95 protein-coding genes, 2 tRNA genes, 1 pseudogene and 3 riboswitches (2 of these 101 only partly in view) are annotated in these 115343 nt (G+C 66.6%); of the genes and pseudogenes, 34 read left to right on the forward strand and 64 right to left on the reverse strand.

What is annotated here, in order from left to right:
- The 9 genes from ABE454_RS12225 to ABE454_RS12265 all read right to left on the reverse strand — a co-directional run.
- Positions 1-378: the beginning of a putative DNA modification/repair radical SAM protein gene (locus tag ABE454_RS12225; RefSeq protein ID WP_346532029.1), read on the reverse strand. Its footprint begins 864 nt before the window's first position; only the first 378 of its 1242 coding nucleotides appear in the window; the start codon lies at positions 376-378; the stop codon falls past the left edge of the window.
- Positions 379-716: 338 nt separating this feature from the next.
- Positions 717-1934, reverse strand: coding sequence for a RhtX/FptX family siderophore transporter (locus ABE454_RS12230; protein ID WP_346532030.1), 1218 nt, complete (start codon positions 1932-1934; stop codon positions 717-719).
- A 14-nt stretch (positions 1935-1948) separates the two neighbouring features.
- A complete protein-coding gene (locus ABE454_RS12235) occupies positions 1949-3124 on the reverse strand; it encodes a PepSY-associated TM helix domain-containing protein (RefSeq protein ID WP_346532032.1) in 1176 nt (391 codons plus the stop codon).
- Positions 3121-3540: a cupin domain-containing protein gene (locus ABE454_RS12240; protein WP_346532034.1), complete on the reverse strand. Its 420-nt coding sequence runs from the start codon at positions 3538-3540 to the stop codon at positions 3121-3123. The genes ABE454_RS12235 and ABE454_RS12240 overlap by 4 nt, the downstream gene beginning before the upstream one ends.
- Position 3541: 1 nt before the next feature.
- Entirely contained in the window at positions 3542-5746 is a 2205-nt protein-coding gene (locus ABE454_RS12245) for a TonB-dependent siderophore receptor (protein ID WP_346532036.1), read from the reverse strand.
- Positions 5747-5834: 88 nt separating this feature from the next.
- Complete coding sequence (locus ABE454_RS12250; protein ID WP_346532037.1) at positions 5835-6719, reverse strand: helix-turn-helix transcriptional regulator; 885 nt, start codon at positions 6717-6719, stop codon at positions 5835-5837.
- A gap of 111 nt (positions 6720-6830) precedes the next feature.
- Positions 6831-8144: a serine/threonine protein phosphatase gene (locus ABE454_RS12255; RefSeq protein ID WP_346532039.1), complete on the reverse strand. Its 1314-nt coding sequence runs from the start codon at positions 8142-8144 to the stop codon at positions 6831-6833.
- A 60-nt stretch (positions 8145-8204) separates the two neighbouring features.
- A complete protein-coding gene (locus ABE454_RS12260) occupies positions 8205-10430 on the reverse strand; it encodes a TonB-dependent receptor (protein WP_346532041.1) in 2226 nt (741 codons plus the stop codon).
- A 298-nt stretch (positions 10431-10728) separates the two neighbouring features.
- Positions 10729-11985 carry a TetR/AcrR family transcriptional regulator gene (locus ABE454_RS12265; RefSeq protein ID WP_346532043.1) on the reverse strand — a complete coding sequence of 419 codons (1257 nt, stop codon included), beginning with the start codon at positions 11983-11985 and terminating at the stop codon, positions 10729-10731.
- A gap of 269 nt (positions 11986-12254) precedes the next feature.
- Between ABE454_RS12265 and ABE454_RS12270 the strand changes: the two genes are divergently transcribed.
- Positions 12255-13550, forward strand: coding sequence for a DUF5690 family protein (locus tag ABE454_RS12270; RefSeq protein WP_346532045.1), 1296 nt, complete (start codon positions 12255-12257; stop codon positions 13548-13550).
- 9 nt (positions 13551-13559) lie between these two features.
- Here ABE454_RS12270 and ABE454_RS12275 read toward each other — a convergent pair whose 3' ends face one another.
- From ABE454_RS12275 to ABE454_RS12285, 3 genes are all read right to left on the reverse strand, one after another.
- Positions 13560-14327 (reverse strand): UTRA domain-containing protein, encoded by a 768-nt coding sequence (locus ABE454_RS12275; RefSeq protein ID WP_346532047.1) that lies wholly within the window; start codon positions 14325-14327, stop codon positions 13560-13562.
- Positions 14328-14465: 138 nt separating this feature from the next.
- Positions 14466-17303 carry a TonB-dependent receptor gene (locus ABE454_RS12280; RefSeq protein WP_346532048.1) on the reverse strand — a complete coding sequence of 946 codons (2838 nt, stop codon included), beginning with the start codon at positions 17301-17303 and terminating at the stop codon, positions 14466-14468.
- Between the two features lie 202 nt (positions 17304-17505).
- Positions 17506-18036, reverse strand: coding sequence for a phosphonate degradation HD-domain oxygenase (locus ABE454_RS12285; RefSeq protein ID WP_346532050.1), 531 nt, complete (start codon positions 18034-18036; stop codon positions 17506-17508).
- Between the two features lie 151 nt (positions 18037-18187).
- Here ABE454_RS12285 and ABE454_RS12290 point away from each other — a divergent pair, with 151 nt between their 5' ends.
- Complete coding sequence (locus tag ABE454_RS12290) at positions 18188-19975, forward strand: metallophosphoesterase (protein ID WP_346532052.1); 1788 nt, start codon at positions 18188-18190, stop codon at positions 19973-19975.
- 173 nt (positions 19976-20148) lie between these two features.
- Here ABE454_RS12290 and ABE454_RS12295 read toward each other — a convergent pair whose 3' ends face one another.
- Complete coding sequence (locus ABE454_RS12295; protein WP_346532054.1) at positions 20149-21891, reverse strand: amidase; 1743 nt, start codon at positions 21889-21891, stop codon at positions 20149-20151.
- A 190-nt stretch (positions 21892-22081) separates the two neighbouring features.
- Between ABE454_RS12295 and ABE454_RS12300 the strand changes: the two genes are divergently transcribed.
- Entirely contained in the window at positions 22082-22723 is a 642-nt protein-coding gene (locus tag ABE454_RS12300; protein WP_346532056.1) for a TetR family transcriptional regulator, read from the forward strand.
- A 237-nt stretch (positions 22724-22960) separates the two neighbouring features.
- Positions 22961-24148, forward strand: a complete 1188-nt coding sequence (locus ABE454_RS12305; protein ID WP_346532057.1) for an MFS transporter — start codon at positions 22961-22963, stop codon at positions 24146-24148.
- A gap of 42 nt (positions 24149-24190) precedes the next feature.
- Here ABE454_RS12305 and ABE454_RS12310 read toward each other — a convergent pair whose 3' ends face one another.
- The 4 genes from ABE454_RS12310 to ABE454_RS12325 all read right to left on the reverse strand — a co-directional run bounded on the left by ABE454_RS12310 (position 24191) and on the right by ABE454_RS12325 (position 28762).
- Positions 24191-25366 (reverse strand): acetyl-CoA C-acyltransferase, encoded by a 1176-nt coding sequence (locus tag ABE454_RS12310; protein WP_346532059.1) that lies wholly within the window; start codon positions 25364-25366, stop codon positions 24191-24193.
- Positions 25363-26247: an SDR family NAD(P)-dependent oxidoreductase gene (locus ABE454_RS12315; RefSeq protein WP_346532061.1), complete on the reverse strand. Its 885-nt coding sequence runs from the start codon at positions 26245-26247 to the stop codon at positions 25363-25365. The genes ABE454_RS12310 and ABE454_RS12315 overlap by 4 nt, the downstream gene beginning before the upstream one ends.
- Positions 26248-26339: 92 nt before the next feature.
- Positions 26340-27590, reverse strand: a complete 1251-nt coding sequence (locus tag ABE454_RS12320; protein WP_346532062.1) for an NAD(P)/FAD-dependent oxidoreductase — start codon at positions 27588-27590, stop codon at positions 26340-26342.
- Complete coding sequence (locus tag ABE454_RS12325; RefSeq protein ID WP_346532064.1) at positions 27587-28762, reverse strand: M24 family metallopeptidase; 1176 nt, start codon at positions 28760-28762, stop codon at positions 27587-27589. The genes ABE454_RS12320 and ABE454_RS12325 overlap by 4 nt, the downstream gene beginning before the upstream one ends.
- Positions 28763-28859: 97 nt before the next feature.
- Between ABE454_RS12325 and ABE454_RS12330 the strand changes: the two genes are divergently transcribed.
- Entirely contained in the window at positions 28860-29714 is an 855-nt protein-coding gene (locus ABE454_RS12330) for a sulfite exporter TauE/SafE family protein (RefSeq protein ID WP_346532066.1), read from the forward strand.
- Between the two features lie 9 nt (positions 29715-29723).
- On the opposite strand, the gene ABE454_RS12335 is transcribed toward ABE454_RS12330, so the two are convergent.
- The 5 genes from ABE454_RS12335 to ABE454_RS12355 form a co-directional block, all read right to left on the reverse strand.
- The gene (locus tag ABE454_RS12335) at positions 29724-30416 is read right to left on the reverse strand and encodes a GntR family transcriptional regulator (RefSeq protein WP_346532068.1); all 693 of its coding nucleotides are present in this window, start codon (positions 30414-30416) and stop codon (positions 29724-29726) included.
- An 84-nt stretch (positions 30417-30500) separates the two neighbouring features.
- Complete coding sequence (locus tag ABE454_RS12340) at positions 30501-31499, reverse strand: 4-hydroxyproline epimerase (RefSeq protein ID WP_346532070.1); 999 nt, start codon at positions 31497-31499, stop codon at positions 30501-30503.
- Positions 31500-31511: 12 nt separating this feature from the next.
- Positions 31512-32441: a dihydrodipicolinate synthase family protein gene (locus ABE454_RS12345; protein WP_346532071.1), complete on the reverse strand. Its 930-nt coding sequence runs from the start codon at positions 32439-32441 to the stop codon at positions 31512-31514.
- A 73-nt stretch (positions 32442-32514) separates the two neighbouring features.
- Entirely contained in the window at positions 32515-33954 is a 1440-nt protein-coding gene (locus tag ABE454_RS12350) for an aldehyde dehydrogenase family protein (RefSeq protein ID WP_346532072.1), read from the reverse strand.
- Between the two features lie 49 nt (positions 33955-34003).
- The gene (locus tag ABE454_RS12355; protein WP_346532074.1) at positions 34004-35032 is read right to left on the reverse strand and encodes an Ldh family oxidoreductase; all 1029 of its coding nucleotides are present in this window, start codon (positions 35030-35032) and stop codon (positions 34004-34006) included.
- 154 nt (positions 35033-35186) lie between these two features.
- Here ABE454_RS12355 and ABE454_RS12360 point away from each other — a divergent pair, with 154 nt between their 5' ends.
- Positions 35187-37520 carry a S9 family peptidase gene (locus ABE454_RS12360; RefSeq protein ID WP_346532076.1) on the forward strand — a complete coding sequence of 778 codons (2334 nt, stop codon included), beginning with the start codon at positions 35187-35189 and terminating at the stop codon, positions 37518-37520.
- A 146-nt stretch (positions 37521-37666) separates the two neighbouring features.
- Here ABE454_RS12360 and ABE454_RS12365 read toward each other — a convergent pair whose 3' ends face one another.
- The gene (locus tag ABE454_RS12365) at positions 37667-40588 is read right to left on the reverse strand and encodes a TonB-dependent receptor plug domain-containing protein (protein ID WP_346532078.1); all 2922 of its coding nucleotides are present in this window, start codon (positions 40586-40588) and stop codon (positions 37667-37669) included.
- 333 nt (positions 40589-40921) lie between these two features.
- Here ABE454_RS12365 and ABE454_RS12370 point away from each other — a divergent pair, with 333 nt between their 5' ends.
- From ABE454_RS12370 to ABE454_RS12390, 5 genes are all read left to right on the forward strand, one after another.
- The gene (locus tag ABE454_RS12370) at positions 40922-41236 is read left to right on the forward strand and encodes a hypothetical protein (RefSeq protein WP_346532079.1); all 315 of its coding nucleotides are present in this window, start codon (positions 40922-40924) and stop codon (positions 41234-41236) included.
- Between the two features lie 109 nt (positions 41237-41345).
- Positions 41346-42545 (forward strand): TolC family protein, encoded by a 1200-nt coding sequence (locus ABE454_RS12375; RefSeq protein ID WP_346532081.1) that lies wholly within the window; start codon positions 41346-41348, stop codon positions 42543-42545.
- The gene (locus ABE454_RS12380; RefSeq protein WP_346532082.1) at positions 42545-43723 is read left to right on the forward strand and encodes an efflux RND transporter periplasmic adaptor subunit; all 1179 of its coding nucleotides are present in this window, start codon (positions 42545-42547) and stop codon (positions 43721-43723) included. Before ABE454_RS12375 ends, ABE454_RS12380 begins: the two co-directional genes overlap by 1 nt.
- A 12-nt stretch (positions 43724-43735) precedes the next feature.
- Positions 43736-46957 (forward strand): efflux RND transporter permease subunit, encoded by a 3222-nt coding sequence (locus tag ABE454_RS12385; RefSeq protein WP_346532084.1) that lies wholly within the window; start codon positions 43736-43738, stop codon positions 46955-46957.
- A 30-nt stretch (positions 46958-46987) separates the two neighbouring features.
- Positions 46988-49510 (forward strand): heavy metal translocating P-type ATPase, encoded by a 2523-nt coding sequence (locus ABE454_RS12390; RefSeq protein ID WP_346532086.1) that lies wholly within the window; start codon positions 46988-46990, stop codon positions 49508-49510.
- Positions 49511-49528: 18 nt separating this feature from the next.
- On the opposite strand, the gene ABE454_RS12395 is transcribed toward ABE454_RS12390, so the two are convergent.
- The 9 genes from ABE454_RS12395 to cobW all read right to left on the reverse strand — a co-directional run bounded on the left by ABE454_RS12395 (position 49529) and on the right by cobW (position 62799).
- Positions 49529-50539: a FecR family protein gene (locus tag ABE454_RS12395; RefSeq protein ID WP_346532088.1), complete on the reverse strand. Its 1011-nt coding sequence runs from the start codon at positions 50537-50539 to the stop codon at positions 49529-49531.
- 32 nt (positions 50540-50571) lie between these two features.
- On the reverse strand, positions 50572-51126 hold the full coding sequence (locus tag ABE454_RS12400) for an RNA polymerase sigma factor (RefSeq protein ID WP_346532090.1): 555 nt from the start codon (positions 51124-51126) through the stop codon (positions 50572-50574).
- Between the two features lie 32 nt (positions 51127-51158).
- Complete coding sequence (locus ABE454_RS12405) at positions 51159-53291, reverse strand: prolyl oligopeptidase family serine peptidase (protein ID WP_346532092.1); 2133 nt, start codon at positions 53289-53291, stop codon at positions 51159-51161.
- Complete coding sequence (locus ABE454_RS12410; RefSeq protein WP_346532093.1) at positions 53288-53752, reverse strand: FKBP-type peptidyl-prolyl cis-trans isomerase; 465 nt, start codon at positions 53750-53752, stop codon at positions 53288-53290. Before ABE454_RS12410 ends, ABE454_RS12405 begins: the two co-directional genes overlap by 4 nt.
- 13 nt (positions 53753-53765) lie before the next feature.
- Positions 53766-56234 carry a TonB-dependent receptor gene (locus ABE454_RS12415; RefSeq protein ID WP_346532095.1) on the reverse strand — a complete coding sequence of 823 codons (2469 nt, stop codon included), beginning with the start codon at positions 56232-56234 and terminating at the stop codon, positions 53766-53768.
- A 211-nt stretch (positions 56235-56445) separates the two neighbouring features.
- Positions 56446-57381, reverse strand: coding sequence for an ABC transporter substrate-binding protein (locus ABE454_RS12420; RefSeq protein ID WP_346532097.1), 936 nt, complete (start codon positions 57379-57381; stop codon positions 56446-56448).
- Positions 57381-58001 (reverse strand): cob(I)yrinic acid a,c-diamide adenosyltransferase, encoded by a 621-nt coding sequence (gene cobO / locus ABE454_RS12425; RefSeq protein ID WP_346532099.1) that lies wholly within the window; start codon positions 57999-58001, stop codon positions 57381-57383. Before cobO ends, ABE454_RS12420 begins: the two co-directional genes overlap by 1 nt.
- Positions 57998-61744, reverse strand: a complete 3747-nt coding sequence (gene cobN / locus ABE454_RS12430) for a cobaltochelatase subunit CobN (protein ID WP_346532101.1) — start codon at positions 61742-61744, stop codon at positions 57998-58000. Before cobN ends, cobO begins: the two co-directional genes overlap by 4 nt.
- Positions 61744-62799 carry a cobalamin biosynthesis protein CobW gene (gene cobW, locus ABE454_RS12435; RefSeq protein WP_346532103.1) on the reverse strand — a complete coding sequence of 352 codons (1056 nt, stop codon included), beginning with the start codon at positions 62797-62799 and terminating at the stop codon, positions 61744-61746. Before cobW ends, cobN begins: the two co-directional genes overlap by 1 nt.
- 113 nt (positions 62800-62912) lie before the next feature.
- Positions 62913-63126: riboswitch (cobalamin riboswitch) on the reverse strand.
- A gap of 78 nt (positions 63127-63204) precedes the next feature.
- Positions 63205-63406, forward strand: a riboswitch (cobalamin riboswitch).
- Between the two features lie 152 nt (positions 63407-63558).
- On the opposite strand from cobW, the gene ABE454_RS12440 reads away from it, so the two are divergent.
- Genes ABE454_RS12440 through ABE454_RS12450 form a run of 3 tightly spaced genes read left to right on the forward strand, consistent with a single transcriptional unit; the run spans position 63559 to position 66511 of the window.
- Complete coding sequence (locus tag ABE454_RS12440) at positions 63559-64662, forward strand: ABC transporter substrate-binding protein (protein WP_346532105.1); 1104 nt, start codon at positions 63559-63561, stop codon at positions 64660-64662.
- A complete protein-coding gene (locus ABE454_RS12445; protein WP_346532107.1) occupies positions 64659-65741 on the forward strand; it encodes a FecCD family ABC transporter permease in 1083 nt (360 codons plus the stop codon). Before ABE454_RS12440 ends, ABE454_RS12445 begins: the two co-directional genes overlap by 4 nt.
- Positions 65738-66511 (forward strand): ABC transporter ATP-binding protein, encoded by a 774-nt coding sequence (locus ABE454_RS12450; protein WP_346532109.1) that lies wholly within the window; start codon positions 65738-65740, stop codon positions 66509-66511. Before ABE454_RS12445 ends, ABE454_RS12450 begins: the two co-directional genes overlap by 4 nt.
- Positions 66512-66521: 10 nt before the next feature.
- Here the strand turns inward: ABE454_RS12450 and ABE454_RS12455 are convergent, their stop codons facing one another.
- Both ABE454_RS12455 and ABE454_RS12460 read right to left on the reverse strand, forming a co-directional pair.
- Positions 66522-67484, reverse strand: coding sequence for an LLM class flavin-dependent oxidoreductase (locus ABE454_RS12455; protein WP_346532111.1), 963 nt, complete (start codon positions 67482-67484; stop codon positions 66522-66524).
- Positions 67485-67553: 69 nt separating this feature from the next.
- Positions 67554-69746, reverse strand: a complete 2193-nt coding sequence (locus tag ABE454_RS12460; RefSeq protein ID WP_346532112.1) for a TonB-dependent receptor — start codon at positions 69744-69746, stop codon at positions 67554-67556.
- 195 nt (positions 69747-69941) lie between these two features.
- A riboswitch (cobalamin riboswitch) is annotated at positions 69942-70161 on the reverse strand.
- 160 nt (positions 70162-70321) lie between these two features.
- Between ABE454_RS12460 and ABE454_RS12465 the strand changes: the two genes are divergently transcribed.
- Positions 70322-71236 (forward strand): IucA/IucC family C-terminal-domain containing protein, encoded by a 915-nt coding sequence (locus ABE454_RS12465; protein WP_346532113.1) that lies wholly within the window; start codon positions 70322-70324, stop codon positions 71234-71236.
- Here ABE454_RS12465 and ABE454_RS12470 read toward each other — a convergent pair.
- From ABE454_RS12470 to ABE454_RS12490, 5 genes are all read right to left on the reverse strand, one after another.
- Positions 71220-72266, reverse strand: a complete 1047-nt coding sequence (locus tag ABE454_RS12470; RefSeq protein WP_346532115.1) for an ATP-binding protein — start codon at positions 72264-72266, stop codon at positions 71220-71222. The two genes, ABE454_RS12465 and ABE454_RS12470, sit on opposite strands and share 17 nt — an antisense overlap.
- Entirely contained in the window at positions 72263-72952 is a 690-nt protein-coding gene (locus tag ABE454_RS12475; protein WP_346532116.1) for a response regulator, read from the reverse strand. The genes ABE454_RS12470 and ABE454_RS12475 overlap by 4 nt, the downstream gene beginning before the upstream one ends.
- 164 nt (positions 72953-73116) lie before the next feature.
- The gene (locus ABE454_RS12480; RefSeq protein ID WP_346532118.1) at positions 73117-75417 is read right to left on the reverse strand and encodes a TonB-dependent receptor; all 2301 of its coding nucleotides are present in this window, start codon (positions 75415-75417) and stop codon (positions 73117-73119) included.
- 210 nt (positions 75418-75627) lie between these two features.
- Positions 75628-76380, reverse strand: coding sequence for a hypothetical protein (locus tag ABE454_RS12485; protein ID WP_346532120.1), 753 nt, complete (start codon positions 76378-76380; stop codon positions 75628-75630).
- A 16-nt stretch (positions 76381-76396) separates the two neighbouring features.
- The gene (locus ABE454_RS12490; protein WP_346532122.1) at positions 76397-76672 is read right to left on the reverse strand and encodes a helix-turn-helix transcriptional regulator; all 276 of its coding nucleotides are present in this window, start codon (positions 76670-76672) and stop codon (positions 76397-76399) included.
- Positions 76673-76750: 78 nt separating this feature from the next.
- Between ABE454_RS12490 and ABE454_RS12495 the strand changes: the two genes are divergently transcribed.
- The 3 genes from ABE454_RS12495 (at position 76751) to ABE454_RS12505 (ending at position 79482) form a co-directional block, all read left to right on the forward strand.
- Complete coding sequence (locus ABE454_RS12495; protein ID WP_346532124.1) at positions 76751-78811, forward strand: TonB-dependent receptor domain-containing protein; 2061 nt, start codon at positions 76751-76753, stop codon at positions 78809-78811.
- A gap of 79 nt (positions 78812-78890) precedes the next feature.
- On the forward strand, positions 78891-79268 hold the full coding sequence (locus ABE454_RS12500) for a MerC domain-containing protein (protein WP_346532126.1): 378 nt from the start codon (positions 78891-78893) through the stop codon (positions 79266-79268).
- A gap of 137 nt (positions 79269-79405) precedes the next feature.
- Positions 79406-79482: transfer RNA gene (locus ABE454_RS12505), tRNA-Arg, on the forward strand.
- Here ABE454_RS12505 and ABE454_RS12510 read toward each other — a convergent pair.
- Complete coding sequence (locus ABE454_RS12510; protein ID WP_346532128.1) at positions 79453-79686, reverse strand: hypothetical protein; 234 nt, start codon at positions 79684-79686, stop codon at positions 79453-79455. The two genes, ABE454_RS12505 and ABE454_RS12510, sit on opposite strands and share 30 nt — an antisense overlap.
- Before the next feature lie 20 nt (positions 79687-79706).
- Here ABE454_RS12510 and ABE454_RS12515 point away from each other — a divergent pair.
- Positions 79707-79882, forward strand: a pseudogene (locus tag ABE454_RS12515) (transposase); the annotation flags it as partial.
- Positions 79883-79884: 2 nt separating this feature from the next.
- On the opposite strand, the gene ABE454_RS12520 reads toward ABE454_RS12515, so the two are convergent.
- From ABE454_RS12520 to ABE454_RS12530, 3 genes are all read right to left on the reverse strand, one after another.
- The gene (locus tag ABE454_RS12520; RefSeq protein ID WP_346532129.1) at positions 79885-80748 is read right to left on the reverse strand and encodes a hypothetical protein; all 864 of its coding nucleotides are present in this window, start codon (positions 80746-80748) and stop codon (positions 79885-79887) included.
- A 36-nt stretch (positions 80749-80784) separates the two neighbouring features.
- The gene (locus ABE454_RS12525; RefSeq protein WP_346532131.1) at positions 80785-82221 is read right to left on the reverse strand and encodes a hypothetical protein; all 1437 of its coding nucleotides are present in this window, start codon (positions 82219-82221) and stop codon (positions 80785-80787) included.
- A gap of 73 nt (positions 82222-82294) precedes the next feature.
- A complete protein-coding gene (locus ABE454_RS12530; protein WP_430826292.1) occupies positions 82295-83278 on the reverse strand; it encodes a helix-turn-helix transcriptional regulator in 984 nt (327 codons plus the stop codon).
- A 99-nt stretch (positions 83279-83377) separates the two neighbouring features.
- Between ABE454_RS12530 and ABE454_RS12535 the strand changes: the two genes are divergently transcribed.
- The gene (locus ABE454_RS12535) at positions 83378-83617 is read left to right on the forward strand and encodes a hypothetical protein (protein ID WP_346532133.1); all 240 of its coding nucleotides are present in this window, start codon (positions 83378-83380) and stop codon (positions 83615-83617) included.
- 85 nt (positions 83618-83702) lie between these two features.
- Positions 83703-84278 carry an HdeD family acid-resistance protein gene (locus ABE454_RS12540; protein WP_346532135.1) on the forward strand — a complete coding sequence of 192 codons (576 nt, stop codon included), beginning with the start codon at positions 83703-83705 and terminating at the stop codon, positions 84276-84278.
- A 51-nt stretch (positions 84279-84329) separates the two neighbouring features.
- On the opposite strand, the gene ABE454_RS12545 is transcribed toward ABE454_RS12540, so the two are convergent.
- The 13 genes from ABE454_RS12545 to ABE454_RS12605 all read right to left on the reverse strand — a co-directional run bounded on the left by ABE454_RS12545 (position 84330) and on the right by ABE454_RS12605 (position 95584).
- Positions 84330-85781, reverse strand: a complete 1452-nt coding sequence (locus ABE454_RS12545) for an amidohydrolase family protein (protein WP_346532137.1) — start codon at positions 85779-85781, stop codon at positions 84330-84332.
- Positions 85782-85853: 72 nt separating this feature from the next.
- Positions 85854-86228, reverse strand: coding sequence for a cupin domain-containing protein (locus ABE454_RS12550; RefSeq protein ID WP_346532139.1), 375 nt, complete (start codon positions 86226-86228; stop codon positions 85854-85856).
- Between the two features lie 7 nt (positions 86229-86235).
- Entirely contained in the window at positions 86236-86715 is a 480-nt protein-coding gene (locus ABE454_RS12555) for a hypothetical protein (protein ID WP_346532140.1), read from the reverse strand.
- Positions 86716-86751: 36 nt separating this feature from the next.
- On the reverse strand, positions 86752-88170 hold the full coding sequence (locus ABE454_RS12560; RefSeq protein ID WP_346532142.1) for an NAD(P)(+) transhydrogenase (Re/Si-specific) subunit beta: 1419 nt from the start codon (positions 88168-88170) through the stop codon (positions 86752-86754).
- Positions 88171-88196: 26 nt separating this feature from the next.
- The gene (locus ABE454_RS12565; RefSeq protein WP_346532227.1) at positions 88197-88568 is read right to left on the reverse strand and encodes a hypothetical protein; all 372 of its coding nucleotides are present in this window, start codon (positions 88566-88568) and stop codon (positions 88197-88199) included.
- 19 nt (positions 88569-88587) lie between these two features.
- Positions 88588-88869 carry a hypothetical protein gene (locus ABE454_RS12570; protein ID WP_346532143.1) on the reverse strand — a complete coding sequence of 94 codons (282 nt, stop codon included), beginning with the start codon at positions 88867-88869 and terminating at the stop codon, positions 88588-88590.
- Positions 88866-89192 carry an NAD(P) transhydrogenase subunit alpha gene (locus ABE454_RS12575; RefSeq protein WP_121482436.1) on the reverse strand — a complete coding sequence of 109 codons (327 nt, stop codon included), beginning with the start codon at positions 89190-89192 and terminating at the stop codon, positions 88866-88868. The genes ABE454_RS12570 and ABE454_RS12575 overlap by 4 nt, the downstream gene beginning before the upstream one ends.
- A gap of 118 nt (positions 89193-89310) precedes the next feature.
- Positions 89311-90444: a Re/Si-specific NAD(P)(+) transhydrogenase subunit alpha gene (locus tag ABE454_RS12580; RefSeq protein WP_346532145.1), complete on the reverse strand. Its 1134-nt coding sequence runs from the start codon at positions 90442-90444 to the stop codon at positions 89311-89313.
- Between the two features lie 226 nt (positions 90445-90670).
- Positions 90671-90916, reverse strand: coding sequence for an aa3-type cytochrome c oxidase subunit IV (locus ABE454_RS12585; RefSeq protein WP_346532147.1), 246 nt, complete (start codon positions 90914-90916; stop codon positions 90671-90673).
- Between the two features lie 84 nt (positions 90917-91000).
- Complete coding sequence (locus ABE454_RS12590; protein ID WP_346532149.1) at positions 91001-92350, reverse strand: serine hydrolase domain-containing protein; 1350 nt, start codon at positions 92348-92350, stop codon at positions 91001-91003.
- Between the two features lie 215 nt (positions 92351-92565).
- Positions 92566-94353 carry a M3 family oligoendopeptidase gene (locus tag ABE454_RS12595; RefSeq protein ID WP_346532151.1) on the reverse strand — a complete coding sequence of 596 codons (1788 nt, stop codon included), beginning with the start codon at positions 94351-94353 and terminating at the stop codon, positions 92566-92568.
- Positions 94354-94431: 78 nt separating this feature from the next.
- Positions 94432-94764, reverse strand: a complete 333-nt coding sequence (locus ABE454_RS12600; RefSeq protein ID WP_346532228.1) for a chorismate mutase — start codon at positions 94762-94764, stop codon at positions 94432-94434.
- A gap of 4 nt (positions 94765-94768) precedes the next feature.
- A complete protein-coding gene (locus ABE454_RS12605) occupies positions 94769-95584 on the reverse strand; it encodes a ferredoxin--NADP reductase (RefSeq protein WP_346532153.1) in 816 nt (271 codons plus the stop codon).
- A gap of 322 nt (positions 95585-95906) precedes the next feature.
- Here ABE454_RS12605 and ABE454_RS12610 point away from each other — a divergent pair, with 322 nt between their 5' ends.
- Both ABE454_RS12610 and ABE454_RS12615 read left to right on the forward strand, forming a co-directional pair.
- A complete protein-coding gene (locus ABE454_RS12610; protein ID WP_430826314.1) occupies positions 95907-98189 on the forward strand; it encodes a S9 family peptidase in 2283 nt (760 codons plus the stop codon).
- Between the two features lie 51 nt (positions 98190-98240).
- The gene (locus ABE454_RS12615; RefSeq protein WP_346532157.1) at positions 98241-98654 is read left to right on the forward strand and encodes a low affinity iron permease family protein; all 414 of its coding nucleotides are present in this window, start codon (positions 98241-98243) and stop codon (positions 98652-98654) included.
- Between the two features lie 88 nt (positions 98655-98742).
- Here the strand turns inward: ABE454_RS12615 and ABE454_RS12620 are convergent, their stop codons facing one another.
- The gene (locus ABE454_RS12620) at positions 98743-99096 is read right to left on the reverse strand and encodes an Hpt domain-containing protein (protein WP_346532158.1); all 354 of its coding nucleotides are present in this window, start codon (positions 99094-99096) and stop codon (positions 98743-98745) included.
- The gene (locus ABE454_RS12625; protein WP_346532160.1) at positions 99097-100512 is read right to left on the reverse strand and encodes an amino acid permease; all 1416 of its coding nucleotides are present in this window, start codon (positions 100510-100512) and stop codon (positions 99097-99099) included.
- Positions 100513-100709: 197 nt separating this feature from the next.
- Here ABE454_RS12625 and ABE454_RS12630 point away from each other — a divergent pair.
- Positions 100710-100785: transfer RNA gene (locus ABE454_RS12630), tRNA-Lys, on the forward strand.
- Between the two features lie 73 nt (positions 100786-100858).
- On the opposite strand, the gene ABE454_RS12635 is transcribed toward ABE454_RS12630, so the two are convergent.
- Positions 100859-102031, reverse strand: a complete 1173-nt coding sequence (locus ABE454_RS12635) for an aminotransferase (protein WP_346532161.1) — start codon at positions 102029-102031, stop codon at positions 100859-100861.
- Positions 102032-102345: 314 nt separating this feature from the next.
- Here ABE454_RS12635 and ABE454_RS12640 point away from each other — a divergent pair, with 314 nt between their 5' ends.
- From ABE454_RS12640 to ABE454_RS12660, 5 genes are read left to right on the forward strand one after another with little or no spacing between them, the layout of a single operon-like run.
- Positions 102346-103281 carry an ABC transporter permease gene (locus ABE454_RS12640; protein WP_346532163.1) on the forward strand — a complete coding sequence of 312 codons (936 nt, stop codon included), beginning with the start codon at positions 102346-102348 and terminating at the stop codon, positions 103279-103281.
- Positions 103278-104096, forward strand: a complete 819-nt coding sequence (locus tag ABE454_RS12645) for an ABC transporter permease (protein WP_346532165.1) — start codon at positions 103278-103280, stop codon at positions 104094-104096. Before ABE454_RS12640 ends, ABE454_RS12645 begins: the two co-directional genes overlap by 4 nt.
- Positions 104093-104902, forward strand: a complete 810-nt coding sequence (locus tag ABE454_RS12650; RefSeq protein ID WP_346532167.1) for an ABC transporter ATP-binding protein — start codon at positions 104093-104095, stop codon at positions 104900-104902. The genes ABE454_RS12645 and ABE454_RS12650 overlap by 4 nt, the downstream gene beginning before the upstream one ends.
- Positions 104899-105792 carry an ABC transporter ATP-binding protein gene (locus tag ABE454_RS12655; RefSeq protein ID WP_346532168.1) on the forward strand — a complete coding sequence of 298 codons (894 nt, stop codon included), beginning with the start codon at positions 104899-104901 and terminating at the stop codon, positions 105790-105792. Before ABE454_RS12650 ends, ABE454_RS12655 begins: the two co-directional genes overlap by 4 nt.
- Entirely contained in the window at positions 105789-107327 is a 1539-nt protein-coding gene (locus ABE454_RS12660) for an ABC transporter substrate-binding protein (protein ID WP_346532170.1), read from the forward strand. Before ABE454_RS12655 ends, ABE454_RS12660 begins: the two co-directional genes overlap by 4 nt.
- A 177-nt stretch (positions 107328-107504) precedes the next feature.
- Here ABE454_RS12660 and ABE454_RS12665 read toward each other — a convergent pair whose 3' ends face one another.
- From ABE454_RS12665 to ABE454_RS12685, 5 genes are all read right to left on the reverse strand, one after another.
- A complete protein-coding gene (locus ABE454_RS12665) occupies positions 107505-108029 on the reverse strand; it encodes a TetR/AcrR family transcriptional regulator (protein ID WP_346532171.1) in 525 nt (174 codons plus the stop codon).
- Positions 108030-108192: 163 nt separating this feature from the next.
- Positions 108193-108756 (reverse strand): hypothetical protein, encoded by a 564-nt coding sequence (locus tag ABE454_RS12670; RefSeq protein ID WP_346532173.1) that lies wholly within the window; start codon positions 108754-108756, stop codon positions 108193-108195.
- 4 nt (positions 108757-108760) lie between these two features.
- Positions 108761-109351: a hypothetical protein gene (locus ABE454_RS12675; protein WP_346532175.1), complete on the reverse strand. Its 591-nt coding sequence runs from the start codon at positions 109349-109351 to the stop codon at positions 108761-108763.
- A gap of 46 nt (positions 109352-109397) precedes the next feature.
- Positions 109398-109895 carry a hypothetical protein gene (locus tag ABE454_RS12680; RefSeq protein WP_346532177.1) on the reverse strand — a complete coding sequence of 166 codons (498 nt, stop codon included), beginning with the start codon at positions 109893-109895 and terminating at the stop codon, positions 109398-109400.
- Positions 109896-109953: 58 nt separating this feature from the next.
- The gene (locus ABE454_RS12685) at positions 109954-110709 is read right to left on the reverse strand and encodes a hypothetical protein (RefSeq protein WP_346532179.1); all 756 of its coding nucleotides are present in this window, start codon (positions 110707-110709) and stop codon (positions 109954-109956) included.
- A gap of 263 nt (positions 110710-110972) precedes the next feature.
- Between ABE454_RS12685 and ABE454_RS12690 the strand changes: the two genes are divergently transcribed.
- The 5 genes in view from ABE454_RS12690 to ABE454_RS12710 are tightly spaced (each overlapping or abutting the next) and all read left to right on the forward strand, a layout consistent with a single transcriptional unit that may run on beyond the window.
- Positions 110973-111599 (forward strand): DUF4129 domain-containing protein, encoded by a 627-nt coding sequence (locus tag ABE454_RS12690; RefSeq protein WP_346532181.1) that lies wholly within the window; start codon positions 110973-110975, stop codon positions 111597-111599.
- On the forward strand, positions 111596-112822 hold the full coding sequence (locus ABE454_RS12695) for a DUF4350 domain-containing protein (RefSeq protein ID WP_346532183.1): 1227 nt from the start codon (positions 111596-111598) through the stop codon (positions 112820-112822). Before ABE454_RS12690 ends, ABE454_RS12695 begins: the two co-directional genes overlap by 4 nt.
- Positions 112809-113765, forward strand: coding sequence for an AAA family ATPase (locus ABE454_RS12700; RefSeq protein WP_346532184.1), 957 nt, complete (start codon positions 112809-112811; stop codon positions 113763-113765). Before ABE454_RS12695 ends, ABE454_RS12700 begins: the two co-directional genes overlap by 14 nt.
- Entirely contained in the window at positions 113762-115075 is a 1314-nt protein-coding gene (locus ABE454_RS12705) for a DUF58 domain-containing protein (RefSeq protein ID WP_346532186.1), read from the forward strand. The genes ABE454_RS12700 and ABE454_RS12705 overlap by 4 nt, the downstream gene beginning before the upstream one ends.
- On the forward strand, positions 115072-115343 hold the 5' end (the start) of the coding sequence (locus ABE454_RS12710) for a stage II sporulation protein M (RefSeq protein ID WP_346532188.1). 733 nt of this gene lie beyond the right edge of the window; 272 of the gene's 1005 nt are visible here — the first part of the coding sequence; it begins with the start codon at positions 115072-115074; the stop codon falls past the right edge of the window. Before ABE454_RS12705 ends, ABE454_RS12710 begins: the two co-directional genes overlap by 4 nt.

A 115343-nucleotide genomic window follows, 5' to 3' on the forward strand; every position in this document is an offset into this window, starting at 1 on the left:
TTGCTCCATGGTGTAGTCGCCGTTGCGGATCACCCCCGACGACAGGAACAGGCCCTCGATATAGTTGCGCCGGTAGAAGGCCAACGTCAGATCGACAACCTCCTGCACGGTAAAACGCGCCCGCTCGACGTTGGAGGACGCCCGGTTGATGCAATAGGCGCAGTCATAGATGCAGAAGTTGGTCAGCAGGATCTTCAGCAGGCTGACGCACCGCCCATCGGGCGTATAGGCGTGACAGATGCCCATCCCCTCGGTCGAGCCCATCCCCCGACCGCCCATCGAATCCCGCTTCGTCGTTCCGGACGAAGCGCATGACGCATCATATTTGGCCGCATCCGCCAACACCGCCAGTTTTCGCCGAAGATCAATGCGCGCCATTTGTTCATGATATGTTCCAATAGCGCTGAGGTCCAGCGTCAGCATAACTCAGGACCGGAAAACGCTGTGCTCTTCAGCATCAGACTGACGGGCCTTTGCGAATGAAAGCCGAGACGCCGACATTCGAGAAGCAGGACCTCTTCGTCCGCGCCATTGCGTACGACATGAGCGTCTCAGCCATTGAAATCCATGGCATGGCCCGGCGCTAGGAAGGCCTCCACGTCGCCGGACATAGCGGTCAGTTCGCCTTGAGGGTCAGAAAGACCGGCTCACCAATGAAAGGCCGAAGCCTCTCGCCTCACCGCTGGCCCCTGCCGGAAATCAGCGACAGAGGCACGTCACCCTTGAGAGCGGCGCGCGCTGGCCACAGCCCCCAGGGCGACGGCGCTCAGGATCAGGCCGCCGATGAAGGCCAGCGGATAGCCGCCCGCCGCCGCGACGCCGGTCATGGCCGAAGAGGCGCCGATCTCGCCCAGATCGCGTGAGCTCTGGACAGCGGTCATGTCGGTGCCCGCCTGATCGTCTCTGGCGGCGAACTGCATGGCCAGCGTCATGGCACCGACCGAGGCGGATCCGCTGCCCGCCGCGCCGATCATCATGGCCGTCAGGACGACAGGCGGCGCCGCCGCTATCAGGCCGGACGCCACGCCCAGCCACAGCGCCAGCCCCGTCGCGCACAGGAGCACGCCGCCGGTCAGCACGCGGAACAGGCCGATCCGGCCGATCAGCCATGCCGCGCCGCCGCAACCGACCACGATGGTCGTGGCCCCGGCGACCATGCCGTAAAGGCCGATCTGCTCCACCGGCCAGCCTGCATCCACCAGCCACAGCTTGGCCAGACCAAAGCCTGACGCCGCCGTCAGCGCCGTGAACAGCGCCGTCGCGAGGATAGAGCCCGCGCCCGGCCGACGCAGCAGCCGCAGCAGGCTGGCCCGCTGTCCGCGCTGCGGCGCGGCGTGCGGCGCTTCGCGCATGGTTGCCGCCAGAACGAGCCCTGCCGCAACCACTGCGGCCAGCACGGTCAGGGCCGCCGGTCGTCCGGCCAGTCCGCTCAGGATCAGCGCCCCCGAACCGCCGACGAAGAAGCCAATCATGGTGCAGGCCACCTGCAGCGCATTGGCCCGCGCCAGCATGACGCCGCCGAAACGCTCGGCCGTCAGGCCGTCGGTGGCCGTGTCCTGGGTCGCGCTGGCCAGCGACGCCAGCACGCTCAGGCCGATGACGACAGGGGCTGTCGTCTCGGTCAGGCCGACCGCCGCCGCGCCCAGCAGGCACAGGATGACGATCGTCTGCATGGGCAGAATCCAGCTGCGGCGGCGCCCCAGTCGTGGCGACCACAGATTATCGACCCAAGGCGCCCACAGCACCTTCAGCACCCACGGCAGTCCGACCAGCGGCAGCCAGGCCAGCGCCGCCAGCGACGCGCCATCCTTGCGCAACAGGGTCGGCAGCGCCTCCATCGCCACGCCGAACGGAATGCCCTGCGCCAGATAGAGCGCCGCCACCGTCAACAGCAGACGGGCGGATTCAGGCGTCAGACGATCATGCTTTTCCATGGACCAACTCGCGATCATGCAGAGGGGATGCGGCGGGGCGAACGCTTCGCCCCGTCAGAAACGGGCCCGTCGGGGACAGGCCGCCCGTCCGAAGTCTTGCTGCGGATGGGCGGCCGCGCGGGCCTGCGGCGTCGCAGCCACAGCCACGGCCCCGTCACCACCAGAGCGTTCGGCGTCAGGCTGAACAGGACATAGACGGCGTGCAGCCAGGGGCGCTCCCACAGGCCGGTATGAAGCGCCTTGGCGGCGATCATCACCTTCATGAAGCCGGGCGGTTCCCGCCCAGGCAGGGGGGCGCCCGCGGCGTCGAAAGCGACCGTCGTCGACTTGCGCCAGGGCGCCGCGCCGCGGTTCAGCACGATCACCATGGCGCCGCGCGGGCTGCGGCTCAGGGCCTGCACCTCGCCGCCCGGATGAAGCGTCAGCGCCGCCTCGACCATCTGCGACAGGGGAACGGGAGGCGCCGTCGGCTGCGCGGCCTGAAGTTCTGATGAAGCCTCAGACGGAGGCCGAGACCGGGCCTTCGCTGCGCGCGCGGCGGGAGGGCGTCCGACGCTGAACTCCGGCAGGCTTTTATAGACCAGCAGCATGAAGCCGGTGGAAGCCCACATGACGATGAACAGGCCGCCCACCAGCCCGGTCCAGTGATGCAGCGAACGCGCGCGCAGCGGCGGTGCCAGCGGCGAGGACGTCAGGATCTTCCAGCGCCGCCGCATCATGGTCGCGCCGGTGATAGTCAGGCAGACGACGCCCAGCGCCATCGCCAGCACCACCAGCTTGCCGGTCACGCCCAGAAAAAGGCTGTTGTGCAGTTTCAGCAGGCCGTCCCGCAGCGACGTCTCGGCCATATCAACGCGCAGAACCCGGCCGCTGACGGGATCGAACTCGGCGCTCAGGACCGGGCCTTCGCCCGATGCGGGACGCAGGCCGACCTGCCAGCTGCGCCGCATTGTCGAGCCGGGCAGGATCAAGCCCGGCTGATGGTCCGGATAGTCCCGCGCCAGATCCGCCAGCGCCGTCTCGACGCCCGCCAGAGACGTCACCGGATCATCCAGCCGCACCGCGCCCTTCAGATTGACCTGCGGCTCGATCAACAGCGCCGTTCCGCTCAGGGCGACGACCAGAAACACCGCGGCACAGGCCAGTCCGACCCAGCGATGCACCCGCCAGAACAAAGGCCGCCACTTCACGCCCCGGCGTCCACGGGTCGCATCCGGGTTCCCCCGGCCGGGGTGACGAACATCAGTGCGGAGGGCCGTCTGAGCAGCAGTCTGTGCCAGACGCCGCACGGCACGACGACCGCCCCGCCCTGCGTCAGCGTCAGCCGCGTCTGCGCGTCCGGACCGCCGTCGGGCAGATCCAGCACCACCTCCAGCTCACCCTCAATCAGGTGCAGGAACTCGTCCCCGGCGGGGTGCATCTCCCATTTGTCGGGGTGAAGGTCTTCGGCCGTCTGCGGACGGCTGAAGCCGATGACGCGACCGCCAGGGCTGCGGTTGACGCTTCGCCAGGCGTCGGCCGATCGCAGCAGGGGCGCCGCCCCGCCTTCGGCGTCAAGCAGGACCAGATGGTCCAGGGCGGCGAACGTCTCGATTGCGCCGCCCATCTCAATACGACGCCCTGAGCGTGACCAGCACATTGCGCGGCTCGCCGTACCAGTTGTTCCAGCTGGTGCCGCCCAGGGTCGTGAAATAGGTCTTGTCGAACAGGTTGTTGACGTTCAGCGACAGTTCCGTGCGCGGGCTGAGGCGATAGGCGGCGCGCGCATTGACGACGGCATAGGCGCCCTGCTCCATCACCACGGCGCCAGCCACGGCCTGAGCCTTGCTCTGGGCGATGACGCCGCCGCCCAGCGACAGACGGCCGTCCATCAGACCGGAATAGTGGGTCCACAGCTTAAGCTGATGGCGCGGGGTGAAACGCGAGAAGGGCTGGCCTTCATTGCCGCTGGGCGTTCCGGCGGCCGTGCGGTCGCGTTTGTATTCCGTCTCGACGTAGGTGTAGCCCGCCTGCACCGTCCAGTCGGGTCGGATCCGCCCGGTCAGTTCAGCATCCAGCCCCAGACTTTCGACCTCGCCCTCGGCCACATAGGCGCACGTCATGCCGGGCGCGCACGGATGGTCCGGGTCCAGCTGGGCGCGGTTTTCCTGCAGGATGCGGAAGGCCGCCAGCGAACCGTTCAGCCGCCCGCCGAACCATTCGCCCTTGACCCCGGCCTCGATGTTCGAGCCCGTCATCGGGTCGATGACCTTGCCGTCCCATGTCAGGCTGTTCTGCGGCGTGAAGATCGAGGTGTAGCTGGCATAGAGGGAAATGGCGTCATCCAGCGCCCAGACCAGACCGGCATAGGGGGTGAATTCGCCGTCGATCTTGTAACCGCCCGTCGGCGTCAGCGGACCGCCGATGGTCGCGCGCCGGTCGGTCGTGGTTTCCCACCAGCTGAGCCGTCCGCCCAGCACAAGCGTCAGCGGATCGGTCAGGTGCAGCCGCGCGACGCCATAGCCGCCGTATTGCTCGGTGGTGGTCGTCTGCTCGCCCGCATAGGTCTTGCCGGTCGGGCGCGGCGCGGCGGCCGGATCCCAGGTGAAGACATCGACCGGCCCCATCAGCCCCGCCAGATTATAGGCCGTCTGATGCGTCTTGCCGTCCCAGTAGTTGGCGCCCACCACGATCTCGTGCCGCCGCCCGAAGGCGCCGACCGTGCCCGACAGATAGGCGTCCAGATCGGTCTCTTCATTGGTGAAGTCATAGGCGCCGCCGTACAGGACCGGCCCCTTGCCCGTCGCCCGGTTCACCGCGCCGAAGGCGCTGGCGTAGGTCAGGTCGCTGTCGCCGTCGATGCGGCTGATCGAGATCTTGCCCTCCCAGTCGCCCGCAAAGCTGTGGCGCAGTTCAAGGAAGGACTGGGTGTTGTTCCAGTTGCGCCGATCCCATCCCGCGCCCGGATAGAAACGTCGCGGCAGGTCGATGACGCCCCCGTCGCTGTATCGCGGCACGCCCATATAGGCGCCGTCGTCCTGAACGTCCTGCCACTTGACGGTCGCGGCCAGAACGGTGCGCGGCGTCACATTCCATTCGGCCGTGCCGTAGATCAGCCCCTTCTGCCGATGCGCCGTGTCATAGAAGAAGTCGCGATCCTCATAGACCGCCACCAGCCGCCCACGCAGGTCGCCGTCCGCCGCCAGCGGGCCGCCCACATCGCCCTCGATGCGCCAGTTGTTCCAGCGCCCGCCGCTGACCGCGCCCTGGGCGGCGAAGTCGCGCCCCGGCCGCTTGCGCACCAGATTGATCGTGCCTGACGGATTGCCTGAACCCTGCAACAGGCCGCTGGCGCCGCGCAGCAGTTCAACCCGCTGATAGATGGCCATGTCCTCGGTATTGACCGCCTCGTTCCAGCCCGAGGTCGGAATGCCGTCGAAATTCAGGGTGTCGATCGAAAAGCCCCGCGCATAATAGGCGGTGCGCAGCCGCGTGCCCGGCTGAACCGTCACGCCGGGGGCGTTGCTCATCACATCGTCCAGCGAGACCAGCGCCTGCTGTTCGATCCGCTCGCGGTCGATGATGCTGATGGTCTGCGGAATCTCGCTCAGCTTCAGCGGCATCTTCAAGGCCGCGCCTGCGGCCGGCGCCAGAGCCGCCGTGACCACGACATCCGCAACGCTCGCGGGGCTTTCCGCGTCCTGCGCCGAACGGGCCATATTAGACTGGGCCATCGCCCCCGTAGCCAGACCCACGCCCGCGCCCAAGGCGATCACCGACGCGGCGGCGCGCAGCCGCCGTGGGCAGGAAGAAGTCTGAAGGCAGAAGGTCATGGCGACGGCTCGATATGCGAGTGATTATCAGTCGTCGCCTAATAGGGATGCGCCGCCGCGATGTCTTTCAGATCGGGGGACTATGTTTTCAGATCGCGGAACGGTTTCGCACGGCGCTGGGCAGAACGCCGAAACGGCGCAGGAAGGCCGCTGAAAAATGCGGCAGGGCATAGCCGGCGTTTTCCGCCGCCTGGGTCACATCGCAGGCGCCGCTGGACAGACTGCGCCAGGCCTCGACCATCCGCCGCTCGCGCAGATATTCTGCGACGCTCATGCCATAAAGGGCGCGGAAACCCGCCGTCAGCTTGCGCACGTTCAGCCCGGCGCCGCGCGCCAGTTCCGGCAGCGAAGGCGCCTGCCCCGGCGCCGCATCCAGCATTTCGCGCGCCATGACCACCCGACGCAGTTCCGCTGCGCCCAGCGCGGTCGTCGTCGTCCTCGCCTCTCCGCGCACGAAATGGTTCAGGGCCATGGCGGTCAATTCCAGCCCCTTACCGCCCAGATAAAGACTGCGCGCCGCGCCCCGCATCGGGCAACTCAGGATCTGCTCGCCGATGGCGGCGATCGAAGCCGGAGGCCTGCTGATGAAGGCCGACACCGGCCCGTCGCCACTCGCCACCGCCAGAGCCGCATCCGGGGCCAAGGCCTCCTGCTCCAGCAGTTCCGACCCCAGGTTCAGGGTCACATAGCGCAAGGTGCGCCCGGCGGCGTATTCATGATCCAGCCGCCACGGCGCCCGCCCGACAAACAGACACAGCGCGGCGCCGTTCAGACGGGCCGGCGCCCCGTCATGCGCCCGCACCATCAGATCGCCATCCAGCACCAGAGCAAGCTTCAGCCCCGCATCCAGCGTCTCGGCGTCATGCGCGACCCGCGCGAAATCCGCCTGTCCGCCATTGATGTCGAACGAGCCCAGCGGCCGCGCTGACCACCGCCTCGTCGCCTCAACCTGCTGTCCCGGATTAACGCCCATGCTCCAAGGGTAGCACACCTAGATGCGAACGACACGCAACACGACGACAGGCAGAGCTTTGAGTGACCGTTAGGTTTTGCTCGCATATATTATCAATTATGCTCCACCGGATCAGTGTAGGATATTATCCTTAGAGATTTTGGGAGATCCTCCGCCAAAACGCGCACGGAAATCGTCCAGCGAAACGGTGAACTCATCGCGTTTCAGGAAGTCTTCGTCGCTCAGATGCGGCTGCTCATTGGCCTTGTACCAGCTTGCATAGTTCGGCTCGTCCGAGGCGTAGCGGTGATAGAAGGTTGAATACGTCCGGACGCGGATGCGGGGCGTGTCGCCGCCCATGTCGAACTGCATCAGACGCATCCAGCCGTCGCCCAGGGCCGGAGCCTTGGCCGCATCGACGCCCGCGTCGATCGCCGCCTGATTGCGGTCCTGATAGTCGGACAGAATCTGATGGACGGCGCCGCCCTCGCGATTGACGTCCACGCGATAGGACTGGCCGTTGTGATGGCCGCTCAGGACCATGAAAATCTGCGGGTTTCTGAAGACCAGCTTGTCCCAGACGGCCTGCGGATTGTTGTCATAGGGGTCAACCACCGCCTGATTGACGACAGGGTGCGGCAGGCGCTCGCCGTGTTTGTCCAGAAAGTCGTGGGTGGTGATGATGGTCGGCAGGCCGGGATGGGCGTGGATGATCGTCTCCGCCCACTTCAGGCTGCTGTCCGAAGGCGCGAACTGCAGGCCGATGTGAAGGAAGCGATAGCCGCCCGCTTCGAAAATCTGGGCGCTGTCGGCGCCTTGCTCGTGTGCGCCGACATACCAGGGCCGGTCCTTAAAGAAGAAGGAGTCCGAACCGAAAGCGCGCGTCCATTCCTTCAGCCCGCCGACGTGGATCATGCCCAGACGACGCAGGTCGCCCTGAGGCGCGGTCAGGTCCTGAGGCCATGACGCCTCCCACCACTGGGCGTCATAGTCGTGATTGCCGGAAACGACCGAGAAGGGCAGGACGCCGTCCAGCAGGCGATAGGCGTCGACAGCCGCCGGAATCTCGACCTCGCGCACGCCCTGCGCATAGCGGTCCAGACTCACCCCCGGCGGCGCGGGGCGCGGGCTGAAGCCGCGCGCGGCGTGTGAAGGATCAATGGCCAGGGTGGGATGCTGCCAGACATCGCCGACGCCCGTGGCGAACACGATATCGCCGCCGCGCGAAGCGGCGTTGTCGGCGATGAAGCGCATCTGCTGCGTCATCATCTCACGCGCATCAAAGGCGAACCCCTCGGCGCGCTGATGGGTGAAGTCGACGTAGTTCTGGGTGTCGGGGATGACCGCTATCGTGAACTGCTGCTCTTGCGACTGCGCCAGCGCGGGCGGGGTCGTGAGCATCAGGGCGGCGATCAGGGCGCCCGTCATGTTGCGGATCATCGACATATCGACCTCAAGACAAAGGCGAAAGGGCTCCGATCATGCGACCGGAGCCCTGATGCAGGATCAGTAGGCGTAGTTCAGACGCACGCCCCAGGTGCGGGGTGCGTTGGGCGAGCCGGTGCGCGCCGAGATGAAGGCGTTGCGCGACTCTTCCGAATAGGAATTCGTCAGATTGTTCACATAGACGCCGAAGGCATAGCGGGCGTCCAGCGGACGGAAGGTCAGGTTGGCGTTCACCAGCCAGTAGTCGTCGATGACCGAGTTGGACGAGGTGCTGAACTTCTCGTCGCGATAGGCATAGTTGGTTTCAGCCTGAACGCCCCAGTTGGCGATCTGCCAGTCATAGGCGATGGACCCTTTGTAATCCCACTTGGGGAAGGGCAGCCGTTCGCCGGAACGGTCGCTGTAGATGATGGTGTTGTATTCGCCGGTCACCGGGTCCTTGGCCGCCTCGGTCGCGGTCGCGTCGACGAAGAAGAACTCGTCATACTCGCCGTACTTATAGGCCACGGCCTGGGTGATGGTCAGATTGGGGGTCGGACGCCAGCGCAGCTCCAGTTCCGCGCCCTGGATGTGCGATTTGGGGATGTTGATCATGCGTCCGACGCGGCCCGTCTGGGTGTAGAGCACGCCCTGAAGCTGTTGGTCGCGATAGTCGTAATAGAAGGCCGCTGCGTTCAGCTGCAGCTTGTGGTTGAAAAAGCTGGACTTCAGCCCGGCCTCATAGGCGATCAGCTCTTCGAACTTGAAGGGGTCCAGCTGTTCGGGCAGGCCGCTGTTATAGGTGGTGAAGCCGCCGGACTTCACCCCGCGCGAAACATTGGCGTAGGTCAGGATGTCGTCGCTGAAGGTGTATTCGACGCCCAGTTTTCCGGTCCACTCGCCCATGCTCTGGGACTTGTCCGCCGTGGCGCGAACCGCCGCCGTCGGGGCCAGGGTCTCGGTCTTGAAGTTGTTGAGCTCGCGCGACTCGTCTTCGTACCGCAGGCCGCCGACCAGGGTCAGACGATCGGTCAGCTGATAGTCCAGATTGGCGAAGACGCCCGTGGTTTCCACCTTCTGACCATAGGTGGTGCTCATCCAGAAGCCCAGGTTCTTGGCCTCGGAGAAGTCGGAATAGAAGCCCCCGTCGATGCTTTCATTGGCGTGATACACGCCGACCAGCCACTGGGTCCGGCCGCCCGGCTGTGAGGCCAGCCGCACTTCCTGCGACGTGGTTTTGATGTCGTTGAAGAAGAAGGTGCCCGCTTCGTTCGATGCTGTGGCGTCCCAGTCGTTGAACTCGTTCCGGTCGAAGACTTCATGGCCGACGACGGCGGTCAGATTGGCCCAGCCCAGATCGTGGTTCACGCGCAGGCTGACGCCCTTGCCCTCATTGTCGCGGAAGGGTTTGGCGTTCGGCGAAACGCCGATCAACTGGGCGAAGTAAGGCGAAATTCCCCAGCCCGTGATGCGATGAGACGTGTCGACGGGATAGACCTTGCCGCCGCCCGAGGTGAAGGGCGTCACGATCAAGCGCAAGCCCCGTCCGTCGGATTCATCGCGGCTGTAGTGCAGGTTCAGGTCGACATCGGTCCGGTCGCTCGGGCGCCAGTTGACGCGCAGGCGCGCCGCCTTGGTGTCCTTGTCGCCCAGGCTTTCGCCGGTGTCGCGGTGATACTGCCAGGCGCCGCCGGACTCTGCGGCCAGCGACAGACGCGCCGTCAGGTTTTCCGCCAGCGGACCGGAAAGATAGCCTTCCAGCTTGGCCGCATCATAGCTGCCGTAGCTGGCCGAGAAGCCGGCCTGCACCGTATCGGTCGGCGCATTGGTGATGACGCTGACCGCGCCGCCCGTCGTGTTGCGCCCATATAGGGTGCCTTGCGGGCCGCGCAGCACCTCGATGCGGGCGATGTCGTACAGCAGGCCCTGCGTCATGACGCCATAAGGATAGGCCACCTCATCGACATAGATGCCGACTGTCGAGGTGTTGTTGGCCGCATAGTCGGTCAGGCCGACGCCGCGGATGCGGAACTGGGGCTGGCCGCCGCCCAGCTGACTGTCGACCTCCAGACTGGGGACGGTGTTCTCCAGATCGTTGACGTTCTGGATGTTGCGATTGTCCAGATCCTGACCGGAGATGACGGTCAGCGCCAGGCCGACCTTCTGCGAAGATTCCTCGCGGCGCTGGGCCGTGACGATGACATCGTCGACCGAGGCGGTCTGTTCCGAAGCGGATTGCGCAGCGGCAGGAAGCGCCGTTGCAAAGGCAAGCACGGCGAGCGATGCGCCGATGAGTAGACGTGGCATGAACCCATTCCCTGAACAGCCGCGCAGTCGTCCCCCGACGCGCGCCGAAGCGTTGAAACCGTGGCCGAGAGGCGTCCGGCTGACGGTCGGCAACCGTCCTGATCCCCCAACGGAAATCAGAATGAGCCTCCGCTCAGGAAAAACACCTGTTCGACTAGGATTTGGACGTAACGGTCGCGCGTTATGCTTTGATGACGCTTATTTTAAGTGTTTTCGTCAAGCGTTCCGAAATCACCTAAAACGTGTGTTCGGCTTGTTTTAATCGCGCCTGCTTTGATCGCGCCTATTCTGATCGCGCCTATTTTGATCGCGTATGAACCAACGCCCTGGCGGCGTCCTGCAACTGTTCGGCGCTGTACGGTTGCTGCGTCGCGCTGACGATCAACGCCTGCCCCTTGATCCAGATGGCGAACCGCGATGCGGCCAGACGGGTCAGATCAAAGCAGTCGGGCCAGACATCGGCGCGGTTGGTATAGGTGCCGCCGCCTTCAGGGCCGCGCAGGATCATCGCCAACTCCTGAAAGGCGGGCTCCAGCCTGGCCTTCAGGCAGATCTGGGCGATCAACCGGGCGTATTTCACATAGAAGCCGTCCACGGGCGCCAGCGTCGGGGCGATCAGCGCCGCCCAGCCGCCCGCATCGACCGGCGCTCCGGCGCGGCCCAGACGGCGATGATCCAGATAGGGCGGCATCTCGCGGAAGACGCTGTGCCATATGGCGTCCACTAGGAACTGGCTCATATCCCCCCAATGATGGGCGATGGTGGATGTCGAGGTTCCGGCCTTCAGACTGACGGAGCGGTTCGTCACTCCGCTGACCCCCTGCCCCAGCATCTGGTCGGCGGCGATGTTCAACAGCCGCAGCTTCATGGAGTCCGGTTCCAGCCCTTCGGCCGGTTCATGAGGGATGATCAGCCGGTGGGTGAACCAGTCCGTCGCAACGGCAGGCGCGTCGGGACGGCCCAGCGCTCGATCGACCATTGCCCCAACAGTCTCGACCAGAATGGCGCCGTAATCGCTCCGATCAGACAGGGCGACGGCATAATACTGCTCCATAAGCAGGAAGCCGCACAGAAAAGGGGCGAAGTCGCCGGATACGCCGTCACGGCCCACAAAGCGTTCCAGAAACTCCCGCCAGGCCTGCACCCGGACCTGATCCCAGCGCCGGATGAAATCGCGGCAAGTCTCTGACGGATCATGCGCCAGGATCAGCGCCTCGATCACGCGCGCGCCGTGCGACTGCAACGAGCTTCTGACCTTCAGATAGGACAGGACCACACCGATCAGCGCGTCACGCCCCGGCGGCAGATGATCCAGACGGGCGAAGAAATCGCGATGAAACGCCTCGTCCTGCTCCAGCGCGACCTCGCTGACGGCATCGATCAATCCGGCCTTCGAGCCGAACAGATTGACGATGACGGTCGTGCTCTTGCCGATGGACTGCGCCAGATCACGCAACGTCAGCCCATCCAGACCGGCGCGAGCGATAATTTCGAGCGCGGCATCGAGGATCCGCTCAGTCTCGACGAAGCGGCTTTGCGGCTCTTGAAGGATCATCCGCGATGTCTGGCGCGCAACAACCATCCTGTACAGAGCGAAACGAATGTACGCCCCACAGAACGCAGGGGCCCTGTCTCACTTCGTAACAATGACGTCCACAACATTCATCTGCGTTGCATCAACGACCCCTGCCCCGCTCTGGTAGCGTCTTTGTCGCTACCACATCGCCAATGCCACGCCCTGTCATCGAGCTGAAGCAAAATTGGTCTAGTCCAGATTCGTCGTTAAGGCGTGAAGGGCGTGACCGTGCAGTCGCTATCTCAAAGTTGAAGGATACGGGCCCCGTCGGGTTTTCAGTCTTTGCCGGTCTGGCTGGCTTCTGCGCCTATTTTTCGATGTACGCCTTCCGCAAGCCGTTCTCTGCAGCGACTTTCGAGGAGATCGAAGGCTGGGCCTTCGTGCTGGACTACAAGGTCGCCCTCGTGATCGCCCAGGTCATCGGTTACGCCCTGTCCAAATGGATCGGCGTCAAGGTGATCGCCGAGGCGGACGGTCAGGGACGCGGCCGCGCCATCCTGATGTTGATCGGCGCCTCGTGGCTGGCGCTGGTGGCGTTCGCCCTGATTCCGGCGCCGTGGAATGTGGCGGCCCTGTTCTTCAACGGCCTGCCGCTGGGCCTGATCTGGGGGCTGGTGTTCGCCTATATGGAAGGACGGCGGGTCTCCGACGTGTTGGGCGCCGTGCTGTGCGCCAGTTTCATCCTGTCGTCGGGCGTGGTGAAGGCGGTCGGCAAGCTGCTGCTTCAGGCGGGCGTCAGCGATCTGTGGATGCCGGCGGCGGCGGGCGCGGTCTTCATGCCCTTGTTGCTGATCTCGGTCTGGGGACTGTCGCAACTGCCGGACCCCAACGCGGACGACGAGCGCGAGCGGGTGCGTCGCGCCCCGATGAAGAAGGATGAGCGGCGACGCTTTCTGGCCGATTACGGCCTGGGCTTGGCGGCCTTGATCGCCGCCTATGTGTTGTTCACCGCCTTTCGGGATTTCCGCGACAACTTCTCGGCCGAGGTCTGGAAAGCTGTCGGGTACGGCGATGCGGCAGGCGTCTTCGCCGCCAGCGAACTGCCGGTGGCGGTCATCGTCCTGATTGTTCTGGGCAGCCTGATCCTGATCCGCGACAACCGGCGCGCGCTGATGGTCATGCATGGGGCGGTGATCGCGGGCGCCGCCCTGATCGGCCTGTCGACCCTGGCCTTTCAGGCGGAGTTGGTGTCGGCGCTGACATGGATGATCCTGAGCGGCGCGGGCCTCTACATGGCCTACACCCCCTTCAACGCCATGCTGTTCGACCGGATGCTGGCGGCGACGCGCAGGGTCGGGACGGCGGGCTTCCTGATCTATGTGGCCGATGCGTCAGGCTATATCGGCAGCGTCGTCCTGTTGCTCTATCGCAGCTTCGCGGCGCCGCAGCTGGATTGGCTGCAGTTCTTCATCGGCGCGGCATATGCCTCAGCAGCGGCCAGTCTGGTTCTGACCCTGGCGTCGGCGCTCTATTTCGGCCGGAAGCTGGGACGAAAGCATCAGGTCCAGATGGCGCAGGCCGCACCGGACGCGGCGGCCTCCTGACCACCTGCTTCAGGGCGTGACATCCAGATCGACCTTCACGCGCAGCGCGTCGTGACGCCAGTATTCGTGGTCGTATTCGACGATGCGGCCGGATGCGTCGAAGCTGGCGCGGATGACCAGAAGGCCCGGCGTGCCTGATTTTACGCCCAGAGCCTCGGCTTCTTCCTGAATCAGGGCGCAGGGCTGCATCTCGACCCGGTTGCGCGTCACCGCCAGCCGATAACGGCTCTTGAGGATCTGCGTCAGCGAGCCGTCCAGATCGTGCGCCAGCAGATCCGGCGCCCGTTCCGCCTCGACATAGATGCGCTCGACCAGCACAGGACGCCCGTCGATCAGACGCCGCCGCCGTATCAGATGCACTGGCGCGCCCAGCGGCAGGCCCATGACTTTGGCGACCCCGTCCTGAGCCTCGACCGAGGCGGTCGACAGGGTCTCGGTCGCGGGCTGGCGGCCCTGTTCGGCGACATAGGTCATGAAGCCCGCCCAACGGGTCGGATCATAGGTCACCGGCTCGGGTGAAACATACCAGCCGCTGCGGTCGCGCCGGAAGATCATCCCCTCGGACTCCAACTGGAACAGGGCTTCGCGGATCGTGCCGCGCGCCACGCCCAGCCCATCCTGAAGCTGGCGTTCCGACGGCAGCTTGGCGCCCGGCTTCAGCGCGCCGCTGTGGATCTGGCGGGCGATATGGTCGCGGGCCACCAGATAGCGGCCCCGGTCGCCCGCAGGCGTTTCGGTCGGTGCGTTCCACCAGGCAGGCGCAGGGGCGGCGGACATAAAGGCTCGTCGGCTGAGAAGTCGTTGACGCCTTATCGCGTCTTCGCGCCCCGGCGTCGATCCTTTGCGCCGCCCGTAACGAAAACGGCGGCGACCCTTTCGGATCGCCGCCGCCAGAGCATCGGACTGTTGATCGCCTCAGTAGCTGTAGCTCATGCGGAACAGGAAGGTCCGGCCCGGCTCCATGTAGTCCTTCATGTAGCTGGGGCTTTCGCCCTTGGTCGTATAGTAGCGGTGGCCGTCGAGAATGTTCTGGACGTCGAAATCGACCGCCAGTTGTTCGTTGACGTGATAGCGCGAGTGGAAGTCCAGCGTCTTGGTCGGCTGCACCCATTTGTCGACGGCGTTATCGCGCAGATCCTCGATATACTCGCCCTGATAGTTGTAGGACAGGCGCGCCTCAAAACCATACTTCTGATAGGTTAGTGAAGCGTTGTACATCAGGTCCGGCGCGCCGACGAAGGAGATCGGGCGCCCCTTGCGATATTCCAGGCCCGTCTCGCCCTCGCTGGTCTGCAACGTCAGGTTGCCCTCGAAACCAAAGCCATCCAGCGGCGCGGCCAGACCGTCGAAGCTCTTGATGAAGTTGAACTCGACCCCGGCGATTTCGGCGGTGTCGCCGTTCTTGGGTTGGGTGATTTCGATGAAGCCCTCGGTCGTGGTGGCGTCGACCTGGCTGCCGTTGGTGAAGATGAAATTGTCGATCTTCTTGTAGAAGACGCCCGCCGACAGGACGCTGCTGCGGTCGGGATAGAACTCGGCCGACAGGTCCAGATTCAGGGCTTCGGCAGGCTTCAGGTCCGGGTTTCCGCGGCTGATCGCGATGATCTCATTCGTCAGCGGATTGCGCGTCACGGACTGGCCGCCGGAAATGTGGCCGTACTCGGGGCGCGAGAAGCTGGTCCACAGGGCCGCGCGATAGACCCACTGCCCGTTCGGGCGCCAGGTCGCCGTAACACTGGGCAGGAAGACGCCATAGTCGGCATCGCTGGCATCGAAACCACTGGCCGCACCGTCGTCCGACCAGAATGTGTTCTTGACGCTGCTCTGCTCATAACGACCACCCGCGATCACCTGCAGATCGCCCCAGCGCATCTGGGCCAGGGCATAGGCGGCATAGATGGATTCCTGCCCCTGCTTGTCGTCCTGGTTCAGGCGCTCGTGAGACATGGAGGCAGGACTGGCCGCCTCGGCCGCGCGTATGGCGGCGATCACCCGCTCGCGGTTGAAGATGGCGCCGTAGTAGTAGCGCCCGCCCAGAATGCGATCGACCTCACGGTCGATCAGGCCTGACGCCGCCAGGGATTGGCCGTCCAGCGTCGTGCCGGCGAAATCTCCGTCCCAGATCGGCGTGCTGTCGTATTCACGCTCGGACTTCAGATATTTGGCGCCGAAGCGAACCTGTTCCAGCGGACCGCGATCGACCTGGTAACGGGCGTCGATCTTGAAGGCGAGACGCTCGTCCTTCTGGCGCGAACGGCTGTGGCTGGCGCCGTTCAGGGGCAGCAGCGACGGGTCGCGCTCTACATGGGCGGCGAAGGCCGGCAGTTGCGGCATGGGGAAGCGGCCATCGTAGGATGACCACAGGATGCCTGTCCCGTTCAGCGGCCAGGCGCAGGCGTCGCAGTTGTAGCCGACAGAGTAGTTGTCGGGGTTCTCGCGCTCACCAAAGCTGTAGCTCAGATCATAGCTCAACTCGAGCGCGTTCAGACGGCTGACGCCGCCCAGATTGACGGTCGCAAGGGTCTGGTTCTCGTCGGAAATGTCCATGTTGCGCGAGAACTGGAACGCCTGCGGATCCCACACGCCCGAGCGACCATGCAGGGACCAGTAGGACTTGCGGTTCCGGTCGGCGTCAGTGATGCGACCGTCGCCATCGGCGTCGACGATCTGACCCGTCGTGTAGCCATAGATCGCGCCCAGCGTCGGATCCTGACCGATGATCATCTTCTCCGGCACCGACAGGGTTCGATCCTCGTCGTTCACCTGCGTCAAGCGCATGGTCGGGCGGCTGCGATAATCGGTCCAGTCATTGGTCGAGACGCGCTCGAAACGGTTATACTGGCCGCGCAGATAGAGGTCATGATCGGCGCCGCGATAGTCGAACGAGACGTTGCCCCCATAACGTTCCTGCTCATTACGGCGGTAATCGAGATTGACGCCCGGCAGATACATAGAACGCTCGTCGATCGTCTCCTCGGCGTTCTTGCGCCAGATGTAGGGCTCCCACTCGCCGTTGTTCTCGGTTTCCTCGGTGACGCCGTTGGAGCGGCCATAGTTGACCGAGGCGAAGACGCCGAAGCGCTCGTCCTTCAGACGACGACCGAAATCGGCCTGCAGCAGATAGTTGTCAGAGGACTCGCCCTGATCCTTGGCGCGGTCATTAAAGCCATAGCTGGCGAACACCCGCGCGACCGGGGCGTTGAAGTCGAAGGCGTTAGGCGTGCGGAAATCGATCGAGCCGCCGATGGCGTCGCCGTCCATGTCGGGCGTCAGCGTCTTGGACACCGAGATCGCCTGCAAGCCGTTGGGCGGCAACACCGTCATCGACATCTTGCGGCTGTCGGTGTCGGTCAGGGCCACGCGCACGCCGTTGATCGAATAGGCGTTGAAGGTGCCGGCGAAGCCCCGAACCGTGACGTACTCGCCCTCGCCTGTCGTCTGGTTAACGATGACGTTGACCCCGGGCAGGCGGGCTAGGGCGTCGGCGACGTTGGCGTCGGGCAGCTTGCCCATGTCGTCGGCCGACAGGACGTTGACCACGCCGTCGGCGCGACGCTGGGCCGAGATGGCGTTGGCCGTGCCCAGGCGCTGGCCCGTCACCACGACCTCGCCGACCATCGTCGGCTGAGCCTGATCCGCCTCGGAAGAGGCAGCAATGGCGGCGCCCGAAACGGCCCAGATCAGCGCCAGGGCGCTGACGCCCGCGATGCGGTTCGCCGTGCGCGGTGCGACGGCGGCGAAATGAAGCGACATTGGTGATCCCCACCCAGAGTCAGAAATTTTGTCCGGGGGGTTGGCGCTTCTCGGCCATCCCCCGTCCGCATCGGCGGACGAGGGCGAGGTAGCCTTAAGCCAAACTGGTGTAAACCAGTTGGCTTAATCTACACAAAACATTCACGGTCCGAATATTTACATATATAAGTCTTGTTATCCGACTTCGGATGGAAGAAAAAGTCTACTTCATTACGGATTCAATGATGTTTATATAATGCGTGACATCAGGCGTCTCGACGCCAGGCTGCTTTCCCAGATCATCATAGCGGCGCAGGCGAAGCGCCTCCTTGAAAAAGGGATGCGCCTCAAAAGCCGCGCACTCCGCCCCATCGAACGGACCGCCCTGAAGGCTCAGGCTTAAGGCCGAGGCGCCGCTCAGGCCTTCAAGATAGCCCGGCTCGACGGCGCATAGATAGCGTTTGGCGGCGACATGCAAGGCGATCGGAGCCGTCACCGACTCAGGAAACCATTGGGATAAAAACGCTTCTCCCAGTTTTTCATGAGCGGCGTCATAGCCCTGTTCCTCGGCCGCATCGCCCGCGCCTTCAAGGAATTGTCCCACGTCATGCAGCAGGGCCGCCGCGATCATGGCCGGGGTGTCTCCAGCGTCTTCCGCCAGCTTGGCGCATTGCAGCATATGCTCGCGCTGATTGACGTGCTCGCCGTAACGGCTCTCGCCATGGCGGTCGAAGAGGTCGGTAATCTGCTTCACAGGCGTAGCCCTCGCCGTCGACCCGAGGTCGCAAACGGCTGATCAGTTGTTGTGGAGTGTTTCAACATTCACCGGTCATCAAACAGTCATGGCGAACCCCTATTGGTCTAGACCACAAGATCGCTTCCAGCAAGACCACGGACAGATTGTCATGAACCGCCCCCTTATCGCCGCCCTACTGGCCTCGGCCTGTCTGATTCCAACCGGAGTGCAGGCGATCGAGACCCAGGCATGGGATTTCACCCCACGCTATGACCTGCCGCGCAAGGCGGGCCCCAAAACTGCTGAACAGCCCGTCCCCCTGGCGACGATAGCGCCCGCGCCTGCGCCCATGCGCTTCAACGGCATGACCTCGACGGACAGCCGAAGCCTGCAGCCAGCCTTTGATTCCTCCCGCGATTTCACCATCGAACTGTGGATGCTGGACCATGTGAACAACCCGGTCGGCGCCGTCGTGACGCCCGCCGGGAGCGCGCCGTGGCTGCTGGCCTACAGCGACGGCCACGCCGCGTTCGGCCCGGCCGGCGCCGCCATGACTGAGACTCCGAATTACAAAGGCGAGTGGCGCCATGTCGTCGGCGTGCGGCAGGGCGATTCATGGCGGCTCTACGCCAACGGCGCTCTTGTCGGTTCAGCATCTATGAAGACGGGCCGCTCATCTCCCTCAGCGCTGGAGCTAAGCGGTTTCTTCGGCGCAGAACCCTATATGACCCTGCCGGATCTGGTGCGCGGCGCCGCCGTTCATGACCGCGCCCTCACCCCCGCCGAGATCGAAGCCGCCTTCACAGCCCGCACCGTTCTGGTTGATGAGGGACGTCTGAACGCCGACACCCTGCACTTCACCCAGCCCCCCTATCTGAACGCACCGACGACACAGGACATACAACTGTCCTGGGAGACCGACCGTCCGGCCCGCTTCACAGTCGCCTGGGGCGAGACGGAAGCCCAGATGCGCCGCATCGACGCGCCCACATCCGACGGGCGGCTGGGCGGCGCGACTCTGGATGGGCTGAAGGCCGATACGCCCTACGTCTATCGCGTCACAGCAACGACAGAGGATGGGCGAACGCTGGATTCGGGCCTGCTGTCATTCCGCTCAGCCCCCCTGCCCGGCGCGCCATTCGTAATCGCCGTATCGGCCGACACGGAGGCCCGTCCTTTCATCAATAACCGCATGAGCCAGTTGATCTGGGAAGAACGGCCGAACTTGTTGCTGCTGGCCGGGGACCTGACCGACGAAGGCTCGATCGAGCGCCGCTATCAATGGACGCATGAGTACTTCCTGGGCATGGGCGGTCTGTTCGGACGCGTGCCCGTCATCGTCGCCCCCGGCAATGGCGAGGCCGAACAGCACTGGTTCCGCCACTACCACCGCCAACCCGGCGAAGAAGGCTATTTCAGCCACCGCTATGGCGACGTCGAGTTCTTCATTCTGGACAGCAACCTTGAGGATCGGGAGCGTCGCAGCCCTGGCTTCCGCGCCCGCCAGACCGCCTGGCTGGATCAGGCTCTCGCCCGCTCGACGGCGCGCTGGAAGATCGCCATGCACCACCACGACCTCTTCACCAGCGATGACGACGACTATGGCGACAGCTGGTCCGACCGCTCGAGCAATGGCGACGAAGTCATGCGTCGCGAGTTCGCCTCGATCTATGAGCGCAACGGCGTCGATCTGGTCATCTACGGCCACCTGCACGCCTATGAGCGGACCTGGCCGATGACTCAGGGCGCAGTCGATCCGGTCAACGGCGTCACCTATCTTCAGGTCGGCGGCATGGGCGGCAACCCCGAAGACTTCGCCCCGAACAAGGCCGCCTTCAGCGCCAAGACGGCGCGCACTCACCACTATGTCATGCTGAGAGGCGCCGGCGACCGGATCGACATAGAGATGATCGACATTGATGGACGCTGTCGCGATCGCTTCACCTTAGAAAAATAACACTGATGCAGGATCAATGAGCCGTTTACAGCAAGAATCAACTCAACATAGGCCCTCCTGAAGCACTTAGCATTCAAGACATGCCGCGCTAATTCTTAGAAATAATTCTGGGCGGCGCAGTGGATCATCCACAGCGCCGCCTCTGCATTAAGCCCTAACCTACAGGCAAATCTTCAAAGCTCCGGCGTTGACGCTGGAGGCTCCACCGGCCCCAGAATCTGCTGCCAGCCAAAGGCGAGGGACAGCAGGCGACCCTCCGAGAACGGGCGTCCCAGCATTTCCAGGGCCACCGGTTGATCAAGACTGGAGTCCGCCCCATTCCGGACGAACCCAACCGGGAAGGCCAGCGCCGGGAAGCCGGTGAAGGCGCTGAGGCGGTTGCTGCCGCCTGCCTTGACGGTCGGGCCGTTCAGGCCCTGCAGCACGGGATAGATCAGGACGTCGTATTTCGCCCCGCGCGACGCGTTCGTGGTGAAGTCCGTATTGTCCAGCGCCGCTGTAACCCGAGGGATGACGTAGCCGTCGCGGGAAATATGGTTGCGGCGATAGTTCCGGTAGCCGTCCGTGCTGGCGTCCTGAGCCTGGGCGTCATTGGCCAGATAGCTCTTGAAGGCGCGCAGGGCCTGCGCCTCTTGCGGATGCTGTTCCAGCGCCTCGGCGACAGCCTGCGCCGAACGCGGATGGCCGTCGGCGTCTGAACTCCAGCGGTTCAGATACCGGGTCAGGTCCGGCACGAACTCATAGGCGGACAGGCTGGCGAAACGACCCGGGTTGCCGGGGATGTCGACATCCTTCTGACCGATCACGCCCTCCAGATCGTCGATGGAGATATCCTCGATCACAGCGCCGCCTTGCGCCATGCGGCCGATGGCCTGTTCGAGCGCGTCCAGAAACGCCCTATTGTCTTCATCGGGAGCCGGGAACAACTCGCGCACCACCCCGATGCGCGCGCCGCGCAGGGCGGCGGCGTCAAGGTTCAGCGCCAGGGCCTCGCGACCGCCCGTCATGTCCAGATAGGCCTCGGCGCCGGCGACCAGCGGGGCGTCGAACGCCTTGGCCGCACGCTGGCCGCTGTCGGCGCTGGCGTCATGTCCCATCATGACGTCCATCAGGACGGCGCAGTCCTGCACCTGACGGCACATCGGCCCTGCCGTGTCCTGACTGTGGGCCAGCGGGACGATGCCGTTCTGGCTGAGCAGCCTCAGCGTGGGGCGCAGGCCATACAGCCCCTGCACGGCGGACGGCACCCGCACCGATCCGCCCGTATCCGTGCCCAGCCCGACCATGGCCAGACCCCCGGCGATGGCGGCGCCGGTGCCGGACGACGACCCGCCCGGACTGTTGCTCAGAATATAGGCGTTGCGGGCCTGACCGCCGACGGCCGAGGCGCCGCCATAGCCGAAAGCGAACTCATCCAGATTGGCCTTGGCCAGGATCACGCCGCCCGCCTCGCGGATACGCGCGACGATGAAGGCGTCGGCGACCGGGCGGCTGTCCTTCAGCGCCAACGAACCGGCGGTCGTCGGCATGTCGACGGTGTCGATATTGTCCTTCACCGCCACCGGCACGCAGTGCAGCGGCCCCTGCATCCGCCCGATCGAGAAATAGAGCCGGTCCAGTTCATCCGCCCGTTCCAGCGCCGCCGGGTTGACCGTAATCAGGCTGTTCAGCGACGGCCCTTGGCGATCATAGGCGGCGATCCGGTCCAGATAGGTCTGGACCATATCGCGGCATGAAACCTCGCCCCGCGACATGGCCTGATGGAAGGCGTCGATCGACAGGTTCGTCACCGCCATCGGCGCCCTCTGCGCCTGTAGAACCGGCAAGGTCCGAGGCCCCGCCTCCTGCACCGCCAGATTTGAACTGCAGGCCGTCAGGGCCAGGGCGGCGGCAGACAGGAAAAGCGTACGCATCATATCTCTTCGATCATCGACCAGCTCTTAGAGCGCGCCGGGCGCCTCTTCATTGGTCATGCGGCGGCGACTGGCAAGGCTCAGCGTCACTGTACAGTCGTCCTGACCGACAGGGGCATGCAGGCGTCTTGTCGTGGGACGCCCTCAATGCGAATAATCCTTCGCATTCCTTTTCATCCTGACCGGACGCGCCGTGGCTGCTTCTCCGCCTCCCCGCATCGCCACGCGAAAAGAGCCCAAGCAGTCGCGCTCGGCGGATCTGGTCGCGACGATTCTGGAAGCCGCCGTGCGCGTTCTGGCGGAAGACGGCGCCGCTCGTTTCACCACGGCGCGGGTCGCCGAAAGGGCCGGGGTCAGCGTCGGGTCGCTGTATCAATACTTCCCCAACAAGGCCTCGATCCTGTTCCGTCTGCAGAGCGACGAATGGCGCCGCAACCACGAGATGCTGAGCGCCATACTGGAGGATCAGGGCCAGCCCGCCGAGGACCGTCTGCGCGATCTGGTCCGCGCCTTCGTGAAGTCCGAGTGCGATGAGGCCACGGTGCGCAACGCCCTGTCCGACGCCGCCCCCCTGTATCGCGATGCGCCCGAGGCCATAGAGGTGCGGGGCAAGACCAATCCCATGTTGCGGGCCTTCATGCGCGAAGTCCTGCCCCGGACGCCCGAGGATGAGCGCAGGCTGATCGGCGACCTGATCATGTCGACCCTGACCAGCGTGGCCAAGCGGTTCTCGGAAACCCCGCGCAATGACGAAGACATTCAGGTTCAGGCCGACGCCATGGCCGATATGTTCATCGCCTATCTGACCTTTGCAAAGGTGCGGGCCGAGGGCTGAAAACCGCCGTCGCGGGGCCGGTGCGGACGTTCTGAAAACGTGACACACTCGACGCGAACCTGTCCGCAGAGTTCTCCATGGCGTAATTTTAGTTGTTTTCGTTCAATGAGATGACGCCCGATGCATCGCCTGCAGGCGATGCGAATAATAAACGCGAATGTTTCGTCGTATTTTCGGGATGACGAAGACGCCCTGCGCCTCTTCCCTTCCTGTTCACGATCATAAGCGAGCCTCCCCATGACGCCGCAGACCGTCGCGTCCCGCAGTCCGGACGCCAGTCTCTATATTCTCACCGCCCTGCTGTTTCTGGCCTATCTGTGCGTGGCCGTTCCTCTGGCCGTGCTGCCCGTCCATGTGACGCAGACCCTGGGCCTGTCCAACGCCTGGGCGGGTCTGGTGGTGGGCGTCGCCTTCCTGTCCACCATCCTGAGCCGGGGCTACGCAGGCCGGATCACCGACCGCGAGGGCGGAAAGCCCGCCGTCATGCGCGGTCTGATCTTCTATGTCGTCGGCGCGGTCGTCTGCATGGCGGCCGGGTTCATCGACGCGCCCGTCGCCGCCCTCGCCGTGCTGATTGCGGGGCGGCTGGTCATCGGCGTGGGCGAAAGCCTTGTCACCGTCGGCGTGGTCGGCTGGGGCATCGGCCTGATGGGACCGGCGCGCTCGGGTCGGGTGCTGTCGCTGATCGGAGCGGCCATCTATGGCGCCTTTGCTGTCGGCGGACCCATCGGGGCGGGCGTCGCCGCCCATTTCGGCTTTATCGGCGCCATGGCTGTGGCGACCGTGCTGCCGTGTCTGGGTCTGATCGCCGCCAACGGGATGTCGGGACCGGCCCCTGTGCCGCACGCCGAGCGTCCAGGCCTGATCAGCGTGCTGGCCGACATCTGGCGTCACGGGGCGGTGGTCTGCCTGCAGGGCATAGGCTTTGCCGCCATCACCTCCTTCTTCATCCTGTATTTCATGGCCAACGGCTGGGGCGGGGCCGGTCTGGGCTTCACCCTGTTCGGCGGCGGCTTCGTGCTGATGCGGGTGCTGTTCGGCGGGCTGACCGACCGGATCGGCGGGATTCCGGTCGCGCTGGGCTCTCTCGGGATCGAGGTCGTTGGGCAGGCCATGATCTGGGCCGCGCCCAACGGCATGGTCGCCCTGGCGGGCGCCTTCCTGACCGGCGTCGGCTGTTCGCTGATCTTCCCGGCCATGGGACGCGAAGTGGTCCAGAGGGTCCAGCCGCACCTGCGGGGCACGGCGCTGGGCGGGTTCAGCGCCTTTCAGGACCTGTCCTACGGCCTGACCGGCCCGCTCGCCGGAATGCTGGCGGACCGCAGCGGTTTCGGCGTTATCTTCCTGGTCGGGGCGATCGCCGCAGCAGCAGGGCTGGCGCTGACCTTTTCGCTGCGCACGGCGACGACAGCGCCCGCAGGCTGAGGCAAACGCCCCCATCCCGTCATCTGGATGGGGGCGCTCAAATCACAGCACTTCGAACAGCCCCGCCGCGCCCATGCCGCCGCCCACGCACATGGTGATGACGACGTAGCGTTCGCTGCGTCGGCGCGCCTCGATCAAGGCGTGGCCGACCATGCGCGCGCCCGACATGCCGTACGGGTGGCCGATCGAGATGGCGCCGCCGTTGACGTTCAAACGCTCGTCCGGGATGCCCAACTGGTCGCGGCAATAGAGGACCTGAACCGCAAAAGCCTCGTTCAGCTCCCACAGGCCGATGTCGCTGACCTTGAGGTTGAACCGCTCCAGCAGGCGCGGCACCGCCACGACCGGGCCGATGCCCATTTCGTCAGGGCGCACGCCCGCGACGGCCGTGCCGACATAGCGGCCCAGCGGTTGCAGGCCCCGGCGTTCGGCCTCGCCCGCCTCCATCAGCACGCAGGCCGAGGCGCCGTCAGACAGCTGGCTGGCGTTGCCTGCCGTCACCGTGCCGTCCGGGAAGACGGTGCGCAGGCTGTTCAGGCCCTCCAACGTGGTGTCGGCGCGCGCGCCTTCGTCCTGCTGCAGGGTGAGGTCGCGCCAGGTGACTTCGCCGGTCTGTTTGTCGACGACCTTCATGCGCGAAGCCAGGGGTACGATCTCGTCGTCGAAACGGCCCGCCGCCTGCGCCGCCGCCGTGCGCTGCTGCGATTGCAGGGCATAGGCGTCGCACGCCTCGCGGCCGATGCCGTAACGGCGCGCCACCGTCTCGGCGGTGTCCAGCATGGACATATAGGCGTCTGGCTGGTGTTGCAGGACCAGAGGGTCGGGTTCGACGCGCAGTTGCTCGGTCTGGACCATGGAGATGGACTCCACCCCGCCCGCGACAGCGATCTGCATCTGGTCGACGATGATCTGCTTGGCCGCCGTGGCGATGGTCATCAGGCCCGATGAGCACTGGCGGTCCATCGTCATCCCCGCCACCGAGACGGGGAAGCCCGCCGCCAGCGCCGCCGTGCGGCCGACCGACTGCTGCACGCCCTGCGGCAGGGAGCAGCCCAGCAGACAGTCCTCGACCTCGGCCGGATCGACGCCCGCGCGCTGCACCGCATGGCTCAGGACGTGGGCCGCCAGCGTCGGCGACGGCGTGGCGTTGAAGGCGCCGCGATAGGCGCGCCCGATCGGGGTGCGGGCGGTCGAAACGATGACAGCGTCGCGCCTCATGCCGACACCGGGCCCTTCACGCCCGCCGAAGCCATTTCCTGCGCCGCCTGCTGGAAGCCGTAGTCCGGCACGATCTCGCCCTCGCGGCTTGACGCCTCGGCCCAGCGCGCGATCAGTTGCTCGCCCGCACCCTCGCCGCCGCCGATGCGTACGCCCGGCGTCAGGGTGATGTTGGCCGTGGCGAAGTGGCCGCCGCCCGCGCACAGAATGGCCCGCGTCGGCGCGTCATCGCTGATCAAAGCCAGCAGGCCCGGGCTGACCAGCGCCGGATCCAGCGCCTTCAGCACCTCATCCGACAGAATGCCCGCCGTCATCTGGGTGGCGGCGGTCGGCGCCAGGGCGTTGACCTTGATGTTGTATTTTGCGCCTTCGATAGCCAGCGTCTGCATCAGGCCGACCTGCGCCAGCTTGGCCGCGCCATAGTTGGCCTGACCAAAGTTGCCATACAGACCCGAGGACGAAGTGGTCATGACGATGCGGCCATGGTTCTGCTCGCGCATGATCTCCCACACGGCCTTGGAGCAGATCGCCGCCCCCATCAGATGCACATCCACCACAAGGCGGAAGTCATCGAGCGTCATCTTCGAGAAGCTCTTGTCGCGCAGGATGCCGGCGTTGTTGATCAGGATGTCGATGCGGCCCCAGGCCTTCATCGTCGCATCCACCATGGCCTGAACCGCGTCGACGTCGGTGACGGAGCCTGCCGCCGCCATCGCCTGACCGCCCGCCGCGGCGATCTCGTCCACCACGCCCTGAGCCGCTGCTTCGGTCAGGTCGTTGACCACGACCTTCGCGCCCTTTGAGGCCAGATACAGCGCATGACAGCGGCCAAGGCCCCCGCCCGCCCCCGTCACGATCGCAACCCGATCCTTCAGCAACATGCGTTCCTCCGATGATGTCATAACAAACGTTGGCTTCAGCTTATCCATCTTGCTCGCCGCCGCCAGCGCCATTCGTCAGAACCATATCGTCTTCAGCCGAAACGCTCGATCTGCAGGGCGTTCATCCATGCAGGTGGTGAGTGGCCCAGGGCCAGTTGCTCCATCGTCTCGGCCGTGAAGGCGGCCAGGGTCAGACCCAGATGCTGGTGACCGAAGGCGTAGTGAATGGCCGGATGCGCCTGTAACCTGCCGATCGCGGGCAGATAGTCGGCCAGCGTCGGGCGCGGCCCGCACCAGCGGTCGGGCGTCTCGGAAAAAGCCACGCCCAGCGCGCGCAGTTGATCCTCGATCCGGCGCCATTTGCGCGCGTCAGGCGGAGCCGATGGCGCGCCGAACTCGACGTGGCTGGAGGCGCGCAGGCCCCCTTTGAAGCGCGCCACGACGAGGGCGCGATCCTCAAACACGGTCAGCGGCAGGTCGTCAGGCCAGTCGTGCTGGGCGGACTGGACGGAATAGCCGCGCTCGCCGATCAGGGGGATCGTCAAGCCCAGCGGCGCCAGCAGAGGCGCCGACCATGCGCCCGCCGCGACGACCACCCGATCAGCATCGACGACTGCGTCGTCCTCCAGGACAATTTCGACGCCGTCCGACATAGGGTTCAGGCGCCGCGCCTCGGCCTGCATCACGCGCCCTCCTCGACCAGTGAAGGCCGCCGTGAGGACGTCGCGCACGCGCTGAGGCTCGCTGACCTGACCGGTGCCGGTGAAGCGGATTCCTCCGGCCGGGCGTGATGTCAGAACGCCGTCCCATGCGGCCAGTTCATCGGCTTCCAGAGGGCGAAAACGGGCCTTGCCCGTACGGGCGTTGCGCCATGCCTCCAGTCCCCGTCGGGCCGCCTCGGGCGTGGACCAGACGACCGCATGGCCGGTCGGGCGGATCAGGTCGTCCGGCGCCTGAGCCAGCGCGGCCAGACGCTGCCATGCGCCCAACGGATCATCCAGCAGATGCGCCAGCATCCGGGCGCCGTGTGCTGCCGCCGTTGGGCGCGAGGCCGCCAGAAACCGCAACGCCCATGGTCCCCACAGCGCCATATCTCTCGCCCGGAAATCCAACGGCCCGCCAAGGACGAACAGGCGTCCGAAAGCGCTTTTCAGCGTCGCCGGCGAGGGCATGGGTTCGCACTGCTCGGCGGCGATGTGGCCGATGTTGCCGAACGAGGCGCCGCGCCGGGGATCGCCCGGATCAATCAGCGTCGCCTCGAAGCCCGCCGCCTGAAGCCGCAGGGCCGTCGCCGTCCCGACCAGACCGCCGCCGATGATAGCCCAGCGCTGCGCCGTCTTCATGCAGAGGCGCCCTCGCCGAAGGGGTCGTCCAGACTGTGCGACGGCTGGGTGAACCAGACCGGGCCGTCCTCGGTCATGTAGAAGTGGTCTTCCAGACGCACGCCGAACCGCCCCGGAATGACCAGCATCGGCTCGTTCGAGAAACACATTCCGGGCGCCAGCGGCGTGGCGTCGCCGCGCACCAGATTGGGCGCTTCATGGATGTCCAGACCGATGCCGTGACCGGTGCGGTGCGGCAGGCCCGGCAGGCAGTAGTCGGGACCGTAACCGACACTGCTCAGCCAGTCGCGCGCGGCGTCATCGACGCTGTGGCACGGCGCCCCGTTGCGGGCGGCGGCGAAGGCGCGGGCCTGCGCCTCTTTTTCATGGTCCCAGACACGGCGGAAATCGTCCGTCGGTCGGCCGAAGACATAGGTGCGGGTGATGTCAGAGTGATAGCCGTCGACCAGCGTCCCGGTATCGATCAGCACCACATCGTCGACCTGAAGCGCGCGGTCGCCCTCGCCTCCGTGCGGCAGGCAGGTGTCGTCGCCGAAGGACACCAGACAGAACCACGAGCCGCCCTCGCCGCCCAGAGCGCGGTGTTCGGCGTCGATGAAAGCCTTGACCTCAGAGGTACGCACGCCCGCCTTCAGCCAGTGACGCGTGCGGCGCTGGACCTCCAGCGTAATGGCCTTGGCGCGTTGCAGCAGGGCGATTTCAGCGGGTGATTTCAGGCTGCGCTGCTTCAAGATCAGGGACGCGCCGTCGGTGATCCGGTCCGCCCCTAAAACACGGCTGAGGCCCAGCCAGATGAAGGTCGCCGTCTGATCGTCCACCGCCAGAACGCCGTCGTCAGCCAGACGCGCGGCGACGAGGGCATAGGGGCTTTCCTCTTCCTCCCACGTCAGGATGTCGCCGGCGACGCCGTCGGGCGAGCCTGTCAGCCCCGCGACCTTGTCACGCTCGAACCGGGGACAGACGTATTCCACACGGCCGTCGGCATGGATCAGGGCGCCGGTCAGACGCTCGGACGGATGCCAGTCCAGCCCCGTATAATAGCGCAGCGACGTGGTCGGGCCGAGCAGCAGGGCGGCCAGCCCCGCCTCCTTCAACCCTGCAGCCAGGGTGCGGATACGGGCGCGGCGCTCATCGGCGGTGATCGGCGCAGCGGCGGGAGCAACAAAGGTCATCGCATCAACGTATATTGTATCTGATTTCTGATCATGTTTCTTTCATGCCTCGGATCGTCCGGCAAGGGCGGCGAGATCCTCGGGGGAGGGAAACATCATGATCATAGCCGTTCTTCTGACGGCGCTGGCCCTGCTGGCCGCGTTTTATGCTGTCCAACTGGTGCGCACGGCGCGGGCGCGCGGCGAGCTCAGGCCCAAGGTTGAAGGCGTGGCCATCGGCGCCGTCGCCAACTTCTTCGATGCGCTGGGCATAGGGTCGTTCGCGCCGACGACGGCGTGGCTGCGGTTCCGCAAGCTGGTACCCGACAGCTTTCTGCCCGCCGTGCTGAACGCGGGCCACTGTCTGCCCACGGTGATGCAGGGGCTGGTGTTCATGAAGCTGATCCAGGTCGATCCGGTGCTGCTGATCGCCTGCATCGGCGCCTCGATCCTGGGGGCTGTCATCGGCGCGCCCATCGTGCTGCGCCTGCCGGTGCGGGCGGTTCAGGTGGTGGTGGGCGCGGCCCTGCTGATCGCCGCCGCCCTCTACGCCATGACCAATCTGAACCTGATGCCTGCGGGCGGCGAGGCGGTGTCTCTGGAAGGAAATCTGTTCATCCTCGCCGTGCTGGCGCACCTGGTCATGGGCGCCTTGATGAGCTTCGGCATCGGCCTCTATGCGCCGTCCCTGATCATGCTCAGCCTGATGGGGATGAACCCGACGGCGGCCTTTCCCATCATGATGGGCGCCTGCGCCTTTCTGATGCCGGTATCGAGCCTGCGCTTCATCCGCAGCGAGCGTATCGACCTGCGGCTGGTGCTGGGCATGGCCATCGGCGGCATACCGGCCGTGCTGCTGGCGGCGTTCGTCATCACCTCGCTACCGCTGACCGTGCTGCGATGGGGCGTGGTCGTTGTGGTGCTTTATGCGGCGGCCAATCTGTTGCTGACGGCCTGTCGCGCCCGCAGTTAGCGCCCCAGATTAACGCCGTTGGCCCTTGCGCGTCACGACCGTGTCCGCAGTCTGGCTCAGTTCTTCGCGCAGGTCGTGCAGGGTGTGCTCAATGTGCGCCGTGGCTAGTCGGCTGACCGTCGCCGCATCGCGGTCCAGCCATGCGCGCAGCAGTTCCTGATGCTCGGCGGCGGCCGTCAAATGGCGCGACTTGTTCTCGAGGTGTTTGCGCACATAGCGGTCGGCCATGATGTGCAGGCGGCTGGTGATCTCGGCCGTCAGCACGCGGTCGCCCGGTCGGACCAGCGCCATATGGAAAGCGTGATTCAGCGGCCCCACGCTGGGCAGGTGCGCCGCCGCCGCCGCGTCCAGTTCGGCCAGCAGGCGCGTGGCCTCCGCCCTCTGGCCCTCATCAGCGACAAGGCAGGCCTTGGCCGCCGCTTCCGGCTCCAGCTTCAGGCGCAGTTCGTAGATTTCCTCAGCCTCGGCGGCGCTCATGCCCCGCACGAAGAAGCCCCGGTTGGCGTGCGACACCACCAGCCCGTCCTGCTCCAACCGCACAAGGGCCTCGCGCAGAGGAATCTTGGAGACGTTCAGTTCGGCCGCCAGCGCGTCCTGCCGGATCGCCACGTCAGGCGCGATCGCGCCCGACAGGATCATGTCGCGCACCACCTCCATCAGGCGGTCGGACAGGGTGCGGACTTCAAGCGGGGATGCGGCCATGCAGGTTCATCAGGTCGAAAAGGCTGGGCCGGTCGCCCGACCCAGCCATAACCCGCGCTGGCCGCAATTACGATGCGGAATGCGTCACACCACCTGAAAGCCCGCCCAGAAGGGATCGCGACGATCCACCCAGATGGTGTTGAAGCCGGTGGCGATGGCCGAGCCCTCGATCGAGGGCACGATCGCCTTGTGGTCGCCCACTGTCGTCTCGGCCTCGACCCGGCCGATGAAGCGGCTGCCGATATAGCTTTCGTGGACGAAGGCGTCGCCGACCTTCAGCCGCCCCTTGGCGTGCAGATGAGCCAGCCGCGCAGAGGTGCCGGTGCCGCACGGGCTGCGGTCGATGGCTTTGTCGCCATAGAAGACGGCGTTGCGGCCGTCCGCGCCCTGCCCCTTCGGCCTGTCGGCCCACAGGACGTGGCTGACGCCGTTGATCGAGGGCTCGTCCGGGTGAACCGGATGGAAGGCCGCCCGCACCCGCTCACGCACCAGACCGCTCAGTTCGATGATGCGGCTGGCGCCCAGATCATCCAGCCCGGCATAGGCGCCCTGCGGCTCGACGATGGCGTAGTAGTTGCCGCCGTAGGAGACATCGACGCTCAGCGGACCGAGGCCCGGAACGTCGATCTCGATCCCTTCCGCCGCCAGATAGGCCGGGACGTTGCGGATGCGCACCGAGGTCACGCGGTCGCCCTCGGTCTCATAGGCGATGTCGAGAACACCCGCCGGAACCTCGACCTTCAGCCGCCCCGGCGTGCGCGGCCGGATCAGGCCGTGCTCAATGCCGAAGGTGATCATGCCGATGGTCCCATGGCCGCACATGGGCAGGCAGCCGCTGGTCTCGATGAACAGGATGCCCGCGTCCGCATCCGGCAGGGTCGGCGGATACAGGAAGCCGCCGCTCATCATGTCGTGGCCGCGCGGCTCGAAGCACAGTGATGTGCGGATCCAGTCGTAGCGGCTGAGGAAATCCAGCCGACGCTCGGCCATGCTCGCCCCTGACAACAGGGGCGCGCCGCCGGCGACCAGGCGAACCGGGTTGCCGGCGGTATGACCGTCAATGCAGAAGAAGACGTCGCGCATTCAGTGTCCCGATCAGACGATCTTCACAGCCTTGCCCGAGCCGATCGGGCGCGTTTCCGCCGCCTTCTCGACCATGGCGATGACCTCGGCCCGACGGGCGCCCGCCAGCGGCATACGCGGCATACGGACCCGCTCGCTGCCCCGGCCCATGATCATTTCGGACAGCTTGATCGACTGAACCAGATCCGACACCGAATCCAGGTGCAGCAGCGGCATGAACCAGCGATAGATCTCCAGCGCGCGGGCGATATCGCCGTCCTTGACCGCCTTGACCAGGGCTACCGACTCTTCGGGGAAGGCGTTGGTCAGGCCCGACACCCAGCCCTTGGCGCCCAGAATCATGCCTTCCAGCGCCACATCGTCCAGACCGACCATGACCGCGTAACGGTCGCCCAGTTCGTTGAAGATGTCGGTGATGCGCCGCGAGTCCGGGGCGCTTTCCTTCAGGGCCACGATGTTCGGCACGTCCGACAGACGACGCAGGTCGTCGTTGTTCAGCGTCTGCCGATACATCAGCGGGTTGTTGTAGAGCATGTTGGGCAGGCCGCTGGCCGCCGCCACGGCGCGGAAATGCGCCTCAAGCTCCGCCTGCGTCGGCACATAGACCATGGCGGGCAGCACCATCAGGGCGTCCACGCCGATGGTCTCGGCGTCTCGGGCGTAGGCTTCGGCCCGCGCCGTGGTCAGTTCGCTGACCCCGGTGATGATCGGCACGCGGCCGTCGGCGACCTCGACCGCCGCCTTCAGCACGGCGCGCTTTTCCTCGGGCTCCAGCGAGTTGTTCTCGCCGACCGTGCCCATGACGATGATGGCGTCGACGCCGTCCTTGATCAGGCCGTCCAGCACCGTCTGGGTGGCGTCCAGATCGACCGCCAGCCCCTCATCGAATTGCGTGGTCGCCGCCGGGATCACCCCGGTCCAGTCCAACTTCGCCCCAGCCATAAGCTACGCCTCCTCAAACAGATTTATTTTCGTATACGATATCTGATCTGGAGCGAAGTCAAGCGAAGTTCGCCTATCCGGCGCTGTAACTGGTCTTGGTCAGAGTGAAGAAATCGGCCGCCGCAAAACCCTGCTCGCGCGGGCCGTAGGACGAGGCCTTCGTGCCGCCGAACGGCACGTGATAGTCGACGCCCGCCGTGGCCAGATTGACCATGGTCATACCCGCCTTTGCGCGGCGCTGGAAATCGCGCGCGTGCTTCAGCGACTGGGTGACGATGCCCGCTGACAGGCCGAACTCAACGCCGTTGGCGACGGCCAGCGCCTCTTCGTAATCCTTGACGCGGATGGTCGAGGCGACCGGACCGAACACCTCTTCATTGTTGATGCGCATGGCCGGATCGGTGTCGGCGATCAGGGTCGGCTCGACATACCAGCCGGGCGCCTCGCGGTTCAGGCGACCGCCGCCTGAGACGATGCGCCCGCCCTCGGACGCAGCGATGTCGATATAGCGATAGGAGGTCTCGCGCTGGGCCTCGCTGACCGCCGGGCCGACCTGAGTGTCAGGATCAAGGGCGTTACCGACGCGCAGGGCGGCGACCTTCTCGGCCAGCGCCGCCACGAAGCGGTCGTGGATTCCATCCTGCACGATCAGACGACTGGACGCCGTGCAACGCTGCCCCGTCGCAAAGAAGCTGCCGTCCAGCGCGATGTTCACCGCGCGGTCCAGATCGGCGTCGTCCAGCACAATCAACGGGTTCTTGCCGCCCATCTCCAGTTGCACCCGCGCCTGACGCGCCGCAGCCCCGGCGGCGACGCCCGCGCCGACCCCTTGCGAGCCGGTGAAGCTGACGCCCGCCACATCCTTGTGGTCGACAATGGCCTGCCCCACCCGGCCGCCGCCGATGACCAGATTCAGCACCCCCTTGGGCAGCCCTGCCTCATGCAGGATGGCGACCAGTGCTTCGGCCGTCGCAGGCGTATGGCTGGCGGGCTTGATCACCACCGTATTGCCGAAGGCCAGCGCAGGCGCCGCCTTCCACGCCGGAATGGCGATGGGGAAGTTCCACGGCGTAATCAGGCCGAACACCCCGACCGGCTGACGATAGGTCTGAACCTCCACCCCCGGCCGGGTCGAGGACAGATTCTGGCCGTGCAGACGCAGGGCTTCGCCAGCGAAATACTTCAGGATGCGGGCGGCGCGGGCCGTCTCGCCGATGCCCTCGGCCAGGGTCTTGCCCTCTTCGCGCGACAGCAGGCGGCCGACCGCCTCGCGCCGCTCCATCAGCAGCGTCCCGGCGCGGTCCAGCACGTCCGAGCGCACCTCGGGCGAGGCTCCCGCCCAGCCGTCGAACGCCGCCGAAGCCGCCGCCACCGCCTCATCGACCTCGGCCACGCCGCCTTCGGGGGCCAGCGCCACCACCTCGCGCGTGTCGGACGGGTTCAGGCTCTCGACCGTTCCCGCCCCCCGGCGCTCGCCGTTGATCCAGTGGCTCAGTTCGATGGTCGCGGTCATGGCGTGTCTTTCGTCCGTGCGTCGGTATCGTCAGAAGATAGGAAAGAAGTCAGAAGCCCAGGGCCTGAATCTGATCATAAAGCACCTTGGGCGTGCGCACCCCATGCTTGAGACTGCGGGCCCTCGCTTCATAGCGACGCTGCGACGGCAGCCGCGCGCCCTGATCGGCGAAGGCGGCGAACAGGGCCTCGGCCCGCGCGGCGTTGGCCTCGACATCGCCGCCGCCCATGACAGCCGGATCAAGGGCCAAAATCAGTTCGCCATGCATGGGCGCCGCCTTGGCGCCGTCGTCAAAGGCCATCGACTCGCGGCTGGTCAGATCGCCGATCAACGGCCCCGCCATCAGTTCGATCATGGTCGACAGGGCCGAGCCCTTATGCCCGCCGAAGGTCAGCATGGCTCCGTCCAGCGCCGCGCGCGCATTCGTCGTCGGCCGCCCCTCGGCGTCCACGCCCCAGCCCTCGGGGATCGGCTTTCCGGCGATGTCGTGCAGCGCCATGTCTCCGCGCGCGATCGCGCTGGTGGCGAAGTCGAAGACGTAAGGATACGGCCCCGGACGCGGCCAGCCGAAGGCGATCGGATTGGTGCCCAGCAGCCCCTGCTTGCCGCCCGCCGGCGCCACCCACGAATGGCTGGGCGTCATGGCCAGCGCCGCCACGCCCATCCCGGTCAACTGCTCGATCTCGGGCCACAGGGCGGAAAAATGGAAGCAGTTGTTGATGACCAGCGCCGCCACCCCGACCGCCCTGGCCTTCTGCGCCAACAACGGCGCCGCCCGCTCGAACGCCAGCAGGGAATAGGCATGACACGCATCGGCCCGCACCAGCGCAGGCGACGCATCCTCGATCACCGGCTCCGCATCCAGCGACAGCTTGCCCGACCGGATCGTCATGACGCAGCCCGGCAGCCGGTAAAGCCCATGCGAAGCGCACTCGTCCCGCTCGCCCGCCGTGATGACCCGGGCCACCGCCTCGGCGTGCGCAACCGACAGCCCTGCCCCCGTCAGAACCCGCCGCGACAGGGCGAACACCTCGTCAATCGACAGGGCGACCGTCTCCTGGGCCTCAAACACGCTCACATCACTCTCCCGACCTTGAATCGTATACGAAGTTGCCGGTGCGCTTGGAAAACATCAAGCCCAATCGCAATACAACCGGCGCTTGACGTCGGCCCCGTTCAGCTTCACCACTTCATTATCAGATACTGTATCCGATTTTGAGGGGGAGAAACCTATGAAGCGCCTATCCGCCCTGGCCGTGCTGCTGATGACCAGCGCTGCGCCGCTGGCCCTGACGCCCGCCTTCGCCGCGACGACGACAGCGGCGCCCGAAGCCGCTGCCCAGACCTCTGCGACAGCCATGTCCGCCGCAGTCTATCGCCGGGCTGAAGCGGTCCTGCCGCAACATGTCGGTGAGCTGATCTTCGGGCTCAGCGTCCGGCCGCAATGGATCGGCGAAGGCGCCGACTTCTGGTTCGAGCGACGCACGCCTGCCGGGCGCGACTATGTCTTTGTAGAAGGCGCCGTCAGTCGCACCGCCCCTCTCTTCGACCACGACCTCATGGTCACCCGCCTCAGCGCCGCTTCCGGCAAGCCGCTGACACGCCGAAATCTGGAACTTAAAGGCCTGAAGGTGGACGCCGCGACCCGTCGTCTGGAATTCTCTCATGATGGTCGTAACTGGCGCTTCGATCCCGCCACAGGCGCCGTCGAGGCCGTCGCCCAAGCCGCTGACAAGAGCGTGGAATCCCCGGATGGTCTGTGGCGCGCCATCGTGCGCGACGGCGATCTGGTCGTCGTCTCCACGGCCGATAGCGTCGAACGCCGGCTGACCCGTGACGGCGGCGCTTCGCCCTACGCCACGCCCCTGATCAACCTCAACGACATGGTGGCGCAAGGCACGTCAAATCCGACGGTGCGCCCGGCGATCTGGTGGTCGCCTGACTCCCGCTACATCGCCACCTATCGCATCAATCGCGATCAGGCGCGTCGCCTGTCCCTCGTGCAGTCGACGCCCAGGGACGGCGGGCCGCCGCGCGTGCTGGACTACCTCTACCCGCTGACTGGCGACACCGAGGCCGCCATGGCCGAAGGCGTGGTCATCGAGGTCGCCAGCGGCCGCAACATCGCCATGCAGACCCCGGCGCGCCCAGTGCTCTATTACGGCGGCCCATACTATGAATGGAGCGCCGACAGCCGCGCCGTTTTCGAGAGGTTCGCCGTGCGCGGATACGGCGCCCTGCAACTGCACCGCATCGAGGCCGAAACCGGCGAGGCGCGCCTGCTGACCGAAGATCGTTCAGACACCTACGTCGACTTCTATGGTCACCACTGGTCCTATGATGACAAATCCGACACCCACTACTGGACAGCCGACCCCGACGGCTACGCCCACATCTACAGCGTCGACGCCAGAACCGGCGCCCGGCGTCAGATCACATCCGGCGACTGGCGCGCACGATCCGTGGCGGGCGCAGACCAGAAAGCCAAACGCCTGCTGGTCGTCGGCTCAGGTCGCGAGGCGGGGCGCGATCCCTATCTGCGCCATCTCTATTCCATCCCGGCGACAGGCGGACAGCCGCGCCTGCTGACGCCTGAGGCGATGGACCATGACGTGTCCGCCTCGCCAGACGGTCGCTTCTTCGTGGACAATATGTCCACCATCGACCAGCCGACCCGCTCGGTCCTGCGCCGATCCAGCGACGGGCGCGTGGTCATGGAACTGGGCCGTGCCGACATCAGCGCCTATCTGGCCGCAGGCTATCGCCTGCCCGAAGCGTTCCAGACGGTCGCCGCGGATGGGGTGACTCCGATCTACGGCGCCCTGTTCAAGCCCGCCGATTTCGATCCCGCCAAACGCTATCCGATCATCGAAGACATCTACACCGGTCCGCACCACGTCATGACGCCCAAGTCATTTGAAACGGCGATGACCGGCCGCAACGCCAACTCCATCGCCCAGTTGGGCGTCATCACCGTGACCATCGACGGTCGCGGCACCTGGGGCCGTTCGCGCGCCTTCCAGCAGGTCGCCTATAAGAACCTGCACGGCGTCGGCCTGGACGACCACATCGCGGGCATCCGCGACGTCGCCTCGCGCCATTCATGGATGGATGCGGACCGCGTCGGCATCTACGGCTTCTCGGCGGGCGGCTATGACGTCATGCGCGCCATGACCCGTCATCCCGAGTTCTACAAGGTCGGCGTCACCGCCTCGGGCAACCACGACAATCGTCTCGACAAGGCGATCTGGAATGAACAGTGGATGGGCGAGCAACTGGGCCCGCTCTACGACGAGAACTCCAACATCACCTGGGCGCCCAAGCTGGAGGGCCGCCTGTTCGTCGCTCACGGAGAGTTGGACGAGAACGTGCCGCCTGCCGCGTCACTGCGTCTGGTCGACGCGCTTATCAAGGCCAACAAGGACTTCGACTTCCTGATGGTGCCGAACGCGGACCACTATCTGGACGCCGTGCCCTATTATCAGCGGCGGCGCTGGGACTTCTTCGTGCGTGAACTGCTGCACGAAACGCCGCCGCCCGCCTATCAGATGCGCGCCTTCGACTGAGATCCTCTTAACGACAAAAGGTAAAGGCGGGTCATGCGGCCCGCCTTTTTTCACGCCTGAAACCTCTGCGTCCAAATGCGGCGCAAAGAAAAGGGGACGGCTGGCGATCCGTCCCCTCTCCCGGCCTCAAGAATGGGGTCTTGAGCCTACTGCCCGCCGAAGCGCCACTTGGCGCCCAGGAAGAAGAAGCGGCCGATCAGGTCGTCCATTCCCATGTTTCCGCGTGCGGTCGAGGGATGGTCACGCGGTCCTTCGTCGAACAGATTTCGAATCCCGGCGGTGATGCGAACGTCCATCGGCGTATCCACAGCAACAGACAGGTCATGATACCAGACCGACGGGATGTTATAGTAGCTGCCGACATCTTCAGCCGGGTTGAGCAGGCTGTTGTTGGTCACCGTTTCATTGACGAAACGGCTGGACCAGTTCACCTGGATCGGCCCCCGATAATAGGTGGCGTTCAACATGCCCCGCCACTTGGGATTGGCCGCCTCTCCGGCGTAGTCAAAAGCGGTTTCTTCGCCGGTCGCTACATCCCGGTCGATGAAAATATTGTGTTTCAGATAGCTGGCGACGCCCTGCAGGCTGATACGGCCCAGGTCGCCGTCGCGTCGCAACAGGTCCGCCACCTCGGCGCGATAGGTGGCCTCAAAATCGACGCCCTCCACCTCGAACGAAGCCACGTTGATGTAGCTGTCCAGCACCTCATACAGATTGCCGTCCGGCTTGCGCGTCAGCATCCCGCAGAACTGGTTGTCCAGCGACGCCAGGTCGACGCAGTTGTCGACAGTCTGCTGTGCGCCGATGCGGGAAATGCCGCCGTCCAGCTTGATCTTGTAATAGTCGGTCGAGAAGGCGAAGCCCGGCAGGAAGCGCGGACGGATCACCGCTCCCACCGTCATGGTGTCGGCCTCTTCGACGCCCAGATCGGGATTGCCCGTGCTGAACACCAGGGTCGTCATCCGGCGGGTGTTCGGATCCCATGTGACGGGATCAAAGCCCAGCGCCAGACAGTTCTTGCGACGGTTCTCGGTGCCGCTGTCCAGCAGATTGGGGTCGCAGGGATCGCTCAGGCCCGATGCGCCGCGACTGCCGGGATTGAACATCTCGCCCAGCGACGGCGCGCGCACGGCCGTCGCCTTGGTCAGGCGAAAACGGATGTCCGGGATCGGCGCCCAAGACCCTGCCAGCTTCCAGGATTCAACGCTGCCCGCGCGTTCGTAGTCCGAGATGCGATAGGCGCCCTCGACTTCCAGCGAATGGACGAAGCGCTTGTCCCGCACCAGCGGCGCCAGCACTTCCACAAAGGCTTCGCGAACATCATTGCTCTGCTTGATCGGCGAGAACTGGCTGGCGAAGAAACCCAGCGCATTCTCCCAGACGTATGAGGGTCGGAAGTCGATCTCGTCCTTGCGATACTCGGCGCCCGCGGACACCTTCACCGCACCGGCCGGCAACTGGAACAGGTCGCCCGCGATCAGTCCCTGGATCAGGGTCTGGCTGGTGTCCGTGGTCGAGGTATGGTCCGCGCGGACATAATCCACGGCTTCGGGCGAAATCGTGCCTTGCCCGAAAATATTGACCGGCACGCAGCCGCGCGCCCGCGCCTCGACGCTGCGACAGACGATATCACCGCTGGATGGATCGCGTATGGCGTCCAGCGCCTCGAACCAGCGCCCGTCGATACGGTCATTCAGATTACGGTTGCTGGTCTGCGACTTGCCGTATTCAAACACCGTCGACCACTTCCAGGTCTGGCCGAACTCGCCCTCCAACCCGGCGGCCAGGCTGTAATATTTGCGGTTCATGTCAGTGCCGCGCATGCCGAACTCGTCATGAGAGCGGGCGTACTCCATCGAATCCTCGCCCGCCGCGATCAGACCGTCGCGGACCGCCGTCGGCATGAAGGGGTTGTCGATCGAGACGGCGCCGCTCCATGAATCGAACACCGCGCTGATCCGGTCGCGGGCGGTGATGTCGGCGAAGACCGCTTCGGTGAAGACCTTCAGCTTATCAGTCAGACGATAGTCGGCCTTGGCGTAGACATTGGTCCGTTCCAGCGGCGCAACCAGGGTGTCGGCGTTCTGATTTCCGCCTTCTTCGGTGGAATAGGAGCCGTCAATCACGCCCCGCTCTCCGGCGTTCAGCGGACGGAAGGTCTGGCTGGCGGAATCAAAGATCGTATCCGTCCATGCGCCGTTCTTGCCGAACGGAAGATAGCCCGTCGGCGTCCCCAGCGCGAAATAGGCATAGCGCAGGTCACGCATCGGGATCCGCGCCGGAACGCCGTCATCCGACGTCTTGTTGGCCGGGTTCGACACGAAACGATAGGCGGTCCCCAGACCACGATCGCCCCGCGTCAGGCCGCCGCTTTCGGTGCGGCTGACATGCAGGACGGCGTTGCCGTGATCATGGTTCACCCCGGCGGTCACGCCATAGGTCAGGGTGTCGTAAACACCACCGCCGTCAGAGCCGTATTGAACATTGGCTTCAAGGCCGTCGAAATCGTCCTTGAGGATCAGGTTCACCACGCCGGCCACGGCGTCGGCTCCATAGACGGCCGAAGTGCCGCCTGTCTGGACCTCGACCCTTTTCACCAGGGTGGTGGGAATATTGCCCAGATCAAAGGCCAGGAAGTTGGAATCGTCCGGCGTACCCGCCCGGCGACGGCCGTTCACCATCGTCAGGGTGCGTCGCACGCCCAGATTGCGCAGGTTGACCTGGTTCAGACCGATATTGCCGAAGCTGTAGCTGGTGTTGGCGTTCGACAGGCCCGTCGCCACCTGCGGCATCTCGTTCAACATTTCGGCGATGTTGGTGATGCCCTTGGCCTCGATCGTCTCGGCCGTCATCGCCATGGTCGGCGTCGGCGCATCAATGCCGCTGCGTTGCAGGCGTGAGCCAGTGACCACGATCTCATCAACCTGAGCAGGTTGATCGGCTGTGGCCTCGTGCTGTTGCGCATACCCCACGCCGGGCATGGCCAACACGCCCAGACTGACGCCCGCCGCCCAAAGCTTCTTTCGCAACTCCCCGCGCGCCACGTGGGGCGCCTCTAGCGTACGCATTCTTCAAATCCCTCCCTTTGGAGCATTTCCCCAAAGAGATACTGTATACTATATACCGACGTTGTCCAAACATCACCTTCTGTTGGCTGGCGGCAGGCGCATGGATCGTCAGCCTCTCATCTGCCCGAGCAGAGATGCAGCGACGCTAACCATCGGAAAGTGCAAGATTTCAGCTCAGCAAGAGCAGACGGATCGAGCTCAGCGCCAGCATACGAAAGATTTCATCGGCGCGAGCCTGCGACCACAGGACGCAAAATCGCCTTCACGCCTGAACCTTATAACAGATTGTTTTCGCTCAGAGCGCCGCCTACCTAGACGACCATGCCCCGGTCGATGAAGACATTGGCGAACCTGTTTGCGGCCCTGACGCTGGTCTTCGCCGCCTTCATGGTCGCGCCTGCGTTGGACGCCGCTGTCTGTGCGCCGGACGCCCTCGTGACTGCGGTCCACAGCGTGGACAACGGCGACGAAGGACACGGCGAACTGGGCGGCGACATCCACGGTCATTGCCACCATCCCGCCGAGCGCCAGTCCAGCGGCGACCTGCATGTCGCCGGGCCGCAGTTCAAGGCCAGCCGTCCCGTGCTGAAGAATGAGAGCGGCGCATCGCTGGCCCCGGACCGGCTGAACCGACCGCCAAGGATCTGATCGGAAGCCTGCGCCCTGCGCGCACCTCCCTTCTGAACATTTCCGGAATTGAACCATGTCTCCGACATCCCGTCGTCGACCGCGATCTGCGGTTGGCTGCGCGCTTGCCGTGCTCGCCGCTTTCGGCGCCGCTCCGGCGTGGGCGGAGCCTGCGCCCTCCTATGCCGATCTGCTGGCCCGACTGGGCCAGACGCCCGCCGCCGTCGAAGCCGACGCCCTGAGCGACGCCGCCGAGGCGCGCGTCCATCAGGCCAGCGTGCGGGCCAACCCCAACCTGTCCATGCAGATGGAGAATGTGGCCGGGTCCGGCCCCTACTCCGGCTTCAAGAACGGCGACCTCAGCCTGTCGTTCAGCCAGGATCTGGAGCTGTGGGGGCGTCGTCCTGCGCGGGTGAACGCCGCTCGCGCCGATGCGGGCGCCGCGGCCCTGCGCCGTGATCTCGCCGTGGTCGATGCGGCGGGACGGCTGGCCCTGATCTACGCGGAGGCCGAAGCGGCCCAGCGACGCGCGACCCTCGCCGAAGAAGCCTTGACGCTGGCCGTGGCCGACGCCCGCGCGGCTCTGGCTCTGGTCGAGGAAGGGCGTGAACCCCTGCTGCGCGGCATTCAGGCCGAGAGCGAGGCCGCCGCCGCCCGCGCCGGTCTGGACGAGGCCAGGGCCGAGCGCGACGCCGCCTTCGCCCGCCTGAGCGCTGTCGCCATGTTGCCGACGCCCGCCACCTCGATCACAGCCGGGCTGCTGGACGCCGGGACGACAACCTCCGGTCTAACCGCCCGCGACGCCGTGACCGTGCGCGTGGCCGAAGCCGACGCTGCGGCGGCCGAGCGCCGCATCGACGTCGCGCGCATCAACGGCCGTCCCGACGTCACAGCCAGCGTCGGCGTGACCCGCTTCGGCGCCGAGGACCAGACGGCCCTGACCTTCGGCGTCAGCCTGCCCCTGCCGCTGTTCGACCGGAACCGGGGCAATATCGACGCCGCGCGCGCCGAACATCGGGCTGCGGAAGCGCGCGTCATGCAGGCGCGTCAGGACGCCGGGGCCGAGCGGTCCGCCGCCGTCGCCCGTCTGGCGTCGTCGGCCAGCCGGGTGTCGGCCGCCGATGCGGGCGTGACCTCGGCCGAGGAGGCCTATCGCCTGTCGCGCATCGGCGCCGAGGCCGGACGCATCTCGCAACTGGAGCTGCGCACCGGGCGCGCGGCCCTGATCAACGCCCGATCCGCCGCCGTCGACGCCCGCATGGCGCGCGTCCGCGCCGAGATCGACCTGGCGCGCCTGGAAGGCCGCGCCCCCTTTGAAGGAAGCCTCTGATGCTCAAGCCGACATCGAACAAGAAAGTCCTGATCGCGGGCGTCGCCGCCATCGTCCTGCTGGGCGGCGGGGCGCTGGCCCTGACGCTCACACGGTCTGATCCGCCCGCGCCCGCTGCTGAAAAGGCGCCGGGCGAGACGAAGGATGAAACCGCCGAAACGCCCGAAGGCGTGGTCGAACTGACCGCCGAACAGCTTCAGGCCGCGGGCATCTCCGTCGTCGCCGTCTCGCGCGGCGGGGGCGGCGAGACGCGCCTGTCCGGTCGGGTCGAAGCCATGGTCGACGCGCGCGCCGCCGTCGGCGCCGTGGTGGGCGGCACGGTCGAGCGGGTGCTGGTCGCGCCCGGTCAGACGGTCCGCGCGGGTCAGCCTCTGGTCAGCCTGATCAGCGGCGATGGCGCCGCCCTGCGCGCCGAGATCGACGCGGCCTCAGCCGCCGCCACCGCCGCGCGTCAGGCCCATCAACGCAACCGCAACCTGGCCGATCAGGGCGTCGTCGCACGTCAGGAGGTCGAGGCCTCGCAGGCTCAGGCCGCCAGTGCAGACGCCATGGCCCGCGCCGCACGAGCAAGAGCGGCGGCGGCGGGCTCGCCCAATGCGTCCGGCAGGATGAGCGTGGTCAGCCCCATCTCGGGCGTCGTCACCAATGTGCAGGTCGGACCCGGCGGCTTCGTCGCACAAGGCGCGGTGGTGGCCGAAGTGACCAACCCCGCGCGGGTCGAGCTGGTCTTCAACGCGCCGCCGCAACTGGCGGCTCAGGTCCGCCTCGGCTCGCATGTGCGCATCACGGGCCCGCAGGGCGAGTTCAACGCCCTGGTCACGGGCGTCGCCGCCGACGCCGGATTACAGGACAGCGGCGCGACCGTGATCCGCGCCCGCCCCGAAGGCGGTCGCCTGCCGCCCGCTGGATCGCCCGTCACCGGCGCCGTCGTCACCGAGGGCCAGTCCGGCGGCGCCCTGACCGTGCCGTCCGTGGCGGTGCAGACGGTCGACGGCGCCACGGTGGTCTTCGTCCAGGCGGACGGCGGCTTCCGCGCCCAGCCCGTGCTGGCGGGCCGTCAGGCCGGAGGCTCCACCGAGATCCTGCGCGGCCTGACCGGAACCGAAAAGGTCGCCTCGGCCAACGCCTTCCTGCTCAAGGCCGAACTGGCCAAGGGCGAAGCCGAGCACGGCCACTAAGGGAGGGCGATCATGTTCAAAGCGATCATCGAGGCGTCCGTCCGCTTCCGCTGGTTCATCGTTCTGGCCACGACCCTGGTCGCGGCCTGGGGCCTGTTCCAGCTGACCAGGCTGCCGATCGACGCCGTGCCGGACATCACCAACCGTCAGGTGCAGATCAACACCGTGGCCCCTGCCCTGGCCCCCGAACAGATGGAGCGTCAGGTCACCTACCCGCTGGAAACGGCGATGGCGGGCATTCCGGGAATCCAGAGCACCCGCTCCCTGACCCGCAACGGCTTCAGCCAGGTGACGGTCATCTTCAGCGACGCCACCGACATCTACTTCGCCCGCCAGCAGGTGGCCGAACGGATGGCGCAGGCGCGCGAGAACCTGCCCGAGGGCGTGGAACCGGCCCTGTCGCCCATCACCACCGGCCTCGGCGAAGTCCTGATGTGGACGGTCGATCTCAAGCCTTTCGATGCAAAGACCGCACGGGCGGGTCGTCCCGGCTGGCAACCCGACGGCGCCTATCTGACGCCAGAGGGCGAGCGGCTAGACACGCCGCAGGCGCGCGCCACCTATCTGCGCACCGTGCAGGACTGGATCATCGCGCCCCGGATGCGCACCGCACCCGGTCTGGCGGGCGTCGACGTCAACGGCGGCTATGTGAAGGAATACGCCGTCCGTCCTGATCCGGCGCGACTGGCCGCCTATGGCCTAAGTCTGAACGATCTTGTTCAGGCGCTGGACCGCGCCAATACGCAAGCGGGCGCGGGCTATATCCAGCGCGCGGGCGAGGCCCTGACCGTGCGCACCGACGCCCTGGCCCAGACCGTCGAGGATCTGGCCCAGGCGCCGGTGGTCAACCGCAACGGCCTTGTCGTGCGTGTCGCCGATGTGGCCGTGGTCGAGATCGGTCAGGCTCCGCGTCTGGGCGGGGCCAGCCGCGACGGCCATGAGGCGGTCATCGGCACGGCCCTGATGCTGGCGGGCGAGAACAGCCGCACCGTGGCCCAGGCCGCCGCCCAACGCCTGGAGCAGATCAGCGCCAGCCTGCCGCCCGACATCGTCGCCGAGCCGGTGCTGAACCGCAGCGCCCTGGTCAACTCCACCATCAAGACGGTGGCCAAGAACCTGACCGAGGGCGCCCTGCTGGTCATCGTCGTGCTGTTCCTGCTGCTGGGGAACATCCGCGCGGCGACGATCACGGCCCTGATGATCCCGATCAGCTTCCTGTTCGCGGTCATCGGCATGAACCGCTTCGGCATCAGCGGAAACCTGATGAGTCTGGGAGCGCTGGACTTCGGCCTGCTGGTCGACGGCGCCGTGGTGGTAGTCGAGAACACCCTGCTGCGGCTAGGCCAGAAGCGCGCCGATCTGGGCCGCGCCCTGACCCGCAACGAGCGACTGGGCGTCGCCGCCTCTGCCGCGCGGCAGATGGTCAAGCCCGCCGCCTTCGGCCAGCTGATCATCCTCTTGGTCTTCACGCCCCTGCTGATGCTGGAAGGGGTCGAGGGCAAGACCTTCATCCCCATGGGCGCCACGGTGATGCTGGCGCTGGTCGGCGCCTTCATCTTCTCCTTCACCTTCGTCCCGGCCATGGCCGCCCTGCTGGTGAAAGAGCCCAAGACCGTCCACGTCGATGAGAACGGCGAGGCCGAGGAGCATGAGACCTTCCTGCTGCGCCATGCGCGCCGCTGGATCGAACCGGCCATTCGCGCCGCCGTCTCGCATCCGAAGACGGTGCTGGCCTCGGCCTTCGGCGCCCTGCTGATCGGCGCCCTGGCCTTCACAATGCTGGGGCGCGAGTTCATCCCGACGCTAGACGAAGGCGACATCGCCATGCAGGCCCTAAGAGTGCCCTCGGCCTCGTTGGAGCAATCCCTCGCCATGCAGATGGCGCTGGAGCGGGCCATCAAGGCCCAGCCCGAGGTGAAGACCGTCTTCTCGCGCACCGGCACGGCCGAGGCGGCGGTGGACCCCATGCCGCCGAACATCTCCGACGCCGTCATCGTGCTGAAGAAGCGCAAGGAATGGCCCGATCCGCGCCTGCCGAAGGAAGAGCTGATCGCCCGCATCGAGAAGGCCGCCTCGACCCAACTGGGCAACGCCTTCGAGTTCAGCCAGCCGATCGAACTGCGCTTCAACGAGCTGATCTCAGGCGTCCGCACAGATCTGGCGGTCATGGTCTATGGCGACGACTTCGCCCAGCTTCAGAAGACGGCGGATCAGGTCGCCAACGCCCTGCGCGACACGTCCGGTTCTGCCGACGTGCGGGTGGAGCAGGCGTCGGGCCTGCCGACCCTGACGGTCAGCGTCGACCGCTTCGCCGCCGCCAACTACGGCCTGTCGGCGGCGGACGTGTCCGAAGCCGTCTCGGCGGCCATCGGCGGCGCCGAGGCAGGCCAGATCTTCGAGGGCGACCGCCGCTTCGACGTCGTGGTCCGCCTGTCGGACGCCGAGCGCAACCACCCCGCCGCCCTGAACGCCCTGCCCGTCACCACGGCCAGCGGCGCAGCCATCCCCCTGTCCTCGGTCGCCCGCATTCAGGTGAAGGAGGGCCAGAACCAGATCAGCCGCAACGACGGCAGCCGCCGCATGGTGGTTCAGGCCAATGTGCGCGGCCGCGATCTGGGCGGCTTCGTCGCCGACGCCCAGAAGCAGGTGGATCAGCAGGTCACCCTGCCCGCAGGCTATTCGCTCAAATGGGGCGGCCAGTTCGAGAACCTGAAGCGGGCCGAGCAGCGTCTGAGCCTGGTCATCCCCGTGGTCTTCGTCCTGATCGGCATTCTGCTGTTCATGGCGCTGGGGTCCTTCGCGGAGGCGGGGCTGGTGTTCGCCTGCGTGCCTCTGGCCCTGGTCGGCGGAGCATTGTCGCTGTTGCTGAGGGGGATGCCCTTCTCGGTCTCGGCGGCGGTCGGCTTCATCGCCGTGTCAGGCGTGGCGACCCTGAACGGCCTTGTGCTGATGCAGGCCATCCGCGAGCGGCTGCAGGCGGGCCAGACGCCGCGTGACGCCGCCCTGCTGGGCGCCTTCAGTCGTCTGAGGGCGGTGCTGACCACGGCCATGGTCGCCATCGTCGGCTTCATCCCCATGGCCATCGCCAGCGGGGCGGGCGCCGAGGTTCAGAAGCCGTTGGCGACCGTCGTGATCGGAGGCCTGTTGACGGCGACCGCGCTGACGCTTCTGGTGTTGCCGACCTTTGCTGCAAAGGCGGTCCGGCATCGCAAGGCCGAAGGAATCGAGAACTGATGAATGGCGACAGGTCAGAGGACTTCAATCATGCCTAATACCGTCCGTCTGGACATTCCCGTCCTGCTTCCGGATGCGCCCGACGCGTCAGACGCCTGCGTGGGCCGCCTGATCCGCATCCTCAGCGGCGTGCCCGGCCTGTCTCAGGCCCACGTCGTCGAAACGCCCGCGGGCGCTCAACTATGCCTGCACTATGATCCGGACCAGCTTTCGCCCGCCGAGGTGAAACGCAAGGCCCGGCAGGCAGGCGCCGAAATCAGCCAACAGTTCGGCCATCTGGTCGGCTGGACGACGGGCGTGCGCCACGCCCGCCACGCCCAGCTTCTGGAGGCCGCGCTGAAGGATGAGCCGGGCGTGCTTGAGGCCGGTCTGGACGCTGCAGGCGCCGTCAGTCTGGAGTTCGATCAGTCCGTCATCAGCCGTGACGCGCTGATCCAGCGGCTGGCGGCGCATGGCCTCGGCTACTCCCCCACGCCCTCGCCCGGCGGACAAGATCAGACCGGCGCTCCGACGCCTGTTCAAGCCGGTTCGGACCACGATCATGCCCATGATCACGATCACAGCCATGACCACGGCGATCATGGCCATGCCGGGCATAACCACGACCACGGCGGCATATTCGGCTCACAGACCGAACTGATCTTCGCCCTGATGGCGGGCGGTGCCCTTGGCGTCGGCTTTGCGCTGGAGAAGCTGGTCAGCGGCCTGCCCGGCTGGGTTCCGCTGGCGCTTTACCTGTCCGCCTATGGGCTCGGCGGCTTCTTCACCGTGCGCGAGGCGATCGACAACCTGAAGCGCAAGCGGTTCGAGATCGACACCCTGATGCTGGTGGCCGCCGCCGGGGCCGCCGCCCTGGGCGCCTGGGCCGAGGGCGCCCTGCTGCTGTTCCTGTTCAGCCTGGGCCATGCGCTGGAACACTACGCCATGGGCCGCGCCAAGAAGGCCATCGAGGCCCTGGCCGAACTGGCGCCGCGCACCGCCCATGTGCGGCGCGGTCAGGACATCGTCGAACTGCCGGTCGAAGAGCTTCAGATCGGCGATGTGGTGGTGGTGCGCCCCAATGAGCGCCTGCCCGCCGACGGCTTCGTCATCAACGGCGCCACCAGCATCAATCAGGCCCCCGTCACCGGCGAGAGCATGCCGGTCGACAAACAGCCTGTCGCTGATCCGGCCGAGGCGCGCGCGCGTCCGGCCTCCATCGCCGCGACCTCGGCCGTCTTCGCCGGGACCATCAACGGCGCCGGGGCCATCGAGATCGAGACGACCCGCAAATCCAGCGACACCACCCTGGCCAAGGTCGTCCGCATGGTCAGCGAGGCCGAGACGCAGAAATCCCCCACCCAGCGTTTTACGGACAGGTTCGAGCGCATCTTCGTGCCCGTGGTGCTGATCACCGCCGTCCTGCTGCTGTTCGCCTGGGTGGTGGTGGACGAGCCGTTCCGCGACAGCTTCTATCGCGCCATGGCGGTGCTGGTCGCGGCCAGTCCCTGCGCCCTGGCCATCGCCACGCCCAGCGCCGTCCTGTCCGGGGTGGCCCGCGCCGCGCGCGCCGGGGTGCTGATCAAGGGCGGCGCCCCCTTGGAAAATCTGGGCTCGGTCGACGCCATCGCTTTCGACAAGACCGGCACCCTGACCGAAGGCCGCCCGCGCATCACCGACGTCGTCCCGGTCGACGGCGTGGACGAGGCGGCGCTGCTGTCCGTCGCCGTGGCGGTCGAGCGCCTCAGCGATCACCCGCTGGCCGCCGCCATCGCCCGCGACGGCGCCGAACGATTGGGAGACGCCGCCATACAGGCCGCCTCCAGTCTGGACAGCCTGACCGGCAAGGGCGTCTCGGCCCAACTCAACGGCCAGACCATCCTGATCGGCAAGCCCGAGATGTTCGGCGCCGACGGCGTGGCCGCCCTGTCCCCCGCAACGGAGACGGCGGTGAACGGACTGCGCGATCAGGGCCGGACCCTGATGGTCGTGCGACAGGGCGCGCGCGATCTGGGCGTCATCGGCCTGCTGGACACGCCGCGCGCCAGCGCCCGCGCGGCTCTGGACCGCCTGCGCGATCTGGGCGTCAAGCGCATGATCATGATCTCGGGCGATCACCAGAAGGCAGCCGAGGCCATCGCCGCACAGGTCGGCCTGACCGAGGCCTGGGGCGACCTGATGCCTGACGACAAGGTCGAGGCGATCAAGCGCCTGCGCGCCGATTCCGCGGTCGCCATGGTCGGCGACGGGGTCAACGACGCCCCCGCCATGGCCACGGCGACGGTCGGCGTCGCCATGGGCGCGGCCGGATCGGACGTGGCGCTGGAAACGGCCGATGTGGCGCTGATGGCGGATGACCTGTCCCACCTGCCCTTCACCGTGGGCCTGAGCCGCCGCACCCGCGCGGTGATCCGTCAGAATCTGGTCGTCAGCCTGGGCGTCGTCGCCTTCCTCGTGCCCGCCACCATCTTCGGCCTCGGCATCGGCCCTGCGGTGGCCCTGCACGAAGGCTCGACCCTGCTGGTGGTGTTCAACGCCCTGCGCCTGCTGGCCTACCGCGACCGCACCGTCTGATGAAACAAGGCCCCGCGTTCAGCGCGGGGCCTGACCATCCTGCATGGCCGCGTCGTTCCAATAGACATCGACAGCTTCCGCCCGCTCGATCACGCGCACCGGATAGAAGGCGGTCATCGCCTCGATGAACCCCTCAGGTCGGCCCGCCTTGAACACGCCGCTGACGGTCAGAGCGTTCAGCTGCTCATCGCGTAGCCGGATCGGATGGCGGCTATAGCGATTCAGTTCGGTCACAGCGGCGGCCAGAGGTTCGTCCTCAAATGCAATCAATCCATGACGCCATGCCGGAGCGGCCGTCTCCACATGGTCCGCGACCACAGCCTGACGCCCCGGCCGGGCGGTCAGCGTTTCGCCCGGCGTCAGCACCACGCGTTGCGGCGCTGCACCCGTCGTCGGTTTCAACGGGTCCACGGCTATGGAGCCCTGCATCAGGGTGGCGCTGAAGGCATGTGGGTCTACGCGCACCTCGAAACGGGTGCCCAGCGCCGTCACCCTGCGCCCGCCGCCTTCGACCTGAAAGGGTCGCGCCGGATCATGCGCCACGTCGAAGTAGGCCTGTCCGCGATCCAGCCGGACCTCGCGTCGGTCATCACGATAGCGCACCGCCAGCCGACTGTCGGTGTTCAGCGTCAACGCCGTCCCGTCGGCCAGTACGATATCCAGCCGCTCGCCCACATCGGTGGCGTAACGTGTCTCGCCCGCGAACCACGCCGCCACGCCTGATCCATTCAGGGCCCAGATGCCCGTGCCGACGGCCAGCACCAGTCCTGCGGCGATCGCCGCAATGCGCATCGTCCTCTGTCGCCGCACCGGACGGCTGCCCGCCATCACCGAGGCCCGCAGCGCCTGCATCGTCGGCTCATGCGCCACATCGTCGACGACATCCCACGCCTCGCAGGCGTGGTCATAGGCGACGCGGTGGGCTTCCGTCTCGTCCAGCCAGGCGTCGAAAGCCGCCTCTTCCGCCGCTGAAAGGTCATCCTGATCCAGACGCACCAGCCAGTGCGCCGCCGCCTCTGCGGGGGTCATGCTGTCCAGCGTGCGGGAGATTCTACATCGCATCATTCACGGCCCATCCGTTCCGCAAGATGCAGCACGGCGCTTCGCATGTCTTTCTCTACAGAACTCAAGGACAGACCCAGCCGCCGCGCAATGTCCTGATACTTCATGCCCTCGATCCGGCGCAGGATGAAGACGGATCGCTGTCGTTCCGGCAGTTCCAGCAGGGCCGCCGTCACCCGCTGCAGCCGCTCGCGCCCCAACAGGATGCGGTCAGCGGTGAAGTCGCCCGGCGCGGGCTGGTCGGCGGACAGTTCGCCGTGGTCGTCGGCGCGGCGGCTGCGGCGACGGCGCGCCCAGTCGATCAGGACGCTGCTGGCCGTCTCGAAGACATAGGCGCGCACAGCCTCCATCTCGACGACCTCGCACCGGCGAACCAGCCGGGCCAGCACCTCCTGCACCAGATCCTCGACCTCTTCGGACTGACGCACCCGTCGCGAGAAATAGCGCAGCAGGGCCGGACGGAACTCTTCGGCCAGCGCCGTCAGAGTATAGCCCGCACGTGCGGAAGAAGGGCGGCCGCCGCCTGCATCCTCCTTCCGCCCGCACTCCGTCATGACCCCGCCCTTCCTTCGCCGTGCTCAGCCGTTCATGGCCGCATCAGACGGTCAATGAGGAACTGCATCCTCAGCGCCATCAGATCGGGTCGGGCCAGCGGATCGCTGACGCCATGGCCGCCCTGCTCGTCCTCGATCAGGAAGACTTCGCCGCCCGCCTGCGACAACCGCCACGCCAGCTTGCGCGCATGCGCGGGGCCGACACGGTTGTCCGTCGTCGACACCGAAATCAGCACCGGCGGATAATGGCCGTCCGGACGCACATTATGCACCGGCGAATAGGCCGCCAGCGCGGCCCGGATCGCCGGATCGGCCGGGTCGCCGTACTCGTCCTTCCACGCCGCCCCCATGGCGATGCGGTCATAGCGCAGCATGTCGGCCAGCGGCGCGTCGCTGACCGCCGCGCCATAGAGATCCGGCCGCTGCACGGCGGCGACGGCGGCCAGCAGGCCCCCGTTCGAGGTGCCGAACACGCCCAGTCGTTCAGGGCGGGTGAAGCCGCTGTCGACCAGGTCGCCCGACACCGCGAAGAAGTCGTCATAGGAGACCTGACGCCGTTCACGCAGGGCCGCGCGGTGCCAGTCCTGCCCCTTCTCACCGCCGCCGCGAATGGCCGCCACGGCCAGGGCGCCGCCACGGTCGAACCACAGCTTCAGCGCCTCCCCTCCGAAAGCCCGGCCCAGATAGGCTGGCGGCAGGGTGATGCCGAAGGCGCCATAGCCTGTGATCAACGTCGGCACGTCCTTCGACGCGCCACGCGGCCGGATCAGATAATAGTCGACCGCCGTGCCGTCTCGCGACCGCGCCGTGCGGATGTCGACCGTGAAGCTCGACGCGTCAAAGACTTCGCTCGCCGCCTCCAGCCGGGTGCGTCGATCGCCCGACGCCAGCTCCAGCGCCGTCGGTTGCAGGAAGCCTGCGCGTCGCAGCACCACGTCCTCGCCTCCGGCGTCGGCCGAAGTCACCGAAAGGTCCACGCCCGCCTCGGCCGATTCAAACGGCGCCGCGCTCCAGCCGGACGCTTCGTGGCGGGCCGCCATGACCGTCACCGCCAGCCCCGACTGCACGGGGAAAAAGACCCGCGACGCCGTCGAGCGGAACCCGCCATAGGACGACACCACCTCGCCCGCCTTCGGCTCATAGACCAGTTGCAGCCGCTGGTTCTCGGGCACGCCGTCGGCGAAGTCATAGGCGACGATGCTCTCGGCCCCGGCCGTGCGCCCGCCGATCATCGTCGGCTCGGACAGCTGGAAGACCATGTGCCGGTCCGTTCCGCCCAGCGGGCCGAAGGGCTTGATTTCCGCCGGCAGGTCCAGCCGGTTCACCACGCCCTCGCCGTCGACGGAGAAGACCTCGAACGTCGAATAGTCGATGACCCGCGTCATCAGCGCGCGCGGCGCCGAGCCGATGCGGGTGAACTGGAAGGTCGCGTCGGTGGACGGGGCGGTGAAAACCACCGGCGCATCGGCCAGCGCCTGGCCGCGCCGCCACAGCCGCGCCGTCGCCGCCCAGCCCGCCGCCGTGCGGGGATCGCCTTCGCGCGCATGGGCGATCAGCACCGTGTCAGCGTCCAGCCATGCAGTCTGCACCCGACCGGCCGGGGCGGTGAAGCCGCCGTCGACAAAGCGCCCCGCCTGCAGATCGAACTCGCGCAGCATCAGCTCATCGCCGCCGCCGTCGGAAAAGCCCAGCAAGCACAGGCGGTTTTCAGGCGGAAGACAGGCCGATCCATAGGACCAGTTCAGCGTATAAGGCCGCCCCTCAGCCTCGGCGAAGGCCGCCACATCCAGCACCGTGCGCCACGGCCCCAGCCCGCCGTCCGCCTGTCTGTCGGCGACCTGAAGGCGGCCCTTGGGAAAGTCCGGCCCCCGCTTCAGCCGCACCGCGCGCGGCCCCAGCAGGGCGATATCCGTCACCGGCGAAGACGCCGTCAGCGCAGACTTCAGTTCAGCCAGAACGCCTTCATAGCCCGGCCCCGCCGACAGGGCGGCGCGCGCCGCCGCCGTCTGTTCGCGCGCCCAGGCCAGGGCGCGCTCGCCCTCGGCGGGCTCCAGCCACTCCAGCTCATCGACGGCCGGGCCGCTTTGGCCCGCAAGGGCGGGCGCACCCGCCGTCAGGGCCAGCAGAGAGACCGCGGCGACCGCCAGAAAACGACGCCGGATCATTTCGGCGCCTCAGCCGGCGGCGTGACCTCCAGCAGGCGGATGCGGAAAATCAGCACCGCATCGGGCGGGATCGGGCCGACCCCGCGCGCGCCATAGGCCAGTTCCGGGGGCAGGGTCAGCTCCCACTCATCGCCCGGCCGCATCATCCGCAGCGCCGTCACCCAGCCGGGTATCAGGCCGCGCAGGGGAAAGGTCACCGGCTCCTTTTCAAACGAGCTGTCGAACACCTCGCCGCTGACCAGCCGCCCTTCGTAGTGGACGGTGATCTGGTCGGACAGGCGCGGATGCGCGCCCTCCGTCGGGCCTGACGCCAGTACTTCATACTGAAGTCCCGGCATGACCACGACGCCCGGCCGGACCGCATGTTCCGCCAGATAGTCCGGCCCGGCCCAGGCCGCGCCCGCCGACAGGGCCAGGCCCGCAACCGCCGTCAGAACGGCCTTCTTCAAACTGGAAGACATCCGCACGCTCCGCTCAGAAATCATAGGTGACGCGCAGGCCGATGGTGCGCGGCCGGACATAGTGGTGGCGCAGAACGCCGCCGCTGACCTGGGACACGGTCACGCCGCGCGCGTCCGTGACGTTCTCGACATAGGCTTCCAGACGGGCGTCGTTGACCGTCACGCTGCCGCGCAGGTCGAACTGGTTGTAGTCGCCCTGACGCTGATCGCCCGCCAGGTTGCTGGATGCGTCGGAGATATAGCGGTGTGAGGCGATCAGCATCGGCTCGACCTGCGCGTCCCCGCGCCAGGTCAGGGTGTTCGACAACCGCCAGCGCGAGGCGCCGGGCAGCACCGTCCCCTTCAGCACGCCCTGCGAAGGCAGGTCTTCGCGCAGTTCGGCATCCAGATAGCCGACGACCGAGTTGATGGCGAAGCTGGGCGTCGGCCGCCAGGTCACGGCCAGATCGACGCCCAGATTGCGCGCCGCCCCCACATTATCCGCATAGGCCAGGTTGTCGCCGCGCACGATCAGAAGCTGAATGTCGCTCCAGTCGATGTAATAGACGGTGGCGTCCACCAGCCAGCGCCGATCCGGCGTCGAGGCGCGCATGCCGATCTCATAGTTGATCAGCGAATCCGACGCGAAGGACGACGGAGACGGATAGGCCGGATTGGGCGGAATCGGGTTCGGCCCGCCGAAGCGGAAGCCCTTGGACACCAACCCATAGACCATCAGGTCGTCATTCGGCTCATACCGCAGTGAAAGCTTGGGGTTGAAGCCCTGTTCCGAAGCGTCCGCCGCCTGCGGCGCCGCATTCGGCGATCCCGTGGTCAACAGCGGCAACAGGCCGGACTGGCGGCTGCTGTGGTCGATCGAGGTGTCGAAGAAACGCCCGCCTGCCGTCAACGTCCAGGCCGGGGCGAAGCGCCAGCTCGCCTCGCCGAACAGGGACTTTTCCTGACCGTTCACCCGCAGGAAATAGTCGTTGAAGCGGTCGCCCGGCGCAGCCGCCTGCCCCACCCCCGCGCCATGACTGCCGCCGTAAAGGCTCTCGATCAACGCCGCCGCCCCGGCGAACTCGGCATAGCTGGGCAGGTCGATCCGGCTGTCGAAATAGCTGGCGCCGATCAGCCATTCCACAGGCCCCTCGCCGTTGGAGGTCAGGCGCGCCTCGATCAGATCGCCCTTGGCCTCACGCTCGGCGATCAGGGGAATCTGCGTCGGCACGCGGTTGAACATGGCGCCGAAGGTATTGGTGAAGTCGGTGACGTTGCGCGTCGACTTCTCGCTATGGGCGCCCTGCACCGTAAGCGACGCCCAGCCCAGGTCCACGTCGCCGCGCAGGCTGTGGACCTCGGTCGTCGAGCGGAAAGGCTCCAGCAACCGCGTCGAACGTTGCAGATCCGGCAGGGTCGAAAACGCCGTGAAGGCGTCGTCGTTCTCGCTCTCGAAATAGAGGCTCAGCGCGGAAACGGAAATGGCGTCCGTCGGCTTCCACTCGACCGACAGGCGCCCGCCGAACGTCTCCATGCTGTTGGAGTCGCGCACGCCCACGCCGACGTTGTCGATATAGCCGGGCCGGTCGCGATAGGTCGCCACGGCGCGCACCGCCAGCTTGTCCTCGACCAACGGCAGATTGATCATGCCCTTCAGCTGATAGCTGGGGTCCGCGCTGCCGGCGGTGTCGGCGACGCCCGCTTCCAGCCGTCCGGCTCGCGCCCCGGCGTCCGCCCGCGCGGCGATGTAGTTGACCGCGCCGCCCAGCGCCGCCGCGCCGAACAGCGTGCCCTGCGGGCCGCGCAGCACCTCGACCCGCTGAACGTCGAAGGCGTCTATGTCGGGCGTGCCGGCGCTGTTGAACGGATCAGCCAGCGGAATGTCGTTGATGTAAACGCCCGTCGACGCCTGCCCCACGTCGATCGAGGTCGTCGTCGACACACCCCGCACCGAGATGGAGGAATAGCCCGGCATGGCGTCATTGAACTGAACGCCCGGCACGCGGGTCAGATAGTCGGCGAAGCTCTGCGCGCCCAGTTCGTCCAGCTGACGCCCCGACATGGCGCTGACCGATCCGGCGACCGAACGCAGGTCTTCCTCGCGCTTGCGGGCGGTGACGACGACGGTGTCCACCTCATAGGCGCTGCGCTGGTTTTCGGCCTGTGCGGGCGCGGCCTCGATGATGACTGTGCCGCGCGCCGTGCGGCGCACGACCACGCCGTCGGCATCCCGCAACAAGGCCTGCAGCGCGGCCTGCGCCTCATGCGATCCCTTGACGGAAGGCGCGCGACGCCCCCGCGTCAGTTCCGGCGCCACAGCGACTTCAACGCCGGCCTGACGCGCATAGTCCAGCAGAGCCGTGGCCAGCGGCTGGGCCTCGATATTGAAATCGATCCGGCGCCCGTCCTGGGCCGCCGCCGCGCCGTGCAGAGCCATTGCAGCAACGGAAGCCGCCAGCGCACCCCGCACCGAACGGCGCGCAAGCAAAGAAAAATCCACCATGGTCGCCCCTTAGATTTTTAGGGGCATCCCCCGCCCCACGCTTTCCAGAACGCAGCCATCATCAGAACCCGTAATAAAACTGCGCCTGCGGGAGGGCGGCCTTCTCCCCCACGGATGCGCGGCGGGCAAAACGAGATTTTCTAAAGGTTCCGACAGCAAATCCGGACACGACGGATACCCGCGCCTTCCGCTCGCCGATCTCTTCGCTGGTTCAGGCGGGCAGGTCTGCGGTTCCTGCCGCGATCGCCCGCGCGCGCGCCTCCGCCATGATGGCGGATGAGGCGATCAGGGTCGGGCCGGCGCAATAGAGCAGGCGCGCGGGGAAGGCCTGCACGATCATCCGCCCCTGCAGGGAACGCAGAGCCGGGTGGGTGACGATGCGGTCGTCGAGACGGCTGGTCGCGCCTTCCCGCCGCTCGCCCAGCAACAGCAGGTCGGGCGGGTCGGCCAGCACCTGCTCCAGCGAGGCGCGGCCCCAGTTGCGGACGCCATAGCGCGCGGCCGCGTTGGTCAGGCCCATTCGCGTCATCAGTTCGTCCATCAGCGTCCCGGCGCCGGGGCACAGGCCATCGTTCTGATAGATCAGGGTCGAGGGTCGCGGCGCGCCATCGCCCGCTGTGTCTGCGCCCGCATCTAGGGAGTCTTCGATGCGACGGATCAGGGCCTCGCCGCGTTCAGGATGGCCGACCAGTCCGGCGATGGTCCTGATCTGCTCCAGACTTTTTTCAATCGTCTCCGGCGAGGGAAAGGCCGACAGTTCCAGCCCCAGACGGGTCAGCGCCGTGCGCGTGTGCAGGCCGGTGCGGCGGCTGGCCAGGATCAGGTCGGGCTGAAGGTGCATCACCTCTTCGGCGCTGTCGCCGACGACGTCGAAGGCCGCCGCCTCGGCCACGACGGTCGAGGTTTCCGGGTCACGCGAATAGCGGCTGAGGGCCTTGATCTGATCGGCGTCCGCCACCGCCAGCAGGATGGCGTCCAGACAGGCGCCCAGCGAAACGATCCGCCGGGGCCGCGCCGGATCGGGCCTGTCTTCATCCGTCTCCCGACGCGGTTTGGCCACGCCGACCGCCGAGGCGGTGATGGCCGTTCCGGTCACGGCCGAGCCGGTCAGGGCGGCGCCCAGAAGTCTGCGGCGGGTGGCCTGCATCAGAACTCGACGCCGGCCTGGGCTTTCACGCCGCTGCGGAAGGGGTGTTTGACCAGCGTCATCTCGGTGACCAGATCGGCGACTTCGATCAGTTCCGGCTTGGCGTTGCGGCCGGTGATGACGACGTGGGTGTCGGCGGGTTTTTCAGCCAGCACCTCAAGCACCTCTTCGATCGGCAGATAGTCGTAGCGCAGGGCGATGTTCAGTTCGTCGCAGATGACCATCTTCCATTCCGGGTCCATGATCCGCGCCTTGGCGGCCTCCCACGCCTCGCGCACCTTGGCGATGTCGCGGGCCTTGTCCTGGGTGTCCCAGGTGAAGCCCTCGCCCAGAGGCCGCATCTCGACCAGATCAGGAAAGGCTTCGAATACAGCGCTTTCGCCCGTGAACATGGCGCCCTTGATGAACTGGATGATCGACACCTTCATGCCGTGGCCGATCATGCGGCAGGCCATGCCGAGGCTGGCCGTGGTCTTGCCCTTGCCGGGGCCGGTGTGGACGATGATCAGGCCGCGCTCGACGGTCTTTCCGGCCATGATCTTGGCGCGGGCGGCCTGAATCTTCTTCATCTTTTCGGCGTGGCGCGTCTCGTCAGCGGCGGGGTTGGCGGCGTCGGTCATGATGGGCTTCCGGTCAGTTCAGCAAGCAGGGTTCGGGCGCTGTTGGAGCGGGGCGTCCACAGGCCGCGCTCGACCGCCTCCAGCAGGCGGGCCGCGACATCGCGCAGGGCGTGGGGGTTGGCCTCGGCCATGAAGTCGCGCACAGCCTCATCCTCGATGAAGGCGCGGTGGACCATGTCGAAGTGGTGGTTCCTGACCGTGTCCGTGGCGGCGGCGAAGGCGAACAGATAGTCGACGCCCGCCGAAATCTCGAACGCGCCCTTATAGCCGTGGCGCATCACGCCCGCGATCCATTTCGGATTGACCAAGCGGGCGCGCAGGGTGCGGGCGATCTCGTCTTCCAGCGTGCGGATCACCGGCTTTTCGGGACGCGAAAGGTCGTTGTGATAGCTGACCGGCGCAGCGCCACGAACCGCCTCGACCGCCGCCGCCATGCCGCCCTCGAACTGATAATAGTCGTCTGAATCCAGCAGGTCGTGTTCGCGGTTGTCCTGATTGTGGATCACGGCCTCGACGCGGGCCAGACGCGCCTCCAGCCCCTGACGGTCGGCCGCGCCTTCCTGTCCGGCGCCATAGGCGTAGGCGCCCCAGACGATGAAGGCTTCGGCCAGATCGCCGCGCGTCTCCCACAGCTTTTCGTCGATCATCGTCTGCAGTCCGGCGCCGTAGGCCCCCGGTTTCGAGCCGTAGACGCGCGTTCCCGCCTGCCGCGTCGCCTCGGCCTCGGCCAGACCGGCGTCGATCAGTTCGGCCTGTTCCTGAAGGAAGCGGGCGGCGGCGGGGTTGTCGGCCTCGTCTTCGTCCAGCGCCTGAATGGCGCGCGCGGCCGATGCCAACAGGTCGACCTGCTCCATGAAGGCGTCGCGGAAGAAGCCCGAGATGCGCACCGTCACATCGACGCGCGGCCGCCCCAGCACGGCCGGAGGCAGGATCTCGAACCCCGTCACCCGCCCGGTCGACAGCTCCCACGTCGGGCGCGCGCCCATCAGGGCCAGCGCCTGGGCGATGTCGTCGCCGCCGGTGCGCATGTTCGACGTGCCCCAGGCCGACAGGGCGACGGCCTTCGGGTAGTCGCCGGTGCGTTGCAGGTGATCCTCGACCAGCATCTGGGCCGAGGCCCAGCCCAGCTTCCACGCCGTCGGCGTCGGCACGGCGCGCGTGTCCACCGAATAGAAGTTGCGGCCGGTGGGCAGCACCTCGGGCCGTCCGCGCGTCGGCGCGCCCGAAGGCCCCGGCGCGATGAACCGCCCGTCCAGCCCCGCCATCAGCGCCGCCATCTCGGCCGGTCCGCAGGCGTCGATGCGCGGCGCCAGATCCAGCCGTACCGCCTCCATGACGAAGGCTGTTTCGGTCCAAGCGACGTCAACGGGCGCACCCTCGATCAGGGCCGCGCACAGGTGCTCCATGCGCTCGACGGTATCGCCGAGGGTGCGCCAGGGCCCGTCGTCCAACGCCGCCAGCGCCTGCGGTCTTGGCCCGGCGAAGGGATCGCCCAGACGGCAGTCCAGCGGATCGAACCCCAGCCCCAGATCCTTGGCCAGCGCCCGCAGCAGGGAGCCGTCCCTCCCCTTGCCCAGACGGCGCGGCGTGCGCGCCAGCGCCGCCAGCAGATCGGTGCGCAGCCGCCCCTGCGGCGAGCAGGAAAAAACGTGCAGCCCGTCGCGGATCTGCATCTCCTTCAGGTCGCACAGATAGTTGTCCAGCGCCGCCAGCGCCTCTTCGCCGTCCGACAGGTCGAGGCCGCAGTCGACGTCCAGCCCCTCGTTCGCGGCCAGCGTCAGGATATCGTCGCGCAGGGACGACAGGCGGCGCGGGTCCATGCCCGCCGCGAAATAATATTCATCGACCAGCACCTCCAGCGCCTTCAGCGCGCCATAGCTTTCGGCCCGTGTCAGCGGCGGCGTCAGGTGGTCGATGATGGCCGCACCGATGCGTCGCTTGGCCTGCGCCCCCTCGCCCGGATCATTGACGATGAAGGGATAAAGCTGCGGCGTCGGCCCGACGATGGCCTGCGGGAAACAGTCGCGCGACAGGGCCAGCGCCTTGCCCGGCAGCCATTCAACATTGCCGTGCTTGCCCATGTGGATCATGGCGTGGGCGCCGAAATCGCGTCTCAGCCAGGCGTAGAAGGCCAGATAGCCATGCGGCGGAACCAGCGCCGGATCGTGATAACTGCCCGCCGGATCAATGTTGTAGCCGCGCGCGGGCTGCACTCCGACCGCCACATGGCCGAAGCGGTGGATGGGCAGACGAAAGCCGTCCTCATCAAAGAAGGGATCGTCCTGCGGCGGGCCCCAGCGCTCATGGATCGCCGCGCTGATCGACGGGGCCAGTTCATCCAGAAGGGCCTGATACTGCGTCAGGGTCAGGCGCTGCCCACCCTCAGCGGCGGGCTTGTCGGGGGCGTTCGTCGGACCGGCCAGCAGGCGCGCCATCAGGGCGGCGCCGTCATCGGGCGCGCCGGCGGCGTCATAGCCGTGCGCCTTCATGGCCTTCAGGACGCAGGCCGCGCTCTGCGGCGTATCCAGGCCGACCCCGTTGCCGATGCGGGCGTCGCGGTTCGGATAGTTGGCCAGGATCATCGCCACGCGGCGCTGCTTAACTGCGGTGCGACGCAGGCGGACCCAGCCCGCCGCCATGTCGGCCGCATGGGCGATCTGTTCAGGCGCCGGGTCGTGGCCGACGATGGCGCACTGGGTGCGGGGGTCGAAACGCGCCTCGGCCTTGAAGGCCACCGCCCCGGCCAGCAGGCGCCCGTCCACCTCGGGCAGGGCCACGTTCATGGCCAGATCGCGCGCCGCCAGCCCGCGCGCGCTGTCGGCCCATGCGGCGTGATTGGTGGCCGCGAACACCAGTTGCAGCACCGGCGCGCCGGGCCGATCCAGCACGCCGCCCGCGCCGCCGCTCCATTCCGCCTCAGCGTTCAGCGAGGCCGTGGCGAAGGCGGTGGCGTTCAGCACGACCTGCGGGGGACAGCGCCGGAACAGATCGTCCAGCAGCCCCTTGGCGAAGTCGTTCTTCAGGCTCTGCACATGGACCGGCAGGGGGTTCAGGCCGCGCGCCTTCAGGGCGTCGATCATCGCCACGACCGCCTGTGTCTGCCCCGACATGACCAGCGCCCTGTAGAAGACCAGCGCCGCCACCGGCGCGCCCTCGATCCAGCGGCCCTTCAGATCCTCCAGCGAGGGCGCGTCCAGCCCCGGCCAGAACAGTCCGGCGTCCAGCACCGGCGTCGGCTCGCTCCAGTCCGAGGCATGGCCGATCAGGTCGGCGGCATACAGAAGGGCGTTGCGGCCGTTGGCCAGCCCCCCGGCCCTCAGATAGCGCGCCATGCGCTGACGCGTCTCGGTCGACACGGTCGACAGCTCGGCCGATTCAGCCTCGCCCGCGCCATCGTCCAGCAGGGCGATGAAAGGCCGGTTCCGCTCGCGGCAGACGCGGCGGATTTCATCCAGCCCATAGGGCCAGTAGCCGCGCCCACCCAGCAGGCGCACCACCACGATCCGCGCATGGGAGACGACCTGTTCGGCATATAGATCGACAGACATCGGGTGCTTCAGGTGCAGCAGATTGGCCAGCCGCACGGACGGGAAACCCGCCGGCAAACTTCCCGCCGCCGCCGACAGACAGGCCAGGTCCGTGTCGTTGCTGGACAGGATGACGATGTCGCCAGGGCTCTGGCCCAGGTCGATCGCCTCCTCGCCGTCCAGAACGGCTCCGGCCTGTACCGCCAGCAGGTGCATCAGACGCCTTCGGCCGCTCCGGCCAGCGCGGCCTGAACCCGAGGCGTGACCGCCGCCTGATCCACGCCCTTTTCAGCGATGACCACCAGACGGCTGATCCGCGCCTCGCCCGCCCGCCACGGACGGTCGAAATAGGTCTGGATGCGCGGCCCCACGGCCTGAAGGATCAGGCGCGACGGCTTGCCCGCCACCGCGACCACGCCCTTGACCCGCAAGATGTCGTGATCCTCGATCACCGATGCCAGCAGGCCCGACGTCGCCTCGGGCGAGGCGATCTCGCCGCCCGCCACGACGAAGGTGTCGAAGTCGTCGTGGTCATGGTCGTCGTCCGCCCCGTCATGGTGCGACGGGCGGCTGTCCAGATCGTCCTCGGCGCCGACGCCCAGACCCAGCAGCACCGCCGGATCGACCACGCCGCGCGCCGCATGGATCAGCTTGGCGCCCGGCCGCATATGGGCGCGCACCTCGGCCTCGACCCGCGCCAGAACACCGGCGTCCACCAGATCGGTCTTGTTCAGCACCACCAGATCGGCGCAGGCCAGCTGTTCCTCGAACAGTTCTTCCAGCGGCGTGTCGTGGTCCAGCGTCGGATCGGCGCGGCGGGCCTGATCCAGCGCCGCCTCATCATGGGCGAAGCGCCCCGCCGCCACGGCGTCGGCGTCGATCAGGGCGACCACCCCGTCGACGGTCGCGCGGGTGCGGACCTCGGGCCATGTGAACGCCTTGACCAGCGGCTTGGGCAGGGCCAGCCCCGAGGTCTCGACCAGAATATGCTCCGGCGGATTGTCGCGGTCGATCAGCTTGCGCATCGTCGGCAGGAAGTCGTCCGCCACGGTGCAGCAGATGCAGCCGTTGGCCAGTTCGACAATGTCTTCCTCAGTGCAGCTTTCGACGCCGCAGCCGCGCAGGATTTCGCCATCCACGCCGATGTCGCCGAACTCATTGACCACCACGGCCAGACGCCGCCCGCCCGCGTTTTCCAGCAGATGCCGGATCAGCGTCGTCTTGCCCGAGCCCAGAAAGCCGGTCACCACCGTCGTCGGTATCTTGGCCATGTGCGTCTTCGTCCCTCATGTTCCATCACTGAGGGGATGACAGCGTCCGGCCGACGCATCGCGCAGGCGCGCGATGGACGGTCATGAGGCGCCGCCCGGCGCCCTCCGCACCGTCGTCTCGTATCGTCGGGGCCGGTCTCCTGGCTCGGGTCACGCGCGGCGCCTTCCCGGCCCGCGTCAGGACCAGTGGCGTTCGCCGCGCGTTTGGGACCAGACGGTCCCACGGCCCTTACAGTTGCGGGGGCAGCCGCGGAGTTGGCCGGGTGGCCGCACCGCATTCCCGGGACGCGGCGAACCGCACCCCAAACCTCGACGCGCCGTCGATAGGCCGGGCCGTCACGGCGGGTCAAGCCGCGCCGCGCGACCGCACGCCTGCAAGATGCGTTGACGCTATTCCCCCGGCCTTCTATCCCGACTGCGACAGGTTCCCCTGACCGGGATCAAAAGGGAACTCGGGTGGAAATCCCGGGCTATCCTCGTAACTGTAAGCGGCGAGTCCGCGCCACAGGCCACTGGCCGCCCTCCCCCATCCGGAAGGCGCCGGGAAGGCGGCGCACGACGACGATGACCCGCAAGCCAGGAGACCTGCCTGTCGCAGTCGTCCTTCGCACGGGCGAGGCATCCGGGCGAAAGGGGTTCACCCCGCGTGGCGATATCGTCTGGTCCGTTCCGGCGTGCGGAGCGGATCGTGCTGTCGTGCGAGGGTGACACTATGCGTTTCGACGCTGCATTGGCCGATGTCCTGTCGGGTGCGGAACAATGAGGCTGGATCGCCGTCGTGTTCTGGCGGGCCTCGGCCTGCTGCCTGTCGCGGGCGGGGCGCTGGCCGCCTGTTCGCCGCGCCGGGAGGCGGACGCAGGCACGGGCGCCGACAGCCTGCAATTCATCGATGACGTGGGACGCAGCGTCACGCTGAAGCTGCCGGTCACGCGCACCGTGGTCTTCAACCGCTATACGACCGAATTCATCCGCGCCATCGCCGGGCCGCAGGTGCTGGTCGGCGTCGATATCAAGGCGGGTTCGGCCTACTGGCCCACCGTCACCCCCGAAATGTTCGCGGGTCAGAGCCAGACCAGCCCCAATTTCGAGGCCATCGTGGCCATGCAGCCGGACGTGGTCTTCTTCCCCCGCAACAGCGACTGGCAGGGCGCGGCCCAGATGCTGGCGCCCTTCGGCATTCCGGTCGCCGTCATCACCTGCTGGGACGTGCTGAAGCATGAAGAGAACGCGACCCTGCTGGGCCGCATCTATCAGCGCCCCGAGGCGGCGGAAAAGCTGAACGCCTTCTATCGCGGCCATCGCGACCTGCTGCGCGAACGGCTGGCGGGCGTGACGCGCAAGCGCGTCTATCTGGAGGAGGTCGGCGACTACAAGACCCTGCTGAAGGGGTCCGGCTGGCACGACATGGTTCAGGAAGGCGGCGGCCAGAACGTCTTCGGCGACGTCAATATTCTGGACCAGCCCTCGGCGCGCGGCAGCGTTCAGGGGTTCGAGGTCGATCCCGAGGAGATTCTGGCCCGGCGCCCGGAGGTCATCATCAAGCTGCAACGCGGCCAGTATGAACCGCACGAAGAGGCCGCCTCGCGGCAGGTGCTGGAACGGCTGGTCGCCCGCCCCGGTTTCGACCAACTGCCCGCCGTGCGCGACGGCCATGTCTATCACATGAGCTATTACTTCTCGAGCGCCAGCTCCAAGATCGTCGGCGCCCTGCAGATCGCCCAATGGCTGTATCCTGACCGTTTCGGCGACGTCGATCCGCAAGGCGCGATGAAGGTCTGGCTCGAAGAATTTCAGGGCGTGCCCTATCCGGCGCGGGGCCGCTACTGGACCTCCCTGCCCATCATCCGGGGCGAGAAGGCGTGAGCGATCCGGCCCGCGCGGCGCTTGAGGACGCCTTCAGCCGCCATCGGCTGCGGCGGCGGCTGATCCTGATCGCGGGCGTCGTCGTGCTGATCTGCGCCGTGCTGGCCTCAACCGGCATGGGGGTGCAGCCGCTGTCGCCGGGCCAGAGCGCGCGGGCCCTGCTGGCGCCCCTGCTGCCGCCGCAATGGCTGGGCGACCTGTCCCAGCTTCAGATCGATGTGGTGCAGAAGCTGCGGGCCCCGCGCACCCTGCTGGCGGCCATCGGCGGCGCCAGTCTGGCGCTGGCGGGCGCCGCCCTGCAGGGCATTACCCGCAACGCCCTGGTCAGCCCCTTCACCCTGGGCATTTCATCGGCCGCCGCCTTCGGCGCCTCGGTCGCCATACTGGCGGGTTGGAGCGAATGGGCGGGCCTGGGCCCGTGGTGGACAGTCACGGCGGCCTTCGCCTGCGCCCTGTTCTGCGCCGTGCTGGTGCTGGGGTTTTCGGCCATGCGGGGCGTCACCTCCATGATGCTGATTCTGGGCGGCGTGGGACTGAACTATCTGTTCAGCGCGGCCACCACGACGATGCAGTTCATCGCCACCGAGCAACAGCTGGCCGCCATCATCCAGTGGACTTTCGGCTCTCTGAACGGCGCCTCATGGCTGGAGGTGCTGATCGTCGGCCTGATCCTGCTGGTCGTCGCGCCGGTGCTGTTCGGCCACGCCTGGGCGTTGAACGCCTTCGCGGCAGGCGGTGATGAAGTCGCGGCCTCGCTCGGTTTTTCGGTCAAGCGGACGCGGATGCTGGTGACGCTGGGCGCCGTGCTGCTGACGGCGGGCATCGTCAGCTTCGCCGGCGTGATCGGCTTCGTCGGACTGGTCGCGCCGCACATCGCGCGACTGCTGATCGGCGGGGATCATCGCGTCTTTCTGCCGTTCGCCGCCGTAACGGGCGCGGTTCTTGTCGTGGTCGCCGACCTGATCGGGCGCACCCTGTTCGCCCCGGTCATCATCCCGGTCGGCATCGTCGTGGCCTATCTGGGCGTGCCTCTGTTCCTGCACCTGCTGATCCGGCGCCGTCGCGAGATGATGCTGTGAGGCTGTCCGTCCACAATCTTCACTACGGCTATGGCGAGGCGCAGGTGCTGCGCGGCGTCGACTTCGAGGTCGGTCCCGGCGAGATCGTCTGTCTGGTCGGCCCCAACGGCGCGGGGAAAAGCACGGCGCTGAAATGCCTCAACCGCATCCTGAAGCCCGCGCGGGGGCGTATCCTGCTGGACGACGCTCCCGTATCCGGTTTCAGCCGCCGCCGTCTGGCGCAGGCCATCGCCTATGTGCCGCAACAGGCCGGTCCGGCCATGTCCCTGCCCGTCATGGAGATGGTGCGGCTGGGCCGGGCGCCCCATCGCGGGCCGGGCACGGGCGCGCGCGATCAGGCCGTGGTGCTGGACGCGCTTCAGGCCCTGCAACTCGAGGCGCTGGCCATGCGCCAGTATGGCGAACTGAGCGGCGGCGAGCGGCACCGCGTCCTGATCGCCCGCGCTCTGGCGCAGGAAGGCCGCATCCTGCTGCTGGACGAGCCGACCAGCGATCTGGACCTGCGCCATCAGCTTGAAACCATGACAGCCCTGCGCCGCCTGTGCCTTGAGCGCGGCGTCGGCGTGTTGATCGCCATTCACGATCTGGCGCTGGCCAGCCGGTTCGCCGACCGCATCGTCATGCTGTCGCAGGGCCGCGTCTTCGCGCAGGGACCGTGGCGCGAGGTGGTGACCCCCGCCCATCTGGAAGCCGTCTACGGCGTCAGCGCCCTGACCGGTCAGGACAGCGGCCTGCCCTATGTCATCCCGGTCGAGAAGGGCGCGCCCTAGACCTCACGCCCTAGACCTCACGAACAGCGGGCAGGACGGTCTGGGCGAACAGCCGCATCGCCGCCAGCGCCTCGTCATTGGCCAGGACGCCATTGCCGTTGAAGACGCAACGCAGCTCGCCCGTTCCGCGCGTCTGGCACAGGGCGGCGATCTGGGCGACGCACTGTTCCGGGTCGCCCCAGATGACCTGTTCGGACAGCACCCTGTCGCGATCCAGCGGCGGGTTCTGCACGCCTCTGGCCAGGGCCGAGGCGTCCCGCGCGACCTGACGCCGCGCCAGAAAATCATCCACCGCCTCCACCGCCGAAGCCATGTCGCGGCCGATGCAGACATAGCGGCACAGCGACGACCGGCTGAGCGCACCGGGCGCCCCCGCCTCAACCAATGCCTCGGCATAGACGGCGAGCTGGCGCAGTTCCGGCGGCTCCAGACTGAGCAACAGCGGCAGGCCGCGCCGCGCCGCAAAACCCAGTGTCTCGGGCGTCGATCCGGCCACATACAGCGGCGGATGCGGCGTCTGGAACGGCGGCGCCGAGGCCCGGTGCGTCGCCGACAGCGGCTCGGTCCAGACCCGGATCATGGCGTCATAGGCCGCCTCGAAGCGCGCCCGCGCCTCAGCCCGATCCACGCCCAGTATGTCGAAGGTCTGGGGGTCCGTGCCCCGGCCGATGCCGATGTCCAGACGGCCCCCGCCCTGATGGTCCAACTGGGCGATGCTCTCGGCCAGCAACAGGGGATCATGCAGCGGCAGGACCAGGATCGACGTCCCCACCCGGATCCGCTCGGTCCGCGCCAGCAGGGCGGCGCCCAGCAGCAGGGTCGAGGGATAGGGCTGTGGCGGGTCCTGGAAGTGGAATTCGTTGAACCAGACGCCGTCGAACCCCAGCCGGTCCGCCTCTTCGAACAGGGACAGGAAGTCGTCGTGCCGCCCTCGCGTCGCATCGCGGGTCCAGCCATACAGGTCGATGCGCATGGCGCCCTCCTCTCGTCATCCGTTCAGGGCGCGCGCTTCACGACGAAAGCGCGCGCCCCGGCCGTCCGGTCAGAAATCGGCCTGAATGGAGAACTGGAAGGTGCGCGGCATGGACAGGCCGAAGGTGGTCGACCCGCCACGACCCATCCAGTGGCTCTTGTCGCCCGCGTTCAGCACCATGGCGCTGAGCCGGATCGGGTGAGAGGCGACCACGGTGCGATAGTTGGCGCCGACATCGAACGAGACGAAGGACGGGATCCGCGTGCCGTCGCGGGCGCCGGAATCGATGAAGGCTTCGCCGTTATAAACGGCGCGTCCCACCAGACCGACGCTCTGAACCGGGCGGTATTCAAAGCCCGCCGTGCCGCTCCATTCCGAGACGCCGTTGACGTAGCGCCCGTCGGTCAGGCCGCCGTTGGTCTTCTCGCGCTCGGCGTCCAGATAGAGGCCGCCGAAGGTGACGGTCCACTGATCCGTCAGTTGCCCGACCGAGGCCAGTTCGACCCCGCGATAGCGGTTGCGGCCGTCCGCATCGCGGCGGAAGGTCGTCGGCGTGACCTCGACGTCAATCATGTTCTGCTGCTCCATGTCGAACAGGGCCAGCGTCGTCAGCATCCCGCCGTGCTTCAACTTGAGCCCGACCTCGTTCTGGGTCGCGCGCATGGGAGCCAGCACCTCGCCGCGATTGACGTAGCGGGCGTCGTTCCCGACCATCGACCCGCGCGAGAAGCTCTCGGTATGACCGGCATACAGCGACAGGTTCGGCGACAGCTTATAGGTCAGCCCATAGGTCGGCAGGATGTTGTCGTTCTTGATCCGGCGCCCCGTCTGGCCGTTCAGGAAGTTCTCGTTCTTCTGCGAGGCGGCCAGCAGAAGATCGAACTTCCCGACCGAAATGACGTCGCTCAGCGTCAGGCCGATGTTCGTCTCGCTCCACTGATGCACCGGGTTACGGCGCGACGGCAGCGGATAGAAGGCGGGCGAATAGGACACGCCGTCATACAGGTTTCCGCCGATACGGCCGGTCGGGCTGTTGTGGGTGTCGTTCCAGTATTTGGCGAAGGAATGATCCAGCGCGATGGCCAGGTTGTGCGTCACCGCGCCGGTGCGGACACGCCCGCGCAGACCGACCTGGGCATAGGCGTTCTGCGTCTCTTCGACCTGGGTGTTGGCGACGTTGGCGGCGACGAACTCGCCCGCATCGTTGAAGCGCAGGGCCGAGCTGGAGTTGTATTTATAGCCGCTCTTTTCCATCGCGCCGTAGTTGGCGAACAGGGTCCAGTCAGAGCTGATGCGCTGTTCGTGGTTCAGGGCGACGACATAGCCGTACATCAGCTTGGTCGTTTCGGGGAAGTCGTAGTTCATCCCCGCGTCCGGCGCCGTAGGCAGGTCGACGCCTGCGCCGCTGAAGGTGAACCAGCGCTGGCCGCCGTTGATCCGCAGGTCGAAATAGCCGCCGAACAGATTGGTGCTGCTGTTAGCGCCCTGATGGTCCAGATTGAAGAAGACGTTGCTGCTGTTGTTCTCGGCGCCCGGCAGGGACAGTTCGCCGTCCAGATGCTCGGCGTTGACGCGCAGGCCCCACGCCTTGTCATCGCCGAAGCGACGCGCGACGTCGGCGTAGACGCCGACGCTGCCCCGGCCCGAGAAGGTTCCGGTGACGCGGTTCAGGTCATCCAGCGGCGCGGACTTGGTGACGACGTTGATGACGCCGGGCGCGGGCGTGGCGCCGCTGTCGGTGCCGTTGTTCGACATGCTTACGCCGTTGACCGCCGCATTCGGGCCGGAGGTGATGTCGATCCGCTCGATGACGTGGGCGGGCGGCGTGGTGAACTGCGAGAACAGGCTGGGGATGCCGTTCAGCATCATGTGGTTGCCGTTCATGTTGACGCCGCGCATCGAGAAGTCGCTGTACATCGGCGAACTGGTGCTGGAACGGATCGAGGGGTTGTTCTGCAGCACATTGGCCAGTGGCAGGCTGGGGTCGTGGAACAGCTCCAGCGTATGCGCCGTCAGGCTCATCTGCGAATAGGGGATGTCCATCACGGAGCGGTCGCCCTGAATCCCCGCGCGGGCGCTGCCCTGCAGCAGTTCGCCGGGCAGGCGGTCGGCGGCGCCGCGCACGATGACGTCCTCGACCGATGTGGCCTGCATCCCGGCCGTGCGCGCCTGATCCGCCCCGGCGTTATCGGCCAGCGCCGCCGCAGGCAGGCCGACAAGAAGCGCAGCCATGCTGACGCTGCGAAGAAGAAGTTTGGACATGACGCAACCCCGAGTGCCCGAAGGCAAAAAACACACGGCGAACAGCCGTCCGGGCGCAGGGGACAGCCGCGCGCCTCGACACGCAGCCTTCCAGACGCGCACCGGCGCCCGGTCCTCGGCCCGAAACGGCTCTTCGCCCATTCCAGTTGTCGCTCAAACGGAGTTCCGGGCCGCGGATTCACACTGATCCGAAGGCACGAGCGACACGCACCAGCCGGTTTCCTGGCTCACGGGTCATCGCCGCACCGACCGCCTTCCCGGAACCGAAGCCCCAGTGGCTGATGAGGCGGAAAACCCGTCTCGTCGTGGCCTGTGCGCTCACCGCTTACAGTTGCAGGGACAGCTGCGGCCTTGGGGCGAGCCCCGCACCGCATTCCCGTTCAAGCCCGAAGGCTCTGGCGCGCTATGTCGTCTTCGGACCGCGGCCCTTGGACGAGCGCCTTCTGTCGGACTTCCGCCGTCATGTCCAGCGCCCGGCCAAGCTCATCCCCCAGACATGGACAGACGGCGAAAACACCGACACAGACGCCATGCCTGCCTGAGACAGGCTTAAGGCAGGGAGGCCGCGCAGGCCGATGGATCGCCCGCTTGCGACAATCACCCCGGCGAAGGAGGCGCTGAACGCCTTCGGCCGCCCCCTGCCCCCGCCTGCGCCGCGCCCAGCGCGCTTCGCAGAGACGCTGGACGCGCTGGCCGCGCTGGACCCGCGCTTCATGCTGGCCGATCGCTGGAGCGGCGAGACAGACGACCGCTTCATCGCCTCTGAACTGACCGATGCGCAACTGGACCGGATGATCGCCCTGCGCGCCGCCGATCTGAAGACCGCCGACCTGAAGATCGCCGCCAATATGTGGTTCCAGTGGTATTGCTGCCGGATGACCGGCCCGGTGCTGGGCGGCTGGATGCTGCATGGCCGGGCGCCGGACGTCAGCGCCGACAACATCGCCTTTCGCATCGACGCCGAGGGACGACCGCAGTTCGCCGCCCTGATCCGCCCGCGTGTCTTCGCCCGCCCCGGCGACCGGGTCGAGGATCTGGCGCTGACGCCGACGGACGATCTGAAAGCCGCCATCGTCCGCACCCTGCTGGACGGACACCTGCTGCCTCTGGGCGAGCGGCTGAAGGCGCGCTATCGCCTCGGCGCGCCCATCGTTCGCGGCACGATCGCCTCGCAGATCGGGACGGTGACGACCCTCATCGACGCCCGGACCAGCCTGATGTGGGAGCAGACAGCCACGGCCCTGCTGGACCTTCTGGCGCTGGCGGCGCCGCAGATCGACGGGCTGGGCCGCAGCGGCGCCCCCATCTGCGTGCAGGGCGACGGGCGGACGGGAACATTTTATCGGCGCGGAACGTGCTGCCTCGTCTATCGCGCGCCTGACCGCAAGAAGTGCGGCATCTGCCCGCTGACCAGCGAGGCGGACCGCGCCGCCGTCTATGCCGAACGGCTGGCCGCGCGGCCGCAGACGCCGCCTATCCGGGCGTCCTGATTTCAAAGGCAGAGCCCTGCCCGGACCGGCTGTAGGCGACCGATCCGCCATGCGCCTCGGCCACCGCGCGCACCACGGACAGGCCAAGGCCGCTGCCGCCTTCCGATGATGAAGCGCGCTGGAACGGATCGAAGGCCGACACATTTAGGCCCGGAGGCAGTCCCGGTCCCGCATCCGTAACGATGATGCACACCGCGCCTACAACGGCTTGCGTCTCAATGATCAGCGGCCCCGGCGTGGCGTGAACGCGCGCGTTCTCGATCAGGGCCAGCACGGCCTGCCGCAATCGCACCGGATCACACACGGCGGGGGCAGGCTGCAGCCGCCATTCAGGCCTGAAGCCGGCGGCGATCAGGCCCGGCTCGACCGCCTGTTTCAGTTCGCCGATCACGCGGGCCAGATCGACCCTCTCGAACTGAAGATGCAGGCGTCCGCTGTCGGCCAGACTGACCACCCGCAGATCCTCGACCAGACGCGCCAGTCCGTCGACCTGTTTCAGCAGGCTGGTCAGGGTGGCCTCGTCCATGTCGAACACGCCGTCCCAGACGCCCTGAAGCCGCCCTTTCAGGATCGTGACGGGCGTGCGCAGTTCGTGCGCGATGGAGGCGTTCCACGCCACCATTCCCGCCGCCAGCCCTTCCAGCCGGGCGGCCATGGCGTTGAAATCCTCGACCAGATCAGCCGTCTCGCCGATGGTCTGATCCCCGGCGACGGCGCGGGCCGACAGGTCGCCGTCGGCGATGCGCCGCGCCGTCTCCGCCAGCGACGTCAGCGGCAGGACGATGCGCCGCGCCAGTTGCACCCCCGTCGCTACCGCCACCCCGACCGCGATCGCCACAGCGGCGGCGATCGCCAGATAGTCGATCGGCTGCGGCACCCATTCATCGGGCGGCGGCACAGCGTCCGGGTGGTTCTGGAACACCCACATATAGAGGGAGAAGGCGATCAGGGCCGCGATCGCCAGTCCGCTGAGCGTCACCAGCGCCATGCGCGCCGCGATCTTGCGGCTGAGGCTGGCGGTGCGCTTCACCCGTTCGGCTCCAGCCGGTAGCCGACGCCCCGCACATTGACCAGCACGCCCCCGGCGCCCGCCTCTTCCAGCTTGCGGCGCAGCTTGCTCAGATGGCTGTCGACGGTGCGGTCCATGACCTCGGCGCGGGCCGGACAGACCTCGGCCAGTTCGGCGCGGGTCAGCACCCGCATGGGCGAGGCCGCCAGACAGGCCAGCATACGGAACTCAGTCAGGGTCAGGGCCAGACGCTGCCGCCCCTCCGGCCCGACAAAATGCGCCAGATAGGCGTCCGGATCGACCTCCAGCGGGCCGACGCGCAGGATTTTGGCCGGACCGGCGCCGGTCCCGCGACGCAGGATGGCGTGGACGCGCGCCACCACCTCGACCGGATTGAACGGCTTGACCACATAGTCGTCGGCGCCGATGCGCAGGGCCTGAAGCTTGTCGATGTCCTGATCCAGCGCGGTGATCATGATGACCGGCGTCTCGCCCCGGCGGCGTAGTTCGCCCAACACGTCCCAGCCGTCGCGCCCCGGCATCCGCACGTCCAGCAGCACCAGATCAGGCTTGAGCGTGGCGTGCATTTCCGCCGCCGCCTCGCCGTCTGCGGCATGGACCGTGCGGAATCCTTCCTGCCGAAGATAGGCGCCCAGGATGTCGGCGATCTCGATTTCGTCTTCTGCGATCAGAACCAGCTGGCTCATGGCGTCTCCTCGCCCTGCCTTGCGCAGATCAACCGCGCCGCGTCCAGAGAAACCCGACCCGCGCGCGGCTGGGACCGCTCCAAATTCCAAACCCTCCCCGACGGCGACATCGGGGAGGGTCCGGTCATCCACATCTGCGCGCCTCGCATGGAGGCGGCGTTGGCTCAGTAACGAACCGTCGCTTCCAGACCGAAGGTGCGCGGCGTGTTGAAGTTGCCGTAGTCGCCGATGGTCGCCCGGTTCGACGGGTCGCGGCGATAGACATACTGCTCGTCCAACAGATTGCGCGACCACAGGGCCACCTCGATCAGAGGTCCGCCGTTGCGCGTCGGAATGTCGGTCAGCGCCAGACGGCCGTTGACGATGAAGGAGGAGTCGTTCTTCAGCTCGAACTGGTCGAAGGCCTGCGTCGCATCGGCGTAGTTGGCGTCGACGTGGGCCTTGAACGTCACGCCGAACAGCGGGGCCGTGTAGTCGGCGGCCAGGCTGAAGGCGTTCTTCGGCGTGAAGGCGATGAAGACCTGCTGGACCTGACCGCTGAACGGATTGCGCGTCGGCGGCACCTTGGTGTCCGTATAGGCATAGGAGGCCGACAGGGTCAGACCCTCCATGACCTGGGCCATGGCCTCCAGCTCGACGCCCTTGATCTTGGTCGTGCCGGGGGCGTTGATCGTCTCCAGCGTATTGCGCGTCGAGGCGCCGATAACCGTCACCAGGCTGAAGTCGATCTGACTGTCCTCGCGCTCCGAATAGAAGGCGGCGGCGTTCAGGCGCAGGCGGCGGTCCAGCCAGTCGCTCTTCAGGCCCAGTTCGTAGGACTCGATGTCCTCCGGCCCGAAGGAACGATAGGTCAGCGAGCGCGAACTGGCCCCGCCCGCGCGATAGCCGGTGGCGTATTTGGCGTAAACGTTGACGTCGGGGTTCACGTCATAGGCCAAGGTCACCATCGGATTGAACCGCTCGTTCTTCTCCTTGAAGGTGTAGTCGGTGGCGACGTTGTTGACCTTGGACAGGACGCCGGACTTGTCGTCCCAGGTGAAGCGGCCGCCGGCGGTGATGTGCAGGGCGTCGTTCAGCATGTCGGGGGTCCAGGTCGCCTGACCATAGATGGCCTTGGACTCCGATTCAGCGCGGCTCTCGCGGTCGATCGAGCGGAAGCCCCGGATCGTCGGCGTCGGGTCCAGAATGGTGTAGCCCGTGCCGTCGGCGTTCCACTTGTTGGTCGAGGGCGTCGACGCATCGTCCCAGGCGGTTTCCTTGAAGTAGTAGAGGCCCCCGACATAGTCGATGCGATCGCCGATCGAGCCGACCGCCTGGAACTCCTGGCTGAACTGGTGCTGCCACAGACCGGCCAGGGAATAGCGGCTGAAGTTGGCGTTCGGGCCGACCACAGGCGGGCGGTGCGCCCCGGCGATGTTGTCATACTGTTCGACGTCCACCTCGCGGTAGGCGGTGATGGAGCGCAGCTCGACGCTGTCGTTCGGACGCCACGACAGGTGCAGGTCGACGCCGCGCGTGTCGTCGGTGCTCCATTGCTGGGGCACGCCGATGTCGGCCGTGCGCATGACGCTGTCGCCGTTGACCTCGACGATCGGGGCCAGGTCGCGGATGCTGCCCGACGGAATGCTGGTCGAGTTCCACGGCACGACCTTCAGCCCGTTCGGATTGAAGTTCAGCAGCTGGCTGTAGAAGGGGGTGTTCTTGTCCTTGCCGACGTCGACGGCCAGGTCGGCGGTGAAGCGGTCGTTCGGGGTCCAGCGCACCTGACCGCGCAGGCCGCGACGGTCATAGGCGCCGAAGCCTTCCTCGCCCGGCAGCGGGTTCTTGGTGACCGGCCCCTGGGCCATGATGACCCCGTCCATCTTGAAGGCGAAATCGCCGATGGCGCCGAAGTCGACGTGCAGTTGGCTGTTGTAGGAGTCCAGATTGCCGATCCCGGCGGTCGCCCTCATGCCGAACTGGCCCGACGGCTTGCGGGTCACCAGCGACAGGGCGCCGCCCTCGGTGTTGCGGCCGAACAGCGTGCCCTGCGGCCCCTTCAGCACCTCGATGCGTTCGACATCCAGCAGGGCCGCGCCCAGACCGTGCTGACGGCCCAGATAGACGCCGTCGACATAGACGCCGACGCCCTGTTCGCGGGCGGGCTGGTTGGCGTCGTTCGGCACAATGCCGCGGATGCCGATGGTCAGGGCGGACTGACGCGCCTCAAAGGTGGCGATGCGCAGGCCCGGCACGGCGCCGTCGGCCAGATCCATCAGGCTCTGGACGTGGCGGTTCTCCAGCGCCTCGCTGCTCATGACCGAGATGGCGATGGGCGTGTCCTGAAGGTTCGTCTCGCGCTTGGTGGCGGTGACGATGACGTCCTGAAGGGACGTGACGTCCGGCCCGGAAACGCCTGCGGGCGCGGGCGGATCGATCTCCGCGTCGTTGGTCGCGGCAAAGGCCGAAACGGGCGCAGCGATCATCGCTGTCCCAAGCAGAAGCGCACTCTTGATGTTATGGCGGCGGCGCATGAACAGTCCCCTCGTTGAGAAGACTGCTTCTATGATGCGTTTATATTGCCCGTTTTAATGTCCGGCTACAGTCCAATGTAGGTTTTGCGCCACGCCATTATTGCAACCTGCAATCAGGCTGATGACAGCCTGCAATCAATCTCCACAATTGGCCGCAACCGATCACACCGCCGGTTCGCAGGACACCACATAGTCCGCACCGTGCCTCAGTCCGCCCCGCGCCTCGCACAGATCCAGCCCCCGGCGTCGGACCTCGGCGATCGTGTCCGCTAGCCGATCCGCCAGCGCGCGGTCGGCCAGCTTCGGCAGGCGGCGCAGCGTCATGTCCAACTGGCCATTCACCCATTTGGCCTTGTAGCGGTTGGGGAAACGCCGCGCCGACAACACCGTGAAACCCGCTGTCGCCAGGGCGTTCAGCGTCCACTCCGCCGGATATTCACGATAAGGCCCCTCATCCGCCAGCAGCAGCACTGCATCGCGCAGGCGGCCGATCTCGCGCACGATCCGCGCCTCGTCCGTCTCGGCCGGGCCGACGATGTAGGGGTCCAGTCCGACGACATAGAGCCTGCGCCCCGTCAGCGGCCGCAACCGGCGCAGCATGGTCTGTTGGAAATAGGGGGAAAACCCCTCGACCGCCCCGATCAGATAGTCCGCCAGCACCGTGTCATAGACCTCGCCATCCAGCAGGGCCGGGTCGGTCCAATTGCCCAGCAGAAGCCGGTCCTGCGGACGGAACCGGTCCCCCACCGCATCGCGCACCTGGGCGGCGTGACCGGCCGCCGCCGTCACCCCGGTCCATGAGGTCGTCGGCAGGGCCATGCTCCAGACGCTGCTGTTGACGCCCGTGCCCGCATCCAGAAACCGCCCCCAGGGCGCCGCCCCCTGCAGGGCCTCTACATGGTCGAAAAGACTCATCCGTCGCAAATCTCCATCATGCGACCCGCGTCCGGCGCACCAGCTGGACGTGAAGATCATATCCCATGGCGTGCGCCAGTCGCGCCGCCGCCTTCAGCGTCATCCGCTCACGATCCCGCAGCCACAGACAGACCTGTCCGCGCGGCACGCCCAGACGGCGCGCCAGATCCGACTGCGTCAGCCCCAGAGCGGTCGCCTCCGCGTCGCCCTGCCGTGCGAACGCCTGACCGATCATCAGCCAGACCTCATGCTGCACCCGTTCCGCCGCGAGGGCGGCGTCCTCCCCTTTCATCGACCTCTCCGTCCTTATCCGCTTGATGAATGTTATGATATAACATAATAGCGACTTTCTTCATGAACGGGGAGCGCCATGCACTCAAGATCAATCCTGCTCGCGGCGGTGAGTTTTTCAGCCATTTCCACGGCCGCCACGGCGGCGACCCTGCCGCAGTCAGGCCCGGCCACGACCCGTGTGGACGACGTTGTTGTGACCGCCGACGTTCTGGGCCGTTCCAGCAAGGAGGTGGTGTCGAACGTCGCCGTCCTGCGCGGCGATGAACTGGTCCAGCGCCGCCAGTCGACGCTGGGCGAGACGCTGAACGGCCTGCCGGGCGTCAACTCCGACCCCTTCGGCGGCGGGGCCAGCCGCCCGGTCGTACGCGGCCAGACCGCCCCCCGCGTCAAGGTGCTCAGCGACGGCTCGGCCCTGATGGACGCCTCCGAGGTGTCGCCCGACCACGCCGTTTCGGGCGAGCCCCTGCTGCTGGAAGGCATCGAGATCCTGCGCGGTCCGTCGGCCCTGCTGTATGGCGGCGGCGCCATCGGCGGCGCGGTCAATCTGATCGACAAGAAGATCCCCACGCGCATCCCTGAAAACGGCGGCGAGGGCGTGGCCGAGTTCCGCCTCGGCACGGCCGACAATGAGAAGTCGGGCGTCGTCGGCCTGACGGCGGGCGCCGGACAGTTCGCCATCCGCGTCGAGGCGGCCAAGCGCAGCACCGACGACTATGAGGTGCCCGATTTCGACAAGGCGACGCTGGACGGTTCGTTCAACCGCACCTCGACCGCGACCCTGGGCCTGTCATGGATCGGCTCGCGCGGCTATCTGGGCGCCGCCTATACCGAACAGCGCAGCGAATACGGCCTGCCCGGCCACACCCATGAATATGAGTCCTGCCACCCGCACGGCTCCAGCCTGCACTGCGGCGGCCACGACCACGGCGGCGACGATCACGACCATGATCACGGGCACGACCATGACCACGATCACGACCATGTCCCCACGGTCGACCTGATCAGCAAGCGCGTCGACGTGCGCGGCGAGCTTCAGGATCCCTTCGCCGGGATCGAACGCATCCGCTTCCGCGGCGGCTTCACCGATTATCGCCACGACGAGATCGACGCCGGCGTCGTCTCCACCACCTTCACGAACAAGGGCCACGACGCCCGGATCGAGGTCCAGCACGCCCCCATCGCCGGCGTGCGCGGCGTGGTCGGCGCCCAGACCTCGCGCAGCGACTTCGCCGCCGTCGGCGTGGAATCCTTCATCCCCGAAAGCCGCACCGAAAACCACGCCCTGTTCGTGGTCGAGGAATACGTCACCGGCGACTGGCGCATGGAAGGCGCCATCCGTCAGGAATGGCAGGACGGCCGCGCCATGGGCCGACCCGACACCAGCCACAAGCCCTTCTCCATCTCGGGCGCGGCCAACTGGACCTTTACGCCCGGCTATGTCGCCACCCTATCGGTCGCGCGCTCGCAACGCGCCCCGACCGCGCAGGAGATGTATTCGCGCGGCGTCCACCTGGCCACCAACACCTATGAGATCGGCGACGCCAAGCTGGACGTCGAAACCGCCGTCTCGATCGAACTGGGCCTGAAGAAGACGGAAGGCGCGACCACCTTCGGCGCCAGCCTGTATCACTATGACTACGACGGCTACATCTACGCCCGGACGCTGGACCAGTTCGAGGACTTCCGCCTGATCCAGTACACCCAGGCCGACGCCCGCTTCTCCGGCATCGAGGCCCAGGTCAGCCACGAGTTCCGGCCCGGCCTGTCCGCCACCGCCTTCGGCGACTATGTCCGCGCCGAACTGAAGGGCGACGGCGGCGACCTGCCTCGCATTCCGGCGGGCCGTCTGGGCGCGCGCGGCGACTTCTATCAGGGGCCGTGGTCCGGCAATCTGGAATACGTCCACGTCTTTGAACAGGACCGCATCGCCGCCTTCGAGCGCAAGACGCCGGGCTACAACATGGTCAATGCGACCCTCGCCTATGATGTCCCGACCATCGCCGACATCAACGGCCAGATCTTCGTGCGCGGCACCAATCTGCTGGATGAAAAGGCGATGAACCACGCCTCCTTCATCGGCCACCTGGCGCCGCTGCGTGGTCGCAACGTCGTGGTGGGCTTCCGCGCCCGCTTCTGACCCTTCCCCCCTCCTCCCCCGCCTGGCCGCGGCGTCGTCATGACGTCGCGGCCGACTTTTCCTCCCGAAAGGACCGCCCATGACCGCCCGCACCCAAACCTGGGGTGATTTCGCTGCAATCGGCCTGTCCTGCCTGTGCATGGTCCACTGTCTGGCCCTGCCCGTGGCCGCCAGCCTGCTGCCGTTGTTCGGGACATTCGCCGAGGCGCCGTGGGTTCACTGGGTCTTCGCCGCGACCGCCGCCCCCATCGCCGCCTGGACCCTGACACGACCCGACGCGCACGGCCGCCGCGCCTGGCCGCTGATCGCCCTTGGCGCCACCGGCGTCGCCCTGCTGTTCCTGGCCGCCGCCGAATGGCCCAGCCACGAACTGGAAACGCCCATCACCGTGTCTGGCGGCCTGATGCTGGCGGTCGCCCACCTGCTGAACTGGCGCTGCAGGCCGCACAATCACTGACGAAAGCCAGGCGTCCGCGGGCATGCCTGTACCGACGGACAAGTGCAAACGTGCTGAAAGGGCGTCCGGCGAGATTCGGGATTGAGACGCCTGCGCCCATACTGTAAGCACCGCCATCCGGCCCCCGCGCCATACACGCACCCGTAGCTCAGCTGGATAGAGTGCTGCCCTCCGAAGGCAGAGGTCACAGGTTCGAATCCTGTCGGGTGCGCCATTCTCGAACAGAAGAGAGAACTTGAGGCGGCATCAAGCCGCTCGGTTCTCCAGCAAAGCGGGCCAGCGCGTCCTTGGAGCTGCGAATGCCGATGTCTTCGTCAGTCACGGCCACCTCGCCGATCAGCATCCGGGCGTAGTCTTTCCGTAGATCGATGGGGCCGTCGTGAAGCTGCTCCCGCAGCAGAACAGCGGCGCGTCTCACCTTGTCATCGGTCAGGACCGGTGCCGCCGAAGCCGAAAAGTCCTCATCCCCCTGACAAGGCCCTCTACCGAACCCGGCACAAGATCGAGAACCTCTTCGCCCGCCTCAAGGACTGGCGCCGCATCGCAACACGATACGACCGATGCGCCCCACCTTCATCGCCATAATCATGATCTTCTGGATCAATGAGTCCTGAACCTAGTGCGCCAGCATCAGCGCCACGGGGGCTTCGTTCAACAAGGTCTGGGTCACGCCGCCGAAGATCCACTGGCGCATACGGGCATGGCCCCAGGCACCCGCTACGATCAGTCCCGCCTGCATTTCTGTCGCGCAGTCGATCAGGCGTCTGCCGCCTGAACGGTCGTCGTGGGGGCGGGCGTCAGGCTCGGCGGCGACGCCATGCCCGGCCAGCCAGCGCACGACATCCTGCGTCCGCAGACGGGCGCCGTCCGTATCCTCCGGATCGCACAACTCGACCACCCGGACTCCATCGGCCCGCTTGAGCAGGGGCAGGGCCGCCTGCGCCGCCAGTCGGCTCTCGCGCGTGTCGGACCAGGCCAGCAAGGCCGGACCATCCACCATCGACCGGATCGGATCAGGCGGCAGAACCACCACCGGCCGACCTGCACGCATGGCCAGATCCGCCGGGTTCGGGCAGCGCCAGGCGCTGGCCCCGCCCGCGTCGCGTCCGACCAGGGCCGCGTCCGCCGCCCGTAGATGGCGCAGGGTCAGGCCGGTCGGATCGCCGACATCGTCGCGCCATTCCCCTTCGACGCCCGCCGCTTCGACGGCGCCGCGAAAGCGCTGCTCGGCGGATTTGAGCGTGGTTTCACTGCGCGCCTGCTGGGCCGCCATCACCTCGCCCAGCAATATGCCCGCGCCATAGGCGTCGGCGACGGGCGTTTCAGGCGCGCAGCCCGATACGCCGATCAGGCGCGCGTCATGCGCCTTGGCGAGGGCGCAGGCTTCGTTGAGGCGGGCGGGGTTGTCGGCTTCATCGTCGACATAGACGATCAGACTGGTCCACGGCATGGCGGCCTCCTGTTGAAGGATACGCACCATCAACGCGCCAAACGCCGTTCCGCGCCTTGAGCAGGATCAATTGGTCAGGATGACGCGTCCGTCCTCGACCCGATGCGGCACGCCCGCGCGGCGGAACAGGGCGGCGATTTCGGCGGCGGGGTCGGTCGCGCCCTGATCCAGCATCCGGCCGATGTCGGCGGCCAGCGACGGGTCGCCCGAGGTGCGGGTCAGGGCGTCCAGCCATTCGGCGCGGGTCAGCACGCCGTCCCGGCGGTTGGCGTCCAGCAGGGGGCGCAGGAAGCCGAACCAGTCGCCGCCGTCGCGTCGCTTCTGCGCGCCCTCGGCCGTCATGGCGAAGACGGCGCCGCAGGCGTAATAGGCGCGGTGCTCGCCGCGCTCGCCCGCCTCGGCCACGCCGCGCCCCTGGCTCAAGGTCACGCAGTCGTCGACTTCCTCCTGCAGGGCCTTGCGGTCGTCATAGGCCGGGTCCAGCGCCTTCAGCGCCCGCACCGCCATCAGGTCGGCCCCGCCCTCGGTGATCCAGGCGTCGCGCGCGAACTCGTAGCGCACGGTCTGTCCCAGCCAGAAGTGGGCGCTCTCATGGCCGATGAACCAGCGGGACACGCGCTCCATCTCCGCCGTCGGCCGGGTCACGCCGGTCCCCTCGAACGACATGACGATCAGGCCGGGCAGGACGCTGCCGCCCATGCTGGTCATCCGCTCGGTCGGGCCGTTCCACGACACCATGACCACCGGATTGTCGCCGCCCGAGCCGGGTCGCCCCAGGCGTTGCAGGTAGAACTGGCCCACGCGCGGGGCGAAGTCGCGGATCTTCTCGCCGATCCACGGCGGCAGATTGGGGTCCATGACGGTGGTCAGCCCCTCGCCCGGCGTCACCCGCGCCTGCCCCAGCAGGACATAGGACCGCTCGCCCTTCGTCGTCAGTTCGGCGTGGCGCTCGCCGTTGAACAGCACCGGGCCGTCCAGATCGCGCCAGGTCACGCGCGAGGGGCCGCCGTCCAGATTGACCCCGTTTAGGTCGGCCGGCATCGCCTCCGCCGCCTCGGGCGAGCCGAGGGCGAAGACGTCCATCTGCCGCGTCGGCAGGGCGACCGCGCCGTCCGAGAAGACCAGCGTCTTATATTCCGCCTCCAGCTCGACGGCCTTGGGCGCGACGCTGAAACGGACGTGGCGCGGCACGGGTCCGCCGTTCGTGCTGCGGATGATGTCGTAGTGGCCGCGTCGCTCCATCACCACGCCGGGCGTCTGGACCGTCCATTGTTGCGGGCGCCACGGCTGGCGCACCTCCGAGATCAGGGCGGAGTCCATGAAGGCCCAGACCACGGCGTCGCGGTTGAAATGATAGTCGACGGTCAGCCGTCCGCCCTCGCGCGTCACCGTCACCTGCGGCGCCGCCTCGACATTCCAGGGGGCGGGGGCCGGCATGGCGGCGCAGGCGGTCAGCAGGATGGCGGCTGCAACGGCCGCCGTGGACAGGATTTTCAGACGCACGCATGGCTCCCATGAGGAATGGCGCAGCTTAGGGCTCCCAAACGCCCCTCGTCACCTTACGGTTTCCTCAGCTTCATGCCCGTTCGAGGGCGCGTCCCGCCGCCGTCAGCGCCTCGCCCATCACCGCCTTCAGCCGGTCAGGGCCGAGAATGGTCGCCTGCTCGCCCCAGGTGAACAGGTGCCAGGCCAGTTCACGCATGCCCGAGGCGCGGAACCGCACCACGACCGATCCGTCGGCCTGATCCTCGATCGTCTGGGTCGGGTGCCAGCGCCAGCCGCGCGCCTCGTCGGCGCCCTCGGGCGCGATGCGGACGGCGACCTCTTCGATCTCGTCCTGATAGATGCCGAACGACTGGCTGGCGAAGGCGCCCAGGTCGAAATCTTCGGGCGGGCGCGCCGTGCCTTCGCCCGCCTCGACCGCGCTCATCCGGTCCAGACGAAAGGTCTGGATACGCCCGCTCTCGCGATCCGCCGCCACCAGATAGTTGGCCCGCCCGAACATCAGGCCGCACGGCGTCATGGTGCGGGTCCGCGCCTCGGCTCCCGGCCGGGCGTAGATAAAGTTCAGCGGCCGCTCGGCCAGCACCGCCCCGCGAATTTCAGCCAGCACCGTCTCGTCGGCGCTGGGGCGCGGCCCGGCCTGAACGGCGATGGTCTCGGCCCGGACCAGAGCCTCCAGATCCGGCGCCATGCGGTTGAGCGTGGTCGAGCGCATCGCCGCCTTCACCTTGCGCTCAAGGCTTTCCAGCGCCGCTGCCCGCGCCGGTTCGCCCGCCGCGCGCAGGGCCGCCGCCGCCTTGGTCAGCTCCAGCATCTCGGTCGCCGTCGGCGCCTGTTCAAAGGCCGAAAGCCCGCCGCGGATGCGCCAGCGCTTGGTCGGCGGGTCGGACACCTCCTCAACCTGCGGGAACAGCATCAGCACGGCGTCGCGCATCCGCTCGGCCGTGCGGCGCCCGACGTTCAGCTGGGCCGCCATCTCGTTCAGCGTCAGCCCCTCGGCGCTGGCCGCCATGCCGCGCGCCAGATCGATGACCATGGCCGCCTTGTCGTGCCGCAAATGACTTCTCCACAGAGATGCGTCCGAAACTGGCGTAATGCTGTCTCATATTCATCCTGTCAGCAAGAGGCGACGCCTTTCGCATCAGGAGTTTTCCCCATGGCCTTCGTCCGCACCCCCACCGTCCAGAAGCCCGCCCGCAAGACCTTCTCCGACCGCTACATGATCGTGCCGTGCGAGACCGAAAGCGATCTGGCCGTCATCTGGGACCGTCAGGAGGAACAGGTGGTGGACGTCATCAGCGCCTCGACCAGCCGCTACACCAACGAAGACGCCCTGTGGGACGAGTTCCACACGCCGCCGTTCAACGCCCGCTCTGACTGGCAGGCGGCGGCGTAAGTCTCTCCCATCGGGAGAGGGAACTCTCCACTCGGTGCTGCGTTGGCAAGCGTAACTGCAACGCTTGCTCAGGGGAGCTGAACTCATGACCTCGTCGAACGCCGCGCCTTCGGTGGAAGGCTTCATCAAATCCGCTTTGCACCGCTCGTGGTGGTTGCTGCTGTTGCGCGGCGTCGCCGCCGTCGCCTTCGGCGTGCTGACCTTCATCTGGCCGCAGATCAGCCTGCTGACGCTGATCATGGTCTATGGAATCTATGCCTTCGGGGACGGGATTCTGGCGCTGGTCGCCGCCATCCGGGGCGGCGGCATGGTTCCACGCTGGTGGCTGGCGCTGGCCGGGGTGATCAGCATCCTGACCGCCATCGTCGTCTTCGCCTGGCCGGACCTGACCGCGCTGGTGCTGGTCTATATGATCGGCTTCTGGTCGATCCTGCGCGGCGCGCTGGAGATCATCGGCGCCATCCGCCTGAGGAACGAAATCTCCAACGAATGGAGCCTGGGCGCCGCCGGCCTGCTGTCGGTGATCTTCGGCCTGATCCTGGTCTTCATGCCGGGCGCCGGGGCCATCGGCCTGCTGTGGCTGATCGCGACCTGGGCCGTGCTGTTCGGCCTGCTGCTGATCTGGGTCGCTTTCCGTCTGAAGAAGCTGGCCGCCCGGTAAGCAACAGGCGTCGGCGAGGGCTGCGGCCCTCGCTGATCAGCCGTTCAGATCTCAGTTTGCAGCGGCTTCGCGGGCCGCCACGCGGGCGCGGATTTCGCCGCGCATCCGCTCCAGTTCCGCGGCTTCGATCAGGCGGCCGCGCAGGATGACGGCCTGGGCGCCCCGCGTGGCGTTGACGTCCGCCAGCGGGTCGGCGTCCAGCACCAGCAGGTCCGCGGATTTGCCCGCCGCCACGGCGCCGTAACGCTGGCCCTGATTGAGGAAGCGCGGCCCGTCCACGACCGAGCCCATCAGCGCCTCACGCGGGGTCAGGCCCAGCTTCACATACAGCTCCAGCTCGTCGTGCAACGAAAAGCCCGGATAGTTGAACGAGTTGAGGAAGCCTGCGTCCGTCCCGGTCAGGATGGTCACGCCCGCATCGCGCAGCATGGGCAGGGTGCGCGCGGTGACGTCCTTGACGAAGTGGCGGTCCTCGACCTGCTGCGGCGTGGACTGGGCCGCGCGCTGGATGCGCCATTCATAGGTCGCGCGGATGCCCGGCCCGACATAGGCCTGTTCCGGGTCGTTTGAATGGTCGTCCAGATCCAGATTGGCCAGGGTGGTCGAGCCATAGAGGGTCGGCGACACCGCCGTGCCGAGCTCCCTCAGTCGCGCATAGACCCGCCGGGCCGTCTCGACGTCAAAGGTGTCGGCATAGCGCCGCATCGTCTCGGCATAGGTGTATTTGCCCGCCAGATAGTCGGCGGCGATGGCGGCCTCGTCGCGTGAGCCGGCCTTCATGGCGTAGTCGAGATGCTCGATCGACGACAGGCCCGCCTCGGCGGCCTCCAGCACGGTGATGCTGGCGGGGATATGGGCCGAGGTCTTCATGCCCCGCTTCTTCGCCTCGCGCACGGCGTAGAGGAAAAGCTCGGGCTTCAGCGTGTTGTCGGTGATCTTGACGAAGTCGACGCGCAGGGCCTGAAGCCGGTCCAGGGCGGCGTCGACATCGGCCTCGCTGCCGGTTTCGATCACGCCCTTCCAGACGGGAGCGATGCCCTCGATCTTGGGGCCGGAGGTGAAGATGCGCGGGGCGTCGGCCGTGGGCGGGGCGTCGCGCCAGTCCAGCACCTGCTGCGCCAGATCGCCCGCCGCGTCCCGCACGGCGACGACGCCGTTGACGACGAACAGGGGCATCAGCTCGGCGTTCTCCTCGATCAGGGCCTCGCCCCCGCCGAAGTGGACGTGCATGTCCCACAGCCCCGGCATGACATAGCGGTCGCCCACGTCCAGCGTCCGAGCGGCCTGATAGAGGGGGGCATCTCCCTCGGGCGCCACGGCCACGATGTCGCCGCCGCGCACGGCGATCAACTGATCCCGCGTCGACACGCCCTTCTCGACATCGACCACCGTGGCCGAGGTCAGCAGCAGGTCGACCGGCTGAACCGGCGTCTGGGCGGCGGCCAGAGGCGCCAGGGCGCAGGCGGACAAAAGGGCGGAGGCGGCGATCAGAAATGTGCGCATGAAACCGCTATAGGGCCTGCATCGTCAGCGGCAAGCGGATCAGGGATAGCGGCGTTTTGCGATTACGCAGGATCAAACGCTGTCAACAGGACTCCCGCCGATCCTGCCCGCTAGGCACCAGCCGCCGACAGCGCGCGTCCTGATCCAGCTGTCTGGCGGCACGGTGATCCACAGGCCGGATCCGGCGTCCACGGTTTCACGCCGGACGCCGGTTTCGGTGGCCATTTCGATCTCCAGCGGCGCGCCCATATAGGCGATCCACAGCTCCTCGGCTTCGGTCGCGCGCCAGTCGTGCGCGGCCTGCGGCGTCATCAGCCGATAGACGCCGGTCGCCACGTCGGCGGCCTGCGTCGGGTCCATACGCCGCCCCCAGACGCCCTCGGCCAAAGGCGCCAGCCCCAGGTTCTCGACGACCTCCTCGAGCGTGAAATCCGCTTCGCCTTCCATGTCGGCGTCAGGGCGCAGGCGAGACGCGCTGTGGCCGGATCGAGCGCCAGCGCCCGTCCTCGAACACCACATCGGCGCCGCCCATCCACGGCACGCGGCTGAGGGGTCCGACGGTCACGCCCTGCCCCATGACGAAATAGACCGTATCCGCCTTGAGCGCCGTCGCTTCCGTCCGGGTATCGAAGCCATTCAGCGCCTGGCCATAGACGACCTGACGCAGGCCGATACAGCGTCCGCCGCGCGCCTCGATCGCCCAGACGACGGGTCGGTCGGCGCCGTTCGCCTCCTGCACCGTCAGGCTGCGCAGACAGGCTTTTTCCGGCCTGGCGGGATCAGAGCCGAAGCGGGCGACCGGCTGTTCCAGCCCCCCGCTGATATGGATGCCGATCATCGCCGAACAGGCCGACAGCCCCGCCAGCGCGCCCACGGACACAGCCCACGCGGCGCCGGTCTTCAGTCCTGGCTTCCGTCCCGACAATACGCGCATGATCGCTCCACGGCCCGACAGGGCGACGCGAGCATTCTAGAGCGCCTTCACGATCCCTTCGACCATCTTCTTGGCGTCTGCGAACAGCATCATGGTGTTGTCGCGGAAGAACAGCTCGTTCTCGACACCGGCATAGCCCGCCGCCATGCCGCGTTTGATGAACAGCACCGTGCCCGCCTTCTCCACGTCCAGCACCGGCATCCCATAAATGGGCGACTGCGGATCGGTCTTGGCCGCCGGATTGGTCACGTCGTTGGCGCCGATGACGAAGGCCACATCGGCCGAGGCGAACTCGCTGTTGATGTCCTCAAGCTCGAACACCTCGTCATAGGGGACGTTGGCCTCGGCCAGCAGGACGTTCATATGCCCCGGCATCCGGCCCGCGACGGGGTGGATGGCGTATTTCACCTCGACGCCCTCCTCCTTCAGCGTGTCGGCCATTTCGCGCAGGGCGTGCTGGGCCTGGGCCACCGCCATGCCATAGCCGGGCACGATGATGACCTTGGAGGCGTTCTTCATGATGAAGGCGGCGTCCTCGGCCGAGCCCTGCTTGACCGGCCGCGTCTCCACCGCCCCGCCGCCCGCCGCCGCGCCCGCCTCGGCGCCGAAGCCGCCCAGGATGACGCTGACGAAGCTGCGGTTCATGCCCTTGCACATGATGTAGCTGAGGATCGCGCCCGACGAGCCGACCAGGGCGCCGGTGATGATGAGGGCGATGTTCTCCAGCGTGAAGCCCAGCGCCGCCGCCGCCCAGCCGGAATAGGAGTTCAGCATGGACACCACCACCGGCATGTCCGCCCCGCCGATGGGGATGATCAGGGTCGCGCCCAGCACCAGACTGATGCCGAACACGGCCCAGAAAGCCCAGATCGCCGTCCCGCCCGTGCCGATCAGGATGCCGATCAGCAGGACCAGCGCCAGAGCCAGCGCAATGTTGATCAGGTGCCGCGCGGGCAACAGGATCGGCGCCCCGCTCATCCGCCCGTCCAGCTTGGCGAAGGCGATGACCGAGCCGGTGAAGGTGATCGCGCCGATGGCCACGCCCAGCGACAGCTCGACGATGGACAGGGTCTTGATCCCGCCTGCCGCCGTCATGATGCCGAAGGCGTCCGGCGCATAGACCGCGCCCACCGCCACCAGACAGGCCGCCAATCCGACGAGGGAGTGAAACGCCGCGACCAGTTGCGGCATGGCCGTCATCGGCACGCGCCTGGCGATCACCACCCCCGCGCCGCCGCCGACCACGACCCCGCCCGCGATCAGGGCCAGCGTCAGCGGGTCCAGCGCGCCCGAGGTTCCCAGCGTCAGCAGGGTGACGCCGACCGCCAGCGCCATGCCGACCATGCCCAGCGTATTGCCCCGTCGGCTGGTCTCGGGGCTAGACAGCCCCCTGAGCGAGAGGATGAACAGAACCCCCGCCGCCAGATAGGCCAGCGCCGCGATCGATGCGTTCATCCCCTCCCCCTCATTCCATGCTCAGATCAGAAAACGTTGACGACGGCGGGCGCGTCGCCGTTGGTGCCGGCGGCCTTGGCCTCGCCGTTCTTGACCACGGCCACGCCGACCGGGCCCTGACCGCCCGTCTTGGTCACGCGGCAGGTGCCGTTGTCGCCCGGCAGACGTCCGGCCATCCGGCCCGAGCCCGTATGGGTGATGCGGTTCATGTGGACGCCCTTGATGGTCACGGGCGCAAAGCGGCACTCCAGCGCCCACTCGGCGCCCTGCGGCGCGGCGACCGACCAGTGCAGGCCGTGATAGGGGTCCTTGCCCACCTCACGCGAGGACTGGGCCGAGGCGGCGCCCGCCACGACAGCGGCCGACAGGGTCAGGGCGGAAATCAGGGAAACTTTCATCACGCGATACTCTTGGGTGTTAGCGTTTGACGGATTGGGTTCGCGACAGACGCCACAGCGCCGCCGCAATGAAAAGAGGGCCCAGCAAAATCATCGCCCAGTCGAAGACCGTCATCTCACGATCCTGAATGATGACCCGCGTCACGATGGCGGCGAAGACCAGCACGATGCCGCAGTCCTGAAACCGCAGACGCCCGATAGGGTCGCTGACCCGCACCCAGCTCCAGACCCACAGGGCCACGCCCAGTCCGGTCACGGCCCATGACAGGTAAAAGGCCAGCATGATCGGCGACAGGGTCACGAGGCCTTGGGCCTTTCCTTCTTGCGATACATGGCCAGCATCCGGCGCGTGACCATGAAGCCGCCGAAGATGTTGACGCTGGCCAGCGTCACGGCGGCCACGCCCGCGCCCTTGGCGATCCAGGCGTTCGGCCCGCCCGCCTGCGCGCTCATCGCCGCCGCCGCGATCAGGCCGCCGACGATGATGACGCTGGAAATGGCGTTGGTCACAGCCATCAGCGGCGTGTGCAGCGCCGGCGTCACGCTCCAGACGACGTAATAGCCGACGAAGATCGACAGGACGAAAATCGCCAGGCGGAAGACGGTGGGATCGACGTGTTCCATCATCAACTCCTTGTCATCCCGGAAGCCCGCAGGGCTATCCGGGACCGCCGGAAACGCCGACGCTCGTTGCGGTCCCGGCTCTCCGCTTCGCTGCGGCCGGGATGACGGCTAAGGGCGCTCATCCCCTCACCCCCTCATGCACCACGGCCCCGCCATGCGTCACGACGGCGGCCTTGAGGATTTCCTCGTCCAAGTCGACCGACACGGCGCCGTCCTTCACCATCAGGCCGAGGAAGGCGACCAGATTGCGGGCGTAAAGGGCGCTGGCGTCCGCCGCGATGCGGCCGGGCATATTGGTCCAGCCGACGATCTTCACCCCATTGGCCGTGGTCACGACCTCGTTCGGCTTGGAGCCTTCGACGTTGCCGCCCGCCTCCACCGCCAGATCGATGATGACCGAGCCCGGCTTCATCGAGGCGACATGCGCCGCCGTCACCAACTTCGGCGCCGGGCGGCCGGGGATCAGGGCCGTGGTGATCACCACATCCTGCTTGATGATGTGGGCGGCGGTCAGTTCGGCCTGCTTGGCCTGATACTCGGCCGACATGGCCTTGGCGTAGCCGCCCGCTGTCTCGGCGGCCTTGAACTCTTCATCCTCGACGGCGACGAATTTGGCGCCGAGGCTCTCGACCTGTTCCTTGGCGGCGGGGCGCACGTCGGTGGCGGTGACGACCGCGCCCAGACGCCGCGCCGTGGCGATGGCCTGCAGTCCCGCGACCCCCGCCCCCATGACGAAGGTCTTGGCGGCGGCCACCGTCCCGGCGGCCGTCATCATCATGGGGAAGCCCTTGCCATAGGCATAGGCCGCCTCAATCACCGCGCGGTATCCGGCCAGATTGGCCTGTGACGAAAGCACGTCCATCACCTGCGCCCGTGTGATGCGCGGCACGAACTCCATGGCGAAGGCGGTGGCGCCTGCGCCCCTCAACGCCTCTACCGTGGCCTTGTCGCGCCAGGCGTCCAGCAGGCTGATGACAACCGCGCCGGGCTTCAGGGTGCTGATTTCCGACGCCGTCGGCCCGCGCACCTTCAACAGGATGTCGGCCCCGGCCAGCGCCGCCGACAGATCCGGCTTCACCGCCGCCCCGGCCTCGGCGTAGTCGGCGTCAGGGATGGACGAGCCCAGCCCGGTTCCGGCCTCGACCGTCACCGTCGCGCCGAGCGCAATAAGCTTCTTCACCGTTTCAGGCGTTACAGCGCAGCGCGTTTCGCCTTCACGGCGTTCGCGGGTCACGGCGATGGCGACGGCCAAGCGAATCCCTCCCTCTTCGTCAGGGTGCGACCGACGTTAGGCCAAAGCCTGAACGGCCGTCAAAGCCGCTTATGCGCTTTGGCCGCGATTTTCTTGCCTCATCACGCTGGTTTGGCGCGAGGACAGGCATTTTTCGCCCCTGCCGCCCCGATTGCACGCAAGCAAAAGGCCCGCCGGATGCTCCGACGGGCCTTTAAAGCGAAATCCTGTAAAGGATTCGTCCGGCTCAGTGCGCCTTCTTGCTCTTCAGCATGAAGAAGCCCGCGACGCCCAGAACGGCGCCGCTGATGAAGGCCGGGATGAAGCCCGCGCCGACGGCGAACCACACCGTCAGGAACAGGATCAGCACCGCCATCGCCAGCGAGACCCACTTGGTCAGGCCCATGAACAGGGCCCAGGTCCAGGCCTGTTCGGTGATGATCATCTCCCCGTGAACGTGGGGGGCGGCGTGCGCTTCGTGCTGGTCGGCCATCAGGTCTTCCAAAAAAGAGTCGGGATTTCGTCCGTCCTTATAGCGAGGCGGGCGCGCGGCTCAAGCCCGGCGCCGCTTCACCCGTCAATCCAGCGTCGCCAGAACGGCTTTTGCGAAGGCGGCGACGTCGAACGGCTTGCCCGCCGGGTCTTCGCCGCGCCGCACGATGACGATGTTTCGGCTGGGTACGATCACCACATACTGCCCCCGGTTGCCGAAGGCGGCGAAGGTATCAGACGGCACCCCGTCCGAGCGGTTCATCAGCCAGAAGGTCGCGCCATAGCCGAAGTCGCCCGTCGGCGGCTGCGGCCCGGTCGGCGCCGTGACGTAATCGCGCCAGCCTTCAGGCAGGATGCGCCGCCCTTCCCACACCCCGTCCTGCAGATACAACTGGCCAAAGCGCGCCAGATCGCGCGCCGTGGTCCAGACCTGGCTCGACAGGATGTAGTTGCCGCGCCAGTCCGTCTCAGCCCAGGTGTGTGTCATGCCCAGCGCATCGAACAGTTCGGCGGGCGGATGGGCCGCAAAGCCCGGCGCTGCCGCCATGGTCGCCAGCAGGGTGTCGTTGTTGGCGTAGCGATAGACCGTCCCCACCGGCGCCAGCAGCGGCCAGCCCGGCGCCTGCTCATCGACGGCCGTGCCGCCGAAATAGAGGTTGTCGGTGCGGTTGCCCGCCGTGTCGCTGGTCAAGCCCGACGACATCCGCATCAGGGCGTCGACGGTGATGGCCCCGCGCGGGTCGCCCGGCGTGCGCCAGTTGGCGATGGCGGCGGGCGCCATCACATCCAGTTCGCCGCGCTGGACCGCCGCGCCGATGACGGTTCCGGCCAGGCTCTTGGCCACCGACCATGTGCGCTGGGGCGTGTTCGGGCCAAAGTCAGGCGCATAGCGTTCCGCCACCCGCTTTCCGCCCTGCATCACCACGACGCCGGTGGTGTTGGTTCCCGCGCCGAATCCCTGATCGAAGGCGCGGCCGACGGCGGCGTCCAGCGCGCGGGCGTTCCCCTTGGGCCGCGCGGTCGGCATGTCGGGCGCCGAGGCCCGGCGCGCCAGCGGCGCTCGTTGCAGCGAACCGCCCGGCGCATAGCCCATCGGTTCGATGACGCAGCCGCGCCCGTCGGTCCATGTGGCGGCGCGGGCCGGGGCGGCGGCGTCCCACGCGACGGTGACGACGTTCCCCGTCATCTCGGCCTTCATGTCGCCGATCAGCGATTGCAGCTCGGGATAGATGCCGACCAGTTCGTTCGCCTCGACGCTGGCGACCGACCGTTCAGCGCCCGCCGCGCGGGCCGAATGGACGGCGCTGCACACCGTCAGCGCCTTATACCCCGCCGCAAGGGCGCGGTGATTGGCCGAAGCCTCAGTCTGGGCGGAAACCGTCGTCGGCAGGGCGAGAACGGCGGCGAGAACAAGAACACGGGACGCGATTTTCATGCCGCCACGCTTCAACGCCGCACGCGCCCCTGTCAACGCCTCAAAACTCACTCCTTCTCCCCTTGTGGGAGAAGGTGGCAGGCGCAGCCTGACGGATGAGGGGTGTCGGCGCGGCGGCGAGAATTCGAGGCGTCGCTCGCCACATGGCCTGTGTCGCGTACACACCCGTCATCCGGCCCTGACGGGCCACCTTCTCCCACAAGGGGAGAAGGACGTCAGAGCGCTTCGAACCGGTCGATCAGGCCTTCCAGCCGCTTGGTCCCGATGGTCCAGAAGGCCGGGTCGCGCGGGTTCAGGCCGAACGGCTTCAGCGCCTCGACATAGGTCCGCGCCCCGCCGCCGGACAGCAGCTCGCGATACAGGGGCGTAAAGCCCGCCGGATCCTTGGCCCGCGTCTCCATCAGCGCCGCGACCAGCAGGTCGCCGAACGCATAGGCGTAGACATAGAAAGGCGCGTGAACGAAGTGGCTGACATAGGCCCACCAGTCTTCATAGCCGGTCAGGTCGACGGACGGGCCGAGGCTGGCGCCCAGTTCCTCCATCCAGATGTCGCGGATGCGCTCGACCGGAACCTCGCCCGCCGCCCGCTCGTCGTGGAAGCGCGTCTCGAAGCGGTGGAAGGCGATCTGGCGCACCACCGTGTTCAGCCCGTCCTCGATCCGGCCCGCCAGCAGGGCGCGCTGTTCGTCCGGCGTCGCCTCGGCCAGCAGGCGGTCGAAGGTCAGCCCCTCGGCGAAGATCGACGCCGTCTCGGCCAGCGTCAGCGGCGTATCGGCCAGCAGCGACCCCTGCGCCGCCGCCAGCGTCTGGTGCACCCCGTGGCCCAGTTCGTGGGCCAGCGTCAGCACATCGCGCCGCTCGCCCATCCAGTTCAGGAAGACATAGGGGTGCCGATCCGCCGTCACCGGGTGGGCGTAGGCGCCCGACTGCTTGCCTGCCCGCGCCCGCGCATCGATCCACGGCCGGTCGAAGAACCAGCCCGCCCGGTCGGCGAAGTCTCCGCCCAGATCGGCGAAGCTGGACAGCACCACCTCACGCCCGCCCGCCCAGTCATAGGCGCGCGACGCCGCCGCCTCGATCGGCGCGTTGCGGTCCCAGTGGGCCAGCTTGTCCTTACCCATCGCCTGGGCCTTCAGCGCATAATAGCGATGCGCCAGACGCGGATAGGCTTCGGCCACCGCCTCGGCCATGGCGTCCACGCTCTCGCCGTCGACCTCATTGCCCAGATGGCGGCTGTCGGCGGGGCGTTTGAAGCCGCGCTTTTTGTCCTCCAGCGCCTTTTCGGCGGCGACGGTGTTCAGCACCATGGCCATGGTCCGGGCAATGCCGGAAAAGGCCGTCGACAGGCCCTCGCCCGCCGCCTGACGCTTGGCGCCGTCCGCGTCGCTGAGACGGTTCAGCCCTTCGGCCAGGGTCAGCTCCTCATCCCCGACCGGCGCGCGCAGCACCGCCAGCGTCTCGTCGAACAGACGCGGCCACTGGGCCTGAATCGGCCCGCGCTCGGCGATGAAGGTCTCAAGCTCAGCCGACAGTTCATGCGGCTTCATCGCCCGCACCCGGCGCAGCCACGGCGCCCAGCGCGCGGCGGACGCATGGGCCGCCAGCGCCGCCTCCACCGCCGCCTCGTCCAGAGCATTGATCTCCAGCGTCAGCCAGACGGTCGGGGTGGCGATGACGGTCAGCTTCTCGCGGATATCAGCCTCGAAGCCCTGCGCCGCCGCATCCTCGCGGTTGGTCGAGGCGGCCAGAAAGGCATAGGCGCCCAGCCCTCCCATCACGTCCGCCGCCTGTTCGTAAAGCCCGATCGCCTCGTCCAGCGCCCGACCCAGTTCAGCGCCCGAAAGCGCGGCCAGCCGCCCCTGCCAGCCGTTCATCCGCTCCACCAACGCCCCCGCGCGCTCCAGATCGGCGGCGATGCGCGGGTCTTCACGCGAAGTATAAAGGTCGGACAGATCCCACACTGGGGCGTCGGCGAAGTCGGTCGGTTTCACTGGGGCGTTCATGCCCTTGGTTGTGGGGAGCCGGTGGACGCGATGCAAGCCGCACCCTTCCTTCTTCTCCTCTCACGGGCAGAAGAGAACTCAGACCCGCGTCTGGTCCCAGGTTCCGAACTCGTGGGCGATGCAGCGGTCGATCAGCAGGCGCCAGACCGGCTCGGCGATATCGGGCGACAGGCCGGCGGGTTCGGCCGCCTTCAGCACCTTGGCCACCACATCGTCGATGCGGGCCTGATCGAAGACGGCGTCGCGGTTCGGCTTGATGCGGGCGGCGGCGTCCATATAGCGCTGACGCTCGGCCAGCAGCGTCACCAGCGCGCGATCCAGCGCATCCACGCCCTGACGCACATCGGCCATGCTGGCGCAGTCTTGGGGGGCCTTGCGTTCGTCGATGGCGACGGTGCGGGGGGCGGTCATCAGGTCAGCCGACAAAGGCGCGCTCCAGAACATAGTCGCCGGGTTCGGCGTTCGAGCCTTCTTTCAGGCCGTAGGATTCCAGCAGTTCGCCGGTCTCCTTGATCATGGCCATCGAGCCGCACAGCATGACGCGGTCGCTGTTGGGCGAGAAGCCGATGGGCAGTTGCAGGTCGGCGAAGACGTCGCCCGACTTGATGCGGTCGGTGATGCGACCCGGCGTCTCGAACCGTTCGCGGGTCACGGTTGGATAATAGGTCAACTGGGCCCTGGCCTCGTCGCCGATCAGCGGGTCGTCGTGAATCTCGTGGCTGAAGAAGTCGCGATAGGCCAGATCCGAGATGTTGCGCACCGTGTGGCAAACGATGACCTGCTTGAAGCGCGAATAGGTTTCAGGGTCGCGCGCGACCGACAGCCACGGCGCCAGTCCGGTGCCGGTGCCGATCAGCCACAGACGCTCGCCCCCGGTCAGGGCGTCCAGCACCAGCGTCCCGGTCGGCTTCTTGCCCATCAGCACGCTGTCGCCCGCGACGATCTTCTGCAGGCGCGAGGTCAGGGGGCCGTCCTCGACCTTGATGGAGAAGAACTCCAACTCCTCGGCCCAGAAGGGGCTGGCGATGGAATAGGCGCGCAGCACGGGCTTTCCGCCGTCTTCGCCCGGCAGGCCGATCATGACGAACTCGCCCGAGCGGAAGCGGAAATCCTCGGGCCGCTTTACGCCAAAGCTGAACAACTGGTCGTTCCAGTGGCGGACCCACAGGACTTCGAGTTCGTGGAAAGGACTGGCCTTGACGGGCGGGGCTGAGGGGGAGGCGTCAGACATGGCGACTACCTAGGCCGTCAGGGGCGGTTGCGAAAGTCTCGCGAGGGTCGCAGCGGCGTATTGAACTCAATTTCAGGCAGCCGCGGCCGTGATTCCTTACCCTTCTCCCGATGGGAGAAGGTGGCCCGATAGGGCCGGATGAGGGTTCCCGGCATCCGTCGGCGTAAGCCGCCGCGACACGGCTAGACGCCGACTGACGGGTTGAACCCTCACCCTTTCGCCTTAGCCAATCGCTTCGCTCTTGGAGGCTCAAGCCCTCTCCCATCGGGAGAGGGATGAAAGAGGGATGACGACGGAGGATTCCGTCTCTAGCTTCACCATCATGCGCACTCTTCTTCTCGCCTCGACGATCCTGATGGCTGCGACCCCGGTGTTCGCACAGTCCTCGCCTCAACCCGCAACGCCGCCCGCCGCCACGGCGCCTGCGTCCTCGATCCTGACCGTCGAGCGGGTGTTCGCCAATCCGTCGCTGGCCGGGCCGGTGGCCAAGGGCGTCAGCCTGTCGCCCGATGGCGAACTGGTCGCCTTCCTGCGCTCGCGCGAGGATGATGTGGACGTGCTGGACCTGTGGGCCGCGCCGGTGAAGGGGGGCGAGCCGTTCAAGCTGATCGACGCCCGCGCCCTGGTTCCCGACGCGGGCGAACTGTCCGAGGCCGAGAAGGCGCGGCGCGAGCGCATGCGGATTTCGCAGCGCGGCGTGGTCGAATATTCGTGGGACGAGCAGGGCCGCTACATCCTGGCTCCGCTGGAAGGCGATATCTTCCTGGCCAACCGCGCCGACGGCAGCGTGCGGCGTCTGACCGAGACGGCGGCCGATGAGATCGACGCCAAGGTCTCGCCCAAGGGATCGTTCGTCAGCTTCGTGCGCGACCAGAACCTGTTCGTGGTCAATCTGGAGACGGGCGCCGAACAGGCGATCACCACCGACGGCAAGGACCTGATCACCTGGGGCGCCGCCGAGTTCATCGCTCAGGAAGAGCTGGACCGCGACACCGGCTATTGGTGGAGCCCGAACGAGCGCTACATCGCCCTGCAGCGCACGGACGAAAGCCCGGTCGACGTCATCCCGCGCCTCGACATCACCGGCGGCGGCGCCTCGGTGGCCCAGCAGCGCTACCCCCGCGCCGGACGGCCCAACGCCGTGGTCGAGCTGTATGTTCAGGACGTGCAGGCGGGTCAGCGGGTCAAGGTCGATCTGGGCGCCGACACGGACATCTATCTGGGCCGAGTGAACTGGGCGGCGGACGGTTCTGTCGCCTATGTTCAGCGCCTGTCGCGCGACCAGAAGCGGCTGGATCTGCTCAGCGTCGATCCGGCCACGGGCGCCAGCCGGGTGATCGCCAGCCAGACCTCGAACGCCTGGGTCAACGTCACCCATGACTTCAAGGCGCTGAAGGACGGGAACTTCATCTGGTCCAGCGAAGAGAGCGGGTGGCGTCACCTGTATCTCTACAACAAGGACGGGCGTCAGCTGCGGGCCGTCACGCGCGGCGACTATCCGGTGAAGTCGCTGGACGGCGTCAATCAGGACACGGGCGAGGTCTTCTTCACCGCCTCCATGCGCGACGGCAGGGAATATCCGATCGAGCAGCAGCTGTTCCGCGCCAGCTATAAGCGCACCCTGGCGCCGACCGAGGTCACGCCGCGCGGCGGCTGGTGGAGCGCCACGGTCAATGGCACCGGCACGGCCTATGTCGGCAACTATACCGACGTAAACACCCCTTCGCAGTCGGCGCTCTATTCGATCAACGGCCAGCGCGTGCGCTGGATCGAGGAGAACAAGCTCCAGCCCGGCCACCCCTTCTGGCCCTATGCGGAGCGCCAGCAGAAGCCGAGCTTCGGCACGCTGCAGAGCCACGGCGAGACGCTGATGTGGCAGATGACCACGCCGCCGGGCTTTGACCCGTCCAAACGCTATCCGGTGGTCATGCAGGTCTATGGCGGCCCGTCGGCGGGCGGGGTGAAGAACGGCTGGCAACCGGCGACGAACCAGTTGCTGACCGAGGCGGGCTATATCGTCTTCCGTCTGGACAACCGGGGCGAGGGCGACCGTTCGGCCGCCTTCAAACAGGCCCTCTATCTGAAGATGGGCCAGCCCGAGATCGAGGATCAGGTCATCGGCGCCGACTATCTGCGCTCGCTGCCCTATGTCGACGCCGACCGGATCGCCATCATGGGCTGGTCCTATGGCGGCTTCATGAGCCTGATGGCGCTGACCGAGCCGAAGATGGGGCTGGCCGCCGCATTGGCAGGCGCTCCGCCGACGGAATGGAGCCTGTACGACACCGCCTATACCGAGCGCTATATGTCGACGCCGCAGGGCAATGTGGCGGGCTATGCGGCGTCTGACGTGCTGGGGCGTCTCGACAATATGACCGGGCGTCTGCTGCTGATGCACGGCATGGCGGACGACAACGTCATTTTTGAAAACACCACACGGGTCCTGAACGCCCTGCAGGAAAAGAGCATTCCGTTCGAAACCATGCTCTATCCGGGTCAGCGCCACGGTATTCGCGGCAATGACCGCCAGTTGCACCAGTGGCGGACCTATCTCGACTTCCTGGACCGCACCATCGGAACGCGCGCGCCGCAGAAGGCGGACTGAGGCGGCTTCTGACCCGGCGGAACCCGGCCCCGCGGCCGCCGTTCCGCCGGAATGGAAAAGTTGTTCAATCATCTGGCCAACACGACGGCCAAGCTGGCCGGGCGGCCGTGGACCTTCATCATCTGCGTGGCGATGGTGCTGGTCTGGGCCGTGACGGGGCCGGTCTTCCATTTCAATGAGACGTGGCAGCTGGTGATCAACACCGGCACGACCATTGTCACCTTCCTGATGGTGTTCCTGATCCAGAACACCCAGAACCGCGACGCCGCGGCCATGCACGCCAAGATGGACGAGCTGATCTATGCGGTGAAGAAGGCCGACGCGGGCTTCATCGGCATAGAGCACCTGACCGACAAGGAGCTGGCCGACATCCTGCAGGAGGTCGAACGACGCGGCCGCGACATCCACGCCGGCCACCCCGCACGCCCGGTCCGAAGCCGCCCGGCGTCACGGGTCGAGACGTGATGCGGCCCGCATGAAAAAGGCCGCCGAGCTTTCACCCGGCGGCCCCTGATCTGTTCGACGCCTCTCGCAAGAAGAGAAGACGTCCGCTTCAGCCCTTCAGGCTTTTCAGCGCCAGTTCGTGGCGATAGGCCGCCACATCGGCCAGCGCCGCATCCAGCGCCGTGCGCACCCGCTCCAGTCCGGCAGGCGCAGCAGCCTGCTCTCCAAACTCGACCTCTTCGCAGACCTGGGCCAGGGCCTTGGCCCCGATGCCCGCTCCGGCGCCGCGGATGGTGTGAACGGCGTCGCGCCAGCCCTCGCTGGACGAATCCAGCATGGCCGACCACATGCGGGCCTGTTCGGCGAACAGGCCCAGCACTTCTTCCGTCACATCATCCATGCCCGCTGTCATGGCTTCGAGGACGGTGAAATCCACCGCCCCCGACAGGTCGCGTCTGGCCATTCAGCCTTCGGCCTCTTCGCCCTTGGCCAGACGCGAGTTACGCGACGACCAGATCAGATAGACGGCCAGACCGAACAGGTTCCACAGCAGGAAGTAGAACTGGGTCGAGCTCTTCAGGCTGAAGAAGAAGACGATGCAGCCGACGATGGCGATGCCGCCGACCAGCCACCACAGCGGCGCCTTGAACTTGCGCTCGCGGTTCGGCTCGCGCACGCGCAGGACGATCAGGCTGACGCCCACGGCCATGAAGGCCATCAGGGTGCCGGCGTTGGCCAGCGAGGCCAGTTCGTCCAGACGCATGATGCCCGCCAGGAAGGCCACGACGATGGCGGTGAACACCGTCACCACGGCCGGAACGCCGCGCTTGGAGATCTTGGCCAGACGGTTTGGCAGCAGGCCGTCGCGCGACATGCCCAGGAAGATGCGGCTCTGGCCGAACAGGAAGGCCAGCAGCACGGTCGGCAGGGCGATCACGGCGGCGGCGGCGATCCACTGGGCGGCGACGCCCTGGCCCAGACCGCGCATGATATGGGCCAGCGGCTCGGGGCTGTCGGCGAAGCTGGACACCGGCGCAGCGCCGATCGCAGCGGCGGCGACGGCGATATACAGCACGGTGCAGACCACCATCGAGCCGACGATGCCGATGGCCAGATCGCGCTCGGGCTTCTTGGTTTCTTCGGCCGCCGTGGCGATGGCGTCAAAGCCGTAGAAGGCGAAGAAGATGATGGCCGCAGCCGCCATCACCCCCGTCTGCACGAAGGGCGCCCCGAAGCCGTTGGGCATGAAGGGCGTGAAGTTGGCCGTATCGAAGTGCGGCATGGCGATGGCCACGAACACCACCAGGGCGGCGATCTTCACGAACACCAGCACCGCGTTCAGCGTGGCGCTTTCCTTGGTGCCCAGCAGCAGCAGGCCCGTCACCACGGCGATGATGAAGATGGCCGGCAGGTTGATCAGCCCGCCCTCGACGTGCGGCCCCACGGTCAGGGCGAACGGCAGGTCGATGCCCAGTCCCGCCAGGAAGGGCACGGCATAGCCGGACCAGCCGACGGCGACCGTCGACACGACCAGCGAATATTCCAGGATCAGGCTCCAACCCACGACCCAGGCGAAAATCTCGCCCAGCGCGGCATAGGAATAGGTATAGGCGCTGCCCGATGCGGGCATGATCGTCGAAAGTTCGGCATAGGCCAGCGCCGCACAGGCGCACACCAGACCGGCCAGGGCGAAGCTGATCAGCACCGCCGGACCCGCCAGACCCGCGCCGACCCCGATCAGCGTCAGAATGCCGGTGCCGACGATGGCGCCGACGCCCAGCGCCATAAGGTGCGGCCACCCAAGAGTTTTTTTCAGCCCCGGCCCCGAATTCGGTGCCAGCATCACGTCGATCGAACGTCGACGATTCCAGAACGCCATAATCGTTTACTCCCCCTGCCGCACTTGTATTGGCGGCTGAATCAAGGCGCGACCTTAGCGCGCGATGCAATGATGATAAAAGATGCAATTCACGCTTGCGCCCCGCCCCAGTCCTGAGTAATAGGAGCGCCCTTCGCCGAGGCAAACACCGCCGACGCAAAGGACCGGCGCCACACCAAGGGCGCAGACGACGGTACGGGTGATTAGCTCAGTTGGTAGAGCAGCTGACTCTTAATCAGCGGGTCCACAGTTCGAACCTGTGATCACCCACCATCGTCTCTTCATTACATTCTGGCCGACTCCCCTTCGGGGGCCAGAGCCTGTTTCCATGCTATAGTTCGCCCCATCACCTTGTCATGCAGGCGCGGCGTGCGCGGCCCAGCCTACGCGCCGCCTCCTCCAGCACTGCCGCAGGCTTGGCGAAGCACAGACGCATAACCCCGTCGCCGTCAGCAGAGGACATGAAGGCCGAAACGGGGATCGCTGCCACGCCGTGTTCCGTCACAGCCCGATCAGCGAATTCGACGGCATCGACAGGGATGCCCGACGCCTTCAGGTCCACGCACAGGAAATAAGTCGCCTCTGAAGGAAGGACAGCGAAGCCCTCGTCCGACAGGGCCTTCGCCAGATGATCGCGCGCCTGCGTCAAGGCAGCAGCCTGATTTTCAAAGCGCGTGATCGGCCAAGCCAGGCCTTCAGCCACCGCAGCCTGAAGATGAGGCGCCGTCGAGAAGGCGATGAACTGATGCGCCTTCGCCGCCGCCTCCAGCAGCGCTCCGCGCCCCACCAGAAAGCCGACCTTCCATCCCGTCAGGCCGAACAGCTTGCCCGCCGAGCCGATCTTGAGCGTACGGTCGGCCATACCCTGAACCGACGCCAGTGAAACATGGCGGCCGTCATCATGGACCAGCCGTTCCCACACCTCGTCGCTGATGGCGATCAGGTCGTGTTGGAGACAGACTGCGGCGACCATCTCCACCTCGTCACGGCTGAACGCCCGTCCCGCCGGATTGAGCGGATTGTTGAACACAAGGGCGCGGGTGCGCGGCGTGATAGCGGCTTCAAGCGCCTCACGGGTCAGACGCCAGTGTGGCGGCGCCAGCGACACGGCGCGCGCTACGCCGCCTGCCCGCTCGATCAACGGACGATAGGCGTCATAGGCCGGCTCGATGATGATGACTTCATCGCCCTGTATGACGACGGCCAGCAACGCCGCCGCGATCGCTTCGGTCGCGCCAGACGTCGCCACGATGTTCGCCTCGGTCAGGCTCAGACCATCAAAGCGATTATAAAAATCTGCCGCCGCCAACCGCAGGTCAGCCGTCCCGCGCGAAGGCGCATACTGATTGGAGGCTTCGCGCAACGCGCGCGCCGCAGCCTCGATCAGGTCTGACGGCTCATCTCCATCCGGAAACCCCTGCCCCAGATTGATGGCGCCGTGCGCTCGCGCCAATCCGGACATCCGCTCGAACACCGTCGTCGGCATGGCGTCGAACAGAGGATTGAGGCGAAGTTTCATGGTGTCTCCTGCTCGATCATAAAGGCGCGGGCCGCACGTGCGGCCCGCAGTTTCATGGGAGGAAACGCCTCTGGGAGAGACGCTCGAACCTCTCATGCCCGTCCGCGCGGTCCAATTCAGAAATACTGTGCGGCGTTTCAGCTTTTATCGCCAGCCGCACATCCGCGTCCCGCATAGCGACGTTGACAGGCGCCGCACTTGATCGCATGGATGATGTCTTAACTTAGATACGACTTCTCGATGGAGATCGTGCAGGACATGTTCATGACCTATCCGGCCCGCCGGGCTCAGGCGGCTTTAGGCCGGCGCAGCTAATGACGCCTTCCCGTATTCTGAGCGGGGTGCGGGACTTCGCCCTTGTCCTGATCGCCTCAATGACCGTGCTGTTTTTCCTGCTGCGCCTGACCGGAGATCCCGCCCTTGCGATCGCAGGCGAAGGCGCTTCACCCGCACAGATCGAGGCGGTTCGGGTTGAATACGGCTTCGACAAGAACCTGATCGTCCAATACGGCCATGCAATGCTGCGGTTGCTGCAGGGCGATTTCGGCAAGTCGCTGTCCGATGGAATTCCTGCGCTGGAAAAAGTCCTGGCCTCCCTGCCCGCCACCCTGTTTCTGGCAGCCATGGCGTTGAGCCTGAACCTGATGATCTCGCTGCCGTTGGGAGCCTGGCTAGGTCAGAAACGCACGGGTGCAGCGCGCCGTATTGTACGCGGCGTGCTTACGGTAATGCAGGGTTTTCCCGGCTTCGTCATAGCTCTGCTGCTGATCAACCTGTTCGCCGCCGGGCTGGAGTGGCTACCGTCGATCGGATACGGCGGCCCGGCGACGTGGGTGCTGCCGGTGATCTCGGTCGTTTCCTTCCTGGCCCCCAAGCTGATACGCGTGGTCGAAGCCAACACCCATGCCGCCTTGGCCGCCGATTTCGTCCGCACTGCCCGTTCTACCGGCGCGTCCGAAAACGAAGTCCTGTGGCGCCACGTGATGCCCAATGCGCTGCTCGGCGCCGTCGCACTGATCGGTGCTGAGCTGGCCTTCATGCTGACCGGTCTTGTGGTCATCGAGACCATCTTCGCATGGCCGGGCATCGGCTGGCTTTTGGTTCAATCCACCCTGAATCTGGACTTTCCCGTCGTCCAGGCCGTCGTTTTCGTCATGGTTGTCAGCGTTTTCCTGAGTAACGCCGTGACCGAAATGACGCAGGCCATGCTGGACCCGCGCATCCGCAGCCATTCAAGAGCCGCGTCATGAGCAGCGTCCAATCCAGAAAGGCCTCGCCCGCTCTTGTCGCCGCCAGCTTCGTCGGCCTTGTCTGTATCGCCGTCATGGTGTTCGGCGACCGGCTGTCCGGCCACGACTATCGCGTGATCAATTTGTCTATGCGCCTGGCTGCGCCGCTTTCGCCGAGCCATCTGCTCGGCACAGACGAATTGGGTCGCGACGTACTGGCGCGCCTGCTGACCGGAATGCGCTGGTCAATAGGCTCCGCGTTCTGCGCCACGCTGATCGCCTTCAGCATCGGCACGACGTTCGGCCTGGCTGCGGCGCACAAAGGCGTCTGGCTGGGTGCGACCCTCAGACTGCTGACCACTTTCACGCAATCCTTCCCATCGTTTGTCATGGCGGTGACGGTCATCGCACTGTTGGGCGACAGTGGATTCTGGGCGGTGACGCTGACATTAGGCCTGGTGACCTGGCCGGTCTTTTCTCGCGTGGTCTACGCCGAGGCCAGCAGCCTGTTCCAGCGCGAATACGTCCAGGCCGCCGAGATGACGGGAATGAGCCTCGTTCGTCTGTACAGTCGCCATGTTCTGCCTGCGCTTGCTCCAACGCTTTCAGTGCTGGTGGTCTTTCACTTCGCCGAAATGATCGTGGCTGAAAGCGCGCTGTCCTTCCTGGGCATAGGCGCACCATTAGGCGCCGCAACCTGGGGCGCCATGTTGAGCGAGGGGCGCGCCTTTATGCTGCAGGCGCCATGGCTGACCCTGGGCCCGGCCTTCGCCATGGTCATCATCATCGTCGCCGCCCACGGGCTTGGCCAGCATCTGCGGAATCTGACTCGATGAGCCTCGCCAATCTGAACATGGCGCCGGAAACAGTGCTTGATATCCGCGGATTGAGGCTCGAAGCAATCGCTGACAGCCGCGTGCTGATCCCTGGGCTCAACCTTTCCATTCAGCGAGGCGAGATCGTCGGCCTGGTCGGCCAATCAGGGTCAGGCAAGACCCTGACCTGCTACGCAGTAGGCGGTTTGACGCCGCCAGGCGTGCGCGTCACGAGCGGAGAGATCCACCTGCAGGGTCGCCGCATCGATAACCTTCCCGAAGCGGAGTGGCGCGCAATACGCGGCGGACATATCGGCATGGTGTTTCAGGACCCTTTGTCGTCCTTCAACCCAGTAAAGACCGTAGGCTCGATCTTGATCGAGTCTGCCCGACGCCATCGCAAACTAGACAAGGCGGCTGCACGCGCCCTAGCCATTGAGACGCTGCAGGCGATGCGTCTGCCCGGCCCCAACGCCAGCATTGACGCCTGGCCTCACCAACTGTCCGGCGGACAGCGCCAGCGCGCCATGATCGGTCTGGCGCTGATCAATCAGCCTGCGCTGATCCTGGCTGACGAACCGACCACAGCGCTCGACCCCACAGTGCAATTACAAATTCTGGCCCTGTTGCGACGCCAGGCTCAACAGGCTGCCGCGCTGATGATTACCCATGACATCTCCGCCGCCGGCGCCGTCTGCGACCGCATCGCTGTCATGCTGGACGGTGAAATCATCGAGGAGGGTCCGACCAATCAGGTTCTGTATGAACCGATGCACCCCTTCACACGAAGTCTGCGAGACGCCGCACATCTGGGGACACGGCCATGAACACGCCGCTGTTGTCGGTTCAAAATCTGGGCGTCGCCTATGGAAGCGGCCAAAATCGGCGCTTTGTCCTTCGCGGCGCCGAGTTCGATCTTGCGCCCGGCCAGGTCATGGCCATCGTCGGCGAATCCGGCTCAGGCAAGTCGACCCTGGTGCGCGCTGTGGCGGGCTTGGTCTCTCCTTCCGAAGGGAGGATCACGTTCAAAGGGGAAGCGCTCCCCCCCTTGAGCAAACGCTCCAGGGCCATGCTGCACAGCATCCAGATGGTATTTCAAGACCCGGGCGCCAGCCTCAATCCGCGTCAGTCGATCCACGCTATTCTGGAAGAACCGCTGATCGTTGTCGGCAGGCTGGATCGCGCGGCGCGACGGCGACGGGTCGACGAACTGATAGACCTTGTGCACCTGCATCGTCGCCTGTTGGATCTTCGCCCCAGCGCCCTATCCGGCGGACAGAAACAGCGCATCGCCATCGCGCGAGCCCTGTCGATGGAGCCGCGCCTGCTGATCGCCGATGAGGCGCTGTCAGCGCTGGATTTCGCCAATCAGGACAAAATTTCCACTCTGCTTCTGGAGCTGAAGGAACGATTGAACCTGGCCATGCTGTTCGTTTCGCACGACATGCGCAGCGTGCGACGCATGGCGGATCAGGTCTGCGTCATTCAAAACGGCCAGGTGCTGGAGCAAGGCCCGGTCGCCGAGGTTCTGTATCGCCCACAGACCCCCTATACGCAGCTGTTGCTGGCGGCCGCCCTGAACCCTGCGGCAGCCCTTTCCGATCCTCGTCTCAGCGCAGCGCTGGAATCCGGTGGCCCGGTCACCGGCGATGCCCTGGCCGGCGTGATGGACATCATCGGCGCCAACGCCCGCATGCAGGAACAATCCGGCTCATGACGCTGCACTCTTTTCGTCTCCTCGCCATCACCAGCCTGTGTTTAGTGCTGGTCGCGGGCTGCGGTCAGGACAGCGCCAAAGCACCCCGCACGCCGGAACCTCAGGTGCTACGTGTCGCAATCGGCAGCTTGCCCCCCAGTCTGGGCAATCCATTTCGCGGCAATGGCCGTCCCGGCTCTTTGCTCTGGCTTGCCATCTATGACGGGCTGACCGCCATAGACGACGATGGAAATCTCGGCCCCGGCCTGGCCATGGAATGGGCCGCCATAGAACCTACTGTGTGGCGCTTCCGACTGAGGGAAGGCGTGCGCTACTCAAACGGAAACCCGTTCGACGCCCAGGCCGCCTCAGACGTTTTCGCATTTCTGCATTCGGAGCAGGGCGCACGCACCCTGATGGGTACAGAAGCGCGTGGAATTGTCAGTGCTCGCGCCATCGCGCCCTATGAACTCGAGATCCGCACCCAACGACCGGACCCTGTGCTGCCACGCCGCCTGGCCGCCTTCATGATGATCGAACCCAAAGCCCTGGCCGAAATGGGCGTTGACGCCTATGCGCAAAAACCAGTGGGGACCGGCGCCTTCGTCATGACCGGATGGGACCAGCGCACCCGGCGCCTGACCCTGACCAGAAATCCTGCCTCATGGCGCCCGTCCACAATCGACGGCGTCGTCTTCTATGAGTTGCCCAACGCGGCAGGTCGCACTCAGGCCCTTCTATCGGGCGATGTGGACCTCTCCCTTGTTGACCTTGAAGAAACCGAACGGCTGGAACGCAACCATTTCCAAGTCATTCATACCCCCTCCATGCAGGTGAAGGCCTATTCCTTCCGCAATGTAGGCGGGGATCCGACTTCGCCACTGCGCGATCTGCGTGTACGTCAGGCGCTGAATTACGCTGTAGACAAGGACGCTATCGCATCCCTACTGCCGCCAGGCGCTGCGCCCTCGGGTCAACCCGCCCCGAAAGGAGCTTTTGGACATGATCCGTCGATAGCGCCCTATCCTTACAGTCCCGGTAAGGCCCGCCGCCTTCTGAGTGAAGCCGGTTACCCGGACGGTTTCGACCTGACAATGGAAGTCATGACCGACGCTGCCCCCGGCGATGATCTCATGTCACAAGCCATCGCCGAGTACTGGCGCGCCGTAGGCGTCAAGACAAGGCTGAAGGTCATGACGATGCCGGATTTCCTGATGAAGTATCAAACCAACAACTGGGCAGGGGAAGCTCTCGCCCTGTCATGGAACAGCTTCCAATATTACGATGTCACCCGCTCCATGGAAGATTTCTCCTGTCTGCGCCCCACCCCATTCTTCTGTGACACTGACATCACCGAAAAGCTGCAAGTCGCCCGCGAGATCATGGACGACAGCCTACGTCTCAAGGCCTATCAGGAATTGGGCCGCCTGTATCATGACGCCGCCCCTTCGCTTTTCCTGATCGAACACCAGGACCTGTTCGCCTATTCGCCTAGAGTCGGCAATGTGAAGATTCGTCACCGTGTCCCAGTCTATGAGGACATGATCCTGCAATAAGCCTGATGCAACAGCAGATCGAGCTGCCGTATCGTGAACCTTGAAGGCCATGATGAATAGCCCTCGGACTTCACCTGCTACGCTTCTGGACCGTACAAATCGTGCAGAAATTCTATGCCCGACGACTACCAAACAGCAGGCATTGCTGCGACCTTAAGACTTACATTCCGAACATTCTCACCTACACGAGACGAGCAAACCTTCACGAACACGATCCAGAGCTAACTCTACAGGATCATCAATATTCATAAGCCCAAAGCTACCACTCAATTCAAAAACACAATGACCATGAACGACTGCGATCAACGAGCGCGCCAGTCGTGGCGCAAAAGGGCTCGCGCTATCCGGCAAGGCGGCCGTCACTTCATCGACAATGATGGCCGTCAGTTCACCGCGTTTCTGGTTCTGCAAATCGGTCAGGGCGACATCCGGAGGCAGGTGATGCTCATAAATGGCGCGCCAGATATTCGTGTGGGCGCGGGCGAAACCGAAATAGGCCTCGACCAGGCAGCGGATACGGTCAGGACCGCTATGATCCAGCGCTTGACGGACCTCATCAGCCCAAAGCTGGAAGGTGCGCGTATTGATGGCGATCAACAGCTGATCCAGCGTGCCGAAAACATTATAAAGCGTGCCGATGGAATAGCCGACGCGCTTGGCGACCTCGCGCGCTGAAAAGCGTGAAAATCCGACCTGCGCCATATGTTTGTGGCCTTCAGTCACAAAAAGCCGTTCAAGTTCCGGCCGCGTATGATCTGATCGTCTGCCCATGATCTCGACATAGCAGAAGCTGCACTGATTTCAGAAGCCGACGCAGCGCGCCGCTCACCGCCGCAATACCTGATCCTTGTGGAGCCGCCTGGCTTCAGGGCAGGGTTCGGGGGCTGGCCAGAATGCCGGGGCTGATAAACTGCGGGCGGCCGGTCCAAGTCAGCAGCTTGATCAACGTCCCGCCCGGCCTGGCGAAGGCCTCACATTCTGCTGGTCCAGGCACGCCGGGATCAGCAGAAACAAGAGCGCCCTGCCTCAGTCCGTCATAATAGTCAGCGAATTTCGCCTGCTGTTCTGCCGGCAGAACAGATTGGTAGAAGGCGGCATCCTCCCCCGCGTTGGCGACGATCAGGGCGGCGTCATCATCGGACAACTGGCGGCACAGAACACCGATCCGCGCCAGACGCTCTATGCGAACAGCCAGGCCCGCATGAGCCTTAGTCAGATCATACAGGGCCTGAGCATGGTCCGGGTCCGACGCCGCCCAGGCCTGCATAAGCGCACGAGGGTCCGCATCATCACTCGGCTCGGCGATTTGCGCGGCGGCTGCATGTCCCGCAGCAAGGGCCGGAACCGGCGCCAACGCGAGAGCGAACAAGGACCAGCGCACCGACATCACAATCCCGCGCCAGCCTCTACAGAGGCTGAAGACCGTCATGAAATCAGCCCGGTATCGGGCCGATCGGCCAGTTGGACAGGGATTCCATATCCCCTTCCTCGGACGGGCACGGCTGATAGAGAGTAAAAACTACGTCGCCGCCGAAGTACCAGTCCGCGCCCTGTTCATCCTTGACGACGCCCGTGGAGTAGCAAACCGCAGCTTTGCTGCCGTCCGGAACCATCAGGATGGCCCAGTTGGTCACGCCCGCCCCCGCCGGGTCATAGCCGTGCAGCAACAACCGGCCGCGCGTCGGCGTCACCACCCCCACGACATTGCCATCGAAGAAGATCGACTTCTGGATATCGCGATCCACGCCAGACGCTTCGATCGCCGCGCGCACATCAGGGTGCTGGAAGAAGGTCACCCCGTTGACGGGCACGGTCGGATGCTTGCCAGCATAAGCCGACAACGGCGGCGCCTTGTCGTTTTGTACGACCTCAACGGCAGGCGCTGCGTCAGCATTCGCGACCGGAGCCTGCGTCTCAGCCGGCGCAGCCTGCTTATCCGCACCACGGTCAGCCTGTGAACAGGCCGCCAACGCCACCGCCAACGCAAGCGATCCGACAACGGAGAATCCACTCTTGAGCGACATCGCTATTCCTTCAACATGAACTTCAGACGCGCACGCCCGTAGAGTTTTATGGATCATCAGCACGCAGTTGGATCGTCAGCGGTTCATCGGTCGTCCCGGCGCCGAAGATATTAGCGACCACCGCCTGTCCCTGTTCCAAAACGAATTCCGCCTGCATGGAATAGCCGGCGCCCAGCTCTTCCTCAGTCAGGGTGAAGCGTGAACAGATCGCCTGCCCCAATTGATCGGCGAAGTCCTGATCGATGCCGCCACGCCAGCCCGGCAGGCCGGTGGCGTCGGACAGTTCAATGGTCTTGCCCACAACACGTCCATCGCGCCGCCAACTATAGCTGACGCCGTCAGGCGCCGCAGCCGTACAGCCCGTGCGGCCACAGTGCAGAGCGCCGACCGGCGCCTCGGCCATTAACTGCTGCTGCTGTGCGCGAGACAGAACCTGACCGATCGACAGGTCGCCCCGGTCCAGAGACAAGCAGACATCCTGGGCTAGAGCGCCAGTCGCCATCAGCGAAACAATCGCCGCTACGCCCGTCAGCAAAATACGCATTCAGAACTCCCTGAAGCCCGCCGCGGCAGCGACGCAAGTCGTGTTCATCAGGCCTTGTTCAACAGGCGGGAACCCGGCTCTGACCGTCCAGATGATACCGTCCGTCGGCGCCGCGCCTGTAGGTTTCGGTAAAGCGGGCTGAACCGCTGTAAGATACGGTGAAACTACGCCCCTGCTCGGCAGAGACGATCACGCCCTCGACATCCCCGTCGCTTTCGTCGCCGCTTGCGTCCGAGAAATAGATTTGAAGATTGGCGATCTCCACCGGCCCGTCTGACGTCAATTCCGTCAGCACGGCCTGTCCGCATGCACGCCCCTGCCAGACGCCGCCTGCCTCGGTGTAGAGGACAGGGTTGTCCGCGATCGCCGTGGTCCAGCCCCAGCGCAGAGCCGCGTTGCCGACCACGCCTGCCGCGCCGACATCCAGCCACTCGCCCTGCAGGCTGTAAGGATAGCGCGGCGCGCCCGCTTCGTGATCCAGGTAATGAACGGCGTTCATGCCGCTGCAGGCCTGACCGGTGCATTCGTTTGCGCCGGTGCTGATCAGGGCGACACGCGTGTCGGATAGCGGGACAAAAGCCAACGGCACGAAGCTGTAGATCTCGTCGTCAATCTCGCGCACCGCCTCATTGCGCTGGGCGTTCGGGAAGGCGACGTCAAACGCCGCCGGCGTTCCCGCAGGCACAGCGTCGCGATCCACATCGTGGATTTCAATCAGTGACGGCTCTGTCGATGCCTGCGTAGCCGGAGCGCCGATCAGGAAGGCTGCCAGCGCGGCAACGCCTGAAATAATAGCTGGGGCGGGTGACGGCATGTGAGCCCTCATTGCGAAGAATGAACACCAAAAGCGATGCGCCCGCCCTCCAAGCGGATCAAGGCGCAAAAATAATTAAACACCGCTCATTAAATCTGGCAACCCGTTTTTTGATGAAATCCGCACAGTACGCGGCCCTCGCGAAGCGCAGTCGTCGATCAATCGCCAGGAGGTTGAAAGTCACCCGCTCCACATCGTCCCTATAGTTGACTTGAGCCCGTCCGCCGTTATGGCTTGGGCAACGGGGCCGATGGGACATAGGCATGCAGAATGGAGCTTCGGCTTCCGGCGATGGGGTCGCACAGGCACACGCCGCTCTGCTGAAAGACACCACCCTACAATTCGACCGTGCAGGCTTCACGCCTCCCCAACCGCCAGGCTGGCTGCACTGGCTGGGCGAGGTGCTGAGGGCGCTGGGTCCGGTGCTGAAGTGGGTGTTCTGGATCGGTCTGGCCTTGCTGGTCGCGCTGATCCTCTATGCCCTCGTGCGCGAGATCATGCGCATCCGCGCGCCGCGCGCCAGACCCCGTCCGCCGGTGGTCATGGGCGATGAAGCGTGGCGGCCCGACGCGCAGGCGGCGCGCGACCTGCTGGCCGACGCCGACGCCCTCGCCGCGCGCGGGCAATACGCCGACGCCGCCCACCTGTTGCTGTTGCGCAGCGTGCAGGACATCGAAAAGCGCCAGCCGCGCGCCCTGCACGTCTCGCTCACCTCGCGCGAGATCGCCCGCCTGAAGGCCCTGCCCGAAGCGGCCCGACCCGCCTTTGAACAGATCGGCCGCGTGGTCGAACGCAGCCTGTTCGGCGGCGCCGCCGTCGACGCTGGCGACTTCGCCGAATGCCGTCAGGCCTATGAGGCCTTCGCCCTGCCCGAGGGCTGGCGCGGATGAGCCGATCCTCCGGCGCCGTCGGCCGCGCCTTTTCTCCTGTCGTCATGATCGCGGTCCTGCTGGTCAGCGTCGTCGCCCTGGCCGGTCTGGGCGTGCTGTCGGCCTATGCGCCCGAGCTGAAATCCGGCGATGACGGCGGCGGCCACGCCCTGTCGCGCGCGGCGACAGGGTTCGGCGCGGCGCCGGTGCTGCTGCGCCATCTCGGCGTGCCGGTGACGCTGAGCCGGGGGAACCTGACCCCGGCCTCGGATGAAAGCCTGCTGGTGCTGACGCCGCCGCCCGGCGCCAAGTCCGCGCAGGTCGACGACATCAACCACGCCGGGGCGACCCTGCTGGTCCTGCCCAAATGGGGCACGGCGCCCGACCCCGAACATCCCGGCTGGGTCCGCACCCTGGGCGCCCTGCCCGACGACGCCGCCCTGTCGCCGCTGAGCGATCACCTGCGCCGGGGGGTCGAGTTACATGCCCGTGAGGGCAAGGGCCCGGTGCAACTGAGGCGACCTGACGGCTCTGCGGTCGGCGCTGCGGTTCAGGTGGACGGGCTGCGGACCTTTTCCGGCCCGGACTGGATCCCGGTCGTGACCGACGGTCAGGGCCGTTCCGTGCTGGCCATGCACGCCCAGAGCCGCCTCTATGTTCTGGCCGACGCCGATCTGTTGAGCACCCACGGCCTGAAAACCCTGAACGGCGCGCGCACCGCCATCGCCCTGCTGGACGTGATGCGGGCGAAGAATTCTCCGGTCATCTTCGACCTGACGCTTCATGGAATGCAGCGCACCCGCAGCCTGTTGCGGCTGATGCTGGAGCCGCCGCTGCTGGGGATGACGCTGGTGCTGGCGGCGCTGGCGGTCTTCGCCGGTTATCAGGCCGTGGTCCGTTTCGGCCCAGCGCGAGAGAGCGGCCGCGCCATCGCGCTGGGCAAGCGCGGACTGGCGGACAATACGGCGGGGCTGGTGCGGCTGGCCCGGCGCGAGCATCACATGGCCGCGCCCTACGCCCTTCTGACGCGGGCCGCCGTGGCCCGCGCGATCGGCGCGCCGCGCCGCCTCAGCGACGCCGAACTGGACGCCTTCCTGGACCGTGTCGGTCAGGCCCAGGGCGCGCATTCCACCTATTCCGCCCTGGTCGATCAGGCCCGGGCCGCCAAAACGCCCGGCGATCTGATGCAGGTCGCCGCCGCCCTTTATCGCTGGAACCAGGAGCTGACCCGTGCACGTCAATGAGGTGAAGACGATCGCCGAGCGCATCCGCGCCGAAATCGCCAGGGCCGTGGTCGGTCAGGACGGCGCCGTCGACCTGTTGCTGACCGCCCTGTTCGCGGGCGGACACGTCCTGCTGGAAGGTCCGCCCGGCACGGCCAAAACCCTGCTGGCCCACAGCTTCGCCCGTGCGGTCGGACTGGACTACGGCCGCATCCAGTTCACGCCGGACCTGATGCCGGGCGACATTCTGGGGTCGAACCTGTTCAACTTCCAGACTTCCAGCTTCACCCTGACGCGCGGGCCGATCTTCTGCGAACTGCTGCTGGCGGACGAGATCAACCGCACGCCGCCCAAGACCCAGGCCGCCCTGCTGGAGGCCATGCAGGAGCGTCACATCACCATCGACGGTCAGGCCCATGCGCTCAGCCCGCGCTTCACCGTCGTCGCCACCCAGAACCCGATCGAGCAGCAGGGCACCTATCCCCTGCCCGAGGCCCAGTTGGACCGCTTCCTGTTCAAGCACGTCCTCGACTATCCCGACCTGGAGCAGGAGCGCGCGATCATCGCCGCCCACGGATCGCGCACCGGCCAGATGGACCCTGCCGCCCTTGGCGTGGAAATGGTGGCCGAAAGCGACGCCATCACCGCCGCCGTCGACGCTGTAGCCCAGGTGCGGCTGACGGACGAGGTGGTCGGCTATATCGCCGATCTGGTGCGGGCCACCCGCGATTCCGCCGATGTCGAGACGGGCGCCTCGCCGCGCGCCGGGGCCCTGCTGGCCGTCGCCGCCCGCGCCCGCGCCGCGCTGGACGGACGCGACTATGTCATTCCCGATGATGTGAAGGCGCTGGCGATCCCGGCCCTGCGCCACCGTCTGGTGCTGTCGCCCGCCGCCGAGATCGAGGGCCGCCGTGTCGAGCAGGTGCTGGCCGGTCTGGTGGATCAGGTGGCGGCGCCCCGGTGATCTATCCCAGCCGACGCGCGGTGATCGTTCTGGCGGCGGGAGCGCCCGTCGCCCTGCTGGCGGGCGTGCTGACGCCTGTCGGCTGGCTGGCCGGTCCGGTGTGGATCGCGGGCGTCGTCCTGCTGTTCGCGCTGGACGCCGTGCTGGGCGGATCGCGCGCGGGCCTCAGCCTTGATGCGCCTGAGCCGATGCGCGCCGCCGTCGGACGACCGGGTCTGATCGGGCTGAAGGTCCGCTTCTCGTCGGGCCGCGCCCCGGCTGAGGTCGAGGCGGCCCTATCGGGCGAGGCCAAGCTGGGCCTCAATGACGAGCCGCGCCGCGCCGGGGTGCGCGACCATGCGGCCGCCCTCGCCTTTCCCTTCACGCCCGCGCGGCGCGGCGATGCGACGCTGAACGACCTGTGGGTGCGCTGGCGCGGGCCGCTGAGCCTGTGCTGGAAGCAGAAGACCTTCAGCCTTGAACAGCCGGCGCCGGTGCTGACCGACCTGCAGTGGGTGCGCGATCAGGCGGTGCGCCTGTTCGCCCGCGACGCCCTGTTCGGAACCAAGGCCCAGTTGGACATCGGCGAAGGCGCCGAGTTTCAGGCCCTGCGCGACTATCAGCCCGGCATGGACCGGCGCGCCATCGACTGGAAGCAGTCGGCCCGCCACGCCGCCCTGCTGGCCAAGGAATTCCGCACCGAGCGCAATCACAACGTCATCATGGCCCTGGACTGCGGCCGCGCCGCCTGCGAGCCGGTCGACGGCATGCCGCGCGTGGACCGTTTCATCCATGCGGCCCTGCTGCTGTCCTATGCCTGCCTGCGCTCGGGCGACCGGGCGGGTCTGTTCGCCTTCGATTCCCGCCCCCGACTGACGACTGGCGCCGTCGGCGGCATGAACGCCTTCCGAACCCTGCAGACCGTCGCGGGCCGGATCGACTATTCGACGAACGAGACCAACTACACCCTGGCCCTGGCCACCCTGTCGGGTCAGCTTCAGCGCCGCTCGCTGATCGTGGTCTTCACCGACTTCACCGACTCCACCGCCGCCGAACTGATGATCGAGTCGCTGGGGCGGCTGTTGAAACGGCATCTGGTGCTGTTCGTCGTCCTGCGCGACGCAGAGCTTGAGGCCCTGGTCGCCGCCGGGCCGCAGACGCCCGAAGACGTGTCGCGCGCCGTCGTCGCCGCCAGCCTGCTGCGCGAGCGTGAAACGGTCATCGCCCGCCTGCGCCGCATGGGCGCCCACATCGTCGACGCCCCGGCCGATCAGGTCGGCCCCGAAACCGTCAACGCCTGGCTGGACCTGAAGCGGAGGGATCTACTGTGACCGACGCCCCCCTGCTGAAAAGCCAGCGCTTCCGTCAGGCGCGCGAGGACGACTGGCGCCGTCTGGAACGGCTGATGGACAAGGCCGAAAAGGGCTCGGCGTCCAAGCTGACCGACGATGAGATTCTGGCCGTCCCGGTGCTGTACCGCTCGACCCTGTCGGCCCTGTCGGTGGCGCGCGAGACGTCGCTGGATCAGGGGCTGATCGACTATCTGGAGACGCTGTCGGCGCGGGCCTATTTCTTCGTCTACGGATCGCGGGCGACGGT

It is taken from the genome of Brevundimonas diminuta, assembly GCF_039673845.1.
In the GTDB taxonomy this organism is placed as follows: Bacteria; Pseudomonadota; Alphaproteobacteria; order Caulobacterales; family Caulobacteraceae; genus Brevundimonas; species Brevundimonas diminuta_E.

Bases quoted from the DNA above. Each gene is read 5' to 3' on its own strand.
- ABE454_RS12665 (WP_346532171.1), bottom strand. From the start codon at position 108,029: ATGGCGCAGGTCGGATTTTCACGCTTTTCAGCGCGCGAGGTCGCCAAG.
- ABE454_RS12390 (WP_346532086.1), top strand. From the start codon at position 46,988: ATGCCTAATACCGTCCGTCTGGACATTCCCGTCCTGCTTCCGGATGCG.
- ABE454_RS12565 (WP_346532227.1), bottom strand. From the start codon at position 88,568: ATGAAAGTTTCCCTGATTTCCGCCCTGACCCTGTCGGCCGCTGTCGTG.
- ABE454_RS12330 (WP_346532066.1), top strand. From the start codon at position 28,860: ATGATCATAGCCGTTCTTCTGACGGCGCTGGCCCTGCTGGCCGCGTTT.
- ABE454_RS12595 (WP_346532151.1), bottom strand. From the start codon at position 94,353: ATGAACGCCCCAGTGAAACCGACCGACTTCGCCGACGCCCCAGTGTGG.
- ABE454_RS12680 (WP_346532177.1), bottom strand. From the start codon at position 109,895: ATGCGTATTTTGCTGACGGGCGTAGCGGCGATTGTTTCGCTGATGGCG.
- ABE454_RS12535 (WP_346532133.1), top strand. From the start codon at position 83,378: ATGGCCTTCGTCCGCACCCCCACCGTCCAGAAGCCCGCCCGCAAGACC.
- cobO (WP_346532099.1), bottom strand. From the start codon at position 58,001: ATGACCGACGCCGCCAACCCCGCCGCTGACGAGACGCGCCACGCCGAA.
- ABE454_RS12635 (WP_346532161.1), bottom strand. From the start codon at position 102,031: ATGAAACTTCGCCTCAATCCTCTGTTCGACGCCATGCCGACGACGGTG.
- ABE454_RS12415 (WP_346532095.1), bottom strand. From the start codon at position 56,234: ATGGTGGATTTTTCTTTGCTTGCGCGCCGTTCGGTGCGGGGTGCGCTG.
- ABE454_RS12370 (WP_346532079.1), top strand. From the start codon at position 40,922: ATGAAGACATTGGCGAACCTGTTTGCGGCCCTGACGCTGGTCTTCGCC.
- ABE454_RS12295 (WP_346532054.1), bottom strand. From the start codon at position 21,891: ATGATGCGTACGCTTTTCCTGTCTGCCGCCGCCCTGGCCCTGACGGCC.
- ABE454_RS12540 (WP_346532135.1), top strand. From the start codon at position 83,703: ATGACCTCGTCGAACGCCGCGCCTTCGGTGGAAGGCTTCATCAAATCC.
- ABE454_RS12305 (WP_346532057.1), top strand. From the start codon at position 22,961: ATGACGCCGCAGACCGTCGCGTCCCGCAGTCCGGACGCCAGTCTCTAT.
- ABE454_RS12465 (WP_346532113.1), top strand. From the start codon at position 70,322: ATGGATCGCCCGCTTGCGACAATCACCCCGGCGAAGGAGGCGCTGAAC.
- ABE454_RS12290 (WP_346532052.1), top strand. From the start codon at position 18,188: ATGAACCGCCCCCTTATCGCCGCCCTACTGGCCTCGGCCTGTCTGATT.
- ABE454_RS12455 (WP_346532111.1), bottom strand. From the start codon at position 67,484: ATGCGCATCGACCTGTATGGCTGGACCCGCGATGCGACGCGAGGGCGG.
- ABE454_RS12405 (WP_346532092.1), bottom strand. From the start codon at position 53,291: ATGATCCGGCGTCGTTTTCTGGCGGTCGCCGCGGTCTCTCTGCTGGCC.
- ABE454_RS12350 (WP_346532072.1), bottom strand. From the start codon at position 33,954: ATGACCGCGACCATCGAACTGAGCCACTGGATCAACGGCGAGCGCCGG.
- ABE454_RS12395 (WP_346532088.1), bottom strand. From the start codon at position 50,539: ATGACCCCCGCAGAGGCGGCGGCGCACTGGCTGGTGCGTCTGGATCAG.
- ABE454_RS12645 (WP_346532165.1), top strand. From the start codon at position 103,278: ATGAGCAGCGTCCAATCCAGAAAGGCCTCGCCCGCTCTTGTCGCCGCC.
- ABE454_RS12520 (WP_346532129.1), bottom strand. From the start codon at position 80,748: ATGGTGCGTATCCTTCAACAGGAGGCCGCCATGCCGTGGACCAGTCTG.
- ABE454_RS12650 (WP_346532167.1), top strand. From the start codon at position 104,093: ATGAGCCTCGCCAATCTGAACATGGCGCCGGAAACAGTGCTTGATATC.
- ABE454_RS12260 (WP_346532041.1), bottom strand. From the start codon at position 10,430: ATGCCACGTCTACTCATCGGCGCATCGCTCGCCGTGCTTGCCTTTGCA.
- ABE454_RS12590 (WP_346532149.1), bottom strand. From the start codon at position 92,350: ATGAAAATCGCGTCCCGTGTTCTTGTTCTCGCCGCCGTTCTCGCCCTG.
- ABE454_RS12620 (WP_346532158.1), bottom strand. From the start codon at position 99,096: ATGGCCAGACGCGACCTGTCGGGGGCGGTGGATTTCACCGTCCTCGAA.
- ABE454_RS12310 (WP_346532059.1), bottom strand. From the start codon at position 25,366: ATGAGGCGCGACGCTGTCATCGTTTCGACCGCCCGCACCCCGATCGGG.
- ABE454_RS12385 (WP_346532084.1), top strand. From the start codon at position 43,736: ATGTTCAAAGCGATCATCGAGGCGTCCGTCCGCTTCCGCTGGTTCATC.
- ABE454_RS12265 (WP_346532043.1), bottom strand. From the start codon at position 11,985: ATGATCCTTCAAGAGCCGCAAAGCCGCTTCGTCGAGACTGAGCGGATC.
- ABE454_RS12280 (WP_346532048.1), bottom strand. From the start codon at position 17,303: ATGTCGCTTCATTTCGCCGCCGTCGCACCGCGCACGGCGAACCGCATC.
- ABE454_RS12400 (WP_346532090.1), bottom strand. From the start codon at position 51,126: ATGACGGAGTGCGGGCGGAAGGAGGATGCAGGCGGCGGCCGCCCTTCT.
- ABE454_RS12240 (WP_346532034.1), bottom strand. From the start codon at position 3,540: ATGGGCGGCGCAATCGAGACGTTCGCCGCCCTGGACCATCTGGTCCTG.
- ABE454_RS12325 (WP_346532064.1), bottom strand. From the start codon at position 28,762: ATGACCTTTGTTGCTCCCGCCGCTGCGCCGATCACCGCCGATGAGCGC.
- ABE454_RS12560 (WP_346532142.1), bottom strand. From the start codon at position 88,170: ATGAACGCATCGATCGCGGCGCTGGCCTATCTGGCGGCGGGGGTTCTG.
- ABE454_RS12610 (WP_430826314.1), top strand. From the start codon at position 95,907: ATGCGCACTCTTCTTCTCGCCTCGACGATCCTGATGGCTGCGACCCCG.
- ABE454_RS12605 (WP_346532153.1), bottom strand. From the start codon at position 95,584: ATGTCTGACGCCTCCCCCTCAGCCCCGCCCGTCAAGGCCAGTCCTTTC.
- ABE454_RS12365 (WP_346532078.1), bottom strand. From the start codon at position 40,588: ATGCGTACGCTAGAGGCGCCCCACGTGGCGCGCGGGGAGTTGCGAAAG.
- ABE454_RS12485 (WP_346532120.1), bottom strand. From the start codon at position 76,380: ATGAGTCTTTTCGACCATGTAGAGGCCCTGCAGGGGGCGGCGCCCTGG.
- ABE454_RS12695 (WP_346532183.1), top strand. From the start codon at position 111,596: ATGAGCCGATCCTCCGGCGCCGTCGGCCGCGCCTTTTCTCCTGTCGTC.
- ABE454_RS12550 (WP_346532139.1), bottom strand. From the start codon at position 86,228: ATGGAAGGCGAAGCGGATTTCACGCTCGAGGAGGTCGTCGAGAACCTG.
- ABE454_RS12345 (WP_346532071.1), bottom strand. From the start codon at position 32,441: ATGGCTGGGGCGAAGTTGGACTGGACCGGGGTGATCCCGGCGGCGACC.
- ABE454_RS12685 (WP_346532179.1), bottom strand. From the start codon at position 110,709: ATGCCGTCACCCGCCCCAGCTATTATTTCAGGCGTTGCCGCGCTGGCA.
- ABE454_RS12480 (WP_346532118.1), bottom strand. From the start codon at position 75,417: ATGATCGCTGCGCCCGTTTCGGCCTTTGCCGCGACCAACGACGCGGAG.
- ABE454_RS12410 (WP_346532093.1), bottom strand. From the start codon at position 53,752: ATGTCTTCCAGTTTGAAGAAGGCCGTTCTGACGGCGGTTGCGGGCCTG.
- ABE454_RS12495 (WP_346532124.1), top strand. From the start codon at position 76,751: ATGCACTCAAGATCAATCCTGCTCGCGGCGGTGAGTTTTTCAGCCATT.
- ABE454_RS12655 (WP_346532168.1), top strand. From the start codon at position 104,899: ATGAACACGCCGCTGTTGTCGGTTCAAAATCTGGGCGTCGCCTATGGA.
- ABE454_RS12475 (WP_346532116.1), bottom strand. From the start codon at position 72,952: ATGAGCCAGCTGGTTCTGATCGCAGAAGACGAAATCGAGATCGCCGAC.
- ABE454_RS12625 (WP_346532160.1), bottom strand. From the start codon at position 100,512: ATGGCGTTCTGGAATCGTCGACGTTCGATCGACGTGATGCTGGCACCG.
- ABE454_RS12440 (WP_346532105.1), top strand. From the start codon at position 63,559: ATGAGGCTGGATCGCCGTCGTGTTCTGGCGGGCCTCGGCCTGCTGCCT.
- ABE454_RS12255 (WP_346532039.1), bottom strand. From the start codon at position 8,144: ATGTCGATGATCCGCAACATGACGGGCGCCCTGATCGCCGCCCTGATG.
- ABE454_RS12245 (WP_346532036.1), bottom strand. From the start codon at position 5,746: ATGACCTTCTGCCTTCAGACTTCTTCCTGCCCACGGCGGCTGCGCGCC.
- ABE454_RS12320 (WP_346532062.1), bottom strand. From the start codon at position 27,590: ATGAAGACGGCGCAGCGCTGGGCTATCATCGGCGGCGGTCTGGTCGGG.
- ABE454_RS12615 (WP_346532157.1), top strand. From the start codon at position 98,241: ATGGAAAAGTTGTTCAATCATCTGGCCAACACGACGGCCAAGCTGGCC.
- ABE454_RS12545 (WP_346532137.1), bottom strand. From the start codon at position 85,781: ATGCGCACATTTCTGATCGCCGCCTCCGCCCTTTTGTCCGCCTGCGCC.
- ABE454_RS12690 (WP_346532181.1), top strand. From the start codon at position 110,973: ATGCAGAATGGAGCTTCGGCTTCCGGCGATGGGGTCGCACAGGCACAC.
- ABE454_RS12315 (WP_346532061.1), bottom strand. From the start codon at position 26,247: ATGTTGCTGAAGGATCGGGTTGCGATCGTGACGGGGGCGGGCGGGGGC.
- ABE454_RS12275 (WP_346532047.1), bottom strand. From the start codon at position 14,327: ATGTCCGCCGCCCCTGCGCCTGCCTGGTGGAACGCACCGACCGAAACG.
- ABE454_RS12660 (WP_346532170.1), top strand. From the start codon at position 105,789: ATGACGCTGCACTCTTTTCGTCTCCTCGCCATCACCAGCCTGTGTTTA.
- ABE454_RS12490 (WP_346532122.1), bottom strand. From the start codon at position 76,672: ATGAAAGGGGAGGACGCCGCCCTCGCGGCGGAACGGGTGCAGCATGAG.
- ABE454_RS12360 (WP_346532076.1), top strand. From the start codon at position 35,187: ATGAAGCGCCTATCCGCCCTGGCCGTGCTGCTGATGACCAGCGCTGCG.
- ABE454_RS12675 (WP_346532175.1), bottom strand. From the start codon at position 109,351: ATGTCGCTCAAGAGTGGATTCTCCGTTGTCGGATCGCTTGCGTTGGCG.
- ABE454_RS12420 (WP_346532097.1), bottom strand. From the start codon at position 57,381: ATGCAGGCCACCCGCCGCAGACTTCTGGGCGCCGCCCTGACCGGCTCG.
- ABE454_RS12460 (WP_346532112.1), bottom strand. From the start codon at position 69,746: ATGTCCAAACTTCTTCTTCGCAGCGTCAGCATGGCTGCGCTTCTTGTC.
- ABE454_RS12250 (WP_346532037.1), bottom strand. From the start codon at position 6,719: ATGGGCGTTAATCCGGGACAGCAGGTTGAGGCGACGAGGCGGTGGTCA.
- ABE454_RS12600 (WP_346532228.1), bottom strand. From the start codon at position 94,764: ATGACCGCCCCCCGCACCGTCGCCATCGACGAACGCAAGGCCCCCCAA.
- ABE454_RS12230 (WP_346532030.1), bottom strand. From the start codon at position 1,934: ATGGAAAAGCATGATCGTCTGACGCCTGAATCCGCCCGTCTGCTGTTG.
- ABE454_RS12340 (WP_346532070.1), bottom strand. From the start codon at position 31,499: ATGCGCGACGTCTTCTTCTGCATTGACGGTCATACCGCCGGCAACCCG.
- cobN (WP_346532101.1), bottom strand. From the start codon at position 61,744: ATGCACCTGCTGGCGGTACAGGCCGGAGCCGTTCTGGACGGCGAGGAG.
- ABE454_RS12585 (WP_346532147.1), bottom strand. From the start codon at position 90,916: ATGGCCGACCAGCACGAAGCGCACGCCGCCCCCCACGTTCACGGGGAG.
- cobW (WP_346532103.1), bottom strand. From the start codon at position 62,799: ATGGCCAAGATACCGACGACGGTGGTGACCGGCTTTCTGGGCTCGGGC.
- ABE454_RS12555 (WP_346532140.1), bottom strand. From the start codon at position 86,715: ATGCGCGTATTGTCGGGACGGAAGCCAGGACTGAAGACCGGCGCCGCG.
- ABE454_RS12500 (WP_346532126.1), top strand. From the start codon at position 78,891: ATGACCGCCCGCACCCAAACCTGGGGTGATTTCGCTGCAATCGGCCTG.
- ABE454_RS12335 (WP_346532068.1), bottom strand. From the start codon at position 30,416: ATGGCCGCATCCCCGCTTGAAGTCCGCACCCTGTCCGACCGCCTGATG.
- ABE454_RS12670 (WP_346532173.1), bottom strand. From the start codon at position 108,756: ATGACGGTCTTCAGCCTCTGTAGAGGCTGGCGCGGGATTGTGATGTCG.
- ABE454_RS12380 (WP_346532082.1), top strand. From the start codon at position 42,545: ATGCTCAAGCCGACATCGAACAAGAAAGTCCTGATCGCGGGCGTCGCC.
- ABE454_RS12575 (WP_121482436.1), bottom strand. From the start codon at position 89,192: ATGGAACACGTCGATCCCACCGTCTTCCGCCTGGCGATTTTCGTCCTG.
- ABE454_RS12640 (WP_346532163.1), top strand. From the start codon at position 102,346: ATGACGCCTTCCCGTATTCTGAGCGGGGTGCGGGACTTCGCCCTTGTC.